This window comes from Collinsella sp. LCP19S3_F2 (assembly GCF_052121015.1).
Classification (GTDB): domain Bacteria; phylum Actinomycetota; class Coriobacteriia; order Coriobacteriales; family Coriobacteriaceae; genus Collinsella.
On sequence record NZ_JBQKFA010000002.1, the window covers coordinates 57,672 to 173,014 of the forward strand.

At 60.1% G+C, this 115,343-nt stretch carries 90 protein-coding genes, 1 tRNA gene and 1 pseudogene (1 of these 92 only partly in view); 72 read left to right on the plus strand and 20 right to left on the minus strand.

Annotated elements, in window-relative coordinates; genetic code table 11:
- The 11 genes from dnaB to ACTQX9_RS02005 form a co-directional block, all read left to right on the plus strand.
- On the plus strand, nt 1-528 hold the final stretch of the coding sequence (dnaB, locus tag ACTQX9_RS01955) for a replicative DNA helicase (protein WP_427718155.1). Its footprint begins 870 nt before the window's first position; 528 of the gene's 1,398 nt are visible here — the last part of the coding sequence; its start codon lies beyond the left edge, outside the window; the stop codon is at nt 526-528.
- A 92-nt stretch (nt 529-620) separates the two neighbouring features.
- Nucleotides 621-1,907 carry an adenylosuccinate synthase gene (locus tag ACTQX9_RS01960; protein ID WP_441540328.1) on the plus strand — a complete coding sequence of 429 codons (1,287 nt, stop codon included), beginning with the start codon at nt 621-623 and terminating at the stop codon, nt 1,905-1,907.
- A 120-nt stretch (nt 1,908-2,027) separates the two neighbouring features.
- Nucleotides 2,028-3,332, plus strand: a complete 1,305-nt coding sequence (gene purD, locus ACTQX9_RS01965) for a phosphoribosylamine--glycine ligase (protein ID WP_441540329.1) — start codon at nt 2,028-2,030, stop codon at nt 3,330-3,332.
- 21 nt (nt 3,333-3,353) lie between these two features.
- The gene (locus tag ACTQX9_RS01970) at nt 3,354-4,049 is read left to right on the plus strand and encodes an NUDIX domain-containing protein (protein WP_441033470.1); all 696 of its coding nucleotides are present in this window, start codon (nt 3,354-3,356) and stop codon (nt 4,047-4,049) included.
- An 82-nt stretch (nt 4,050-4,131) separates the two neighbouring features.
- Nucleotides 4,132-5,901 carry an ABC transporter ATP-binding protein gene (locus ACTQX9_RS01975; RefSeq protein ID WP_441540330.1) on the plus strand — a complete coding sequence of 590 codons (1,770 nt, stop codon included), beginning with the start codon at nt 4,132-4,134 and terminating at the stop codon, nt 5,899-5,901.
- Between the two features lie 19 nt (nt 5,902-5,920).
- Entirely contained in the window at nt 5,921-6,886 is a 966-nt protein-coding gene (locus ACTQX9_RS01980; RefSeq protein WP_441540331.1) for a hypothetical protein, read from the plus strand.
- Nucleotides 6,887-7,295: 409 nt separating this feature from the next.
- Entirely contained in the window at nt 7,296-8,741 is a 1,446-nt protein-coding gene (gene carA / locus ACTQX9_RS01985) for a glutamine-hydrolyzing carbamoyl-phosphate synthase small subunit (RefSeq protein WP_441540332.1), read from the plus strand.
- 1 nt (nt 8,742) lies between these two features.
- Complete coding sequence (carB, locus tag ACTQX9_RS01990) at nt 8,743-12,057, plus strand: carbamoyl-phosphate synthase large subunit (protein ID WP_441540333.1); 3,315 nt, start codon at nt 8,743-8,745, stop codon at nt 12,055-12,057.
- Nucleotides 12,058-12,542: 485 nt separating this feature from the next.
- A complete protein-coding gene (gene purE / locus ACTQX9_RS01995) occupies nt 12,543-13,007 on the plus strand; it encodes a 5-(carboxyamino)imidazole ribonucleotide mutase (protein ID WP_441540334.1) in 465 nt (154 codons plus the stop codon).
- Between the two features lie 444 nt (nt 13,008-13,451).
- Nucleotides 13,452-14,054 carry a class B sortase gene (locus tag ACTQX9_RS02000; protein WP_441540335.1) on the plus strand — a complete coding sequence of 201 codons (603 nt, stop codon included), beginning with the start codon at nt 13,452-13,454 and terminating at the stop codon, nt 14,052-14,054.
- Nucleotides 14,055-14,189: 135 nt separating this feature from the next.
- Nucleotides 14,190-14,609, plus strand: a complete 420-nt coding sequence (locus ACTQX9_RS02005) for a molybdenum cofactor biosynthesis protein MoaE (protein ID WP_441054646.1) — start codon at nt 14,190-14,192, stop codon at nt 14,607-14,609.
- 106 nt (nt 14,610-14,715) lie between these two features.
- On the opposite strand, the gene ACTQX9_RS02010 is transcribed toward ACTQX9_RS02005, so the two are convergent.
- On the minus strand, nt 14,716-15,945 hold the full coding sequence (locus tag ACTQX9_RS02010; RefSeq protein ID WP_441540336.1) for a putative ABC transporter permease: 1,230 nt from the start codon (nt 15,943-15,945) through the stop codon (nt 14,716-14,718).
- A 296-nt stretch (nt 15,946-16,241) separates the two neighbouring features.
- On the opposite strand from ACTQX9_RS02010, the gene purF reads away from it, so the two are divergent.
- The 13 genes from purF to ACTQX9_RS02075 all read left to right on the plus strand — a co-directional run bounded on the left by purF (nt 16,242) and on the right by ACTQX9_RS02075 (nt 27,508).
- Nucleotides 16,242-17,912 (plus strand): amidophosphoribosyltransferase, encoded by a 1,671-nt coding sequence (purF, locus tag ACTQX9_RS02015; RefSeq protein ID WP_441540337.1) that lies wholly within the window; start codon nt 16,242-16,244, stop codon nt 17,910-17,912.
- 156 nt (nt 17,913-18,068) lie between these two features.
- On the plus strand, nt 18,069-19,172 hold the full coding sequence (gene purM / locus ACTQX9_RS02020) for a phosphoribosylformylglycinamidine cyclo-ligase (protein WP_441540338.1): 1,104 nt from the start codon (nt 18,069-18,071) through the stop codon (nt 19,170-19,172).
- Nucleotides 19,162-19,869 (plus strand): phosphoribosylglycinamide formyltransferase, encoded by a 708-nt coding sequence (gene purN, locus ACTQX9_RS02025; protein WP_441540339.1) that lies wholly within the window; start codon nt 19,162-19,164, stop codon nt 19,867-19,869. The genes purM and purN overlap by 11 nt, the downstream gene beginning before the upstream one ends.
- Before the next feature lie 233 nt (nt 19,870-20,102).
- On the plus strand, nt 20,103-20,447 hold the full coding sequence (locus ACTQX9_RS02030) for a type II toxin-antitoxin system RelB/DinJ family antitoxin (protein ID WP_427747588.1): 345 nt from the start codon (nt 20,103-20,105) through the stop codon (nt 20,445-20,447).
- Nucleotides 20,444-20,911, plus strand: coding sequence for a PIN domain-containing protein (locus ACTQX9_RS02035; protein ID WP_441033127.1), 468 nt, complete (start codon nt 20,444-20,446; stop codon nt 20,909-20,911). The genes ACTQX9_RS02030 and ACTQX9_RS02035 overlap by 4 nt, the downstream gene beginning before the upstream one ends.
- 65 nt (nt 20,912-20,976) lie before the next feature.
- The gene (locus ACTQX9_RS02040; RefSeq protein WP_427717974.1) at nt 20,977-21,444 is read left to right on the plus strand and encodes a PTS sugar transporter subunit IIA; all 468 of its coding nucleotides are present in this window, start codon (nt 20,977-20,979) and stop codon (nt 21,442-21,444) included.
- Between the two features lie 179 nt (nt 21,445-21,623).
- A complete protein-coding gene (locus tag ACTQX9_RS02045; RefSeq protein WP_441540340.1) occupies nt 21,624-22,847 on the plus strand; it encodes a peptidylprolyl isomerase in 1,224 nt (407 codons plus the stop codon).
- Nucleotides 22,848-22,901: 54 nt separating this feature from the next.
- On the plus strand, nt 22,902-23,345 hold the full coding sequence (locus ACTQX9_RS02050; protein WP_117862823.1) for a GatB/YqeY domain-containing protein: 444 nt from the start codon (nt 22,902-22,904) through the stop codon (nt 23,343-23,345).
- A gap of 336 nt (nt 23,346-23,681) precedes the next feature.
- Nucleotides 23,682-24,413 carry an amino acid ABC transporter ATP-binding protein gene (locus ACTQX9_RS02055; RefSeq protein ID WP_055251548.1) on the plus strand — a complete coding sequence of 244 codons (732 nt, stop codon included), beginning with the start codon at nt 23,682-23,684 and terminating at the stop codon, nt 24,411-24,413.
- Between the two features lie 8 nt (nt 24,414-24,421).
- Nucleotides 24,422-25,297 (plus strand): transporter substrate-binding domain-containing protein, encoded by an 876-nt coding sequence (locus ACTQX9_RS02060; RefSeq protein ID WP_441540341.1) that lies wholly within the window; start codon nt 24,422-24,424, stop codon nt 25,295-25,297.
- A gap of 25 nt (nt 25,298-25,322) precedes the next feature.
- The gene (locus ACTQX9_RS02065; protein ID WP_441033137.1) at nt 25,323-26,069 is read left to right on the plus strand and encodes an amino acid ABC transporter permease; all 747 of its coding nucleotides are present in this window, start codon (nt 25,323-25,325) and stop codon (nt 26,067-26,069) included.
- A gap of 3 nt (nt 26,070-26,072) precedes the next feature.
- A complete protein-coding gene (locus ACTQX9_RS02070; protein ID WP_055285379.1) occupies nt 26,073-26,711 on the plus strand; it encodes an amino acid ABC transporter permease in 639 nt (212 codons plus the stop codon).
- Nucleotides 26,712-26,884: 173 nt separating this feature from the next.
- Entirely contained in the window at nt 26,885-27,508 is a 624-nt protein-coding gene (locus tag ACTQX9_RS02075; protein ID WP_441540342.1) for an AAA family ATPase, read from the plus strand.
- 128 nt (nt 27,509-27,636) lie between these two features.
- Here ACTQX9_RS02075 and gltA read toward each other — a convergent pair whose 3' ends face one another.
- From gltA to glmU, 6 genes are all read right to left on the minus strand, one after another.
- Nucleotides 27,637-29,046, minus strand: coding sequence for an NADPH-dependent glutamate synthase (gene gltA, locus ACTQX9_RS02080; protein WP_117647774.1), 1,410 nt, complete (start codon nt 29,044-29,046; stop codon nt 27,637-27,639).
- Nucleotides 29,037-29,876, minus strand: coding sequence for a sulfide/dihydroorotate dehydrogenase-like FAD/NAD-binding protein (locus tag ACTQX9_RS02085; protein ID WP_006235793.1), 840 nt, complete (start codon nt 29,874-29,876; stop codon nt 29,037-29,039). Before ACTQX9_RS02085 ends, gltA begins: the two co-directional genes overlap by 10 nt.
- Before the next feature lie 359 nt (nt 29,877-30,235).
- Nucleotides 30,236-30,865: an aminoacyl-tRNA hydrolase gene (gene pth, locus ACTQX9_RS02090; RefSeq protein WP_427717993.1), complete on the minus strand. Its 630-nt coding sequence runs from the start codon at nt 30,863-30,865 to the stop codon at nt 30,236-30,238.
- Between the two features lie 348 nt (nt 30,866-31,213).
- Nucleotides 31,214-32,050, minus strand: a complete 837-nt coding sequence (locus ACTQX9_RS02095; protein WP_427793738.1) for a hypothetical protein — start codon at nt 32,048-32,050, stop codon at nt 31,214-31,216.
- 746 nt (nt 32,051-32,796) lie between these two features.
- A complete protein-coding gene (locus tag ACTQX9_RS02100) occupies nt 32,797-33,783 on the minus strand; it encodes a ribose-phosphate diphosphokinase (RefSeq protein WP_154516678.1) in 987 nt (328 codons plus the stop codon).
- 193 nt (nt 33,784-33,976) lie between these two features.
- Complete coding sequence (gene glmU / locus ACTQX9_RS02105; protein WP_441540343.1) at nt 33,977-35,389, minus strand: bifunctional UDP-N-acetylglucosamine diphosphorylase/glucosamine-1-phosphate N-acetyltransferase GlmU; 1,413 nt, start codon at nt 35,387-35,389, stop codon at nt 33,977-33,979.
- 205 nt (nt 35,390-35,594) lie between these two features.
- On the opposite strand from glmU, the gene ACTQX9_RS02110 reads away from it, so the two are divergent.
- From ACTQX9_RS02110 to ACTQX9_RS02120, 3 genes are read left to right on the plus strand one after another with little or no spacing between them, the layout of a single operon-like run.
- A complete protein-coding gene (locus ACTQX9_RS02110) occupies nt 35,595-36,473 on the plus strand; it encodes an energy-coupling factor transporter transmembrane component T family protein (RefSeq protein WP_427718158.1) in 879 nt (292 codons plus the stop codon).
- Nucleotides 36,473-38,116: an ABC transporter ATP-binding protein gene (locus tag ACTQX9_RS02115; RefSeq protein WP_441540344.1), complete on the plus strand. Its 1,644-nt coding sequence runs from the start codon at nt 36,473-36,475 to the stop codon at nt 38,114-38,116. The genes ACTQX9_RS02110 and ACTQX9_RS02115 overlap by 1 nt, the downstream gene beginning before the upstream one ends.
- A 4-nt stretch (nt 38,117-38,120) precedes the next feature.
- Entirely contained in the window at nt 38,121-38,834 is a 714-nt protein-coding gene (locus ACTQX9_RS02120; RefSeq protein WP_427718002.1) for a DUF6580 family putative transport protein, read from the plus strand.
- Nucleotides 38,835-39,369: 535 nt separating this feature from the next.
- On the opposite strand, the gene ACTQX9_RS02125 is transcribed toward ACTQX9_RS02120, so the two are convergent.
- Nucleotides 39,370-40,188 carry an exodeoxyribonuclease III gene (locus ACTQX9_RS02125; protein ID WP_154516667.1) on the minus strand — a complete coding sequence of 273 codons (819 nt, stop codon included), beginning with the start codon at nt 40,186-40,188 and terminating at the stop codon, nt 39,370-39,372.
- A gap of 136 nt (nt 40,189-40,324) precedes the next feature.
- Here ACTQX9_RS02125 and ACTQX9_RS02130 point away from each other — a divergent pair, with 136 nt between their 5' ends.
- From ACTQX9_RS02130 to ACTQX9_RS02155, 6 genes are all read left to right on the plus strand, one after another.
- Nucleotides 40,325-41,077 (plus strand): NAD-dependent protein deacylase, encoded by a 753-nt coding sequence (locus tag ACTQX9_RS02130; RefSeq protein WP_441540345.1) that lies wholly within the window; start codon nt 40,325-40,327, stop codon nt 41,075-41,077.
- Nucleotides 41,078-41,171: 94 nt separating this feature from the next.
- Entirely contained in the window at nt 41,172-42,899 is a 1,728-nt protein-coding gene (folP, locus tag ACTQX9_RS02135; RefSeq protein ID WP_441540346.1) for a dihydropteroate synthase, read from the plus strand.
- Nucleotides 42,900-43,601, plus strand: coding sequence for a hypothetical protein (locus tag ACTQX9_RS02140; protein ID WP_441540347.1), 702 nt, complete (start codon nt 42,900-42,902; stop codon nt 43,599-43,601).
- Nucleotides 43,602-43,891: 290 nt separating this feature from the next.
- Nucleotides 43,892-45,061, plus strand: a complete 1,170-nt coding sequence (locus tag ACTQX9_RS02145; protein ID WP_441540348.1) for an ATP-binding protein — start codon at nt 43,892-43,894, stop codon at nt 45,059-45,061.
- A gap of 158 nt (nt 45,062-45,219) precedes the next feature.
- Nucleotides 45,220-46,326, plus strand: a complete 1,107-nt coding sequence (locus tag ACTQX9_RS02150; RefSeq protein ID WP_441540349.1) for a serpin family protein — start codon at nt 45,220-45,222, stop codon at nt 46,324-46,326.
- Nucleotides 46,327-46,558: 232 nt separating this feature from the next.
- The gene (locus ACTQX9_RS02155; RefSeq protein ID WP_441540350.1) at nt 46,559-47,068 is read left to right on the plus strand and encodes an ATP-grasp domain-containing protein; all 510 of its coding nucleotides are present in this window, start codon (nt 46,559-46,561) and stop codon (nt 47,066-47,068) included.
- Between the two features lie 180 nt (nt 47,069-47,248).
- Here ACTQX9_RS02155 and ACTQX9_RS02160 read toward each other — a convergent pair whose 3' ends face one another.
- Nucleotides 47,249-48,046, minus strand: coding sequence for a type III pantothenate kinase (locus ACTQX9_RS02160; protein ID WP_441538447.1), 798 nt, complete (start codon nt 48,044-48,046; stop codon nt 47,249-47,251).
- 197 nt (nt 48,047-48,243) lie between these two features.
- On the opposite strand from ACTQX9_RS02160, the gene ACTQX9_RS02165 reads away from it, so the two are divergent.
- The 4 genes from ACTQX9_RS02165 (at nt 48,244) to ACTQX9_RS02180 (ending at nt 53,205) form a co-directional block, all read left to right on the plus strand.
- Nucleotides 48,244-48,320 (plus strand) — tRNA-Met (locus ACTQX9_RS02165).
- 205 nt (nt 48,321-48,525) lie between these two features.
- A complete protein-coding gene (locus ACTQX9_RS02170; protein ID WP_427718025.1) occupies nt 48,526-51,312 on the plus strand; it encodes a class I SAM-dependent DNA methyltransferase in 2,787 nt (928 codons plus the stop codon).
- Nucleotides 51,305-52,180 (plus strand): hypothetical protein, encoded by an 876-nt coding sequence (locus ACTQX9_RS02175; RefSeq protein WP_441540351.1) that lies wholly within the window; start codon nt 51,305-51,307, stop codon nt 52,178-52,180. Before ACTQX9_RS02170 ends, ACTQX9_RS02175 begins: the two co-directional genes overlap by 8 nt.
- Before the next feature lie 92 nt (nt 52,181-52,272).
- Nucleotides 52,273-53,205: a DUF4268 domain-containing protein gene (locus ACTQX9_RS02180; RefSeq protein WP_441540352.1), complete on the plus strand. Its 933-nt coding sequence runs from the start codon at nt 52,273-52,275 to the stop codon at nt 53,203-53,205.
- Between the two features lie 240 nt (nt 53,206-53,445).
- On the opposite strand, the gene ACTQX9_RS02185 is transcribed toward ACTQX9_RS02180, so the two are convergent.
- On the minus strand, nt 53,446-54,906 hold the full coding sequence (locus ACTQX9_RS02185; protein WP_441540353.1) for an ATP-binding protein: 1,461 nt from the start codon (nt 54,904-54,906) through the stop codon (nt 53,446-53,448).
- A 1,035-nt stretch (nt 54,907-55,941) separates the two neighbouring features.
- Here ACTQX9_RS02185 and bilR point away from each other — a divergent pair.
- The 8 genes from bilR (at nt 55,942) to ACTQX9_RS02225 (ending at nt 71,223) form a co-directional block, all read left to right on the plus strand.
- On the plus strand, nt 55,942-57,972 hold the full coding sequence (bilR, locus tag ACTQX9_RS02190; protein ID WP_441540354.1) for a bilirubin reductase, long form: 2,031 nt from the start codon (nt 55,942-55,944) through the stop codon (nt 57,970-57,972).
- A 454-nt stretch (nt 57,973-58,426) separates the two neighbouring features.
- Nucleotides 58,427-58,822 (plus strand): helix-turn-helix domain-containing protein, encoded by a 396-nt coding sequence (locus ACTQX9_RS02195; RefSeq protein ID WP_229770663.1) that lies wholly within the window; start codon nt 58,427-58,429, stop codon nt 58,820-58,822.
- Between the two features lie 286 nt (nt 58,823-59,108).
- A complete protein-coding gene (locus tag ACTQX9_RS02200; RefSeq protein WP_441540355.1) occupies nt 59,109-61,991 on the plus strand; it encodes a proton-conducting transporter transmembrane domain-containing protein in 2,883 nt (960 codons plus the stop codon).
- A gap of 12 nt (nt 61,992-62,003) precedes the next feature.
- On the plus strand, nt 62,004-62,597 hold the full coding sequence (locus ACTQX9_RS02205; RefSeq protein WP_441540356.1) for an NADH-quinone oxidoreductase subunit B family protein: 594 nt from the start codon (nt 62,004-62,006) through the stop codon (nt 62,595-62,597).
- On the plus strand, nt 62,597-63,307 hold the full coding sequence (locus ACTQX9_RS02210; RefSeq protein WP_441540357.1) for an NADH-quinone oxidoreductase subunit C: 711 nt from the start codon (nt 62,597-62,599) through the stop codon (nt 63,305-63,307). Before ACTQX9_RS02205 ends, ACTQX9_RS02210 begins: the two co-directional genes overlap by 1 nt.
- A gap of 5 nt (nt 63,308-63,312) precedes the next feature.
- Complete coding sequence (locus tag ACTQX9_RS02215; RefSeq protein ID WP_441540358.1) at nt 63,313-64,401, plus strand: hydrogenase large subunit; 1,089 nt, start codon at nt 63,313-63,315, stop codon at nt 64,399-64,401.
- Between the two features lie 7 nt (nt 64,402-64,408).
- Complete coding sequence (locus ACTQX9_RS02220; protein WP_427718046.1) at nt 64,409-64,750, plus strand: 4Fe-4S dicluster domain-containing protein; 342 nt, start codon at nt 64,409-64,411, stop codon at nt 64,748-64,750.
- A 206-nt stretch (nt 64,751-64,956) separates the two neighbouring features.
- Nucleotides 64,957-71,223 (plus strand): Spy0128 family protein, encoded by a 6,267-nt coding sequence (locus ACTQX9_RS02225; protein WP_441540359.1) that lies wholly within the window; start codon nt 64,957-64,959, stop codon nt 71,221-71,223.
- Between the two features lie 607 nt (nt 71,224-71,830).
- Here the strand turns inward: ACTQX9_RS02225 and ACTQX9_RS02230 are convergent.
- Both ACTQX9_RS02230 and ACTQX9_RS02235 read right to left on the minus strand, forming a co-directional pair.
- Nucleotides 71,831-72,460 carry a response regulator gene (locus ACTQX9_RS02230; RefSeq protein WP_441540360.1) on the minus strand — a complete coding sequence of 210 codons (630 nt, stop codon included), beginning with the start codon at nt 72,458-72,460 and terminating at the stop codon, nt 71,831-71,833.
- Nucleotides 72,457-73,602 carry a sensor histidine kinase gene (locus tag ACTQX9_RS02235; protein ID WP_441540361.1) on the minus strand — a complete coding sequence of 382 codons (1,146 nt, stop codon included), beginning with the start codon at nt 73,600-73,602 and terminating at the stop codon, nt 72,457-72,459. Before ACTQX9_RS02235 ends, ACTQX9_RS02230 begins: the two co-directional genes overlap by 4 nt.
- 166 nt (nt 73,603-73,768) lie before the next feature.
- Here ACTQX9_RS02235 and ACTQX9_RS02240 point away from each other — a divergent pair, with 166 nt between their 5' ends.
- The 12 genes from ACTQX9_RS02240 (at nt 73,769) to ACTQX9_RS02295 (ending at nt 88,191) form a co-directional block, all read left to right on the plus strand.
- The gene (locus ACTQX9_RS02240) at nt 73,769-74,707 is read left to right on the plus strand and encodes an ATP-binding cassette domain-containing protein (RefSeq protein ID WP_441540362.1); all 939 of its coding nucleotides are present in this window, start codon (nt 73,769-73,771) and stop codon (nt 74,705-74,707) included.
- A 9-nt stretch (nt 74,708-74,716) separates the two neighbouring features.
- On the plus strand, nt 74,717-75,904 hold the full coding sequence (locus ACTQX9_RS02245; RefSeq protein WP_441540363.1) for an ABC transporter permease: 1,188 nt from the start codon (nt 74,717-74,719) through the stop codon (nt 75,902-75,904).
- Entirely contained in the window at nt 75,891-77,096 is a 1,206-nt protein-coding gene (locus tag ACTQX9_RS02250) for an ABC transporter permease (protein ID WP_441540364.1), read from the plus strand. Before ACTQX9_RS02245 ends, ACTQX9_RS02250 begins: the two co-directional genes overlap by 14 nt.
- 284 nt (nt 77,097-77,380) lie before the next feature.
- On the plus strand, nt 77,381-78,586 hold the full coding sequence (locus ACTQX9_RS02255) for a DUF362 domain-containing protein (RefSeq protein WP_441540365.1): 1,206 nt from the start codon (nt 77,381-77,383) through the stop codon (nt 78,584-78,586).
- Between the two features lie 385 nt (nt 78,587-78,971).
- Nucleotides 78,972-79,655, plus strand: coding sequence for a PAQR family membrane homeostasis protein TrhA (gene trhA, locus ACTQX9_RS02260; protein WP_427747617.1), 684 nt, complete (start codon nt 78,972-78,974; stop codon nt 79,653-79,655).
- A 114-nt stretch (nt 79,656-79,769) separates the two neighbouring features.
- Nucleotides 79,770-81,143, plus strand: a complete 1,374-nt coding sequence (locus ACTQX9_RS02265; RefSeq protein WP_154516597.1) for a hemolysin family protein — start codon at nt 79,770-79,772, stop codon at nt 81,141-81,143.
- Between the two features lie 24 nt (nt 81,144-81,167).
- A complete protein-coding gene (locus ACTQX9_RS02270; RefSeq protein WP_427718075.1) occupies nt 81,168-81,995 on the plus strand; it encodes a cyanophycin synthetase family protein in 828 nt (275 codons plus the stop codon).
- 136 nt (nt 81,996-82,131) lie between these two features.
- On the plus strand, nt 82,132-82,521 hold the full coding sequence (locus ACTQX9_RS02275) for a YtxH domain-containing protein (RefSeq protein WP_154516595.1): 390 nt from the start codon (nt 82,132-82,134) through the stop codon (nt 82,519-82,521).
- Nucleotides 82,521-83,276: a PRC-barrel domain containing protein gene (locus tag ACTQX9_RS02280; RefSeq protein ID WP_441540366.1), complete on the plus strand. Its 756-nt coding sequence runs from the start codon at nt 82,521-82,523 to the stop codon at nt 83,274-83,276. Before ACTQX9_RS02275 ends, ACTQX9_RS02280 begins: the two co-directional genes overlap by 1 nt.
- A 72-nt stretch (nt 83,277-83,348) precedes the next feature.
- Nucleotides 83,349-84,755, plus strand: a complete 1,407-nt coding sequence (locus ACTQX9_RS02285) for a polysaccharide deacetylase family protein (RefSeq protein ID WP_441540367.1) — start codon at nt 83,349-83,351, stop codon at nt 84,753-84,755.
- Between the two features lie 320 nt (nt 84,756-85,075).
- Nucleotides 85,076-86,920, plus strand: coding sequence for a magnesium transporter (locus ACTQX9_RS02290; RefSeq protein WP_427718082.1), 1,845 nt, complete (start codon nt 85,076-85,078; stop codon nt 86,918-86,920).
- A 74-nt stretch (nt 86,921-86,994) separates the two neighbouring features.
- Nucleotides 86,995-88,191 carry an Nramp family divalent metal transporter gene (locus tag ACTQX9_RS02295; protein ID WP_427747655.1) on the plus strand — a complete coding sequence of 399 codons (1,197 nt, stop codon included), beginning with the start codon at nt 86,995-86,997 and terminating at the stop codon, nt 88,189-88,191.
- Between the two features lie 189 nt (nt 88,192-88,380).
- Here ACTQX9_RS02295 and ACTQX9_RS02300 read toward each other — a convergent pair whose 3' ends face one another.
- A complete protein-coding gene (locus ACTQX9_RS02300) occupies nt 88,381-90,573 on the minus strand; it encodes an acyltransferase family protein (RefSeq protein WP_441540368.1) in 2,193 nt (730 codons plus the stop codon).
- 186 nt (nt 90,574-90,759) lie between these two features.
- On the opposite strand from ACTQX9_RS02300, the gene ACTQX9_RS02305 reads away from it, so the two are divergent.
- From ACTQX9_RS02305 to ACTQX9_RS02325, 5 genes are all read left to right on the plus strand, one after another.
- Nucleotides 90,760-91,755, plus strand: coding sequence for a ribokinase (locus ACTQX9_RS02305; protein ID WP_441540369.1), 996 nt, complete (start codon nt 90,760-90,762; stop codon nt 91,753-91,755).
- A 4-nt stretch (nt 91,756-91,759) separates the two neighbouring features.
- On the plus strand, nt 91,760-92,734 hold the full coding sequence (locus ACTQX9_RS02310) for a nucleoside hydrolase (protein ID WP_441032057.1): 975 nt from the start codon (nt 91,760-91,762) through the stop codon (nt 92,732-92,734).
- A gap of 219 nt (nt 92,735-92,953) precedes the next feature.
- Nucleotides 92,954-93,964 carry a LacI family DNA-binding transcriptional regulator gene (locus ACTQX9_RS02315; RefSeq protein WP_441540370.1) on the plus strand — a complete coding sequence of 337 codons (1,011 nt, stop codon included), beginning with the start codon at nt 92,954-92,956 and terminating at the stop codon, nt 93,962-93,964.
- Between the two features lie 217 nt (nt 93,965-94,181).
- Nucleotides 94,182-94,670 (plus strand): S-ribosylhomocysteine lyase, encoded by a 489-nt coding sequence (locus tag ACTQX9_RS02320; RefSeq protein ID WP_441015328.1) that lies wholly within the window; start codon nt 94,182-94,184, stop codon nt 94,668-94,670.
- Nucleotides 94,671-94,814: 144 nt separating this feature from the next.
- On the plus strand, nt 94,815-95,459 hold the full coding sequence (locus tag ACTQX9_RS02325; RefSeq protein WP_154518221.1) for a DUF4867 family protein: 645 nt from the start codon (nt 94,815-94,817) through the stop codon (nt 95,457-95,459).
- A 115-nt stretch (nt 95,460-95,574) separates the two neighbouring features.
- Here ACTQX9_RS02325 and ACTQX9_RS02330 read toward each other — a convergent pair whose 3' ends face one another.
- Nucleotides 95,575-96,681, minus strand: coding sequence for an ATP-binding protein (locus tag ACTQX9_RS02330; RefSeq protein ID WP_441540371.1), 1,107 nt, complete (start codon nt 96,679-96,681; stop codon nt 95,575-95,577).
- Nucleotides 96,682-97,147: 466 nt separating this feature from the next.
- On the opposite strand from ACTQX9_RS02330, the gene ACTQX9_RS02335 reads away from it, so the two are divergent.
- The 4 genes from ACTQX9_RS02335 to ACTQX9_RS02350 all read left to right on the plus strand — a co-directional run bounded on the left by ACTQX9_RS02335 (nt 97,148) and on the right by ACTQX9_RS02350 (nt 102,720).
- Nucleotides 97,148-98,578, plus strand: a complete 1,431-nt coding sequence (locus ACTQX9_RS02335; protein WP_441540372.1) for a 6-phospho-beta-glucosidase — start codon at nt 97,148-97,150, stop codon at nt 98,576-98,578.
- A gap of 142 nt (nt 98,579-98,720) precedes the next feature.
- The gene (locus ACTQX9_RS02340) at nt 98,721-100,604 is read left to right on the plus strand and encodes a histidine kinase N-terminal 7TM domain-containing protein (protein WP_441540373.1); all 1,884 of its coding nucleotides are present in this window, start codon (nt 98,721-98,723) and stop codon (nt 100,602-100,604) included.
- Complete coding sequence (locus ACTQX9_RS02345; protein WP_441540374.1) at nt 100,601-102,100, plus strand: sensor histidine kinase; 1,500 nt, start codon at nt 100,601-100,603, stop codon at nt 102,098-102,100. Before ACTQX9_RS02340 ends, ACTQX9_RS02345 begins: the two co-directional genes overlap by 4 nt.
- Nucleotides 102,097-102,720, plus strand: coding sequence for a response regulator transcription factor (locus ACTQX9_RS02350; protein ID WP_441540375.1), 624 nt, complete (start codon nt 102,097-102,099; stop codon nt 102,718-102,720). The genes ACTQX9_RS02345 and ACTQX9_RS02350 overlap by 4 nt, the downstream gene beginning before the upstream one ends.
- 192 nt (nt 102,721-102,912) lie before the next feature.
- Here the strand turns inward: ACTQX9_RS02350 and ACTQX9_RS02355 are convergent, their stop codons facing one another.
- From ACTQX9_RS02355 to ACTQX9_RS02370, 4 genes are all read right to left on the minus strand, one after another.
- On the minus strand, nt 102,913-103,755 hold the full coding sequence (locus tag ACTQX9_RS02355) for a hypothetical protein (protein WP_427727291.1): 843 nt from the start codon (nt 103,753-103,755) through the stop codon (nt 102,913-102,915).
- Nucleotides 103,756-103,834: 79 nt separating this feature from the next.
- Complete coding sequence (locus tag ACTQX9_RS02360) at nt 103,835-105,076, minus strand: SPFH domain-containing protein (RefSeq protein ID WP_441540376.1); 1,242 nt, start codon at nt 105,074-105,076, stop codon at nt 103,835-103,837.
- 48 nt (nt 105,077-105,124) lie between these two features.
- A complete protein-coding gene (locus ACTQX9_RS02365; protein WP_441540377.1) occupies nt 105,125-106,447 on the minus strand; it encodes a hypothetical protein in 1,323 nt (440 codons plus the stop codon).
- A 24-nt stretch (nt 106,448-106,471) separates the two neighbouring features.
- Entirely contained in the window at nt 106,472-107,209 is a 738-nt protein-coding gene (locus tag ACTQX9_RS02370) for a DUF4428 domain-containing protein (RefSeq protein WP_441540378.1), read from the minus strand.
- Between the two features lie 359 nt (nt 107,210-107,568).
- On the opposite strand from ACTQX9_RS02370, the gene ACTQX9_RS02375 reads away from it, so the two are divergent.
- The 6 genes and pseudogenes from ACTQX9_RS02375 (at nt 107,569) to ACTQX9_RS02400 (ending at nt 113,362) form a co-directional block, all read left to right on the plus strand.
- On the plus strand, nt 107,569-109,104 hold the full coding sequence (locus tag ACTQX9_RS02375; protein ID WP_441540379.1) for a LuxR C-terminal-related transcriptional regulator: 1,536 nt from the start codon (nt 107,569-107,571) through the stop codon (nt 109,102-109,104).
- A 121-nt stretch (nt 109,105-109,225) separates the two neighbouring features.
- Entirely contained in the window at nt 109,226-109,909 is a 684-nt protein-coding gene (gene pyrE, locus ACTQX9_RS02380; RefSeq protein WP_006236284.1) for an orotate phosphoribosyltransferase, read from the plus strand.
- A 284-nt stretch (nt 109,910-110,193) separates the two neighbouring features.
- Nucleotides 110,194-110,597: pseudogene (locus tag ACTQX9_RS02385) on the plus strand (family 1 glycosylhydrolase); the annotation flags it as partial.
- 263 nt (nt 110,598-110,860) lie between these two features.
- Nucleotides 110,861-111,397, plus strand: a complete 537-nt coding sequence (locus tag ACTQX9_RS02390; protein ID WP_427747646.1) for a PTS sugar transporter subunit IIA — start codon at nt 110,861-110,863, stop codon at nt 111,395-111,397.
- A 313-nt stretch (nt 111,398-111,710) separates the two neighbouring features.
- A complete protein-coding gene (locus ACTQX9_RS02395) occupies nt 111,711-112,454 on the plus strand; it encodes a hypothetical protein (RefSeq protein WP_441540380.1) in 744 nt (247 codons plus the stop codon).
- Nucleotides 112,455-112,804: 350 nt separating this feature from the next.
- A complete protein-coding gene (locus tag ACTQX9_RS02400) occupies nt 112,805-113,362 on the plus strand; it encodes a DUF5105 domain-containing protein (protein ID WP_441540381.1) in 558 nt (185 codons plus the stop codon).
- Nucleotides 113,363-113,477: 115 nt separating this feature from the next.
- Here ACTQX9_RS02400 and ACTQX9_RS02405 read toward each other — a convergent pair whose 3' ends face one another.
- The gene (locus ACTQX9_RS02405; protein ID WP_441540382.1) at nt 113,478-114,101 is read right to left on the minus strand and encodes a hypothetical protein; all 624 of its coding nucleotides are present in this window, start codon (nt 114,099-114,101) and stop codon (nt 113,478-113,480) included.
- A gap of 264 nt (nt 114,102-114,365) precedes the next feature.
- The gene (locus tag ACTQX9_RS02410) at nt 114,366-115,181 is read right to left on the minus strand and encodes an Ltp family lipoprotein (RefSeq protein WP_441540383.1); all 816 of its coding nucleotides are present in this window, start codon (nt 115,179-115,181) and stop codon (nt 114,366-114,368) included.
- Nucleotides 115,182-115,343 lie beyond the last annotated feature (162 nt).

Sequence of the window (115,343 nt, forward strand, 5' to 3'; positions counted from 1 at the left end):
GCCACGCAGACCTTGTCCAAGCTCGATATTCTGATTGACGATACGCCCGGCACCACGGTGACCGAGATTCGCGCCAAGAGCCGCCGCATGCTCCACAACAAGGAGAAGGCCATCATTATCTTGGACTACCTGCAGCTGGTGAGTCCTCCGCCAGGACGCCGTTCCGAGAGCCGCACCGTCGAGGTCTCCGAAATGTCTCGTGGCTTAAAGATTATGGCCAAGGAACTCAAGATCCCACTGATCGCGCTATCTCAGCTGTCGCGTCAGGTCGAATCCCGTACCGGCAAGCGCCCGCAGCTTTCCGACCTGCGCGAATCGGGCTCCATCGAGCAGGACGCCGATATCGTCATGTTCTTGGACCGTTCCGCCGACGAGGCTGAGGCCTCGCGCGACGACCGACCCGACGAGGGCGTCACGCGTATTGTCGTGGCCAAGAACCGTTCGGGCCCGATCGGTGACGTCGACCTGATGTTCCTGCCGGCATCTACCAAGTTCTATGAGCTTGATGGGGTGCATACCGAGGAGTAGGACAGGCGCCCGTTGCACGGGTATACTGGGAATGTTTTGTGCTTCTGCCCGCCGTGTGGCGCGCAGACAGTCCATGTATGTAAGGAGTAAACATGCCGTCAACCGTTTTGGTCGGTGCCCAGTGGGGCGATGAGGGCAAGGGTAAGATCTGCGACCTGATCGCCGGCGACTTCGATGCCGTCGTGCGCTATTCGGGCGGCAACAACGCCGGGCACACCATCGTTGTCAACGGCAAGAAGTACGGCCTGCACCAGGTGCCCTCCGGCATCATGTACGCCGACCACGTGTCGGTGATTGGCAACGGCTGCGTCGTCAACCCCAAGGTTGTCCTTGAGGAGATCGACATGTTCGAGGCCGATGGCATCACCACCAAGAACCTCAAGATCAGCGGCAACGCACACGTGATCATGCCGTATCACGTCGACCTGGACGGAGCCTTTGAGCAGAAGCTCGGCAAGAAGAGTATCGGTACCACCAAGCGCGGCATTGGCCCGTGCTATCAGGACAAGATGGCCCGTATTGGCCTTCGTATGCAGGACATGCTGGACGAGGAGCTCTTCCGCGACAAGCTGGAAACCGCTCTTGCCCGCGTGAATCCCGAGCTCGAGCTGCTTTACGGCCTGCCCACCTACACCGTGGACCAGATCTGTGAAGAGTACCTGCCCATGGCCGAGCGCCTGCGCCCGTACATCACCGAGACGAGCCTGCTGCTCAACAACATGATCGATGAGGGCAAGACCCTGCTCTTTGAGGGCGCCCAGGCAACATTGCTCGATATCGACCACGGCACCTATCCGTTTGTCACGTCTTCCAACTGCACCGCCGGCGGCGCGATCACCGGTTCTGGTGTTGGCATGAAAAACGTCGACCGCGTGCTGGGCGTCATGAAGGCCTACATCACCCGCGTCGGTGCAGGCCCCATGCCCACTGAGCTTTCCTACGAGTCCGAGGCCGGCCATACGCTGACCGAGGAGGGCTATGAGTACGGCGTGACCACCGGTCGCCGTCGTCGCTGCGGCTGGTTTGACGGTCCCATCGCCAACTACGCCTCGCGCGTCAACGGTCTTACCGACATCGCCCTGACCAAGCTCGACGTGCTTTCGGTCTTCGACACCATTAAGGTGTGCGTGGCCTATGACGTCGACGGCGAGCGCTACACCAGCGTGCCCGAGCACCAGGTGCGCTTTGAGCATGCCAAGCCCATCTACGAGGAGCTTCCTGGCTGGAAGTGCGATATCACCGGCTGCCGCAGCTTTGAGGAGCTGCCGCAGGAGGCTCAGGACTACGTGGCATATGTCGAGGATCTGGCGCACACGCGCGTGACGTTTGTCGGTGTTGGCGCCGGCCGCGAGCAGATCATCAACCGATTCTGGAAGTAATCGGCGTTATTTGGTTATTGCGATATACCCCTTCGCAGCCCGGACGGGCGGCCGAGGGGTATATTTGCTTGTAATGGGCCCGCATGGTTGACGGGCCGTTAATCCATAGAGGAGGCACCCTTGAAGGCGGACACTCAAACCATCGACATCCTGTTGTTGGGCAGCGGCGGCCGCGAGCATGCTTTGGCAGCCAAGCTCGCGGCATCACCGCGCGCCGGCAAGCTCTACATCGCCCCGGGCAACGGCGGCACCGCGAGCTGCGGCGAGAACGTGGTTCTCGACGATTGCGATTCTGCTGCCGTGACGGCGTTTGCACAGAGCCACGGATGCGGACTCGTGGTGATTGGCCCCGAGGCTCCGCTCGTGGCGGGCGTGGCCGACGCCGTGCGCGCGGCGGGTATTCCCTGCTTTGGCCCGGGTGCCGAGGGCGCCCAGATGGAGGGCTCTAAGCTGTTCTCCAAGCAGCTCATGGAGCGCGCGGGCATTCCGACGGCCGCCTACGGCTCGTTTACCGACGAGGCTTCGGCTCTCGCCTATGTGCGCGAGCAGGGCGCTCCGCTGGTCGTGAAGGCCGACGGTCTTGCCGCGGGCAAGGGCGTTATTGTGGCAACCGAGCTTTCGCAGGCCGAAGAGGCCGTGCGCGAGTGCTTTGGCGGCACCTTTGGCGACGCCGGCAACACCGTGGTTATCGAGGAGATGCTCGTTGGCCCCGAGTGCTCGCTGCTGGCCTTTACCGACGGCAAGACCGTGCGCCCCATGGCCACCTCGCAGGACCACAAGCGCGCGCTTGAGGGCGACCTTGGTCCCAACACGGGCGGCATGGGCGTCTACAGCCCGGTGCCTATCGTGACCGACGAGGAGCATGCCACCATGGTGAAGGTCATGGAGCAGACCGTGGCCGAGCTCGCCGCCGAGGGTATCGATTACCGTGGCTGCCTGTACGGCGGCTTTATGCTTACCCCCGCCGGCCCCAAGGTGCTGGAGTTTAACGCCCGCTTTGGCGACCCCGAGACGCAGGTCGTGCTGCCGCGCCTTAAGAACGACCTGGTCGAGGTCATGCTTGCCTGCGCTAACTGCGAGCTCGACCAGATTGAGCTCGATTGGCGTGACGAGTGGGCGGTGGCCGTTGTCCTGACGAGCGCGGGTTATCCCGGCAGCTACGAGAAGGGCAAGGTCATCACCGGCATCGAGGATGCCGAGGCCATGGAGAACGTGACCGTGTATCACGCCGGCACCGCCGTGGTGGACGGCCAGCTCGTGACCAACGGCGGCCGCGTGCTCGCCGTGACCGCGCTGGGCGACACGTTCGAGAACGCTCGCAACCTTTCCTACGAAGCTTGCGAGAAGATCGATTTTGAGGGCAAGACCCTGCGTCACGACATTGGCCTGCGCGCGCTGCGCGGCCGCGACGCCTGGGATGCCTAAAATCCGAGAGGAATGATACGGATGGACGAGAAGAACGAAGAGCTCGTGGACGCGCAAATCGTCGAAGAGGACAGCCACATGTATGGGCACGCCGAGGGCGAGCCTGGTGGCGAGGTCGCTGACGAGCCGGCGCTGGTGCTGGGCGACGACGACCCGCACGATGCCGAGCTGCACGAGAAGATTCTTTCGGAGGAGTGCGCCTGGAAGGGCAAGATCCTCGACGTCCACCGTCTTGAGGTTGAGCTGCCCAACGGTCACCGCAGCGCCCGCGATATCGTTCGCCATCCGGGTGCGGCGGCCGTTGTGGCGCTGACCGAGAGCGGCAAGATCGTACTGGTGCGTCAGTACCGCACCGCCATCGACCGCGTGACGGTTGAGATTCCCGCCGGCAAGCTCGACCCAGGCGAGGACCCGCTCGATTGTGCCAGGCGCGAGCTGCATGAGGAGACGGGCTTTAAGGCCGGGCGCATTCGCTTTTTAACGTCGATTGTCACGACCTGTGGTTTTTGCGACGAGATTATTCACATCTACCTTGCCACCAAGCTCGAGTTCGATGCGCCCAACCCCGACGATGACGAGTTTGTCAACGTTGACCTGGTGCCGCTGCACGAGCTGATCGATGCCGTGCTCGACGGCAAGATCGAGGACGCCAAGACCGTCGTGGGCGCGCTTGCCTGCGACAGCATCGCACACCGCCTTGGTGGTTCTGAGCTGTAACGAGTGGGGATAGCCCTGGGACAAGTGCTACTGATTGCTTTGTCCCAGGGTCTTACGTTGCTGATATTTCTTTGAGGATCACATGCTGAAGCGTTTTCTGTCTTACTACAAGCCCCAGATGGGGCTTTTTGTTGCCGATACCATTTGCGCCCTGGTGCTCGCCGCCATTGACCTGGCGTTTCCCATTATCCTGCGCAATCTGTGCGGCGGGCTGTTTACCCAGGGCCAGACTGCCATTATGCAGGCGCTCGGTATGATCGCGGTGGGACTGGTGCTGATGTATGCCACCCGCTGCGCCTGCCGCTACTTTGTGAGCTATTGGGGCCACGTGATGGGCGCGCGCATGGAGTCCAAGATGCGCGAGGACTTGTTCGATCAGTACGAGCGTTTTAGCTTTGCGTACTTTGATCGCAACAGCTCGGGTGACATGATGAGCCGCGTGGTCAACGACCTGTTCGATATCTGCGAGGCGGCGCACCACGTGCCCGAATGGATCATTATTTGCGGTATCGAGATCATTGGCTCGTTTGTGATTCTGTTTACCATTGCGCCGGTGCTCGCGCTCGCCATGGCCGTGGTGACGGCGGTGTTCGCGGTCATTATGTTTTGGCAGAATATGCGCATGCGCGAGGTCTTTAGCGATAACCGCAAAAAGATCAGCGGCATCAATGCGCAGCTGCAGGATTCGCTGGCGGGCATGCGTGTGGTCAAAAGCTTTGCCAATGAGCAGACCGAACGCTCTAAGTTCCGTGCCTCTAACGATCGCTACCTTTCGTCCAAGGAAAACATGTATCACGCCATGGGCGTCTACACCGCGACGTATGGTCTGCTCTCGGGCGTGCTCTATGTAATCGTGGTGCTGCTGGGCGGTTGGCTCGTTGCCCAAAGCCAGCTGCAGGCGGTCGATATGGCAACCTTCGCGCTCTACATTTCGCTGTTCTGCACGCCGCTTGAGACACTCGTCAATTCGGCCGAGACGTATCAGAAAGCCATCGCCGGCTTTAAGCGCATGGACGAGGTGCTCTCGACTGTCCCCGATATTCAGGATAAGCCGGGTGCTGCGGATCTGCAGGTGACGGCCGGCGCTGTTGAGTATCGCGACGTGTGCTTTAGCTACGAGGATGTCGAGCTGGGCGCGGGCGACGGGACGCGTCCCGTTATCGACCATATGGATCTGTCCATTAAGCCCGGTCAAACCATCGCTTTGGTTGGTCCCTCGGGCGGCGGCAAATCAACGACTTGTTCGCTGTTGCCGCGCTTTTACGACGTTGCCGCCGGCTCCATTAGCATTGACGGCCAGGATGTGCGCGACGTGACGCAGCGTAGCCTGCGCCAATCCATCGGCCTGGTGCAGCAAGATGTCTATCTGTTCGACGGAACGATTGGCGAGAACATCGCCTATGGCAAGCCGGGCGCCACGGCAGAAGAAATCGCCGAGGCGGCCCATCGCGCCAACATCGATGCTTTTATCGAGTCGCTTCCGCAGGGCTATGACACCGTGGTGGGCGAGCGCGGCAGCCGTCTTTCTGGTGGTCAAAAGCAGCGCGTCGCCATCGCGCGCGTGTTTCTCAAAAATCCCAAGATCCTTATTTTGGATGAGGCGACCAGTGCTCTGGATAACGAGAGCGAGGAGGCAGTGCAGGAGTCGCTCGAGCGCTTGGCTCGTGGCCGCACCACGATCATCATCGCTCACCGTCTCTCGACCATTAAGCATGCCGACGAGATTGCGACGGTTGAGCATGGTCGCGTTGTGGAACGTGGCACGCACGAGGAGCTTCTCGCCCGTGGCGGCACTTATGCCCGTTACTATCGAATGCAGTTCGAAGGTGCGCGTGCGCACGAGCTCGACTGATTGATATGACAGGAAGGTTATGGCTGATAAGAACCATCTGACTCCGGAAGAAGTGACGGAGTTATTCTCCGAAATCGATGCATCCGGCGTCTTGGATCCTACACTCGCCAAAAAGCGTACCGAGCGCATGCGCGAGAAAGAGTCTGCCGTCAAACGCGGTGACAAGGCGACACTGGCGCGGCTGCGCAGCGAGGATCGCGCGAGCCAGGCAAAACATATCGACCCGCTGTCCGAGGACGATCCTTCGGGTTCGCAGGTGAGCCATACCATTACGAAGACTGCCATGGTCGTTGTTATCGGCATCCTGGTGCTGATTGTGGGCATGCAGATCGGCTACGGCGTGATGCGACGCCTGAACACCGCGAACCTCTCCGAGAGCGTTTCGGTGGATACCGTCTCGACCGCGCTCAAAGGTGGACTTGAATGGGGCAACGGCTTTACACAGTTCCCGCTCGATTTTACCGTCGACGAGGCCGACGAGGGTACGGGCACGGTTGAGGTGACGGTGCTGGACACGTCTTCTGCCAATGAACTCGAGTTGCTGTCCAACGGTCAGATTCAGGCGGCGGCGCTCGCAACCAATGCCCTGCTCAACGACAAGATTGACCGTGTGGTGTATAACGTCCACGCCTATATCGACGAGGACAGCAGGATTCAGCATGATTCCTTCTTTGGCATGTTTCCCGCCCAGGGCCACCAGAGCGCCATCCTGACATTCGTCTGGACCAAGAGCTCTTCTAACGCCACCAATATCGACTGGAAGATGCGTATCGTGAGCATGGATGAAACCATTGCCGAGCGCATTCAGAAACAGGTGAACTCGGTATCGTCGCTCATCGAGGACCCGGCGGTGAGCCAGACTAAGATTGACGAGGAAAAGGCCGAACGTGACCTGGAGCACCGCCTGCACGGCCGCGAGATTTTCCGTGGCGGCAAGCTTGGCCGCACCCCGTCCGAATTACTTGAGCAGGACAAGCAAAAGTAGTCCGCAGCCACATAGAACGATGACATCCCGCGTGAGCCGCAAGCCCACGCGGGATGATTTTTCTGGGACGGGGATTAAAAAATTATTCTGTCATGTATGCGGTTGGCGAGTAGTCAATTTGGGACGGGGCTATTTTAGCTACCCCGGCTGGTGGCACGACGGTTGGGTTGATTGACGGACGGGGCAGCTAAAATAGCCCCGTCCCAAATTGACTACTCAGCGACAAAGCTCTGCTTTCAGAATGATTTTTTAATCCCGTCCCAGAAAATCATTATGCATAAGAAGTCATAATTATCATTTTGTAAACAATTCTATGTAATTAACGCCATACGGCATACTTACGGTTAAAATACCGCGAGGCCTAACTACACACCTTTAAGCCGGTCCCGAGAGACCGGGAAGGAGAACTATGGCGAACAACCATATTGCGGGCGCTGCCGCCCGCACCATCGCGCCCAGCGAACTGTGCCAGCGCATGCTGGCCAAAACCAGCAAGGGTGCTTGCGGTCCCTGCATCCTGTACCTTGAGGATGGGACCATTTTTTATGGCCGTGCATGTGGTGCCGAGGGCACCGCGACCGGCGAAGTCTGCTTCAATACCTCACTCGAGGGTTACTTTGAGGTTATGACCGACCCGAGCTATGCTGGCCAGATCGTTACCATGACCTATCCGCAGATTGGCAACTATGGCATCGACGAGACCGATGTCCAGTCCGCCTTCCCCGGCGATGACGTGCGCCCTGCGAGTGCTCCCGCCATGCGCGGCATGGTCGTGCGCGACATGTGTGCCACGCCTTCTAACTGGCGCTCGGCCGTCAGCGTGCCGGAGTACCTGCGCGCACACGGCATCGTCGCTATCGAGGGCGTCGACACCCGAGCCCTGGTGCGCCACCTGCGCGACAATGGCTCCAAGATGGGCATTATCTCGACCGAGGTCCTCGACATCGACGAGCTTGCCGAGCGCTTGGCCTCTGCTCCCACGCTGGTGGGGGAGAACCTGGTCAAGACCGTGAGCTGCCCTGCGCCCCATCCGTTCGCCGGGAGCGATCTGCCCGCCGAGCATGGCTTTGCGCTTGCGGCCCCCGCTCCCGCCCGCCACAACGTGGTCGCGTACGACTGCGGTGTCAAGCGTGGCATCCTGGAGGGTCTGGTCCGTGCTGACTGCGACCTCACCGTCGTGCCGTGGGATACACCCGCGCGTCAGGTACTCGACATGAATCCCGATGGCGTCTTTTTGTCCAACGGCCCCGGCGACCCCGATGCCGTGGTAGAGACCTACGAGCAGGTGCAGCAGCTGATCGGCAAGGTGCCCGTCTTTGGCATTTGCCTGGGTCACCAGATGATCAGCTTGGCATGCGGTGCCCAGATGGAAAAGCTCAAATTCGGTCACCGTGGCGGTAACCAGCCGGTTATGAACCTGGTCAGCCGCCGCGTGGAAATTACCGCGCAAAACCACGGCTTTGGCTTGCTGTTCCCCAGCTTGGGCAAGCTTGTCCCCGAACTTTCGGGCGGCGAGACCGAGCATGCGGCCGACGGCGATCTGCGCGTCTGGGTGCGCCGTGGTATCGCGCCCGTCGTGATGAACGAGCGCTTTGGCCGCATTCGCCTGACGCACGTGAACCTCAACGACGGCACCGCCGAGGGCATTCAGCTGCTCGACGCCCCGTGCTTCTCGGTCCAGTACCACCCCGAGGCCTCGCCCGGTCCCACCGATGCCCACTATCTCTTTACCGCCTTTACGCGACTCATGGACGGCGAGGAGAACTACCTGGACATCGACACCGCGAAGGACCGCCTGCAGGGCTGGAACTTTGCCGACAATGGTTCCGCCACGACTGAGACCGAGGAGAACTAACATGCCTAAGCGTACTGACATCAAGCGTATCCTCGTCATTGGCTCGGGTCCCATCGTCATTGGCCAGGCCTGCGAGTTCGATTACTCCGGCGCCCAGGCCTGCAAGGTGCTCAAGGAGGATGGCTTTGAGGTCATCCTGGTCAACTCCAACCCGGCGACCATCATGACCGACCCGGGACTGGCCGACCGCACCTATGTCGAGCCCATCACCGCCGAATTTATCGAGCGCGTGATCAAGAAGGAGCGCCCGGACGCGCTGCTGCCCACGCTGGGCGGCCAGACCGGTCTGAACGCCGCCGTCGAGCTGGCAAAGGACGGCACGCTCGACCAGTACGGCGTCGAGATGATCGGCTGCGACCTTGCCGCCATCGAGCGCGGCGAGGACCGCAAGCTCTTTAACGAGGCCATGGCCGAGATCGGCCTGGAGGTCGCGCGCTCGGGCTATGCCTACAGCGTGGCCGACGCCGAGGCCATCGCCGAGCGCGTGGGATATCCCTGCGTGCTGCGCCCGAGCTTTACCCTGGGCGGCGCCGGCGGCGGCATCGCGCACACCCGCGAGGAGCTCGTCTCCATCGTGAGCCAAGGCCTTGAGCTTTCGCCCGCCCACGAGGTACTGGTCGAGGAGTCCATCGAGGGTTGGAAAGAGTACGAGATGGAGGTCATGCGCGACCACGCCGGCAACGGCATCATCGTGTGCTCCATCGAGAACCTCGACCCCATGGGCGTGCATACCGGCGACTCCATCACCGTGGCGCCGGCGCAGACCCTCTCCGACCTTGAGTATCAGCGCATGCGTGTCGCCTCGCTCGCCATTCTGGAGAAGATCGGCGTCGAGACCGGTGGCTCCAACGTGCAGTTTGCCGTGAACCCGCAGACCGGTCGCCTGATCGTCATCGAGATGAACCCGCGCGTGAGCCGTTCGTCCGCACTGGCCTCCAAGGCCACGGGCTTCCCCATCGCCAAGGCCGCCGCTCGCCTGGCCGTGGGCTACACGCTCGACGAGATCGTCAACGACATCACCAAAGCCACGCCTGCCTGCTTTGAGCCCACGATCGACTACTGTGTGGTCAAGGTGCCGCGCTTTGCCTTTGAGAAGTTCAAGGGTACCGACCCCACGCTCACAACGCGCATGAAAGCCGTGGGCGAGATCATGGCGATCGGCCGCACCTTTGAGGAGGCCTTTGGCAAGGCCATGCGCTCGCTGGAGGACGGGCATCAGGGCATTTGCGCTGGTGGCAAGGAAGGTGCCGATAAGCTGAGCGACGACGAGCTCGCTCAGGCCGTGGGCACCCCGACTGAGCACCGCATCTTCTTTGTGGTCGAGGCCCTGCGTCGTGGCTGGGATGTCGCGCGCATCCACGCCATCTGCGGCATCGATCCGTGGTATCTCAACCGTATCAACGATATGGTGCAGGTCCAGGAGAGCATTCGCGGCCTGCGCGTGGAGGACATCGACGCCGACGCGATGCGCCTGCTCAAGCAGTATGGCACGAGCGATGCCGAGATTGCCGCGCTGACCGGCTCGGACGAGCGCTTTGTTCGCGCTTACCGTAAGGGCCTGGGCGTGGTTCCCAGCATGAAGACGGTCGACACCTGCGCTGCTGAGTTCTCGAGTGCCACGGAGTATCACTACAAGACCTACGAAAACATCTACCGCACGAGCCCGGTCGCCAAGAAGTGCGTTGCCCCCGACGAGACCACGCCGGCAGATAAGCCCAAGGCGATGATTCTGGGTGCCGGCCCCAACCGTATCGGCCAGGGTATCGAGTTTGACTACTGCTGCGTGCACGCGAGCTACGCGCTGGCGGCCCGTGGCTTCGAGACCATCATGGTCAACTGCAACCCCGAGACCGTCTCGACCGACTACGACACGTCCGATCGTCTGTACTTTGAGCCGCTCACCTACGAGGACGTCATGGACGTTATCGATGTTGAGCGCCCCGACGGCGTCGTGGTGACGCTCGGCGGCCAGACCCCGCTTAAGCTGGCGCGCATGCTCGAGGAGAGCGGCGTGAACATCATGGGTACCAAGCCCGATGCCATCGATTTTGCCGAGGACCGCGAGCGCTTTGCCGCCCTGCTCGACAAGCTGGGCATTATGTACCCGCCGGCGGGTCAGGCCACCTCGTTTGAGGAGGCCGAGGCCGTGGCCGCGCATATCGGCTACCCGCTGCTGGTTCGTCCGAGCTATGTGTTGGGCGGCCGCGGCATGATGATCGCCTACGATGCCGAGCATCTGCACGATTACATGGCCGAGGCTGCCCGCATTAGCCCCGACTACCCGGTGTACCTCGACCGCTTCCTGGAGGGCGCGATCGAGTCCGATGTCGATGCCCTGTGCGACGGCGAGGAGGTCTACATCGGCGGTATTCTGGAGCATATCGAGGAGGCCGGTATCCACTCCGGTGACTCCGCGACTTGCATTCCGCCGTTTAGCTTTAGCGAGAGTCTGCAGGCGAAGCTCCGCGAGACCACGCGCCGCATCGCGATGGCGCTGGGAGTTCGCGGCCTGGTCAATGTGCAGTATGCCATCAAGGGCGAGACCGTCTACGTGATCGAGGCCAACCCGCGCGCAAGCCGTACCGTGCCGTTTATCTCCAAGGCCACCGGCGTGCCGCTGGCCAAGTGCGCGGCGCGCATCATGGCGGGCGATTCCATCGCGAGCCTGGGCCTGCCGAGCGACGAGCGCCAGCTGGACTGCTTCTGCATGAAGGAAGCCGTTATGCCCTGGGGCCGTTTCCCGGGAGCCGACGTTATCCTGGGGCCCGAGATGAAGTCGACGGGCGAGGTCATGGGTGTCGCCAAGAGCTATCCCGAGGCATACGCCAAGACACAGCTGGCGATTGACTACAAGCTGCCCGATCCGAGCGCTGGCAAGGTGTTCATTAGCGTGTGCGATCGCGACAAGCGCCATATCCTTTCGGTCGCCCGTATCCTGCGCTATCTGGGCTTTGACATCTGCTCTACCGAGGGTACGGCGCGCGTGCTGCGCGGAGGCAACGTGACGTGCGAGGTCGTGGAAAAGATCAGCGGCCCGCACGACGGCGAGCGCCCCAACATCGGTGACCTTATCGCCGATGGCAAGATCGCGGTGATCATCAATACGCCGTACGGCCCGGGCTCGCGCGGCGACGGCTATCTGTTGCGCACCGAGGCGGTGCGCCGCGGCGTGACCTGCGTGACGGCGATGTCTGCCGCCAACACCTACGTGAGTGCTATCGAAGCGGTGCGCGAGGACCAGCAGGGCCACGGCAGCGCCAACGACATGGGCATGGACGTCATCGCCCTGCAGGACCTGCCGCAGTACACGGTGTAATGTGACCTGGTCGGCCGGGGCGGGAGGGGCCGAGATTTCCCCCTTTCGCTCCGGCTGCAAGCAGAGTCGCTCAGGAGGAAACTCGGCCCCTCCCGCCCCGGCCTGCGGTGACTTTGCTGCACCGTGCGCTGTCGAAGGGACTTTGCGCGATGACTAGGGCTGAATAAAATTGAGTGTGGGCGCCGTCGTTCATTCGAACGACGGCGCCCACGTTATGTAGGAGGGACTTTCAGCCTCGTCAACCTCCCATTCCAAACCAAATCAGCCAACGTACGTCATGGCAATATCCGGTAGGTCCCCGGGTGCCCCGCGGCGGGCTGGGTTATTTAGCTGAGCGACTTTGCGTAGCAACCGGAGTGAAGATGAAAACACCGGGCCGCTGCAGAGCACCCACAGACCGCAGGGACGGGAGCGGCTATACTACTCTCAGTAGTTAAGGGTCGCGGATTCGCCGCGTCACCGCTCTCAACAGGAGGTCTTTATTTATGGCAGATCAGAAGCCGGTTGTCGGGATCATCATGGGCTCCAAGTCCGATCTGGGCGTTATGGAAGGCTGCACCGCCGAGCTCGAGGCGCTGGGCGTGCCCTATGAGCTCGTGATCGCAAGCGCGCACCGCACGCCGGAGAAGGTTCACGAGTGGGCTTCGACTGCTGCCGATCGCGGTATCAAGGTGATTATCGCCGCCGCCGGCAAGGCCGCTCACTTGGGCGGTGTCGTGGCTGCCTTTACGCCGCTGCCGGTTATCGGTGTTCCTATGAAGACGAGTGACCTGGGCGGCATGGATTCGCTGTTGTCGATGGTGCAAATGCCTTCGGGCGTGCCCGTAGCCTGTGTTGCCATCAACGGCGCCAAGAACGCCGCTATCTACGCCACACAGATTCTGGGTGCTTGCGACCCCGAGTATCGTACGGTCATTGAGAAAATGAAACAGGAGATGGCTGACGCGTAAGATCGCCACCATTCCTTTTGTGCCATAAGGAGAGTTATGTCCGACTATCAGGGAAAACGTTTTAGGTCCTCTCAAATCCCCGACCCTTCAAAGCCCGCTGACAGCCGTGCGCCTCAGCAGGGTCGGGCATCCTCTCCCCAGCATGCCCGTGCCCCACGCCCCGTGGTGCCGACAGGGCAGCGCCGCCAGCGCCAGAATACGCCTGCCGCATACCGTCCTTCGGCGTATAGCACGGCGAAATCGCCGCAGCGTACTACGCCACCGGCCCATAAGGACTCGGCGGGACATGTCCAACAGCCGCGCAAAAAACGTCGGTCGATTTTCCCTATCTTGCTCATCATTGTCGGAATCGGATTGATTGTTGCCGCAGCGGCTATCTACATCAATGCGCAAATTGGCTACAAACAGGCAAGCGACTCGTATGCAAAGATCGAGAAACAATATGTGAGCGATAAGGATGGCAGCGGCATCCCCGTCGTTGATTTTGATGCCCTTGCGCAGACGAACCCCGAGATTGTCGGCTGGATTTACGTTCCGGATACTACTATCAATTATCCGGTGGTTCAGGCCAACAATAACTCCAAGTACCTCAACACGTTGTTTGACGGTACATCCAACGCTTCCGGTGCAATTTTCCTGGACTGCGACGATACGGCCCCCGGTATGGTGGACCAGCAGACCACGATCTATGGCCATCATATGAACGACGGCTCGATGTTCAACATTATTTCGGACACAACCGACCAGGCAAAGTTCGATAGCATCGAGTATGTGTACTACATTACGCGCGACGGTACGTATAAACTCAAGCCGCTCGTGACCAAGATTGTCGAGGATACGTATAACAAAGCGCGCACACCGAGCTTCGATGGCGAAGACGGTCTAAAGAACTATCTTTCCGAAATGCTGGATGGAGCATCGGCGAAGGCCTATGATGCGAGTGATCGTGCGTCTTCGGCAACCAAGGCCGTAACGCTCATCACCTGCCGCTCCCTTTCCTTTAGCGACACGCGTGCCGTGATGGTGCTCACGCCGGTTGAAGAATAAATTGCCCGAGGGTGGCTAATTTGGGACGGGGATCTTTTAGTCGCTCTCATTCTGTTTGACAGAGAATCTGGCTGGTAATCGAAGGGTAGCTATAAGGAACTCCGCCCCAAGGCTACTCGACGACAATAAGGGGAAATGATGCTTGAGAATGGCAAGATGATGCCTTCGGTCGATGTCTGGCTGCGCGAGGCCAAGGCCGACGCCTCGGCACCGGCGTGCGGTATGTACCTGACGCATAACGGCGTGGTGCGCGCAACGCCCAAGTCTGAGGCCCGTGGTGTCAAGACCGATGGCGTGGCGCCGGGTCATAAAGTAAGCGGCATGGTGTTTGGCTACGACGCCGACAAGGTACGGTCTGCCATCGAAGCGACGCGTGCGATGCCCGGCATCGGCTATGTGCGCGTATGGCTGGCGAGCGGTGAGCTTGCCGTGGGCGATGACATCATGCTTGTACTTATTGGAGGGGATATCCGCCCGCATGTGGTCGATGCGCTGCAGTCGCTCGTCGGCACCATCAAGAACGAGTGCGTGAGCGAGGTCGAGCGCGAGGCGTAAGGCCTCGTCGGCAATCCGAGTCTGTCTATAGCGAAAGCCCGCCGGCAGTTCATGTAGATCTGCCAGCGGGCTTTGATGTGTTGGAGCTATTTTGCTCTGGCGTTTGCTACACGCGTGTGGCGTCCTTGGGGCTCATGGTCATACTCTGAAAACGGTTCTCCATATATTCGTTATCGAAATGCTTGTCATAGAACTGTGCGACGGGAATATTTCGAACGGTTCCGTTGACGCGCTGATACCAATAGTCGAGCGATTGCAACGTCATGACGCCGTCGATCAACATGACGGCGGTCAGGATGACGGTAGCAGAGTAGCGGCGTTTCCATGGAATCATATTGATGAGCTTAAGCAGGCGCGGCAGCAAGACCTTGATCCAGATGAGGCCACCCAGGCCCCACATGCAGGCAAACGGCGTGCATGTGCGTCCCCCGGTCAATACCGCGATGGGATCGGGCATGCCGAATAGCCTAATGTGTGAATAACTCCACGACACCACGCCAAATGAGGTCTGCATAAACCAGCCTACAAACACCTCGAAAGCGCCGCCGATCAGGGCACTTACCAGGAAAATGATCAGAGGATTCTTTTTATAGAAGCGGTTGAGCGCCATGGTCATGAGCACCGCGCCAAATCCGTAGATGGGGCTAAAGGGGCCAAATAGCATACCGGCACGGTCCTGATAGACGCCGGGATCGACGACGACCATATGCCAGACTTCCTCGAGAATGAGACCTAACACGCTGCAGACGAAGAATACCCAGAACAGGTTGAAGTAGTTGAGCTTGATGTAGCCCTCGCCGGTTTCGTCGCGGCCGAGCATCCCCTCGGCGGCGGCATCGCGGTCGAGCATCTCTTGCAGACGGCGCTGCAGTTCGCGCTCCTGGCGTAGCGTGGGGTCGACGGTGGCCGACAGCGCAATGAGGATGACAAGCTGGACGGCGGGGCGCAGCAGGAAGGGTCCGATACCCTGGAGCATCACGTCAACTAAAAGCTCCACGACGGTAAATGCGATGAGGACGTAAGACAGGCGGGCGGCATTGCGCCGCTGGTCCTTGATGAGGTCCAGGCCAAAGACGATCAAGATGATCGCGCTTGCCGCCGAGAGCATAATGCCGGCGACGATAAGGCCAACCGCGACCAGGGTGTTATCACCGAGCTTAGCGGCGACGTTGCCGTTAATGAGTGCGGTGATGACCCGCCACATAAAGACGGCGACTGACGGGAGCGTGCCCACGCCAGATAGGGTGCACAGGACTGCGTAGACCTTGATGATAAGGGGGATCTTCTTGGCCTCCGTGGTGCTGGGGACACTGGGGTCGAGTTGATTTCGATCCATACGCTACCTTTCTCGTCTTGTAGTAGCCTACAAGGATACGCCGACGACCAGCTAAAAGACAGGACGAACGTCCCAATTGCAACAATGTAGCCCCTAGCGCGGGCGAGACACGGCGCACGGGAAGTCTTCGAGGCCGTTGCCCCTGAGAGTGGACTACCCAATAAAATGTTTGGTCGCAAAACGGATAATAAGCTCGGTGGGCTTTTAAAAACCGCTGTTCATGCGCGGGAGTGCTTGTCTTGCCGTGCGTATAATAGGGCAGGTAACGCCAAATAACGAGGCTCTGAGGGGATGCCATGTCTCAAGAAACCATCCGCGCGGCCGAGCGTGCTACGGGACGGGTGACGACCATGTCGACGTATGATCCGGACTCCGACCAGCTGCATGAGGAATGCGGCATCTTTGGTGTGTGGGCACCCGATCGCGACGTGGCTCGACTGACGTACTTTGGTCTGCGTGCGCTGCAGCATCGCGGCCAGGAATCGGCGGGAATCGCCGTGGGCGATGGCGGCACGGTTATGGTTCGCAAAGACCTGGGACTGCTCGATCGCGTGTTCTCCAACGCCGACCTGTCGACGCTCTCCGGCCAGTTGGCTGTGGGCCACGTGCGCTATGGCACCGCCGGCGCCAAGAGCTGGGAAGCCTCGCAGCCGCATCTTTCCACCATCAACAGCGTCATCATCGCGCTTGCGCACAACGGCACCCTGGTTAACACTGACGAGCTGCGCCGCCAGCTGATCGAGCTCGGCGTGCCGTTCCTCTCCAATTCGGATTCCGAGGTCGCGACCAAGCTCATTGGCTACTTTACCCAGCGTACGGGCCACCTGCGCGAGGGCATTCGCAAGACCATGGAGCTCGTGCGCGGCGGCTACGCCATGACGCTCATCAACGAGCAGGCACTCTACGCTTTCCGCGACCCACATGGCATTCGTCCGCTGGTGCTGGGTAAGCTCGTGGACGAGGGCCTGGACCAGGCCGACGCCGCATCCGTTTCGCAGCTACCGTCGCAAGACGACGCCGCGACGGTCGACGCTGCCGCTCATGTCACGCGCGCTGGCGGCTGGGTCGTTGCCTCCGAGACATGTGCACTCGATATCGTGGGCGCCGAGTATGTCCGTGATGTCCGTCCCGGCGAGATCTTGCGCATCAGTGCCGAGGGCCTGGTATCCGAGCAGGGTGTGCCCGCTGCCGAAGAGCCCGCTAACTGCATCTTTGAGCAGGTCTACTTTGCCCGCCCCGACTCCATCATGAACGGCAAGAGCGTCTACGCCTGCCGTTACGACATGGGTCGTCAGCTGGCACACGAGGAGCCCGTCGATGCCGACCTGGTCATCGGCGTGCCCGACTCCGGTCTGCCGCCTGCGGAGGGTTATTCGCGCGAGAGCGGCATTCCCTTTGGCGAGGGCCTCATCAAGAATCGCTATGTGGGCCGTACGTTTATCGAGCCCACGCAGGAGCTGCGTGCCATGGGCGTGCGCATGAAGCTCAATCCACTGCGCGACAATATCGAGGGCAAGCGCCTGGTCGTCATCGACGACTCCATCGTTCGCGGCACCACCATGGTGCAGCTCGTCAAGATGCTGCGCAACGCCGGCGCCAAGGAGATTCACATCCGCATCAACTCGCCCGAGGTCATCTGGCCGTGCTTCTACGGCATCGATACCGACGTGCAGTCGCAGCTCATCAGCGCTAACAAGACGGTCGATGAGATCTGCGAGTACATTGGCGCCGATTCGCTGGCCTTCCTTTCGGTCGAGGGCCTGCTGAAGGTCATGCCCAAGGGCGGCTACTGCGATGCGTGCTTTACCGGCCGTTATCCCGTGGCGATTCCCGAGAGCTTTGGCCGCGACAAGTTTATGGAGGGCTTTAAGCCCCGCAACCTGGATAAGCCGCTGCACTTTGGCGACAACGCCGTGGTCGAGAAATACGATGACCGCAGCTGGGAAGAGAAGCACGGCGAGGCCTAGAACCTGCCATTTAGGGACAGGTTTATTTTGGCAGGTTTTATCTGCTGTTTTGTTGATATGACGGCGCGCACCGCTGCGGTGTGCGCCGATATGAACGCAACTATGAGCACTGTTTGGCGTCTGTGTGTCAAACGGTAGTGGGAGAGGAAGGCTCAGATGAGCGACAGCAAGCATGTGACGTATGAGGATGCCGGCGTCGATACCGCCGAGGGCGGCCGCGCCGTCGACGCTATTAAGCAAATGGTTAAGGATACCAACCGTCCCGAGGTTATCGGTGGCATCGGTGGCTTTGGCGGCCTGTTCTCGGCCGCCGCGCTTAAGGATATGGAAGACCCGATCCTGATCAGCGGTACCGACGGCGTGGGCACCAAGCTCGTCCTCGCCCAGATCATGGACCGTCACGAGACGGTGGGCCAGGACCTGGTCGCCATGTGCGTCAACGACATTTTGGCTTCGGGCGCCGAGCCGCTCTTCTTTTTGGACTATGTTGCCATCGGCCACATCGAGGCCGAGCACATGGCAAAGATCATCAAGGGCGTGGCAGACGGCTGCAAGCTCGCGGGCTGCGCGCTCGTGGGCGGCGAGATGGCCGAGCACCCGGGCGTCATGGCTCCCGCCGACTACGACCTCGCCGGCTTTACCGTGGGTGTCGTCGACCGTCCCAAGATGCTCGACCCCGCCAACGTCCGCCCCGGCGACGTGATTCTGGGCCTTCCCTCCACCGGCGTGCACTCCAACGGCTACTCGCTCGTGCGTAAAGTCATCGGCGTTGACGGCATCAAGCCGGGTACGCCCGAGGCCGCCGCTAAGGCCGAGGAGCTGAGCCGTCCGCTCGAGGAGCTCGGCGGCGCATCACTGGCAGACGCTCTGCTGGCCCCCACGCGCATCTACGTCAAGCCGATTCTTGAGCTGCTCCGCGGCGGCGCTCCGGTGCACGCCATCGCTCATATCACCGGCGGTGGCATCACCGAGAACCTTAACCGTGCGTTGGCCGACGACGTCGACGCCGTGGTCACCCGCAATGGCGCCGAGATGGGCTGGGACGTTCCGCCCGTCATCACCTATGTTTCGCACCAGGCCGAGCTTACGCCCAACGAGGCATGCAAGACCTTCAACATGGGCGTCGGCCTGTGCCTGATTGTCGCTCCCGAAGACGAGGCCGCGGTAACCGATGCCCTGGTCGCGCTGGGCGAGAAGCCGTTCCGCGTGGGCGAATGCGTCGAGGGCTCCGGTAAGGTCGTGTACTCCGATGAGCGCTAACGAGCAGACGGCTGCCGCCGAGGGCCTGGGTTTTGCGCCCTATACCCGTCCGACCGGCACCGATACCACCGAGCCGCTCAAGATCGGCGTGCTCATCAGCGGTTCGGGCACCAACCTACAGGCGCTCGTCGACCTGATCGCCGCCGGCAAGCTCAATGCTTCGATCGAGCTCGTGGTGTCGAGCCGTCCTTCGGCCAAGGGCCTGCAGCGTGCAGAGCGTGCGGGTATCCAGACGCTGACGCTCTCCAAGGATGTCTACGCCGACCCTATCGCCGCCGACGAGATTATTGCGCACGAGCTTCTCGAGCGCGGCTGCGAGTATGTGGTCATGGCTGGCTACATGCGAATGGTGCATACGCCGCTGCTGGCGGCGTTCCCCAACCGCGTTGTCAATCTGCATCCGGCGCTGCTGCCGAGCTTTACCGGTGCGCATGCGATCGACGATGCCTTTACGCGCGGCGTCAAGGTGACCGGTGTGACTGTGCATTTTGCCAACGAGATCTACGACAACGGTCCCATCATCGCCCAGCGCGCGCTGGCTGTTGAGGAAGGTTGGGATGTCGACACGCTCGAGGAGCACATCCATGCGATCGAGCACGTGCTGTATCCCGAAGTCGTGCAGATGCTCGCCGACGGCCGCGTCCATGTGTTGGAGAGCGGCAGGGTGGCAATTGATGCGGCGCGGCATCGTGCGTAAAAGGATTCGCTTGGTTTTCCTTGCGACGTAAACTATCAAAAAGCTGATTGGGGCATATGGAATCACATGTGCCCCAATCAGCTTAATACCTCTTTGATTTTGGGCTCTGGATAACGTGACGGGCACCATTCCCATTCCAAGAAATCCGATAGGGCCTCGTCCGTGTGTGGGCGGGGCCCTTTTGCGTGGCCTTTTATGTTTGCTATACTGCTAGCAAGTAGAGAGGAGCCGCTATGGGTGCAGCAACGGTGCAGCTCAACACACGAATCGATCCTATGCTCAAGGCTGGTGGCGATGCGGTCCTGACACGCAATGGATTGGGGCCGAGCGATGCCGTTCGTGCGCTTTGGGCCTATCTTGTCGAGCATCAAGCGTTGCCGGGATTTATGGTGACGGATAAGCGCGAGGCGCCCCGCGCGGAGAGCCTGGCTGAGCAGGGGTGTGGCCTAGCTTTTTCATCGCTGGGGCTAAATGCTTCGGATTTTGCGCCAGTTGGATCATCTGCGGAAGACTGGGATGCCGTACGAGATGATATGTATGACACGATGATTGCCGATATTGAGGCGAATTGTCGATGATCGAGGCAAAGCATCTCTTGGTAGATACGAACGTTTGGCTCGATTATTACCTGCAAGAGGGGGCGTTCGACGAAGCGAAGAGATTAGTTGAACTGGCCGAGGCGGGAAAGATTGACCTTCTGTACACGCCCACGACGGCAAAGGATGTGTTCTATATCCTGCCTCGGCGTCTGGCCCGGCGGAATGCGAATGGGATTAACGTGCCGTTTACCTCGGCGTCATGGGCCTGCATCGAGCACATGATGCAGGTGGCAACTGCCTCTCCGCTTTCGTTGGCAGAGTGCGAGATGGCGCGCATGCTTGGCAAGCGCATGCCGGATCTCGAAGACAACCTCATCATCGCTTCGGGCGAGACGGCAGATGTTGACTACGTGGTCACGAGCGACCGGCGCATGCTGGAGGCGATGCCCGAGGTGTGCTTGACGCCTGCCCGCGCACTCGAGATGATTGGGATCCTCGGCTAACCTTGCCTGTCTGGTTTCGCTATCATATGGGGCATTGTGAACCTCATGCAACTTTGGAGGACGGTATGGCGGATAACGCCGAGATGCTATTCGCGCCTGAGCTGGTGTTTTTTGATTGGGAGTGCGCGACGCCGGATGAGGTGTTTGCGCGACTCGAGGGCGAGCTTGCTCCGCGCGGCTACATTGCATCCGGTTGGCTCGATGCCGTCCGTACGCGCGAGGACATCTATCCCACGGGCCTCGCCATGCCGGCGGCCAATATTGCCATTCCGCATACCGATCCGGGGTTTGTGGCTAAGCCCTATATCGCGGTGATTAAGCCCTCCGCGCCCGTGACGTTCAATGCTATGGCGGGCATGGGTGCCCCCGTGCCGGCGCAGATCATCATCAATCTGGGTATTGCCGAGCCGGGCGGCCAGGTCGAGGCCCTGCAAGCGCTTATGAATATCTTTATGGATGCTGACGCCGCAGCCGACGTGCTCGGCCAGACCTCGTCCCAGGGCATGGTCGACGCCATCCGCCGCCACTTCTAGGGCCGGCATTTGGGGACTGTCCCTAACTGCCGGCAGAAAAGGAACGTCCCTCGCTGCCGGAGCTGTCCCCTTTGCACCAAAATGGTGCAGATTAACCTGTCTCCCATGCACCAGGTGTGCCGCGGAGCTGCGTTGTGACACAATGACGTTTGTTCGATTCGTTATGCGAAAGGCCAACTATGGCAAATAAGAAAAAGAACTCCGAGGCCGCGTCGACGCCCGAGCAGCAGGCCCGCGCTGCCTCCAGCTCTCGCAAGAAGCAGCGCAAGACGTACGTGTCTAAGACCGTCAAGATCGTCCTGGTGGTTATCGGCGTGCTGGCGATGCTGCTTTCCGTCTCGGCCATGGCGTGCTCCGGTTTGATGTCGCAGACCGAGAACAATAACTCGGGTTACAAACTGACCGGCGGTGTGGCTGCTACTATCAACGGAACCAATCTCACCGAGGACACCGTAACCAAGCAGATCATGAGCATGCGCACGTCTTACGGCTATACCAAGGACAAGGATTGGGCGCAGTACCTGGTCAATAACGACCTGACGCCCAAGAAGTACCGCAAACAGCTCATCGATTCCTATACGCAGCAGATTCTGCTCCAGCAGGCGCAGAAGGAGAACGGCGTGACGGTTTCGGACGAGGAAGTAGAGAAGGCTTGGAAGGACGCCTGCAAGAGCGCGGGCGGCGCCAAGACCTTTAAGGAGACCCTTAAGACCTACGGCTATACCGAGGACACCTACAAGGACTCGCTCAAGGAGAGCCTGGCGCAGCAGAAGCTTAAGGATGCCGTAGCTCCCACCAGCAAGCCCAAGGACAGCGAGATTGTCGATTACATTAACGAGAACCTGTCTAACTACAACGATGCCCGCCGCTCGTCGAACATCCTGATCAAGGTTGATTCCGACGCTTCCGACGAGGACAAGGCCGCCGCCAAGGCCAAGGCGCAGGAGTGCCTGGATAAGATCAACTCCGGCGAGCTGAGCTTTGAGGATGCCGTGAAGCAGTATTCCGACGACACCGGTTCCAAGGAGAAGAAGGGTGACGTGGGCTGGGATAAGCTCACCACCTTTGTCGACAGCTACCAGACGGCGCTCGAGGGCCTTAACAAGGGCGATGTGAGCGACGTGGTCGAGTCGACGTATGGCTACCACATCATCAAGTGCACCGACTACTTCCATGTCGATGGCCAGGTCGATGACATCAATCAGGTGCCCAAGGCTATTAAGAAGTACGTTTCCAATGTGGTGAAGACCCAGGCATCGGGCACGGCATACAACGAGTGGCTGGAGAAGTACACGAAGGATGCCGACATTACCGTCAACCCCATGCCCAAGGACGTGCCCTATAACGTGAGCCTGAAGGGCGTCACCAAGAGCTCGACCGACGATTCGTCGACGACTGAGTAATCAAGGGGCGGTGCTCGTGCGAGTGCCGCCCATGTTATTGAGGAGGATTTGCAGATGACCAACGAAGAGCTGCAGCAGGAAATGATTGCCGCCATGAAGGCCAAGGACAAGGTTCGCCTGTCTATCATTCGCCAGGTCAAGGCCGAGGTTAAGAACATCGAGGTCAACGAGCGCCGCGACGTGACCGAGGAAGACGTCAACAGCATGATCAAGCGTCTGATTAAGCAGACAAGCGAGACGTTGGAGATGTCCATCAAGGCCGGTACCGATCAAGATCGTACCGACAACCTAACCGAGCAGGTCAAGATTCTGGAGAGCCTGCTGCCCGCCCAGGTTTCGGGCGAGGAGCTCGAGGCGCTGATTGAGCAGGTCATCGCCGAGCTGGGCGCCACGTCCAAGAAGCAGATGGGCCAGGTTATGGGGGCGCTCGGCAAGGCCACCGGCGGCAACTTCGATAAACCGGCCGCGGCAAAGATCGTCGGCGCAAAGCTTGCGTAATTTGTTGCGCGGTTTTACCAAACCGCGCAACGACCCGACGCTGCAAACCCGTACACGCGGCAATCTGACGTTCAATTTCAAGGGCGCGACCATAAGGTCTGCGCCCTTTCATTTCACGTCACCTTGCTCGCGTGTACGGGTTTTCGCTGACGTTTGCTCAAAATTAGCTGCCCCATTACGGCGCTCATTGGGTACTCATTTAAGCCTGTCCCCAATGAGCGCTCAATGACTAGGTGGAAGGTTGCGGGTTCTTTACGGGAATGTAGTGTGGGCTGCGGAAACGTGGTTCTTTCCGTAAAATAGAGCAATTCGTGTAAGCGCAGGGAAGGGATATTCATGGCAGACATGATCGAGATCAAGCATCTCAACAAGTACTTTGGCGACCTGCATGTGCTCAAAGATATCAACCTCACCGTCAAGCGCGGCGAGAAGCTCGTAATGATCGGGCCTTCCGGCTCGGGCAAGTCCACGCTCATCCGTTGCGTCGATTATCTGGAGGAGCCCACGTCGGGCGAGGTCATCATCGACGGTACGCCGCTCACCAAGAAGAATCACCTGGAGATGGCTCGCAAGTACAGCTCCATGGTGTTTCAGCAGTTCAACCTATATCCCAACATGACGGTGCTGGGCAACCTGACGCTCGCGCCCATCAAGCTGCAAAAGAAGAGCAAGGAGGAGGCGACCGAGATCGCCATCGCCGCGCTCAAGCGCGTCGGCATGGCGCATAAGGCCGGCGAGTACCCGCAGAACCTCTCGGGCGGTCAGCAGCAGCGCATCGCCATTGCCCGTGCCCTGTGCACCAAGCAGCCCATCATCCTGTTTGACGAGCCGACCTCGGCGCTCGATCCCGAGATGGTCCAGGAAGTCCTGGACGTTATGATTGAGCTCGCGCAGGAGGATATCACCATGATCTGCGTGACGCACGAGATGGGCTTTGCGCGCCAGGTGGCCGACCGCGTCATCTTTATGGAGGATGGCCGTATCCTAGAGGAGGGCACACCCGAGCACTTCTTTGATAACCCCGAGAACCCGCGCTGCCGCGAGTTTCTGTCCAAGATTCTGCACTAGGCGCGGTGATGGACATGACGGATATGACGAGGGCGGCCGTGTCACGCCGTCACTTTTTGCAGCTGGCGGGCGCCGGTATGCTCGCGCTGACGGGGACCGCGCTTACCGGTTGCGACAACTCCACCGGCGGCGAGGGCTCCGACAAGGGGTCTAAGCTTGCGGCCATCAAGTCGCGTGGCCATCTGAATGCTGGCGTTAAGAAGGACGTTCCTGGCTACGGCTATTACGACACCGCCAAGGGCCGCTTTGAGGGCATGGAGGTCGATTTGTGCTACCAGATCGCCGCTGCCGTCTTTGGCGTGAGCTACAAGGAGGCCCGTGCCCAGGAGCTTGTCGAGTTTACTGACGTAACGCCCAAGACGCGCGGCCCGCTGATCGATAACGGCCAGCTCGACGTGGTCGCGGCGACCTACACCATCACCGACGAGCGCAAGAAGAGTTGGGATTTCTCGACGCCGTACCGCACCGACTACGTGGGACTCATGGTCAAGAAGCGTTCGGGCTTTACCTCGATTGAGGACCTGGACGGCAAGGTCATTGGCGTGAGCCAGGGTGCCACCACGCAGGGCCTGATCGAGCAGATGATCAAGGACAACGGCTTTAGCTGCAAGCCCGAGTTTAGGGCCTTTAGCGGCTACCCCATCATCAAGAGTTCGCTCGATGCCGGCAATATCGACGTCTTTGCCATGGACCGCTCCACGCTGGCCGGTTACATGAACGAGACCGTCGAGCTGCTGCAACCCGAGGTCAAGTTTGGCGAGCAGGGCTACGGCGTGGCGACCAAGAAGGGCTGTGATCTTTCGGCCGTGGTCGATCAGGTGATATGCGATCGCCTGGCCGACGGCTGGCTCGACCAAGAGGTTAAGACCTGGGGTCTTGTATAGGCGCATCGTCCAAGGAAGGAATCAAATGCTCGAAGGATTGTTTGACGCCGACCGCTGGTCGACGACATTCCAAAACATGGGGCCCTTCTGGGAGGGCTTTGGCGTGACGATGCAGGTGGTCGTTGCCGGCCTGCTGCTGTCGCTGGTGCTGGGCACGCTGCTTGGCGTGTTCTCTACCACTCGTTCTCGCGTTCTGCGCGCCATAAGCCGCGTGTACGTGGAGTTTTACCAGAACACCCCGCTGCCCGTGCAGGTGCTCTTTATGTACATGGCCGGTCCGCAGTTTTTGCAGGCCATAACCGGTGCCGACCAGCCGGTGCGTATCGCGCCGTTTGTGCTGGGCTTCTTGGGCGTGGGCCTGTATCACGCTGCCTACATTTCGGAGGTCATCCGTACCGGTATCGAGGCCGTTCCGCGTGGCCAGATGGAGGCGGCCCAGAGCCAGGGCTTCACCCGTGCGCAGGCATACTGCTACATCGTGCTGCCCCAGACGTTCAAGATCATTCTGCCGCCGCTGTGTAACCAGGCACTCAACCTGGTCAAAAACACGTCGGTGCTGGCGCTTGTGGCCGGCGGCGACCTTATGTACCGTTCCGACAACTTTGTGAGTCTGTACGGTTACCTGCAGGGATACATCGTCTGCTGCCTTATGTATTTCATCATCTGCTTTCCGCTCGCCATGCTGGTGCAATGGCTCGAGCGCCGCTCCAAGGAGCGCCCGCGCGGCATGAGCCTGGCCGAGCTGGGGCTCGACAACGTAGAGGAGGCCTAGCGCATGGAAATCTTCAACGCGACCAACCTGCTCTACATTTGGGGCGGCTTTGTTAAGACGATCGAGATCTCGGCGCTGTCGATCTTTTTCTCGCTCATCTTTGGCACGGTGCTGGCGCTCGTTAAAAGCTACGCGCCCCGTCCATTCCGTATTTTGGTGAGCGCCTATATCGAGCTGTTCCGTTGCACGCCAAACTTGCTGTGGATCCTGTTTATCTACTTTACGGTGCAGGGTTTGGACATTGTGATTTCGACCATCGCCTTTACGCTGTTTACCAGCGCTGTTATGGCCGAGATTGTGCGTGGCGGCCTCAACTCGATTCCGCGCGGCCAGTTTGAGGCGGCGCAGAGCCAGGGCTTCGGCTTCTTTGCCACCATGCGCTATATCATTCTGCCGCAGACGTTTAAGACGATCATTCCGGCGCTGTTTAGCCAGTGCACGACCGTCATCAAGGACAGCTCGTATCTTTCGGGCATTAACGTGGCCGAGCTCATGTACACGGCAAACGTCGTGATGGCCCACGCGATCGACCTGTCGCAGGTGCTTATGCTCTACGGCCTGGTGTTTGCGATGTACTTTGTGCTCAACTTTGGTATCTCGCTGCTGGTGAGGGCATATCAGCGTCGCATTGTGGCCGCATAGTCCTGCTTCCCCAAGCACGGCATCTTGCCCCTCAATCGTCGCTTGCGTACATTTAGTACGCGGCGCTCCTCTTTCGGGGCAATCTGCCGCACTTGGGAAACCAGGACGAAGGTGGGGGCAAAATGAATGTGACAAAGGGACTGTCCCTTTGTCACATAGAGAAAGGAATCGCGATGAGCGATCTGGAGAACAAGAAGAATCCTGTGGTCATTACCATCGCGCGCGACTTTGGCGCCGAGGGCCACGAGATTGGCCGCATGCTTGCCAACGAGTTGGGAATTCCGCTGTACGACAACGAGCTGCTGGTGCGTGCGTCGATGCGCGCGGGTGAGTCGCTCGATAAGATGGCCGCCTATGACGAGCGTCTGGCCGTGGAGAACATGGCGTTTCTGCCCGACCGCTACGATGCGCGTTCGTACTCGGACAAGTTGTTCCAAAAGATAAGTCAGGTGATTTTGGACCTGGGCGAGACCGAGAGCTGCATTATCGAGGGTCGCCTGTCCGATTACCTGCTGCGTAACAACCCTAATCACATTGCCGTGTTGGTGACCGCACCCTTTGAGGACCGCGTCGAGATCGTGCGCAAGAAGCGTGGGCTCAACAAAAAGAAGGGCGCCAAGCTGGTCAAGCAGCAGCAGAAGGCACGCGAGGCGTTCTATAAGCGCTACAGCGCCGGAAAGTGGAAGATGACGAGCGGCAAGGATATCGTCGTCAACCGCGCCAAGCTGGGCCGCGAGGGCTGCAAAGACGTCATAGCCGCTGCCTACCGCTACAAGGTGGCTCAGCTCGAAGGCTAACCGATCAAAAACCATCACAAAGGCGACTGTCCCCTTTGTGGTGGTCGGGCGGCTGGCATAGAAAAAAGTCCCCGCCGGGCGTGTGCCCGACGGGGACTTTGCCGTTTGGTGGCTAGCGCTGCAGGCGATTACTCACCCAGCAGGCTCTTGGTGATCGAAGCGGCGGCCTTCTTGCCGGCGCCCATCGCCAGAATGACCGTAGCGGCACCGGTGACGATGTCGCCGCCGGCCCAGATGCGGGGGTCGGTGGTCTGGCCGGTCTCCTCATCGGCAACGATGTAGCCCCACTTGTTGAGCTCCATCTTGCCGCCGATCTTGGCAGCGAAGGGGTTGGCGTTGGTGCCGATAGCCGAGATCGCGACGTCGCAGGGAATCTCCTCGATGGCGCCCTCGATGGGCACCGGGCGACGACGGCCGGACTCGTCAGGCTCGCCGAGCTCCATCTTCTGGACCTTGACGGCGCACACGGAGCCGTCCTCGCCAGCGACAAACTCGAGCGGGGAGACGAGCGGCAGAACCTCGACGCCTTCGGCCTTGGCATGGTGCAGCTCGGCGCGGCGGCAGGGCATCTCGTCCTCGGTACGACGGTAGGCGATGATGGCGTGCTCGGCGCCCAGGCGCTTGGCGGTACGGACGGCGTCCATAGCCACGTTGCCGCCGCCAAAGACGACGACGTTCTTGCCGTGCTTGGTGGGGGTGTCGTACTCGGGGAACTTGTTGGCCTTCATCAGGTTCACGCGGGTGAGGTACTCGTTAGCGAAGAAGACGTTGGGCAGGTTCTCGCCGGGGACGTTGAGGAACTTGGGCAGGCCAGCGCCGGTCGCCACGTAGATGGCGTCGAAGCCCTGCTCGAACAGCTCCTCGGCCGTGGCCATGTTGCCCACGACGGAGTTGTACTCAAACTTGACGCCCATGTCCTCAAGGCCGTCAATCTCGCGCTTGACGACTGCCTTGGGCAGACGGAACTCGGGGATGCCGTAGACCAGCACACCGCCGCCGGTGAAGAAGGCCTCAAAGACGGTAACGTCAAAGCCGTTGCGGGCGAGCTCGCCGGCGCAGGTGATGCCGGACGGGCCGGAGCCGACGACGGCGACCTTCTTGCCGTTCTTGGGAGCCATCTTGGGCGTGGAGGCGAGCTCGGGGCGGTCACCCAGGAAGCGCTCGAGCTGGCCGATGGCCACGGGCTCGGACTTCTTACCACGGATGCACTTGCCCTCACACTGGTTCTCCTGCGGGCAGACGCGGCCGCAGATGGCGGGAAGCATGGAGTCCTCGCGGATGGTATCGAGGGCGCCGCCAAAGTCCTTCTCGCGGATTTGCTCGATAAAGCGGGGAATGTTGATGTTGACGGGGCAGCCCTCGACGCAGAACGGCTTCTTGCAGTTGAGGCAGCGCTCGGCCTCGGCCAGCGCCATCTCCTCGGTGAAGCCCTTGTCGACGGGGCGGAAGTCGCAGGCGCGCTCGGCAGCCGGCTCCTCGTTATCGGGGGTGCGGGGCGACTTCATATCGGCAACGAAACGACCGTTAACTAGTGGCATGCGCAGCTCTTTTCCTCATAGGCCTTGAGGGACTCGCCCTCTTCGGAACGGTAAGCGGCCTGGCGGGCACGAAGGTCATCCCAGTCGACCAGGGTGGCATCGAAGTCGGGGCCGTCGACGCAAGCAAACTTGGTCACGCCGCCCACCTCGACGCGGCAGCAGCCGCACATACCGGTGCCGTCAACCATGATGGGGTTGAGCGACGCGGTGATGGGGGTGTCGTACTTCTGGGCGGTGAGGGTCGAGAACTTCATCATCGGAACGGGGCCAACGCAGAAGACCTGGCTCACGGCCTTGTCCTGCAGCAGGCGCTCCAGCGGAGCGGTGACAACGCCCTGCTCGCCGTAGGAACCGTCGTCGGTGGTGATGTGGATGTGGTCCTCGTCGAGGAGCTCGCGGAACTGGTCCTCCATGAGCAGGAGGTCCTTGGTGCGAGCGCCCATGATGGCGTGCACCTCGTGGCCGGTCTCGACCAGGTGCTTGGCGACCGGGAAGGCAATTGCCAGGCCGACGCCGCCGCCAATGACGGCGCAGGGGCCCTCGGCCATCTCGGTGGGAACGCCCAGCGGGCCCACGACGTCGCGCAGCGACTCGCCGGCCTCGTAGGTGGAAAGCATCTCGGTGGTCTTGCCGATCACCATGAAGATGAACTCGACCCAGCCCTCGTCACCGTTCCAGCCGGCCAGAGTAAACGGGACACGCTCGCCCGTCTCGTTGGCGCGGACCATGAGGAACTGTCCAGCGTGCGCATGCTTGGCGATTGCAGGCGCCTCGATGCGGAACTTGAACACCTTCTCCGAGAACTGCGTCTTCTCCAGGATCTTATACATAGAACCCCTCTCTTGTTAGGGCAACCGAACCGTGCCTCCACGGAAATGGACGGCAGCCCGAATAAAACCGTACGCGCACAGGCGTTGTGCAGACATACGGTGCAAATTATACCCTCATGGACATGTTGCTTGCGTGTATCTTTGGCAGGCGGGAAAAGTGATCTAGCACAAAGAGACAGGTTTATTTTGGCGGGTTTTATCAGATAAAACGACAAAAGGGGCCGGCCTTGCACATCGGTGAGGCCGACCCCTTTTAGGGCGTTGGGTATGTATGGCGGCACAGGGTTTATTGCGATGCGGCCGCTGCGGCGTTTTCGCATATAAAACCTGCCATAATAAACATCCCTTTTTGGTAGGTTTTAGTGCTTGCCGTTGGCAGAGGCGGAGCCGTTGACGTGGTCGCGGGCATAGATTACGCCGTGCACAATCGCCAGGCCGGCGGCGTCGGCGGCGCGGGCGCAGGTGTCCTGGAAGTCCTCGGCCTCGCGGGCGCGCAGCTGCTTGAGCACGTAGTCGGCGACAGCCATCTTGCCGGGAGGGTTGCCGATGCCGGTGCGGATGCGGCTAAAGTCGCGGCTGCCCATCTTGTCGATGATGGAACGCAGGCCGTTGTGGCCGGCGTGGCCGCCGCCCACCTTGACGCGCACGTCGCCGGCGGGAATGTCGAGCTCATCGTGGATTACGAGCAGCTCTTCGGCCTTGATTTTGTACTCGCGGCAAAGCTTGGAGATGGGGCCGCCCGAGGTGTTCATGTACGACTGCGGCTTGACCAGCACAATCTGGCGCTTGCCGCCCTCTTCCTCTGGATCGTTGATGTTGATGAGCGCGACCTCGGCGCCGGCCTGGTTTTTCCAGTACGTGACGCCGGCCTGACGCGCCAGCTCGTCGATCGCCTTAAAGCCCGCGTTGTGGCGGGTCTCGGCATACTCATCGCCAGGGTTGCCAAGTCCGGCAACCATGCGAATCTTAAGCGGCTGTGCAGCTGCCATGTGCTTCCTTTCATCGATTTGTCGCCTGCTATGGTGAGCGACCCCGTTGCTGCTGTCAAATGGAGGGTGATTGAGGCCGCATGAGGGCGTTTGGACAGTCGTCAGAAGCCGGGATGGACAGTTAGTTCAGATTTGTATAAACCAAGAGATCTTTGACTGCCAAAATCGGGGCCACGGAATTGTCACGGCGCTTTGGGGAGCACAATTTGTGCTATTTCAGATCTTTTGAGTCTTCAAATGAGGTGATTGGCGCCGGGATGGCGGCAAACCACCTCGACATTAGCCGTCTGTTTATACAAATCTGAACTAACTGTCCAGCCATGCTCGGTAACACTGGGTAAAAGTCTTTTAGACCGGCGCGAGGCCGATTCCGGCCCGCAGGGTGTTGAGCCAGGCGGCCTGACGCTTGCGATAACCCTTGATGCGGTAGCGGAATCGAACTCCCGCAAGTCGATGCATCGTCTGGGCGAAGGCTTCGAGTGCAACAAGGTCCTTCATTTGGTCGCGATTGATAACCAGGACGTGGATACCCATGGCCTTAAGGCCATTGTTGCGATTGCCATCGTGGATGCGAGCGTTTTGAAGCTCATGTCCAATTCCGTTGTATTCGTTGTCGACTCCGGCGGCTGGACAATATAAGTCGCAGATGGCGTAAGGGATGCCCGAGGACATGTTGATCGCAAGGGTGTCGAAATCGACTCGATAGTTGAGCAGCAGGCCTCCCATGGGCAGGCTGCAACACCCGAATCCGCCAAAGCGCATGGGTGCGCCCAGGACGGCGAACATCAATGATTCCGCTGGGGATGCGGATCCGGCCCGGGCGAGTTTGATAGCTGTGCGAAACGAGGCGTAGGAACTACTTTTGGCAAACCGTGCGACCGCCTCGAGCTCTTCGATGGTTGTGGCGGGCTCGCATTTGTAGTGTGCCTGTTCGTAGCGGGTTTCGGATTGCTTTTCGGGTGTCGGTTGATCACCCTGGCAATCGAGATCGTCCATCGTTTCGAAGCTGTTGGCCTCGGGCCACGTGTCGTCGTAGGCGATGGGGTAAGTTGCTTCGGGCGGAAGTGAGTAGGTTCCGAGCAGTTCCATGAGAAGCATCAAGGTTTTGGCAACCGATTCATTTTTGGAACAAAGCATGGCCGTCATGGCGGGAGACGTTGCGTAGATGTCGGCTTCGATGTGCATGATCGCGCCCTGGGGGAGAGGGGCGGTGATGGTGTGCTGGAGGAGCCGTCCGTCGGGCCGTCTGTTGCTGCCGCTCGCAACAAAGAGGTCTAGACGCTCGGAGTCGTCTTCGCTCCAGGCGTCAAGTATTGCAAGGGCCGCAAAGTCTATGGCGTCCTTGTTGGGAACGCAATCTACGAGGGCTTGTGTCTGTTGCTCGTCATCGATGGCGTCCCAGGGAAGGGCGGAGTACGCCCGTCGAGCGCGGCGAATTGCGCGAAGGGCGGAGAGGTGTGAAATTACGGTTGTCATAGCTATAAGGTACTAAGCCGTTGGCGAAATGATATGGCCGTGTCGTTCTTTTCGCTCAAAGGGGCGTCGCGCGCCGCGGGCGGTAACGACATCATACGGAATGCCTTGGAAAAGTGGAGAATGGAGTGATGGGTTGGCCTTGGAGGCATCTACTGAGATGGGTGCTGGACAGTTAGTTCAGATTTGTACAAGGCGACCGGGGTGTATTGCCGTTGTTGAGGGACTCGGTGGGCAAAATGGGGCCAATGGCATGGTGAAGAGATCCATAGGTGGAGGAATCGAGCGGAATTATGCCGGCAAGAGAGTTTTCGACGCATTAAATGGCCCAAACGAATGCCACATTAATACAAATCTGAACTAACTGTCCAAGGCGGGTTGTCGAGGGGCAGAAAAAAGGGTCGGAAGCGAGCCTCCGACCCTTTAAAAACACCAAAGATGATGCGCTGCGCGCTGGATTACAGCGCGAAGTCGCCGCCGACGAGCGTGGAGACGGGCTCCTCGTGGTAAACGGCAGAGATGGCCTCGGCGAACTCCTCGGCGACCGAGATAGTCTTGATCTTGCCGCCAACCTCGACGGGGATGGCATCGGTGACGAGGCACTCGACGATGGGGGCGTCGTTCAGGCGCTCGATGGCCGGGCCCGAGAAGATGCCGTGGGTGGCGCACACGTAGATGTCGCCGGCACCCATGGCCTTGAGCTCCTTGACGTTGGCGCACAGGGTGCCAGCGGTGTCGATCATGTCGTCATTGATGATGCAGGTCTTGCCCTTGATGTCACCGATGATGCCCATGACCTCGGCGGCGTTGTGGCGCGGACGGCCCTTGTGGGCGATGGCGAGGCTGCAGCCGAGCATGTCGGAGAGCTTCTTGGCAGCTTTGGCGCGACCCACGTCGGGGGAGACGACGACCAGGTTGTCGGTGTCGAAGTGCATGTCGTTGTAGTACTGGCCAAACAGCGGCAGTGCAGATAGGTGGTTAACCGGGATATCGAAGAAGCCCTGAATCTGGCCCTGATGCAGGTCGAGGGTGATGATGCGGTTGACGCCAGCGCGCTCGAGCAGGTTGGCGACGAGGCGGGCGGTGATGGGCTCGCGCGGGCCGGCCTTGCGGTCCTGGCGGGCATAGCCGTAGTGGGTGATGACGGCGGTGATGGAGCGGGCGGATGCGCGCTTGGCAGCGTCGGTGGCGATGAGCAGCTCCATGAGCATGTCGTTGACGTTGCCGCCGGCCACGGACTGAATCAGGAAGACGTCGGCGCCGCGGACGGTCTCGTCGTAGCGGGCGTAAATCTCACCGTTGGCGAACTGCTTTAGCGTAAGGCCCGAAAGCTCGACCCCAAGGTACTCAGCGATCTTCTGAGCGAGGGGACGGTTGGAGGAACCGGAATACACGCGGATGGACTTGCGCATATTCTCCGACTTCTCGGGATCATTAATCGGCATTACCCTTCTCCTTTATATATCGAATGCCATATAGATGCCTTGTTGCATTGTAACCGCGCGGCGGGGTTTATCGGGTCTTGATAACGTCTTTACCGTCAACGGACACGAACCGACCACTCATCCGGTCGCGCAGGTCAGCATAGAAAAAGGAGCTATTCCCATGGGAACAGCTCCTTAGATGCTTGGTAAAACGTTACACCTCGTTGTCCTCGTGCAGACGGCGGCGATAATCGGCGGCCCAGCCCTCAATATTTAGCTGACGGGCGCGGCCCAGGCCGAGTGCGTCAGCCGGGACCGGCTCGGTGATGACGGAGCCGGCGGCCACGAGCGCGCCGTCGCCGATCTGGGCGGGCGCGACCATCATGGTATCGGAACCGATGAAGGCATCCTTGCCGATGACGGTCTTGTGCTTGTGCACGCCGTCGTAGTTGCAGGTGATGGAGCCCGCGCCCACGTTGACGCCGGAACCCATGGTGGTGTCGCCGATGTAGGACAGGTGCGGCACCTTGGAGCCCTCGCCGATCGTGGACTTCTTGATTTCCACGTGTGTGCCGGCCTTGGAGCCATCGAGCATGTGGGTGCCCGGGCGCAGGTAGGCGCGCGGGCCGCAGTCGACGCCGTTCTCGATGACAGCCTCGATGGCGATGGTCTCATCGATGGTGCAGCCGCTGCCAACGGTGGTGTCGGTGAGGCGGCTGTTGGGGCCGAGCTGGCACTCTTCGCCCACGGTGACGTGGCCGATCAGGTGCGTCTGCGGCCACACGACGGTGTCGCGGCCGATGACGGCGTCGGGGCCGATCCAGGCCTGCGTGGGGTCGATGAAGGTAACGCCCTCGGCCATCCAGTGCTCGTTGATGCGGTCGCGCGCGATAGCGGTGAGTTGCGCGAGCTGGATGCGGCTGTTGACGCCCAGGCCGTCGCGGTAGTCGTCGCAGTGGAAGATGGAGACTGCCTGGCCGTGGCCCTTGAGAATCTCGAGCATGTCGGGCAGGTAGTACTCGGACTGCGCGTTGTCGTTGCCGATCTCGCTGATGTGGGCTGCGAGCTGCGCGCCGTCGAAGGCGTAGCAGCCGGCGTTGCACTCGAGCAGCGTGGCGGCCTGCTCGGGCGTGCAGTCCTTCTGCTCGATGATGCGCTCGATCTGGCCGTCGGCGCCCAGCTTGATGCGGCCGTAGCCAAAGGGATCGGGCGGGGTCATGGTCATGACGGTGCAGGCGAGCTCGCCGGTAGCGACGGTCTTCGCGAACTTGGCGACGGTGTCGGCGGTGATGAGCGGCAGGTCGCCGTTGAGCACGACGACGGGGCCTTGCATGATGCCGCATGCCTCGAGCGCGACCTTTACGGCGTGGCCGGTGCCCAGGCGCTCGGTCTGTTCGACGCACTCGACCTTGGTGGCGCTGTTGGCGTAGGCGCCGTCGATAAGGGCGCGCATCTCGTCGGCGTGGCTGCCGATGACGACCACGACGCGGCTGCAGCCGGCCTTGATGGTGGCGTCGACGATCCACTGGACCATGGGCTTGCCCAGGATCTTGTGCGAAACCTTGCAGTGGTTCGACTTCATGCGGGTACCCTCGCCGGCGGCGAGGATAATTGCGGTTGCGTCCATGTGATCTCCTGTTACGTTATAGACACGTGAGTTTGGAAACGATACACGGCGCAATATGATACCGCAGGCATATGATGAGCGCGTAACGATTGGCGCATGGCGGCTGATGTCGGTGCCGCCGGCGTGACGTTTGCGCTGGTTGTGCATGGCGGCGGCACTGCGGCGTTGGCGTTTGAGCGAGGGGATGGGGGTGTCCGTGGATATCATGCGAGAGGAATCGGGCAACGAACCCGTCGCGGCATTCTCGATGTCGCATCCGGCGGTGCCGGCGCTCTACATGGTGCTGACGCTGGGGCTCACCATGTTCTCGATGCAACCGGTGCTGCTTGCGCTGTCGCTTGCGGGCGGGCTGGCGTATGGGTTTGCGACGCGCGGCGTCGCACGCACGTTGGGGGCACTTCGCTGGCAGCTGCCGGTGATTTTGATTATCGCGGTGCTCAACCCGTTATTTAGCGCTTCGGGCTCGACGGAACTGTTCCGCATTGGCATGCGTGCGGTGTATCTGGAGAGTATGGTATACGGCCTGTGTATGGGCGGGCTGTTTGTGGCGAGTGTGCTGTGGTTTGAGGCCGCGGCGTCCATGCTTAGCTACGACAGGGTGCTTGCGCTTTTGGGTAACACCGCGCCGGTGATCGCGCTCATGATCTCGATGTGTATGCGGCTTATCCCGCAGTTTTTGCGTCGCGGTCGCACGGTGCTGGCGGTGCAGGATGCGATTGATGTGCCGGGCCGCGCGCCGGCCGACCCCGTGCGTTCGCGCCTACGGGCATCGAGCGTGTTGATGGGCTGGGGCATGGAAGATTCGCTGGAGCGTGCGGACGCCATGCGCTCCCGTGGGTGGGGCGCCGCGGCGCGTCGCACGACGTACGCGCGGTATCGGCTGGCGCGCGGCGACGTTGCCGCGCTGGTTGGGCTTGCGCTGTTTGGCGTGGCCACGGCGGCAGTGGCGTGGACCGCGACGATGCAGTATTCGTTTTACCCGCAGCTTTCGGTGCCAGCGCCGTGGCCAGGCTATGTTGTATACGCGACCTGGATGGCGCTGCCCTGCGTGGTGCATGCGATTGACGAGAAGAGGTTTGGCTGATGGCTCGGTTGGACGGGAGCATCATGGCGGACGCGGTGTGCGGCTCGGATATGCCGGCGATTGAAGTGCGGGGCCTGCGCTTTGCCTATCCCGGGGCCGAAGTGCCGGTGTTCGAGGAGCTCGATTGGCGTGTTCCCCAAGGGACGTTTGCGTTGCTTGTCGGTGGTACCGGGTCGGGCAAGTCGACATTACTCTCGTTGCTCAAGCCCGAGATTTCGCCGGCGGGCGAATGCTCCGGCGAGCTGCGCATGCTGGGCGAAAGCGTTGCCAACATGGACGTTCGCGCGTCCGCGGAGCGCGTGGGTTATGTGTTTCAGGACCCCGAGAACCAGATTGTGTGCGAAACCGTGTGGCACGAGATGGCGTTTGGCCTGGAAAACTTAGGCATGTCGCGCGACGAGATGCGCCGTCGCGTGGCCGAGACCAGTTATTTCTTTGGTGTGGAGGATTGGCTCCACCGCGATACCGATGCGCTTTCGGGCGGACGCAAGCAGCTGCTGTCGCTTGCAGCCGTGCTGGCGTTGCGCCCTCGCGTGCTGCTGCTCGACGAGCCCACGTCCCAACTGGATCCCGTTGCCGAGAAAAATTTTCTGCATGCGCTGTTTCGCGTGAATCGCGAGCTGGGCTGCACGGTTGTTGTGGCAACGCACCAGCCGCGCCCGATGCTCGAATACGCGACGTGCGCGTATCGGATTGAGGGCGGGCGCGTATGCGAGGTCGCTGACATCGCCTCCTTGGGGCATCGCGAAGAGCTGTTTTCTGGCGAGGTGCCAGGGTGGGGTGGCTCGCGGCGTGCAAAAAACGGAGTTTTCAGCAGCGCCAGTGGCCGGCCGGGCTATTTGGACCCGCGCGTGGGCGCTCCGGGCGCAAAAAAAAGACCGAAATCGGACAAATCGGCTGAATTTGAGGCGCAAATCCTGTCGCAAGACGACTCGGGGGCGCCGTCGTGCGCCGGTGGATGCCGAATACTCCCAAAAATGCACGCTGGGTCGGCTACCACCCTGGCAGGGGGCTGGTTTCGCTACGATCGAGCGTCCGGCTGGGTGCTGCGCGGGCTCGATGCGTCGTTTTCGGCAGGCGCGGTGCATGCTGTTGTGGGCGGTAACGGCTGCGGTAAGTCGACAATGCTTTCGGTGCTGGCCAAGACGGTCAAGTTGCAGCGTGGGCATATGGAGCGCGGGGCGGCCTCGGCGGCACTGCTGCCTCAGAATCCCAAGGCGCTGCTGGTTGCCGAGACGGTGCGCGAGGAGCTGATGGAATGGGCTTCGACCTGCGGATATGACGAGGCTATGGCGCGAGAGCGCGCGACGAGTCTGGGATTGTCCGGCTTGGATGGGCGCCATCCGTACGATCTTTCGGGCGGGCAGCGCCAGCTGCTTGCGTTGGCAAAGCTGCTGTTGATCGGCCCCGAGCTGCTATTGCTCGATGAGCCCACCAAGGGTCTGGACCTGGCCAGCCGTCGCATCATCGCCCGCGCCCTGCGCGACCATGCGGAGGCCGGCGGTACCGTCATCATGGCAACGCACGATCTGGGTTTTGCCGAGCAGGTTGCCGATGACATTGCCATGATGTTCGACGGTGAGATTGCCTGCATGGAGCCGCCCGCCGACTTTTTTGCCGACAATGTGTTTTATAGGGCGTGATGGGATGGCGGATTATCGCGTCTTGCGCCTACTCGCAAAACTGGAGATCCCACTGCTGCTGGCGGTGCCAGCGGTAATGGCCGCGGCGTTGCTGGCAGGCGTTGAGCAGGCGGCGCTTGCCATGCTTGTCGTGGTGGCGCTGGTGCTCGCGCTGTTCTTTGCGGGCTACGAGGCGTCGCGACCGGGCCTGCGCCAGATTATGCCCACGCTGGTTCTGGCGGCGTTGGCCGCGGCGGGGCGTATCTTGTTTGGCCCCATTCCCGACTTTAAACCCGTGAGCGCCATCGCCATTATCGCCGGGGCGACGCTCGGTCGTCGTAACGGCTTTATGGTCGGTGCGCTGGCGGCGCTGACCAGCAATTTCTTTTTTGGACAGGGCATGTGGACGCCGTGGCAGATGTATGCTTGGGGGCTCGTGGGATACGTTGGCGGTGCGCTGGCGTATGCGGGTGCGTTCGACCGCGCCGACGGCACCGTGCGCATGCCAGCGCTGATGGCGTACGGCTTTGCGTCGGGCCTGCTCTATGGCGCCGTGATTAACGCCTACGACATCATCGGTTTTGTGCAACCGCTCACGTGGGCGGGCGCCGTGGCGCGTCTTGCCACGGCGGTACCGTTCGATATCACACACGGCCTTGCGACCTGCGTGTTCTTGGCCGCTCTCTACAAACCTTGGTGTCGTCGCATTAACCGTGTCGTCGTGAAATACGGGCTGTAGTGGCGGTTGTGCCGGGGCGAGAATCAATACTGTTGAAGTGCCATTTTAAAACTATGCCGGTTTACGGGGCTAGATTGGCACAGGCAGACCATACAGGCTTTTTCCGAAAATAGACGATCCGTCTACCTGCGGTTTTATTTTGCTTGAATTGCGTTTGGTTGGGGATTTGCGATTTAGCCCCGTAAACCGGCATAGTTTTAAAATGGCCGGCTGATATGACGGGCGTCGTGGCCCTCAGAGAGCCAAATCGATCCGTTTTCTTCCGCTCCCAGACGTCACCAGGGAATCAGTTGACGGCGCTTGCCACGAAACTAGCCCATCTACTACGTTTAGCTTGATACCCTCGACCATGACCGCGTTTTATGAAAAACCGCAGGCTTTCTACCTGCGGTTTTCTTTTTGCGTTGTTCGCTGTGGTTGAGGGTAGTGGTTTAAACGTAGTAGATGGGGCAGTTTCGTGGCGGGTGTGCCGCGTGGATTCCCTCGCGAGGTGAAAATGATCCGTTTTGCTTCGTCCCCGAGGGGTCGGCTGGGGCTAGAGCTCTAGGGTGAGGGTGACGGGGCAGTGGTCGCTGCCAAAGATGTCGCCGCGGATGCCGGTGTCGCGCACGTTGCCGGCGATGGCGTCGCTCACCAGGAAGTAATCGATGCGCCAGCCCGCGTTGTTCTTGCGGGCATTAAAGCGGTAGCTCCACCAGCTGTAGACGCCCTCGACGTCGGGATTTGCCGCGCGCCAGGTATCGGTAAACCCGGCGTCGAGCAGCTCGGTAAACTTACCGCGCTCCTCGTCCGAAAAGCCTGCGTTGCCGCGGTTGGACTTGGGGTTCTTGAGGTCGATCTCCTCGTGCGCGACGTTAAAGTCGCCGCAGGTCACCACGGGCTTGCCGGTCTCGCGCTCGAGTCCCGCCAAAAAGCCGCGATAGGCATCGTCCCAGGCCATGCGCACATCGATGCGCGCGAGCTCATTTTGGGCGTTGGGCGTATAGACGTCCACAAACCAAAACTTGTCGAACTCGAGCGCGCAGACGCGGCCCTCGGTCGCGGCCTGCGCCACGAGCTCGGCTGCCGCGCCCTCGCCGGCGTAAGGCAGCAGCGCATCGGCGCGCAGCACGCGCAGCGGTTCCTGGCGGCTAAAGACCGCAGTGCCCGAATAGCCTTTACGCTCGGCGTAGCTCCAGGTTTGGTGATAACCGGGCAGGTCGATATCGGCCTGGCCCTCCTGCAGCTTGGTCTCTTGCAGCGCCAGGATATCGACATTGAGCTCCTGTGCGATCTGGATAAAGCTCGGGTCCTTTTTGAGCACGGCGCGCAGACCGTTGACGTTCCACGAGGCGAAAGTGTAAGTCTGAGGCATGGTGTCCTTTCGACGGGGTTTGCAGGCTTAAGATTAGCGCAAAAGGGGCGGTGGTGGGCTCCGCGCGTGCTGACTCAAAGGCCGCATGCTGGGATGTCGCCCGACGCTGCCCGACCAACAAGGACGGAGGACTCATATGACGCAGGCGATATCGGATCCCAAGCGGGCCTCCGCCGTACTGGCGGAGCTGTTTGGTACTCACAAGCGTGTGGTCTTCTTTGGCGGCGCCGGTGTTTCCACGGCGAGTGGCATTCCCGATTTCCGCAGCGTGGACGGCCTATATCACCAACAGTTTGCCTACCCGCCCGAGACCATGCTCTCGCATGGCTTTTACGAGGCGCATCCGGCCGAGTTCTTCGACTTCTACCGCACCAAGATGATCTCGCTTGGCGCCAAGCCCAACCGCTGCCACACCAAGCTGGCCGAGCTGGAGCGTGCCGGCAAGCTTGGTGCCGTGGTGACGCAAAACATCGACGGTCTGCATCAGATGGCAGGCTCGCGGCGCGTGTTCGAGCTGCACGGATCGGTCCATCGCAACATTTGCCAGTCGTGCGGCGCGGTCTATAGCGCCGAGTGGATTTGCGCCCGCGGGCACGAGGACGCCGCGGGTGTGCCCGTGTGCCCCGCGTGCGGCGGGCGCATTAAGCCCGATGTGGTGCTCTACGAGGAGCCGCTCGACGAGCATGTGCTGACCGACGCCGTTGCCGCCATTGCCGCGGCCGATGCCCTCATTGTGGGCGGGACCTCGCTCGTGGTGTATCCGGCGGCGGGTCTTACGCGATACTTTACCGGCGATACGCTGGCCATATGCAATCTTGCTCCCACCGATCAGGATGCAAATGCCGACCTGCTGATTTCTTGCGACATCGCTGCCGCGTTTGCGTTCTAGCCCGCGTGCGCGGATACAATAGAAAGACTGATTGCAAAGCGACCCCGCCGCCTGCGCCCGAGCGTGGCGGCGCGGGCATTTTAGGAGGATGTTCATGGCGAACGACAGCAAGACATGGCGGTGCGGAAAGTACGAGCTCAGCTTTGACCGTCCGCGCATCATGGGCGTCCTCAACGTGACGCCCGATTCGTTTAGCGACGGCGGGGAGCATTTCGACCCGGATGCCGCCATCGAGTACGGCCTGGCGATGCTCGACGCCGGCGCCGACATCATCGACGTGGGCGGCGAGTCCACGCGCCCCGGTTTTACCCCGGTCAACCCCGATGAGGAGGCTCGCCGCGTGCTGCCCGTTGTGCGTGCGTTGGCCAAAGAGGGCGCCATCGTCTCGATCGACACGCGTCACGTGGCGGTTGCCAAGGCGGCCGTGCGCTGCGGCGCCTCGATCGTCAACGACGTGACGGGATTCACCGACCCCAAGATGGTCGAGTTTGTCGCGACGAGCACCTGCGGCGTCATCGTGATGCACGCCGGCGAGGTCGCCGCGCCCGCTCGCACGCATGCAACGGTGCAGCTCGATACCTCTGCCGCGGCGTTTGTTGCCGAGAAGGCGCGCGAGGCGGCTGCCGAGGCCGCGCGCGAGGCCGAGAAGCCCGCCCGCCGCCGTCGTGGCAAGCTGCTGGGCGAGCCCAAGACGGAGGCCAAACTGCCGGGTGGCGTGGTGCAGCCCTCGCTGCCGTTTGGCGATCCGGAGCCAGCGCCCGAGCCAACGGGCGAGCAGAAGCAGGAGACGCCGGCCGCCGAGCAGGCTACCCCTGCCGCCGAGGCCGCCGCGACCCCTGAGCCCGCGCCGGAGCCCAGCGATCACTTGGCCGCCATGATGCGCCGCAGCGCCCGCCGCGAGGAGGCTTATGTGCCCACCTCGCAGCTCCGCCGCTTTACCCTGCCCGATTCGGCGCCCATCATGCGCCGCGTCATGGGCTTTCTGTCCGATCAGGCCCGCGCGCTCATCCACGCCGGCGTGTCACGCGACCGTATCTGCATCGATCCGGGTCCGGGTTTTGGCAAGACGGCCAACGAAGACATCGTCATCCAGCGCGAGACCGCCAAGATGGCGTCGCTGGGCTATCCGCTCATGTGCGCCGTGTCGCGCAAGCGCTTTGTGGGCGCCGTCTCGGGCGTGACCGAGGCCGCCGAGCGCGATGCCGCCACCTTTGGCGTGTGCCTGGGCGCTATCCAGGCCGGTGCCAACATCGTGCGCGTGCACGATGTCACCGGCTTTGCGCAGTTCCTGAACGGCTACTGGGCTGTCGCCAAGCCGCAACCGCGCCGTGCGTTTGTAGCCGTGGGCTCCAATCTGGGACATCGTTGCGACAACATCCGCGCCGCGCGCGACATGATCGCCGAGATTCCGCTCACCTGTGTGTCCAACTGCTCGCGCATCTACGAGAGCGAGCCGGCCTACGAGACGCGCCAGGACGCGTTTGCCAACGCTGTCATCGAGATCAAGACCGAGCTGGCGCCGCTGGTGCTGCTCGACGAGCTTATGAAGATCGAGGCCGAGCTGGGGCGCGACCGATCCAAGAAGGCCAAGGTCAACGGCCCGCGCACCATCGACCTGGACCTGCTGTGGATGGATGGCGAGACCCATGGCGGCAAAAAGCTGCGCCTGCCGCATCCGCTCATTGGCGAACGCGACTTTGTGCTGGTGCCGCTCGAGGACCTGATGCACGACCCGGCGCGGTTCTTCCGCTACAACGGCGTCGAGGTCAAGGAGCCCGAGGATCGCGTGGGCCATATCGTGGGCGAATTGGGGCGTATGTAGATGATTGAGATGAACACTGTAACCGTCGGTGCCGAGCTTGACGCCGCGCGCGACGCGGGTCGCGAGGGTGTGCCCGCGGGCTGGTGCGCCTGGAGTGCCGGCGACACATCGTTGGCATTTTCGCTGGTCGTGCGCCCGGATGTGAATATGCACGCCTTCCATGGCCTGCCGTTTGTGGCGGCGATGGGCATGATGGACGCGCTTGCGGGAACGGCATCGACGCCGGGGCTGGGCCTTGCCGGCAAGGTGGGCATTCAGTGGCCGAGCGATATCGTGTACGGCGCGCCCGCGTTTGAGACGTCGTTTGCACGCGTCACCGTCAACGGCGGTGCCGGTGCCGCGGGCATGTTCGGTGCCGTGACGGTGGATATTGAGCGCGCGGCGCTGGGCGAACTTGGCGTGGATGTGACCGATGAAGCGCTGGTCGAAGCGCTGACTACCGCCGTGCTGGCCCGCGTGTACGCCTGGGCGGTTGTCGCCAACACGCCGCAGGGCGCCGCCGGCCCGCTGGCTCCCGTGCTGGGCGAGTACTTCGACATGGTGCCGCTGCTGGGCCGCCAGGTTGCGGCGGTGTCGCCCAACGGCTTGCCGCTTGCGGTTGGTGTGTTTGCAGGCCTGGACATCTGGGGTCGCGCGACCATCAAGACCGATGCCGGCGAGCAGGAGTTTCCGCCCGAGGCCGTACGGATTCGCGGGCTGTAACGCGAGATGCCCGCGCTCAAAGACAACGATGACTACAAGACCCTCCCCGGCAGAGCGAACTGCCTCTGCCGGGGAGGGTCTTTGCGCGACTACAGGGTGGCATCGCGGCCCTATTCCTCAAAACTGAAAATTTTTCGTTTTTGAGGAATAGGATTAAGGCAGCTCGGCCTTTCGCGAGGTATATTCGCTATAGAGCCTATTCCTCAAAACTGAAGAATTTTCGTTTTTGAGGAATAGCGATAAAAGACTGCGAGGAGGCCCCGATGAAACTCATCAATAGAGCGTCATATATGGACACGTTGACGAGTCTTATTGGCGTGCCGGATATCAAGGTCATCACGGGCATCCGCCGCAGCGGTAAATCAAAATTGCTCGAGGCCCTCCGCGATTACGTGGAGGCAAATCTGCCTAATTCGAATGTCATCCATATCAACTACAACCTCGATGAGTTCGAGAACCTGCTCGAGTATCACGCGTTGCTCGCTTATGTAAAAGATCATCGGGTGCCCGGCAAACAAAACTTTCTGCTTATCGATGAGGTTCAGATGTGCGACGGTTTTGAGCGTGCGATCAACAGCCTTCACGCATCCGAGCAGTATGACATCTTCATTACCGGATCGAGTGCCTTTTTGCTGTCGAGCGATCTGTCGACGCTCTTTACGGGGCGCATGTTCGAGATCGAGGTTTTCCCATTCTCGTTTGAGGAGTATCGTCTCTATGGCGACGAGGGCGAGGTCGACCGTGACTTCGATGAGTACGCGAGAACCGGCGGTATGTCCGGCTCTTACCCTTATCCACTGCAAGAGCACCGCTATCAATATCTCTCCAATGTCTTTAAGACGCTCATCGTGAGGGATATCGTGCGGCGGCATAACGTGAGAAACGAATCGGCGCTGCTGCGCATTGCCGATTACATGATGGACAACGTTTCCAACATTACGTCGGCACGCAACATTACCGATGCATTAAATGCGGATGGGCTAAAGATTACGAACAAGACGGTCGGTGCGTACATGGGGTACCTGTGCGATGCGTTTGCCTTCTATAAAGTTCGTCGATATGACATTCGCGGCAAGAAATACCTTAAGAGCGGCGAGAAGTATTACCTGGCAGACCACGCGTTCAAATACGCGCTGCTCGGTACACGCAATATGGACTGGGGTCGCGTGTACGAGAACATGGTGGCCATCGAGCTGCTGCGCCGCGGATATGAGGTATACGTCGGCGTACTCTATAAAAAGGAAATTGACTTTATAGCAATCAAGCGAAGCGAGAAGCTCTACATTCAGGTGAGCGACGACATCAGCTCGGATAAGACATTTGAACGCGAGATTTCACCACTGCTGAGCATTGGCGACGCGTACCCCAAGATGATTCTCGCCCGCACGCATCACGAGGCCACGGACCGCAATGGGGTGCAGATCGTGGACCTGGCGAGGTGGCTGTGCGGCGAGGCGTAGCGTGCTTCGAGCCTATTCCTCAAAACTGAAAATTTTTCGTTTTGAGGAATAGAAAGGCTTTGAGCCTCTTAGAAAGCCATTGGGCTGCCTTTCCGGTGCGAGATTTGTGTCCGCGCCGTGCGAAATAATAGTTTATGTCCTAACGATGGGAGCAGACTATGGCTGACAAAGCAAATTCGGCGTGTCCACAGGCATGGAGGGTTGCAAAATCCCTATCCGAGAAAATACTCGCTCAAGGCAAGAACGGGGTTTGGTCGCCTGCGTGCGTCGCGAGCTTGTTGACGATTGTACGAAAGGGTGCCTCGGGCGCCACATGTCGGGAGCTCGACATGCTCCTGGGCGATGGCGACATGTTTAGCGAGCGTGATCCCTTCGGCATCGAGCTGGAGCGGAACTGGGGCTATGACGGTTATGACGCGAGCTCGGCAACGGCAGCTTGGCTTTCCAGGTCCGCGAGACCATCGGAGGCGTTTCTGCACGAGTGCGACAAATACAGCGTGCGTGTGTCAATCGATGACTTGGCCGATCCGCGCGTTAGCCAACGGGTGACCGATTGGATAGCCGAACAAACTCACGGCCTACTGTCGCCAAGCATCGAGTTATCACCAGTGGCTCTTGCCTGTCTTGTGAGCGCGCTTTACATGAAGGATGCATGGGCGGATCCGTTTGACGGCGAATCGACCAAAGTTGAGACCTTCCATGCAAAGAACGGCGATGTTCAAGCAGCGTTTATGCGTGGCAAGCGCGATTGTGCGGTGATCGTCGAGAACGGCAGGGCTGCCTTCTCGTTGCCGCTCAGCTCCGATGCCGGCGTGTGTTTTGTTCTTCCGAGCGGCGAGGATGATCATGTTGATGACGCGCTTGGGCTATTCGAGCGTCTGTCCCAAGGTGAGGGAGAATGGGAGCCCGTCGACCTGGGGATTCCTCGCTTTGAATGCGAGTCGATGCTCTCGGACGTCTGCTCGCTGCTAAAGGCCGCCGGCGTCTCTACGGCAACTGCGATGGAGCTTACACCTATGGTGGGGGTAGGGGGGACTTCAACGCAGATTGTCCATGGCGCGAAGTTCGCTGTCGATGAGAACGGCGTAGAGGCCGGCGCGTACACGGTGATGGTCGCTGTCGCGGGCCTTCCGCCGGAGAACCCGCCAGAGCCGCGCAAGATAACGCTTGACAGGCCTTTCTATGCAGCGCTCGTGTCTCGCACCGGCGTACCGCTCTTTGTGGCAAGCGTCGCGCTGCCGTCGGTGGACGTGCAAGAAAGGTGAGGTTGAGGTTTGCGAAGGGGGGCTGCTATGCCAAGGGTTGCCAACGTACTCTTTCCAGCTGACTATTTTGAAAAGATAGTTCCAGATGGGTTGATGCGCATCCAATATGAGTCTGCGTGTGCTGAGGGGCGTCTTGACGTGGGGCTTTTCGATCTGGAACTGTTCGAGGAGCGTGGAGAGCTTGCGCTCTGCTTTTCTAGGCCATCGGGCTGATGCGGGGGTAATCAACCGCATGTTCACGGAGTTTATGGTCAAGGACTATGTAAAGTCGGTCAAAGGGACGAGGTTTCCCGTTAGCTTTCACACTCCCGTGAGCCAGGAGCGCATGGACGGGATTGTTAAAGAGTTCGTCAAGCTCCGCGGGGACCTTTTCACGGTCGGTATTGTCTGCAAAGAGTACGTTGATCTGGCCCGCTACGGTGGTGCAACGAATGAATGGAGAGCTTTCTATATCGACGGGAATCTCCTCAACGTATGCCGGAATTCAAATCAGCCGACCAATGTTGCGAAGCCGCCCGAGGAGCTTGTACTGGCGTGCTCAAATCTTGGGAGCCCCTACTACACCGTGGACTTTGCGGAGCGAGTGGATGGAACCTGGATTGTGGTGGAGACCGGCGACGGGCAGGTGTCGGGCCTCGCTGCGGCGCAGGATCCGGCTATCTACTATCAAGTGCTTGCGGATGCCCTCGAAAGGCGGGATGCGGACGGAGGCCGGGCTTGTGCGTCTGGCATTCGGACCTAGTGCAACACTACGCCGCGTTTGCCGAGGGGGCGGCGTCGCGACACGAAAGCGACGCTGTCGCATTTGTGTCGGTCTTTCTGTTTTGATGAAACGTAGTCGCTTGATCTGGCTCACGGAGGGGTTGGAGAACTAGAGTCACCTAGTCCGTGCGTCAGAGAAACCGAGGGGTTAAGACAGTGCTCACGCTTGGCTCCGGTCCCTGTCTTGCCCCAGCTCCTGCATGCGGCGGTAGATTTCGCAGATACCCTTAATGGTGAGCTGTCCATCGACCACGTCGAAGGCATCGGTCGAATCGGCGACGATGCCGGCGAGGCCTCCCGTGGCGATAACGTTGGCATCCTCGCGGCCCAGCTCGCGCTTCATGCGCGCGACCAGGCCTTCGGCCATAGCGGCGGTGCCCACCACGGCGCCGACCTTGATGCACTCCTCGGTATCGCGGCCGATGGCGTGCTCGGGCGCCTCGAGCGGCACGCTGGCGAGCTTGGCGGCGCGGGCGGCAAGTGCATCCATGGAGATGCGGATGCCCGGCGCGATCGCTCCGCCAATGTAATAGCCGTCCTCATCGATGACGTCGATATTGGTTGCGGTGCCAAAGTCCACCACGATTGCCGGCGCGCCGTAGAAAGTCTCAGCCGCAACGGCGTTGGCGACGCGATCGGCACCTACGGCCCGGGGACGCGCCGCGCGCAGCTTGGTTACGGCGGCCGTCTGCGGCCCAATGACGATGACGTCTGCGGCAATGCGGTCGGCCACGGCATGCCATTCGCGCGAGAGCTGCGGCACCACGCCCGCAAAGGCGATAGCGTCGACCGCGTCGAGCGAAAGGCCGTACATCTTAAAAAAACCCATCAGGCGCACATGGATCTCATCTGCGGTATAGGAGCGGTCGGTGGGCATGCGCCACGACTGCACCAGCTCGTCTCCGTCAAACAGGCCCATGGCCGTCTGCGTGTTTCCCATATCGATAGCGAGCAGCATGTCTACTCCCGGTTTCGGCATAAAAGGACGCGCACCATTGTATACGTGCTGTCGACGGCGCTCGGCTGCGATTCGTTTACGGTGATATGGGCTGAGGGGTTTTAAATATGAAGGAATTATGCTCTACGAGAGTTTCCTTGCCGTCCACCGAACTCCCGAGTAATATTCTTTCTTGCGCACATGAGGCGCCCAGACATTGCGGGGTGGAGCAGTCTGGTAGCTCGCCGGGCTCATAACCCGGAGGTCGTAGGTTCAAATCCTGCCCCCGCGACCAAGACTTTTAGCAGCTCAGAGGCCTTGTTCCTCTGGGCTGTTTTCTTTTATCTTGACAATGCAGCGAGGACTCCTGAGCGGAATATGAGCAGATTGCAACGACCGCCAAGGCAAAACGGATGCCAATAAAACTAAAACCAGCTAAATAGAAGTGAAGAACCCGTAGAATCTTTCTCAGTGGAAAAGGCTATCAAGTGAGGGTCCGTATGCCAGGAAAGAAAGCCGATGCAGAAGCTTTTGCAAGCAGGTGGGCGAAAAAGGGAAATGAGAACCAGGACACCCAGCGGTTCTGGATTGACTTTTACCAGAACGTCCTCGGCGTAGAGGACGCGGTGTCACGGCTTGAGTTCGAAAAGCCCGTTTCCACCGATGCGAGCACACATGAAGGGTACATCGACGTCTTCATCCCGTCGGCAAAAACCCTCGTCGAGCAGAAGTCGCTTGGAATCGATCTCGCCAAGGAGGAGACGCACCAGGGACGCAAGGTGACACCAGCGAAGCAGGGTAACGCCTATGCTCAGGGCATGCCCCTCTCCCAACAGCCGCGCTACATTATCGCTTGCAATTTTGCCGAGTTTTGGGTCTTCGACCGCGAACGGGACTCGCTATGCCGGGAGCCTCTTTTCAAGTTGCCACTCGCCGAGCTCCCCAAGAATCTCGCGGCCATTCAGTTCCTCAAGGGCGGGGCGGAGGCCCCGGCCACGATCTCCCGTGCCGTCTCCGTAGAGGCCGGCAAGATCATGTCGAAACTTCATGACCAGGTTGCCGAGGCGTTCGACGACCCCGACGCGCCCGAGAACCACCATGCGCTCTCCGTGCTCATGACGCGCCTCATGTTCCTTATGTTCTGCGAGGACGCTGGCCTCATGGAGCCAAATGCCTTCCGAGACTACGTCGCACACTTCCAGGCGGGTGATCTCAGGCGAGGCCTCAAGGACCTGTTCGTCTGGCTCGATACCAAAGATGAAGATCGTGACAAGTACGCCGAGGACTGGTTGAAGAAGCTACCCTATATGAATGGCGGCCTCTTTCGTGAGAGGACGGAAATCCCGCCATTGTCCGAGAGTTTCCGACATACGCTCATTGTCGAGGGCTGTCAGGAATTCGATTGGACTGGCGTGAGCCCCACGGTCTTCGGTTCCATCTTTGAGGGGGCGCTGTCGCATGACCATCGGCGTGCGAACGGCCAACACTTCACGAGCCCCGAGAACATCCATAAAGTGATTGACCCGCTTTTTCTCGACGATCTCAAGGTGGAGTTTGATGAGGCCTGTGCAAAGCCCGTCGCGGGCGGCGCGAGGACCCGTGCTCTCAAGGAGCTCCATGAGAAGATCGGTAGCATCTCTATCCTCGATCCGGCGGCAGGTTCGGGTAATTTCCTTACGGAGAGCTATCTCTGCCTGCGACAGTTAGAAAACCGTATTCTTTTTGAACTCCAAGGAGAACAAACGTCTTTCCGCTTTGAGGAGGTCGAGGCCGCCGACGTCCTTGTCAGTCTGAAGAATTTCCATGGCATCGAGCTTGAGGATTTCGCCTGCTGCGTTGCCCGCACTGCGCTCTGGATTGCCGAGAAGCAGGCGGATGCCGATACGGCAAAGGTGACGCAGCGCGTCTATCAGGAACTGCCGCTCACGGACTACGAGGGCATCGTCAACGCAAACGCGCTTCGCATCGACTGGAACGACGTGGTCCCAAGTGATGAGGTCAACTACGTTCTCGGCAATCCGCCGTTTATCGGGCAGTCCCAAAGGACCGATGAGCAGGTGGACGACCTCAAGTATGTTTGGGGCCGGGGCTACGACGGCTATCTCGACTATGCGACATGCTGGTATAGGAAAGCGGCCGATTATTTGGTTAATACTGACGCGGAGTTTTCGTTTGTCTCGACGAACTCGATTTGCCAGGGCCAGCCGGTTCCATCCCTTTTCAGGCCCCTATTCGACGCGGGATGGAGGGTCAGTTTCGCACACCGTTCTTTCGTATGGGATTCGGCGGCTGACGACGAGGCCCATGTGCACGTAGTCATCGTTGGATTCTCCCAGGGTCCCGTGGAGCCTGTTGCCTTCTCGTATCATCGGGGCAAAAGGACGATTGAGCATCCGAACAATTTGAACGGTTACTTGCTTGACGCTCCGAACGTCTTTGTTGAGAAGAAAATGAGACCACTGTTTGAGGATGTATCTCCTATGGTCATCGGAGGTAAACCGGCGGATGGGGGATACTTCCAGATTAAGACAAGAGAAGAATACGAGGACGTTATTTCCGACAGCGTCGCCGCAAAATATGTAGTCCCGTGTGTGGGAGCCCAGGAGTTGATTAACAACAAGGAAAGATGGTCTTTGTGGCTTGCGGACGCGCCTAGATCGGATATCGCGAAATCCCCGATCTTGAGGGAGAGGGTCCAGGGAGTCCGAGATTTCCGTTTGGCTTCGAAGAAAGCATCGACGAGGCGGCTTGCTGATGAGCCCTGGCGCTATGCTGAGGTGAGGAAGGCCGACGGGCCGTTCCTCTGCGTCCCGCGTCATTTTTCCGGTGGGCGAAAGTACTTCACGGTCAAACGGTGTGAATCCGGGGAAATCGCTACGGACGCCTGTTTCTTCGCCGACGACCCCGATGGTCTCCTGTTCGGAATCATCTCATCAGGGGTCTTCATGGCGTGGCAGAAGGCGGTCGGAGGCGAGCTCAAGAGCGACTGCCGTTTCTCGAACACCATCGTGTGGAACAATTTCCCCCTGCCGAAATTAACCGATGAGGGACGGCGGGCCATCATCGATGCTGGTCAGGCGGTGCTTTCTGCAAGGGGGCTGTATCACGGCGCGTCCCTGGCCGACCTCTATAAACCGGCGGACGAGTTCCTGTATCCAGAGCTGTTCGAAGCCCACGGCAAGCTCGACGAGGCAATCGAATCGGCCTACGGTGTCGATTTCAATGGAGACGAGAACAAGATCGTCTCCCATCTATTTAATCTCTATGCCGAAAAGGTCGGTGAGTAGCGTGAAGGGGAGTGCCGTAAAGCCAAAAGAGGGGGCGGAGCTATCCGAGTCCGATTCTGTGAAAGAAGGTATTGGGGGCCTAAAGGCCGAGGCTGATCGGGAGGAGGAAGAAGCCCAGAGATATGCCGTCGCCTTCCTCCAGAAGGTGATGAGACTGAAGGGCGTGGCGATCGAGCGCGACCATTTCCTCCGTTCTGAGCTCCGGAAACGAGGCGTCTCGGACGAGCGAGTGGAGCTCGCTATTTCAACGAGCCCGGCAGCCGCCGGGATGGATTCCGGCCTTGTCGACTCCATCGCCATGGACGTCATTGATTTCGAGACGAAGAAATCGAGCGTCCTTTCGTTTTCCGCGGGATTGCCCGGAGGACTCGCGATGCTCGGAACGATCCCGGCGGACGTGACGCAGTACTATGTCCACGCCTTTCGAATCATGCAGAAACTGGCGTATCTTTACGGCTGGCGGTCCTTCATCGACGATTGCGACGAGATGGACGATGAGACCTTGGCGGCTTTTGCCCTTCTCCTGGCTGTGATGGTCGGAGTGAGCGGGGCCAACTCCGCGTTGACGGCGTTTTCCAAAACGGTTCAGTCGAATATCGCCAAGAAGGTCGCCAGCAAGGCGCTTACGCAGACGAGCTACTACCCGATCATCAAAAAGGTTCTTGCCGGAATCGGCGTCAAGATCACCAAAAGCAGTTTCGGCGACGCGGTGAGCAAAGTCGTTCCGGTCGTCGGCGGCTTCATCTCGGGCGGCCTCACGTTCGTTAGCCTCAAAGGCGGGTCCAGGAGACTTGCAGGGGAGCTCAGGTTGTTGCCACAGGCGGCAGGCCCCGCAACTGCGGAACGGTCGGGCCCCGTTGGGCTATAAGCCGATTCGGTAAACTAGAACAGAAAGAGGAGCCAGATATGGCAATTAACTTGAAGACTGCGAAAGGCACGCATCGGGCGAGAGGGTGACGGATGAAGACTTATAACCTGGACACCATCCAGAAGGTTCCCCTGCGCGAGGTGTGGCCGCATGAGGCCCACGACTTCACCAAGTGGCTGGCCGAGGAGCAGAACCTCGCAACCCTCGGGATGGCGGTCGGAATCGAGCTCGAGCTCATAGAGACTGAGTCCTCGGTCGGATCGTTCAACGTGGACATCTACGCACAGGAGTCCGGTACGGGCCGCAAGGTGATCATCGAGAACCAGCTCGAGGACACCAACCACGACCACCTCGGCAAGGTGATCACGTACGCCGCCGGCAAGGGCGCAGAGGTCGTCATCTGGGTCGTGGCGCGCGCCCGCGACGAGCACCGCCAGGCCATCGAGTGGCTCAATCAGCACACCGACAGCGACTTCGGGTTCTTCCTGGTCGAGGTCGAGCTCTGGAGGATCGGGGACTCCCTGCCCGCCCCGCGCTTCGGCGTGGTCGAGCAGCCGAACGAGTGGACCAAGACCGTGAAGCTCTCCGAGGGGCTCAGCGAGACCGAAAAGGTCAAGCTGGCGTACTGGACGGCCTACCGCGAGGTGGCGGGCGGCCATCCGGAGTTCCTCAAGGAGTTCAGCCCGCAGAAGCCCAGCAAGGACCATTGGTCGACGCTTCGCCTGGGGGTCTCGGCATACCATCTCGCCCTGCTCATCGATACGCACAAGGGCCGCACGGGTATCGAGCTGTACGTGGACGACGACAAGGAGATCGGGCACCGCGCCATCGCCAACAGCGGAATCTTCGAGGAGTGCCTCGGGCTGACGGCGGCACCCTTCGATGCGAAAAAGGCCTCGGGACTGCGCTTCTACAAGGCGGGCCACCCCATCAAGGGCCACCAGGACGCATGGCCGGGGTACATCGAGGAACAGCTCGGATGGGCCCTCGAGATGAAAAAAATAATCGCGGAGATCGGACTTTAAAAGCGCTTCGGCAATTACTGGGCTTATTGGACACACTTTTTGTCCTATAAGCCGACTGTTTTCTGACTACAAAATGCGGGGATGTCATCGAAAACAACGCTTGCGGTATCCAGATTCTGGTGGGGATAGATATCGCGAGCAAGGATTCCGATGCTAGACGATGCGCCCGGTAAGGTGCCCGGACGCATCGCGGTCGGTCTGTTGGGGGCCGTGCATCTGACGGTAAGATCTATCACGATGTTACAGGGCATGCCATCTTGCGGTCTTTCCCGTTCCGTCGCTATCGATGGTCTTGTCCACCTTCTTCATTTTCGCTAGAAGGTTCGATACCTTCTTGGCCTTTTGCGCGTCGGTAAGGCCCGAGGGGAGAAGATCGTTGATGAGGGCGGTGATTTTCGCACGTGGTGCGGGCCCCGTTTCTGAGAGCATCTGAATGACAAGCGCCTTGCAGGCCTCTTCATTGAGGCCTTTGCTGCGCGTGTAAGACACCTCCTGTCCCGTCTTCGAGGCAAGGGCGTTCGTGATGGAGATATGGGGGTACCTGCCTTCGATAAGCTTGAGTCGATGCAGCTCTGAGGCCTCCTCGTTCGTGATTTCCTCGCCTTTTTGAACCTTGTCCAAAAGGTAGACGACGTCCATCGGAAGGTCCGGCTTAGCATAGAGTAGCCTGCTGTAGCTCTCATTGATGGTCTTACCGTAGACACTTACGCGCACGCGGGTTGGATCCGAAAGGTCGTAGGTGGGTAGGGGGAAGTATCGCTTTCTCTGCATCTGGAATACTTTGGGGATTCCCATGGCGATGGTGTCGATCATGTCCATCTGCACCATCGCCTCGGAAAGGAAGGGGTTGCGGTAGTAGCTTGGCTTAAAACCCGGCCGCATCGCATTTTCGATTGTCTCCGGAATGAAGGACCCTTCGTTTAGGAAAACGAGGTGATCCTCGAATTCCTCGACGTTGATTCGCCCCTGCATGGAATAGTCTTGATGGGCGATACAGTTGTTCAGGAGCTCTCTGATGATCTCGGGTTCGTACTGGTCAGCCTCAAAGGGAAACAGACTCGCGCCATTTGCGTTGAACCGGTACTTCTCGTTGCGGATTTTCCCGAGTACCTGGTCAATCGCGAGAAGGAAGGGTGGTTTGAAGTGCTCGTAAGAGGTTACCGATCCATTGGAGGCATAGAGAGTCCAGGTGATGCGCGGGCTCATCCCATCGAGCAAGCGGGTGGATTCCGGCCTTCCGAGCAGGATGAGTGTCGTCGGGGTGATCTTGCCGTTTCTGGTTAGGTTTGCCATGTCGAGAATCGTGCGGTCATCCATGTCCGCGAACGCCCCGGAATGCCGTCGGTGCTTGGAGAGAAAGAGCCCCACCGCTTTCTTCACGGCTTCGGGGTCGAGGTCCTCGAAGGTTGCTTCTTCGATTTCGAGGGCACTCCAGTCCGGCCTCCGCATTTGGCGTATCTGCTCGTACTTATCGATGGGGAGTGGCCCGAGTGATTCGCCCTCGCGCGCCCATGCCGCATTGTTGAACGCCGTTGGCATGCCCGGCGTTGCGGCGGGGATTTGAAACGCGAGGACGCGTTTGCCGTCAATCCTGAGTTCATGGATCTCTCTCAGGGTGAGGTGGTTGTTCGCGCGGTCCGCAATCTCCTTTTTAAGGGATCTAAGGTTGGCCGATTTCCTTCTCGGTAAGCGGTTCCGCATGCGACCTTGTCGTTGTCCATACCGAAGATGAGCCAGGCGTCTTGTTTCCCGCGCAGGACCGCTTCGTTACTCAGGGCGGAGAAGTACTTCCCGAGGTTCTTGAAACTGAAGTCGTTTTTCGCTTCCTTGAGCTCGATAACCTCGCTCTCGTAGGGCTTCTCGATACGGGCGATGAGTTCAAGGACGTCGTGATCGCTGTAGTACAAGATCGCTCCTAACGGTCTCGTGGCTGATATTTAGTCGTAAGATACGACTAAATACCGAAATCAAAGTCATTTTAGTCCAATCTAACGACTAGAAATAAAGATGTTGGACTGTTTATAGGACTAAACACTGTGGAAGGCCCGGCTTTAGTCCAATCGCTGTTTGACGGCCCGCCATATCCGTAACCCGGAGGTCGTAGGTTCAAATCCTGCCCCCGCGACCAAGAACTTGCAGCTCGTCGGCCTAGCCGACGAGCTTTTTTGTTATTCCGGGATCGTGTTTTCGGTACGGTCCGCAGCTTCTCAAACAATATCTTGATCTGTAACAGATGGACCCGATTTGGACGTCTGGCCGTTACAAATCGAGACAAACCAGCACGCCAGCCTCCGTTTGTCTAAATCTGTAACACGAGGAGCGATTTTTGTCGTCTAATTGTTACAGATCAAGATTATTCGGAAGCCCGGTTTGGTTTGTCTCGATCTGTAACGCCTAGGGCCGGTTTTGGTCGATAGATGTTACAGATCGAGACGTTTTGTTGGGATGGTTTCTATTGTCTTGATCTGTAACAGGTAGGGGTCAAAAGTGGGTCTAGCTGTTACAGATTTATATTGTTGAGGATGGGTCGAGAGGAATATCTCGATCTGTAACAGTAAGACCCGGTTTTGCTGGGTAGCTGTTACAGATTGAGACAAACCGACGCCCCGCCCCGCCCCATCCGCCTGCCGCCACCTGATATTCGCCGATTTTCGTTGTGCCGCTGTACCCCCATGCCATATCCTCTAGACAACTACGCGGCACCATCGCCGCCGCGTCTACAAGAGAGGAATGTCCATGACCGTACCTGCGTCCAAGCTGCTCCAGCCCATTACGGTTGGCCCCCTTGAGCTCAAGAATCGCATTATGTTCCCGCCGCTGACCACCGGCTATGAGGAGCGCGACGGTTCCATCGGCGAGCGCAGCCTGGCTTTTTACGAGCGCCTGGCCTGTGGCGGCGTGGGCTACATCGTCATCGGCGACGTCGCTCCCGTCATGACCGCAAGCCCCACGCCCAAGCTGGCGACCGACGCCCAGATCCCCACGTTTAAGGCACTGGCCGACGCCGTCCACAAGCACGGTGCCAAGGTCGCGCTGCAGCTGTTCCACCCCGAGTACGACGTGCCCGGTGTCGGCCGCATGGTCATGGGCTCCATGGCTGCAGCCAAAGCCGCGCAGGAGGCCAAGGCCGCCGGCGACGAGGAGACCTTTGCCGCCAAGATGGCCGAGTCCAACGAGATCCGCAAGCAGGCATACGCCAAGCTGCACCACGACATGCAGCACTTTGTGAACGAGGCGAGCGTAGAGCAGCTCGCCCAGATCAAGGAGGCCATCGCTGCCTCGGCCGCTCGCGCGCAGCAGGCCGGCATCGACGCCATCGAGGTCCACGGCGACCGCCTGGTGGGTTCGCTGTGCTCCGCGATCCTCAACAAGCGCACCGACGAGTACGGTGGCTCGTTTGAGAACCGCGTTCGCTACGCGCTGGAGGTCGTCGCTGCCATCAAGGAAGCCGCGCCGCAGCTGATGGTGGAGTATAAGCTCCCCGTGATCATGGAGAACCCCGATGGCACGCCGCGTGGCAAGGGCGGCCTGCAGCCCGACGAGGCCTGCGAGTTCGCCAAGCTGCTCGAGGGCGCGGGCATCGATATGATCCAGGTTGCACAAGCCAACCACACCGGCAATATGGGCGACACCATTCCGTCCATGGGCGCCATGCCCTACAACTGGACGCTGCCCGTGGCCGAGCGCGTCAAGGCCCTGGTCTCCGTGCCGGTGGCAACTGTGGGCCGTGTTGTCTCGGTCGAGGCTGGCGAGAAGATCCTGGAAGACGGCGCGGCCGATATCATCGCCTATGGCCGCTCGCTCATGTGCGACCCCGACATTGCGCTGAAGGCCGCCACGGGCGAGCCCATCCGCGAGTGCCTCAACTGCAACAAGGGCTGCGTCGATGCGATTCAAAACCGCAAGTACATCTCGTGTGTGCTCAATGCCGAGAACGGCGACGAGGCTACCATCGCCATTAAGCCGGGCGAGGGCGACAAGAAGATCGCCGTTGTGGGCGGCGGTATTGCCGGTCTGGAGGCCGCGCGCGTGGCGGCCAAGCGCGGCTACGACGTGACCGTCTACGAGGCGAGCGATCATCTGGGCGGCCAGATTGTGCTGGCGGCCGCGCCTCCGCGCAAGGACGAGATCATGCGCTCGGTCGAGTATTACGAGAAGATTCTGCCCGGCCTGGGCGTGAAGGTTGAGCTCAACCATGCCGCTACCACTGAGGACCTCAACGCCGCCGACGCCGCGATTGTGGCTGTGGGCGCGCACGACGTGGTCATTCCTGTTCCGGGTGCCGATTCTAAGAAGGTCTTCTCGAGCTGGGACGTGCTGGCCGGCAAGGTGGAGCTTACGGGCCGCGTCGCCGTCATTGGCGGTGGCCTGGTGGGCACCGAGACTGCCGAGTACCTGCTGCAGCACGGCTGCGAAGTGGCGATCGTGGAGATGCTCGACAAGATTGCCGCGGGCGAGTCCGAGACCATTCTGCCGCTGATTATGAGCGACTTTGCAGAGCACAACGTGGAGCAGCATGTTAAGACCCGTCTGACCGCCATTACCGACGAGGGCGTGGAGGCCATTCGCACTGCCGATGACGGCGCCGAGGAGCCGGTGAAGATCGCCTGCGATTACGTGGTGATGGCCGTCGGTTCCAAGGCCAACGCGTTTGACTTGGATGGCGTTACGGTGCCCGTGACCTGTGTGGGCGACTGCTCGGGCGAGCGCACCGCCGACATTGCGAACGCCATTCGCACGGCATATCACGCGGCCAACGAGCTGTAGTTGAACATCGCGGCCAGGCGGGGCGGTAGCACGGATCTGTCTCGCCCGGCCGCGTCCCATCGGGTGTCAATCGGGGCGGGGCCTGCAAGCGCAGCAGGTCCCGCACTTTTTGTTTTGCCCCGGTGGACGGCAATGCGCGCTAATCATGGGGAGTGAGGCGTCTACTGCCTTGCAGGCTGCTCAAAATTATTGGAGGAGGGGTTAATAATCATACCCTCTATTCCAAAGGATATAAAGAGATGCCAATTTTGCTGGCAAGCGAATGACGATTAGCTGCGAGCTAGTTACCAGCGTAAATAATCAATAAAGAAATGTCGTAAATTGGTGTCATATTCCCAGATAGCGCCGCGTCTATTTTAATTAACTGCTTTGAGCAAACAGTAAAATGCTACTATCTAACTTGCACGTAAGAAAGCAATTTAACGTTTAAGGCTAAGAAGTAGAAGTGGCAGGTATGTCAGAAACAACAAGGACTCGCACGCATGCGCCCGAGATTAGGCAGCGCGCTGTCGAGATCCTCCAAGAAGGGGTCGGCCATCGCGCGCTCGCCGCAGAGCTTGGCATCCCCCAGGCCACAGCCCGTCAGTGGGCCCGTGCGTATGCCGTGGGCGGCGCCGACGCCGTTCTCAATGCGGGCTCTCATCACCACACATATTCGTTTGACGTTAAGCTTGCCGTGGTTAAGGACCGCTTGGAACACGGTCTGACGGTGCGTGAGGTCATGGTCAAGCACAAGATCCCCAGCGAGTCTTCGGTTAAAGCTTGGTGCCGACAGTATCGCGACGGTGGCGAGGCCGCCTTGGTCGATAAGCCGCGGGGTCGTAAACCGCGCGTTAAAAAGGCGGAATAGCGAACGGGATGGTGCGTCCGCAGGGGCGCATTTTTCTTGCCGCGCCAACTTTTTGGACCGCCGCGAGTCTATCGGGACATCCTTCAAAGTGGTCAATAAACCGCGCGCAGTGGCCCGTGCGCCCGCCGCTACGAGAGGGGGAGCGTTGCCTCTCTACTCCAAAGCGGACATGCCCTTACCCCATACGCCTAAAACTTCCCAGTTGACCGAAAACCTGCCGCCTGAACTCCCAATTTGAGCTATAACGTTAAGCAATTGCAGCGTTTTTGCATGGGGGAGTGATGGTATGACGCTACTGTATTTCCTTACCCTGTTTCCGCTGGTACCGGCGATGGGCATGCTGCTCGCGCGCAGTGACCGAGCCCGCGATGCGGTAGGGCTTGTAGGCTCCGGCATTATTATGGCGGTGACCGTTGTAGTCGCCGTCTTATTTTTTGGCACGGGTCCGCAGGGCTTTGAGGTTGCCCCCGGCACCTCGCATGTGCTCTCGATCATCAGCTCCGTCGTCGACGTAATTCTGTGCGCCGTCATCCTGTACAACGCGTTCAAATATAGGAACGCGCTTACCGGTGTGCTCGGCGTGGTGCAGCTGGTGGGTTCGGTTGCCTTCGCTGCCATGACGCTGCCCACGGCCGAGGTCGTCACCGCCACGCCGCTCTACCTGGACTATATGAGCGTGATCATGGTGCTCGCCGTCGGCATTGTCGGCAGCCTGATCTGCGTGTATGCCCTGGGCTACATGAAGGACTTCCAGGCGCACGATGAGCACGAGGCCGCGCTGCGTGGGCAGACCGCGCCCGACCGACGCCCGCAGTTCCTGGCGCTTATGTTCCTGTTCCTTTCGGCCATGTTCGTCATCGTGACGAGCGACAACCTGGAGTGGCTGTTCTGCGGCTGGGAAATCACCACCGTGTGCTCGTTTCTTATGATTGGCTATACGCGCACGCCCGAGGCCATCAAAAACGCCTTTACCCAGATCATCCTCAACATGCTGGGCGGCATCGCGTTTTTGGCGGGCCTTATGTTCCTGCACGTCAACGGCGTGCCGCCGACCATCTCGGGCATGATCGAGCTTTCCGGCGCCGGAACCGCGCAATCCGCGCTGCTGGTGCTGCCGGTCGTCTTGCTGTCGATCGCCGCGCTTACCAAGGCCGCACAGATGCCGTTCCACACCTGGCTGCTCGGCGCCATGGTCGCCCCCACGCCCACGAGCGCCCTGCTGCACTCGTCCACCATGGTCAAGGCCGGCGTGTTTTTGATGGTCAAGCTGAGCCCGCTGTACGCCACCTATCCCGTGACCGGCTTTATGGTCACGAGCGTGGGCGCCATCACGTTTTTGCTCGCCGCCCTCATGGCCATCTCGCAGAGCAATGCCAAGCGTGTGCTCGCGTACTCCACCATTTCCAACCTGGGCCTCATCAGTGCCTGCCTGGGTGTCGGCGCGCCCGAGGCCGTGTGGGCCGCCATCTTCTTAATCTTGTTCCATACGGTGGCAAAGTCGCTGCTGTTCCTGTGCGTGGGCACGGCCGAGCATCATATCGGCAGCCGCAATATCGAGGACATGGACGGCATGTTCAGCCGCATGCCGCACCTGACGCGCCTGATGATGCTGGGTATCATGGGCATGTTCGTGGCGCCGTTTGGCATGCTCGTGTCTAAGTGGGGCGCCCTGGTGGCGTTTGCGCAGACCGGTAATGTGCTCATGATCATGGTGCTGGCCTTTGGCTCGGCCGCGACGTTCTTCTTCTGGGGCAAGTGGCTCGCCAAGCTCTCGGGCGTGGATTCTACGGCCGAAAACGTGGAGGGCAATGTCCATAAGACCGAATGGATAGCGCTCAACACTATCGCCGCGCTGCTGATTCTGTGCTGTGTAGCGTTCCCGATTATCTCGAGCGGTCTGGTGTCGCCTTACTTGGCCATGGTGTTTGGCCGCGTGCCGTATGTTATTGGCAAGGATGCCATGTATCTAATGGTGGTTATCGTGGCTTTTATCGCCGTGGTGCTGCTGACTTCATTCCGCGTGAGCAACAAACCGCACGTAAACGTATATCTTTCGGGCGTGGGAACCGACAATTACCGTCATTTCCGCGGCTCGATGGGACACGAGGTGAAGGCCGAAAAGCGCAATTGGTACCTGGAGGACGCCTTTGGCGAGAAGCGTATTGGCCCCGCGGGCAGCATCGTGTGCTGTAGCATCATTCTGTTCGCGCTGCTATGCTGCGCATGGATTGGTCCCGATACGCTCGCCATGGGCGAGCCCTCGGTGCTGCGCGGCAAGTATTTCGAAGGCTCGGGTGTCGTAGGCATCTTTATAGGCACCGTGGCGTTTGCCCTGCTGGCGCCTTTGGTTGGTGGCCTGATCGACGGCATCGACCGCAAGCTGTCCGCCCGCATGCAGGGCCGCGTGGGACCGCGTCTGCTGCAACCGTTCTACGATGTAGCCAAGCTCCTGCGCAAAGCCCCTGCCAGCGTAAACACCGTGGACGATACCTACATGGCGTGCGCGCTCGTCTTTACCGTGGTGGGCGGCGGCATCTTTGTGTCGGGTTCCAACACACTGTTATGCGCCTTTATGGTTACCCTCGCTGCGATCTTTGTGGTGCTGGCGTCCGCCTCGACGCAAAGCCCGTTTGCCCAGGTCGGCGCCGACCGCGAGCTGCTGCAGGTCATGAGTTACGAGCCCGCCGTTTTGCTGATGAGTGTGGGCCTGTACCTTGCCACCGATAGCTTCGATTCCATCGCCGTGACGGGGCAGTCGGCCCCCATCATCGTGTACAGCGCGCCCATCTTCCTCGCACTGCTCGCGGTGCTTACCATCAAGCTGCGCAAGTCACCGTTCGATCTTTCGTACTCGCATCACGCGCATCAGGAGATCGTCCAGGGCGTCGCCACCGAGATGAGCGGCGGCACGCTGGCCAAGATGACCCTTATGCACTGGTGCGAGACCGTGCTGTTTTTGATGTGGGTGGGCATGTTCTTTGTTTGGGACAACCCGGTGAGCTGGTTGGTCGCCCTGGTCGTTATGGTCATGACGTATTTTGTCGAGGTGCTGATTGACAATACCTTCGCGCGCAGCACCTGGCGCAGCTGCTTTAAGCTCGGCTGGGGCGTGGCGCTGGTGTTTGGCCTGCTCAACCTTATGCCCATCCTCGTCGACGTGTTTATTTAGGAGGCGGCATCCATGGATCATAAAATGTCGCGCTCGCCGTGGGTTATTCATTACGACGGCTCGAGCTGCAACGGATGCGATATCGAGGTGCTGGCCTCGCTCATGCCGCTGTTCGATGCGGAGCGCTTTGGCGTGGTCAACACCGGCAACCCCAAACATGCGGACATCTTTTTGGTGACGGGGTCGGTCAACGCCCAGAACTTGCCCGTCGTGCGCCAGATCTACAACCAGATGCTCGAGCCCAAGTGCGTGGTGGCGTGCGGCATCTGCGCGTGCTCGGGCGGCGTGTTCCGCGATGCGTACAACGTGATCGGTGGCGTGGATCGCGCAATTCCCGTGGACGTGTACGCGCCCGGATGCGCCATTCGCCCCGAGACGGTTATCGACGCCATTGTGGAGGCGTGCGGCATCCTGGACCAGAAGGAGGCCGTGATGCGCGCCGGCGGCGACCCGCTTACCGTGGGCGGGGCCGCTACCTGGGATGGTGGTGTTGAGCTGGGCGAGGACGGATTTGTGGCCCCGGCTGAGGCCGGCGACGCGCCCGCCGCTGGCGACGCATCTGCTGGGACATCCGCCGCGTCCGCCGCTGCAAAGGGGGCCGAGTAATGCAAAAGGCAATCTATACCACCGTCGAGCTCGATGCGCTGCTGTCGCATGTCCAGGCGCTCAAGGGTTCCGGTGCCCGCTTTGTACAGATGCACGCCGAGCGCAATGTGGACGACGGCACGTATCGCCTGGTCTATACGTTCATCAACGTTCGTGCTGCCCAGGAGCAGATCGCGCAGGACGGCAGCTATGCGATTGAGAACCTGGTGGTTGAGGGCATCGACCAGTACCAGGAGATTCCGTCCATCAGCTCGTACTACCCTGCGGTGTTCCCGTTTGAAAATGAGGCACACGACCTGTTTGGGCTTGCCATTACCGACATGCAGATTGACTTTAAGGGCTTTTTCTACCAGGTCTCGACTGCCGAGCCCATGAGCGTCATCACGCCCGAGGTTAAGGCTGCGCGCGAGAAGGCCATGAAGGTCCGTGCCGCCGCCGAGGCCAAGGCGCGCAAGGCCGCGGCCGAGAAGGCCGCCGCTGCCGCGGCCGCTGCGGGGGAGGGCGCTGGCGATGCTGCGGGCGCTGCCGTCGCTCAGCCCGCTACGGCTGCCGGCTCCGATGCTCAGCATGACGAGGCTGCCGCCAAGGTCGCGCTCAAGGCTGCCGAGATGGAGGCAAAGCTCGCTGCCATGGATCCAGAGAAAGCGGCCAAGGTTCGCGCGGCGCTTGCCGCCAAAGCCGCCCGCGATAAGCAGAAAAAGGAGGCGTAAGGTCCATGGCACATCGCTCCGTTATTCCGTTTGGCCCGCAGCACCCGGTGCTGCCCGAGCCGCTTCACCTGGACCTGGTGCTCGAGGACGACCGCGTTATCGAGGCTATTCCTCAGATCGGCTTTGTGCACCGCGGACTCGAGAAGCTCACCGAAAAGCGTGACATGCACCAGTTTGGCTACATCGCCGAGCGCATCTGCGGCATTTGCGCCGTGGGTCACAGCTGCGGCTATGCCAGCGCCTGCGAGCGCATGCTCGATATCGAGGTGCCTGGCCGCGTGCAGTATATTCGCACCATTTTGCACGAGCTTTCGCGCATTCACTCGCACCTGCTGTGGCTGGGCCTGCTCGCCGATGCCTTTGGCTTCGAGGCGCTGTTCTATCGTTCGTGGACCCTGCGCGAGCAGATTCTCAAGATCTTTGAGAGCACGTGTGGCGGTCGCGTGATTCTGTCGATTAACGAGATCGGCGGCCTTAAGCACGATATCGAGGACTCCGAGCTGGCGGGCATTGTCCAGACGCTCGACGCCATGCGCCCCGACTACGAGGCCCTGGTGCATACCTTTTTGGACGACGACAGCTGCGGCGAGCGCCTGCATGGCGTGGGCGTGATCAGCAAGAAAGACGCGCTGGACCTGTCGATGGTCGGTCCGTTTGGGCGCGCCTCGGGCGTGGATTACGACGTGCGCATGTTTGGCGACGGTGCCTATGCGGACCTGGCTGCGTTTGAGCCCGTCGTTGCTACCGATGGCGACTGCTATGCCCGCTGCCAGGTGCGTTGCGCCGAGGTCACGCAGGCCATGGGCATCATTAAGGAGCTTGTGGGCAAGATTCCGCACGACGGCATCGGCGGGCGCACCAAGCTTACGCCGGCCGACGGCGCACGCGGCGAGGTTGTGATTGAGCAACCGCGCGGCGAGGCGTACTACTATGTGCGCGGTAACGGCACCAAGAATTTGGACCGTTTCCGCGTGCGCACGCCGACGTCGCAAAACCTGGCGGGCCTGACGCATGCACTGCAGGGCGTGCTCATTGCCAACGTGCCCATGATTATCCTGACCATCGACCCCTGCATTAGTTGCACGGAAAGGTAGGCGCGGCATGAGTTTGCTGACATTTGCCAAGACGGCCTTGGGCTCTATGGTCAAGCAACCGGTCACGGTGTGCTATCCGCAGGAGGAGCTGACGGTGCCCGAGCGCCTGCGCGGGCATATCGTCAACGATATGGACGTGTGCATCTGCTGCGGTATGTGCGCGCGTCGCTGCCCGGCGGGCGCGCTTGCGGTCGATCGCAAGGGTGGTACCTGGTCGATCGACCCGTACGCTTGCGTGGTGTGTGGCGAGTGCATCGAGAGCTGCCCCAAGCACTGCCTGACTATGGACACCGCGCGCACTCCAGTCGCGGCGGACAAGACTCCCACGGTAGAAACCAAGCCGGAGTAGCGCTGGAATAGGGGCCGGTGGGGCAAAAATGCCCGCCGGTCCTCATTCGCATTCGTTTACCTGCAAAAATCCCGTGTCTCAACTTTGGTGAGACATTTGTCTCACGCTCAAAACCGAATCTGGAACGTGTGTCACCTGCTCAAATTGTGTCTCATTCCGTAACTTTAGGCTGATGCAAGGTCTGAGCCTGCGAGAAGGGAGACGCGATGGGTAAGTACACGAGGGGTCTCTTGGCGGTGATACTGGCCGTAGTGCTGGTATTGCCGGCTGCAGCATTTGCCATGCTGCCCGAGGCCAACGCCAGGTCCAGCACCGGAATGGACGGACCGACAATGAGCGGAAAGGTCGTCGACCCCGATACCAGCGGCCGCTGGGAAATCTGGGAGGCTGGCCATAGCGGCAATAAAGTATCGACCCAACATGTCGGCCGAATCTGGACCGACAAGACGGTCCAGGCAATCGATGACGGGAAATCGGACTTTTTGACCACGCTTTCGGCGATGTCTTCGACATCCGATACAACGTCGCTGGTCACTAAGCCGCTCGATATCGTTCTCGTGCTCGATGCCTCTGGCTCGATGGATGAGTCCATGGGCGGTAAAGGGTCCCCTAAGCGCATCGATGCACTCAAGAGTGCTGCCAGCCACTTTATTGGCACTATTGCCGAGCAAAACAAGAATATTGAGGATGCGAACAAGCAGCACCAGGTTGCCATCGTAAAGTTTGCGGGTAAGAGGAGCGATAAGGTCGGTAATGATACCGATAGTGACGGCTATAACTACTCGCAGACCATGTTGGAGCTCACGGCCTGTAAGGATGGGGGCGCAGAGAGTCTCAGGAGCACGATTAAATCCATCGAGCCCGCCGGTGCCACGCGTGCCGACATTGGCATGGACCTGGCCAAGGGCATCACTTCTGGTCGTGAAGACGCCCAGAAGATCGTCGTATTCTTTACGGACGGCTCTCCTACGAGTTCTAATGGTTTTGAGGCTGAGGTTGCTAAGGACGCCATCAATACCGCCAAGACCATAAAGAGCGGTGGGGCGACCATTTATACCATCGGTATCTTCAACGGTGCGAAACCGGACGACGATCCAACAAGCAACGACACGAGCAATAAGAATAAGTTCATGCATGCCGTGTCGAGTAACTATCCGGAGGCCACATCGTCCGTAAGCTATGGCTTTCTTGGAACTAAGAAGTGGAATGTCAATTTTGGCAACCCCGTTGCCGGTGCCAGCTACTACAAGTCGGCAACCAACGCCGCCGAGCTTGATCAGGTCTTTAAGGACATCTCGAGTGCCATTACGTCGGGCAAGGGTTTCCCGACCAAGGTCGAGGGCAACAATCCCAACGGCTCCGGTTACGTCACATTCGAGGACGAGCTGGGCGCCTTCATGCAGGTCGACGGGTTTACCGGTGCCGAGTACAACGGCAAGACCTATGGCGCCGCCCACAAGTCGACCGATGGCAATATCGATACCTATACGTTTGATGGCGAGCTCGCTCACCTGGTGATCACGGTCGACCGTGCGGACGAGAAAAACCCTCAGCGCGGTGACATCGTGACGGTCAAGGTCCCTGCATCGCTCATTCCGCTGCGCCGTTTTACCGTTGACGAGTCGGCGGGCACGTTTGTGGTTGACTCCACGGATGCCATCTCGCCCATCCGCGTTGCATATGCATCGAGCGTAAAGGCTGTTGCACGCAAAAACCTGTTTACTCCCAATAACGTACCGGGACTGCAGGATTACATCAACGAGCACAAGGACGCCGATTCCAATACCGTTAGCTTCTACGCCAACAAGTGGACCGGCGACGATGCGGGCGATACGGTCGCGAGCTTTGAGCCTGCTGATACGAACAGCTACTACTACTTCCAAAAGCTAACGCCCGTCTATACGGACGCAGCTTGCACCAAGCTTGCAACGGAAAAGCCTTCGGGCTCTAAGACCTATTGGTACAAAGATGAGTTTATGGCGCAGAACTCGTCGGGCGCGCCGTACGATGATTCCGTTTCGATCCCGGTTAAGGGAAGCGAGCTCGAAAGCTTTGAAGGCGCTTTGGTAAAGGATGACGATCACTGGTCGATTAAGGCTGGCACCGCGCGCCTCGCCTTTATCAATCAGCTCCACACCACCAAGGAGCGTGTGGGCGGAAACCCGACGGACACTGCACACGACGTAATCAATCCCCAGTGGAACAACACGAAGGTTGTTTCCGGCGCGACGAAGGTCAATGTTTATCTGGGCAACAACGGCAAGATTAGCTTTGCGCTTGATATGACGCCAACAACGGTGGATACCAAGGCCAGCTTTGGCCTGACCAAGGTGCTCGAGGGCCGCGATTGGACGGACGAGGACAAGTTTGAGTTTGACCTGACGTCCGAGGACAACGCCCCGATGCCCAAATCCACGACTGCGGTTGCGACCAAGGGCCATGCGGACATTAGCTTTGGCGAGATTGCCTATGACAAGCCGGGCACGTATGTCTACAAGGTTAGCGAGAAGCATGCCGGAACCACGGTCCATGGCATCGCCTACAGCAAGAACGTTGCGGAGTTCACCGTGACGGTGAAGCCCAACGCAAGGGGCGAGCTCGAGGCTTCCGTGAAGAAGACCTCGGGCGAGGCCGAGTTCAAGAACACCTACACCGCCAATCCCGCCGAGTCGAGCGTCACCGATCAGATTACAGTCACCAAGGTCCTGACCGGCCATAAGCTCCAGGCCAATGAGTTCTCCTTTGAGCTCGTCGAGGGCGAGGGCGAGGACGCGACGGTTGTCGAGACCGTTAAGAATGACGCTGGCGGCAAGGTTACGTTCAGCGCTATCAAGTACACCAAGATTGGTCAGCACATCTATACGCTGCGCGAGGTTAAGGGCAATGCCGGCGGCATCACCTACGACAAAACCGTCTATACCGTCGTGACGACCATCGCCGACAATGGCAAGGGCCAGCTTGTGGCCACGCATAAGCTGAAGGGCGCCGAGGATGTTGAGAAGATTGAGTTCAAGAACTCCTACAGCGTGACCTCCGAGAGCTCCAGCGTCACCGACCGGATCAAGGCGACCAAGGTCCTGACCGGGCGCGATCTCAAGGAAGGCGAGTTCGCCTTCGAGCTCGTCGAGGGCGAGGGCGAGGGCGCCAAGGTCGTCGCCACCGGCACCAACAATGCCGACGGCAAGATCACGATGAGCCCCATCGAGTACACAGAGGCCGGCGAGCACACCTATACGCTGCGCGAAGCCAACGGTGGAACCACCGCCAATGGCATCACCTGCGACGGCAAGACCTACACCATCGTGACTACCATCACCGACAACGGCGACGGCACCCTCAAGGCCGAGCATGTTCTGAAGGGCACCGAGCCCGCCGAGTTCAAGAACGCCTACAACGTGACGCCCAAGGACTCCAGCGTCACCGACCAGATCACCGCGACCAAGGTCCTGACCGGACGCGACCTCAAGGCTGGCGAGTTTAGATTCGAGCTCGTCGAGGGCGAGGGCGAGGACGCCAAGGTCGTCGCCACCGGCACCAACAATGCCGAAGGCAAGATCACGATGAACGCCGTGAAGTACGACAAGCCCGGCAAGCACACCTACACACTGCGCGAGGTCAACGGCGGAACCACCAGCAAGGGCGTCACTTACAGCGACGCCAAGTACACCGTTGAGACCACCATCACCGACAACGGCGACGGCACCCTCAAGGCCGAGCACGTCCTGAAGGACGACGAGCCCGTCGAGTTCAAGAACACCTACAGCGTGACCCCGCTCGACGAAGAGCTCGACTTTGACCTGAGCAAGGCCATTGACGGCCGCGACTGGACGGATGCAGACAAGTTCAGCTTTACCATCACGGCCCCCGAGGGCACCCCACTGCCCGACCCGGCAACCGTAGCCGTGAGCAAGAAGGACGCGGAGGATGGCATCGCCGCCATCAAGTTTGGCAAGATCCACTACACGGCTGCCGGAACCTACAAGTACGAGATCCGTGAGAACGAGGGCAGCGCGGCCGGTATGACGTATGACGCGCATGTCGCAACCGCCGAAGTGACCGTGACCGAGAACGGCGACGGCACCCTGACCGCCAACGTCACCAAGAAGGAAAGCGGCCGCTTCACCAACACGTACCGCTCTGAGCTCGATTACGCCGCGGCCGGCGGCCTCAAGCTCAGCAAGACCCTCTACGGACGTCCCATGACCGAGGGTCAGTTCACCTTTACCGTGACGCCCGCCGACGAGGCTTCGGCCATCGCGCTCGGCCTGCACGAGGGCGCCAACGTGTACAAGTCCCCTGCAACGGCAGAGGCAACGGTTGGTCTGATCGACATCCTGGCTGGCCATGAGGTCAAGTTTACGCAGGCTGACGCGGGCAAGACCTTTACATACACCGTTGCCGAGAAGAACGATGGCCAGCCCGGTTACACCTACGACGAGGCCGTGCGCACCGTGACGATCGCTATCGCCGACGATGGCGCTGGTACGCTCACCGCTACGACGACCGTTTCTGGCGGACCCAATGGCACGCCTGTGGCGGTCCACAAGAGCGGCGAGAATAAGGTCGAGAGCGCCTTGGTCTCGTTCACCAACAGCTACCACGCATCGACCGATAACCCGGGCGGCGAGCTTGCGCAGATTGTCGCCACCAAGACCCTGACCGGTCGTCCGATGGCCGACGGCGAGTTCTGCTTCGGTATTGCCTATGCAGGTGAGACGGAAGCCATCAACGGCACTACGGCGTGGAACGTTAACGGCCAGGTGAGCTTTGGCACGCTGCATTACACGACCGAGATGCTTGCCGACCTGGTAAACGCCAAACGCGCCATCCGTACCGACACGGATGCCAAGCTTGCGTGGACTATCAACTACACGGCGTTTGAGTACACGTCCCCGCTCGCAGCAAAGGGTATTACTGCCGCGAAGTCGAGCTTTAGCTTTAAGGTCATCGTCGTCGACAACGGCGACGGCACTCTGACGGCGAAGCCTGACTACGGTGGCACCGAGCCCGTGTTCGAGAACGTCTATGGCGCCGAGGCCGTCGATGCCGCACTTGCCGGCGCCAAGAAGCTCCAGGCTGCCGAGGGCCTGACCCCGGCCGATATCACGGGTAAGTTCACCTTTACCGTGACCGCCGATGAGGCGGGCGCCCCGATGCCCGAGCGCACGGCCGCAACCAACGACGCGGCCGGCAACGTGGACTTTGGCAAGATCCACTTTACGCTCGAGGACCTCAACCGCGCCTTGGGCGTGACGGATGATGCGACCGATAAGGCTGAGGCAGACGAAGCTGACGAAGCCGAGGCCGACGAGGCAGAGGCTGAAGAGGCCGACGTCGACGATGATGCCAATGCCGACGAGTCCGGCGGCGAGTCCGAGCCCGCAGCCCCCACCGCCCCGCGCTCGCACACCTTTACCTACACGGTGACCGAGTCCGGTAGCGCCCCTGGCGTGACCAACGACGCCAACGCCACGCGTAAGGTTTCCTACACCGTGACTGACGACGGTGCCGGACATCTGAAGGTCGTGCGCGAGGGTGACGACGGCGCTGCCTTCACGTTCACCAACACCTACAGCGTGACGCCTACCGATTCTGTGGTGACCGATCAGGTCAAGACGGTCAAGCGTCTGACCGGACGCGACCTTGCAGCAGGCGAGTTCACGTTTGAGCTGCTCGAGGACGGCGTGGTTGTCGCGACCGGCACCAACGACGCCAATGGCACCGTCGCGCTGAGCCCGATCCGCTACGAGGCACCTGGCGCGCACACGTACATGCTGCGCGAGGCTTGCCCCAACGCGCTCGGCCTGTACAAGGGCGTCACCTATGACGGCACGACCTACACCGTCGTGACCACCGTCTCCGACAACGGCGACGGCACGCTGACCGCGACGCACAAGCTCGAGGGAACTACTGAGTCGGCTGGCTTTACCAACAAGTATCATGCCATGCCCACGCAGGTCTCCATCGGTGCCATCAAGGTGCTCGAGGGACGCGAGCTCAAGAAGGACGAGTTTAGCTTTAAGCTCGTTGGCGAGGACATTGAGTCTACGGTCACCAACGATGCCGACGGCAAGATCAACTTCGACAAGTTCGAGTACGACGAGCCCGGTACGTACGTCTACACCATCAGCGAGGTCAAGGGCGACGAGGCCGGTATGACCTATGACAAGTCCGTCTTTACCGCGACCGTCAACGTGGCCGATGACGGCGAGGGCAACCTCAAGGCGAATGTCGCCTTTACCAAGGGCGACAAGAGCGTCGAGGGCATCGTGTTCAACAACACGTACAAGAAGCCCGAGACGCCCGTGCCGACGCCCGATCCCGGCACGCCCAAGACCGTGACGAACATCGTCAAGACGGTCAAGGGTTTCCTGCCCACCACGGGTGACCAGCAGACCGCCGCACTGCTCATGGCATTTGTTATCGCCATAGCCGGCGTCGGAGCCCTGGTCTGGGGTATCCGTAAACGCTAGGCACGCTGGCGGCGCCCGGGGCCAAAAGGCCCCGGGCGGCCGGCGGGGAGCCAGAACATAGCCCCACCCCCCCCACCCCCAGCCGCCACGGAGGATTCACCCTCCTCCGTGGCGGCGCTTTTGTGCGTAGGCGAGGAGGGCTCGCCACGAAACCGGCCCATCTACTACGTTTAGTCCCTTACCCCCAACCATGTCAAAAAACGCGAAAACAAAACCGCAGGTAGAACGCCTGCGGTTTTGCTCAAAACGAAGGTATGGTCAGGGGTATCGAGTTAAACGTAGTAGATGGGCCGATTTCGTGGAGCGGTTCCGGCTGATCCCTTGGGGACGGAGGAAAACGGATCATTTTTGGCTTGAAGCGGCTTGCGGAGACACTTGACGTGGCCGCTCGGACAAAACTAGGCCGGTTTACGGGGCTGAGTCACGAGTCCCCAACCATGCTGATATTCGTGAAAATAAAACCGCAGGTAGACGAGCCGTCATTTTACAGAAAACGCGGGTATGGATGGGGGTCCTGAGTTTGGCCCCGTAAACCGGCATAGTTTTGAAATGGCATTAAATAGATAGCAGACATTTTGTTATGTCGGGGCGGTCGGTCTTCGGGCAACTACCCTCGCAGGTAGGCGATGGCGATTTGGGTGCGGTTGCGCAGGCCCATTTTGGCCAGGATTGAGCTGATGTGGTTTCGCACGGTGCCTTCGCCCATATAGGCGGTGGCGGCAATCTCCTTGTTATCGAGGCCGCGGGCAATGAGCTCGGCGACCTCGAACTCGCGGTCGGTCAGGCTGACGAAGGCCGCGGGCCGGCGGGTCGTGCCCACCTCGACGCCCGCCCCATCAAAGTTGATATCCTCGATCGCCTTACCCTCGAGCACGCGTTTGCCGTCCATGACCTGGGCCAACGCCGGCGGAATGACAGCGACATCGGTTTTGATCAGGTAGCCGCGGGCACCCAGTTTGAGCGCCGACACAATGTACTCGTCATCCGAGAATGTCGTCAGAAATACCACGCGCGCCGCAGGGTCGCGCTCAAGGATCTCGCGGGCCGCCGAAAGCCCGTCGCGCCCCGGCATCTGAATGTCGAGCAGCGCGATATCGGGCGCGTGTTCGGCATAAAGAGCCACTGCGTCGTTGCCGTCGGCGCCGGTACCCACCACCTCGATCTGCGGCTGGGCGCCCAGGATTATCTTGAGCGAATCGACCACCAAGCGGTCGTCGTCGACAACGATGAGCCTCATCGGCCCTCATCTCCTTGCTGTTTGGGAACGGTGGCAAACACACGCCAGCCGCCGGCGCCGGCGCGCGGGCCGGCGGTGAAGGTGCCGCCAAGCGCCTCGACGCGCTCGCGCATGGAGCCGAGCCCCATGCCTCCTGTGACGTTGCGGCCGCTTGCTTGAGCCCCGCCTGCGCCATCGTCGGTAACGATGAGCTGGTAAAACGACGGATGCTCCATGCATCGTACGGTGACAGTATGGGCGCAAGCATGGCGTATGGAGTTGGAAAGCGCCTCGCGCAGGACCGCCGCAAAGCAGTTGGCGACATTTGCGGGCGCATGCTCGACCAAAACCTCAAGTTCAATCTGCGGCCCGCCATCTGAGCGCGCGCCCTCCACGATGCGCTCGAGCTGTACGGAGAGATTCGCCGCGTTGTCGTTGAGCGCGTGGACGCTCGAGCGCACGAGCCGAAGCGCTTCGTCCACGGTGCGCTTGACGTCAGCGAAGTCGGTGGCGACACCGGGCTCGTTGGCGTGGACCACGCGTAGGGCCTCGGTTTGCAGCGAGGCGCGCGTGAGCTGGTGCCCCACGTTATCGTGGATCTCGCGTGCGATGCGGGCGCGCTCGGCGAGCGTTGCGAGCTCGACCTCGTAGTCCTGGCGGTCGGCAAGGTCGCGGTTGCGCGCCTCGAGCGCGAGGGCTCGCTCCTGCAGCTCGTCGCGGGTGCGACGCACGCGCTCCTGCTCGCGCTCCAGCTGAGCGGTGCGCAGAGACAGCAAGGTGGCGGCGACTGAAAGGATGGCGGTCAACAGCAGCGCACGGGTGGGAAGCGCGCCGGCGTGGGCATATGCGACGAGTGCGCAGACAAAGATGGCGCCGGCGCCCAGCGCGACCCAGGCGTGCTCACGGCGCACGTATCGCGCGATGTCATAGAGGGCGAGGGGCGCAAACGGCACAAACGGCGGTATGAAGACGGCCGCGATGATGTAAACGTAGCTCGCTGCCTCGCTTGCACGGCGGGCACGTTCGCCTTGCGCAATTTCCGTAAGCGAGGCGACTACGACGCCAAGACAAAACGCCGCGACCAAGCAAGCATCCACAGCAAGGCCCAGAGCGGCCGCGATACAGCACGCCAGCACGATCGATTTGTCGAATAGCCTGTTCATACGGGTATTGTACGCGATGGTGCGCGCGACGATTGCTCAGGTGCCGCAACCGTGACATTCCTCCCGCCCGCCCCCGCCGCACTCGTGACAAAGCTCACTGGCGCGCGCTGGCGGCTCCTGCGATGATGCAATCGTACCGGGCCGAAATCAACAGAAGGGCCACCTCATGACAGACATCGTCCACGTCGAAAACCTCGTCAAGCGCTACGACGATCTTATCGCGCTCGACCACTTTAATCTGAGCATCGCCCCCGGCGAGATCTTTGGCCTGCTGGGCCCCAACGGCTCGGGCAAGACCACGTCCATCAACTGCATTCTGCAGCTGCTCGCCTACGACAAAGGCACCATCGAGTTGTTCGGCGAGCCCATGACGCCCGCCCGCTACGACCTCAAGCGCCGCATCGGCGTGGTGCCGCAGCAGGTGGCGGTGTTCGACGAGCTCACGGTGCGCGAGAACATCGACTATTTCTGCAGCCTCTACGTCAACGACCGCAAGCGCCGTCGCGAGCTGGTCGACGAGGCCATCGACTTTGTCGGGCTGGGCGACTTTGCCAAGTTTCGCCCCGGCAAGCTCTCGGGCGGTCTGGCGCGTCGCCTCAACATCGCCTGCGGCATCGCGCACAAGCCCGAGCTCATCTTCTTCGACGAGCCCACGGTGGCGGTCGACCCGCAGAGCCGCAACGCCATCCTGGAGGGCATCTGCCGCCTGCGCGACGAAGGCGCCACGGTGGTGTATACCAGCCATTACATGGAGGAAGTCGAGCAGATCTGCAGCCGCATCATGATCATGGACGGCGGGCGCGTGCTGGCGCAGGGCACCAACGACGAGCTCAAGCGCATGATTCAGATGGGCGAGCGCGTGACCGTCGAGGTCGGCGCCGTCGAGCTCGCCACGGTCGAGCGACTGCGCGCCCTCGAGCACGTGCTCGGCGTCGAGCTGTCCAGCGGCGAGCTCGTCTGCACCTGCGAAGCGAGCCCGCACAACCTGGTTGACATCCTCGACACGCTGCGCGCCGCCGACGTTGCGCTCGGCCGCGTGTGGAGCGAGCCGCCGACCCTCAACGACGTGTTCCTCGAGATCACCGGGCGCGAGCTGCGCGACTAGGGGGCGGCCATGTTCAACACCATTATCATTACGGTCAAGACGCTGCTGCGCCGGCCGAGCACGTGGGTTTGGGGCGCGATCTTTCCCGTCGCGCTTTCCACGATGTTCATGTTTATGTTTGCGAATCTGAGCTCCGACGGCACGGTCGACCCGGTGCCGGTGGCCGTCGTGGCGGATGAGGCCTGGGGCGCCTCGACCTTTAAGGACGTGGCGACGTCGCTTGCCAAGGAAGGCGACGACCAACTGCTCGAGATCCACGAGTTCGACGACGCAGTCGATGCGAACCGTGCTCTTAAGGCCGGGGAGGTCGCGGGCATCTATGCGGTCGATGCCGCGGGCACGCCCAAACTCACATTGCTTTCGAGCTATGACAGCTCGCGTGCGACGTCGGTGCTCACCGACCGCAGCATCCTGGAGACGGTGGCAAGCTCGTATACGCAAAATGCCGAGCTCATGTCCCAGATTGCCCAGGACAACCCGGCGGCGCTCGCCGACCCGGAGGCGGTTGCGCGCGCCCTGTCGCTTGAGGGCGGCACTCGCCGTGTGAGCCTGACGCGTGCCACGCCCGATGGCACGGTCATCTACTACTACGCGCTCTTTGGCCTGGTCGCGATGATGTCTGCCGAGTTTGCCGCCTTGAGCGTCGTCGACCTGCAGCCCAATCTGTCGGGCCTTGGCGCGCGTCGCTGCGTGGGCGGTCTTTCCAAGACGGCATCGCTGGCCGGTATCTTTGTGGGCTCGTGGCTGGTCTCCTTTGCTTCGATGGCGATTGCGATCGGCTACGTGCGCCTGGTCGTGGGCGTCGGCTTTGGCGGGCGCGAGGGGCTGTGTCTGGTGGGTGGCGCCGTGTCCGCGCTTGCCGCGACGGGTCTGGGCCTTTTTGTGGGCACGCTTCCCGTTAAGGGCGGCAAGGCGTCCAAGTCGGGCATCCTCACGGGCTTTGCCACCACGTGCGCCCTGTTCGCCGGCCTCTACGGCGAGCCGGCGATGGCGCTTGCCGACGACGTCGCCCGCGCCTGTCCGGCCGAGTGCTGGCTCAACCCCGTCAAGCTTATCTGCGACATGTTCAACCGCCTGTATTTCTTTGAGGACCTGGGCCCCTTTGCCGTTCGCGCTGGCGCGCTGGTCCTTATGGCGTTGCTGTTCGTTGCCGCCGCCACGCTGATCTTTGGAAGGAGCCGCTATGAGCACCTTTAAGACTGCGCTTCGCATGGCGCTGGCGCACCCGTTCTACCTGCTCATCTATACGGTGTTCATCTCGCTCATGGGCGTATTCATCGCGGCCTCGGTGAGCTGGAACTCGTCGCAGCTCACCGAGTACGAGCCCTACGACACCAACGTGATCGTGGTCGACCGCGACAACAGCGATCTTTCGCGTGCGCTTACCAAGCACCTGGGCTCGCGCTTTGATCTGGTCACGGGTATCGGCGAGGACACCTACGACCTTGCGGACGCGCTCTCCAAGAGCAACAGCGCCAAGGGTAGCGCCGATTGCGTGTTCTTTATTCCGGAGGGGTTTGAGGACGACCTCGTTGCAGCCGCCCGAGCGGGGGAGCCCCTGCCCAAGCTCGATGTGACCTACGGTGCCGGCACCATGGCGGCGGCGCTTTCGTCTGCCGAGGCCTCGCGCTGGATCTCGCTCGCGGGCGCTGCGGCCGCACTTGATCCTACTGCCTCCGACGGTGACGTCGCCAAGGCCGCCGAGCATGCCGCCGCCAAGCGCGCGGAGGTCGAGATCGAGCAGGTCAAGGTCGACTCGACAGCCGCCGCCACGCTTGAGTCGTATTTCAACTTTGGCGCGTACGCGATTATCTCGTCGGTCATCGTGTCGGTGGGGCTGGTGTTCTCGGGCATGAACGAACCCGAGCGCGTGCGCCGCATGGAGGCCGGCCCAATCTCCGAGCGCCAGCGCTCCCTTGCCGTGTTTGCGGCCGCTGCCGTGATCACCGTCTGCATCTGGTTTGTGTCGAGCATGATGGGCGTCGTGGGCTTTGCCGGCGCGGTCGCCGAGGTCGGCGTGGACCGCGTGTGTCTGGCGCTAGCGGCGACGTTTGCCCTGGCGTGCACGCCGCTGGCCGTTGGCTTTGCGTTGTCGGGCTTGGGCGCGCGCGAGGAGCTGCTCAACGGTGTGGGTAACCTGCTCGGCATGCTCATGACGTTTTTGGGCGGCGCCTGGATGCCGCTGTCGCTGATGGGCCCGGCCGTGCAGACGGTGGCGCACTTTGTACCGACGTTTTGGGTGAACGACGCGATCGGCAAGGCGCTCGCCGCGGATCTGACGTCCGCCGTGCTGGGAGACATCGCCTGCGATCTGGGCGTCACGGTGCTCTTTGCCGCGGCCATCGCTGCCGTAGGCCTAGCCCTCGCACGCGCCAAATCCCACGCCTAGCTATCTAATCATTGGGGACGTTCTTAAACGACTAGTCACGGGGAACAGTCTTTGCCGATTCGGCGGCTCGCCAGCCAGCTGGAAAGGACTGTCCCTGGCTGCCGGCAGGAAAGGAACGTCCCTAGCTTCCAGGTGGCGAGGCACTCATTTAAGTCCGTCCCCAATGAGTGGTTTCAGTCATTTAAGTCTGTCCCCAATGACTAGGCGCCGTACTTGACATTGACCCCGCTTTAACGGGTACCATCCTCTATGTCTGTAACGCAATATAGACCGAGGGGATATATATGACCGCAACTTCACCCGCAGCACCCGCTAAGGTGTACTTCACCAACTTGCGTACGCATGCTCGCGAGAGCCAGCTTGACAAGCTCAAGCGCCTCATCCGCCGCGCCGGTATTGAGCAGATCGACTTTGAGAACAAGTTCGTCGCTATCAAGATTCACTTTGGCGAGCTGGGCAACCTGAGCTTTTTGCGCCCCAACTACGCCCGCGCCGTCGCGGATGTCGTGAAGGAGCTGGGCGGCAAGCCCTTCCTCACCGACTGCAACACGCTCTATGTCGGTAGCCGCAAAAACGCGCTCGAGCACATCGACACCGCTTATCAGAACGGCTTTACCCCGTATGCCACGGGTTGCCAGATCATCATCGCCGACGGCCTCAAGGGTACCGACGAGGCGCTCGTCCCGGTCGAGGGCGGCGAGTACGTGCGCGAGGCCAAGATCGGTCAGGCACTCATGGATGCCGATATCGTGATTAGCCTCACCCACTTTAAGGGCCATGAGCAGGCCGGTTTTGGCGGCGCCATGAAGAACCTGGGCATGGGAGGCGGCAGCCGTGCCGGCAAGATGGAGCAGCATGCCGCCGGCAAGCCGAACGTTGCGACCGAGCACTGCATTGGCTGCCGTGCCTGCGAAAAGATCTGCGCGCACAACGCTATCTCGTTCGACGACACCCGCGAGCGCGAGCTTGCCAGCGGCGCTACTCGCACGGTGCACGTGGCTGCCATCGACCACGATCGCTGCGTGGGCTGCGGACGCTGCATCGGCGTGTGCAACCAGGACGCCATCAAGCCCGTCTATGACGCCGCGGCCGACGTGCTCAACTGCAAGATCGCCGAGTACACCAAGGCCGTCGTCGACGGCCGCCCGAGCTTCCACATCTCGCTTGCCATGGATATCAGCCCCAACTGTGATTGCCATCCCGAAAACGATACGCCCATCGTCAACGATATCGGCATGTTCGCGAGCTTCGACCCGGTCGCCATCGACCAGGCCTGTGCCGATGCCGTCATGGCGTCCGAGCCGCTGCCCAACACCGAGCTCACCGATAGCGCGGCCAAGATGGAGCATAACCACGAGCATCTGGAGGGCGAGCAGGCGCGTGACCCCTTCTGCATCACGCATCCCGACACCGACTGGCGCACGTGCATCGCGCACGCCGAGAAGATCGGCCTGGGCACGAGCAAGTACGAGCTTATCGAGGTCAAATAGCGCCTAGCTATTGGACAATATAAGCGCCTTTGTGGCGTAATTCGAGCAAAAGCCGCTCGCGAGCACAGCGCTCACGGGCGGCTTTCCGGAAGTATGCGGCAAATTTCGAGACCGCCGAGCACACGACATTTTTTGGCAACAAAACCCCTGATAAATTGTTGGTAAAACTGCGGTCTGGTCGGCAGTTCCAGATTTTGCCGCATACTTCCGAAGGCGGGAGCCAAAACGGTCCTCCAGCGCTGTAACCAACCATGATTGTTCGCCGTTGATGCGTCAACAAGCAAAGAATGGGTAAACAAGGGGTCACGTATGGTGCAAATTTCGCACGTACCCAGACGCTTTGATATAGTGTTGAGAACTCTTTACGTTGGAGGATGTAACCGGCATGTCCGATTCGAGCGACAGTTCTAAGCCGCGACCCAAGACCGCGGCCGTTCCACACTACACGGTGGGTGAGGAGATCATGAACTCCGTCACCCATGGTGTCGGTTGCCTGCTGGGCATCGCGGGCCTGGTGCTCCTGATCGTATTTGCCGCTCTTCGCGGCGGAGGCCCGGCTCACATGGCCGCGGCGATTGTCTATGGCGTCAGTATTATCCTCGAATACCTAGCCTCTACGCTCTACCACGCGATTCAGCCCGCACGCGCCAAGCGCGTGTTTCGCATCATCGACCACAGCTGCATCTACCTGCTCATAGCCGGCAGCTATACGCCGTTTTGCCTCATCACACTGGCAAACGATGGCGGCCCTATGCTGTTCTTTGCCGTATGGGCCATCGCCATTATCGGCATCGCCCTCGAGTGCTTTATGCGCGAGCGTCAACCGCACTGGGTAAGCGGCCTGGTCTACCTGCTGATGGGCTGGCTCGTCGTCTTTAAGCTGCCCGAGCTCGTGTCGCTGCTCAACCCCGTGGCACTTGCCCTGCTCGCTGTCGGCGGCGTGTGCTACACCGTGGGCGTGCCGTTCTACATCGCTAAAAACGTGCGCTACCTGCACAGTGTGTTTCACTTGTGGGTGCTCGCCGGCAGTATCTTCCAGTTCATGGCGGTGATCCTCTTCGTAATCTAGCGATCACGTCTGTGCCTGCGGACCCATCCAAGCGGCCGCCGGACGCAACTGCCCTATCCGTTATCTACGCTTGCTACCTAACGTCCCGAATCTTGGAGGTTCGAGAAACTCCCGATGGACATAACCATCTCCCTTATCACCACCCTCGTTTTGACCCTCATCAACGGCTACTTCTCTATGTCCGAGATGGCGCTCACCACGGCAAAGCGCGCCGTGCTGGAGCACGAGGCCGAGGAAGGCGACAAACGCGCCGAGCGCGCCGTTAAGCTGGCCGCCGACTCCGACCAGCTGCTCGCCACCATCCAGGTCGCCATCACGCTCGTGGGCTTTGCCTCGTCCGCCGTCGCCTCGACGAGCCTGTCCGACCCGCTCGCCACGTGGCTCATGAGCTTTGGCATAGCGCCGCTCTCTGCCATCGCGCGCGGACTGGCACCGGTCATCATCACCGTTGCGGTCGCCTTCGTGTCCATCGTGATTGGCGAGCTTGTGCCCAAGCGCATTGGTCTGGCCAATGCCGAAGGCGTGTCCAAGCAGGTCGTGGGGCCGCTGTCGTTTTTCCAAAAGATCGCCCGTCCGCTCGTGTGGCTGACTGGTGCTTGCTCCGATGGTCTGGCCCGCATCCTGCGCATCAAGAGCGCCGACGATCGCCAAAACGTCTCGGAGGAAGAGATTAAGTACATGGTCTCGGAGCAGGACGACCTGCTCGACGAGGAAAAGCGTATGATCCACGAGATCTTCGACCTGGGCGATACCGTTGCCCGCGAGGTCATGGTGCCGCGCGTGGACACCACCATGTGCGAGGACGACGAGACGGTCGCCGACGTGCTGTCCACTATGCGCCAGACCGGCTTTAGCCGCATCCCCGTCTATCACGAAGATCCCGACAACGTGGCGGGCATCGCGCACATCAAGGACCTGATTCAGCCCTCGCTCGACGGCGAGGGCGACCAGCCCATCGCCGGTTATTTGCGCGACGCCACCTTTGTGCCCGACACCAAGGACATCCTGCCGCTGCTGTCCGAGATGCAGACTTCGCACGACCAGATCGTGGTGGTCGTGGACGAGTACGGCGGCACGGCTGGCATCATTACCATCGAGGACATCGTCGAGGAGATCGTGGGCGAGATCGAGGACGAGTTCGACCCCGACAACAAGTACCTCACGCGTCTTTCGCGCCGTGAGTGGCTCGTCGATGGGCGTTTTTCGTGCGATGATGCGATTGAGCTTGGTTGGCCGCTCGAGGAAAGCGATGATTATGAGACCATCGCCGGCTGGATTTTGGAACTTTGCGACTCGGTGCCCGACATCGGAGAGGTGTTTGAGGTTGCAGGGTACAAGTTCAAGGTGCAGTCGATGCGTGGCCAGCGCATCTCGCTTATTCGCGTGATCGCTCCGGCCGAAACCGATAAGAAGGATTCCGAGTCCTCGGCAGATAAGCCGGCGACGCCGGGCGCGGGCTCTGCGGGCCCGCACGACGGCGACGAGTAGGGCAAGGAAGAGTAGGGGAGAGTTATGGCAGGCCTGTTCAACATCCTTAAGGTCACCGTCAGCGAGGACAAGATCTGCGCGCATGTGCTGGTGAACCCCGGCATGCCGCTCATGACCTCGGAGGACATCGAGGCCACGGCGCGCGTGTACTACCTGGTGCCCGCGATTGCCAAGCACCTGTGCCTAGGCGATTCCGGTCGTGAATTCCAGGACTGCATGGGCCAGACCGAGCTTTGCCATCTGCTGGAGCACGTGACAGTGGAGCTCATGAACGAGACCGGTCTCGCCGGCAGCATTTCGTGCGGCCGTACCCGCGTAAGCGAGCACGATGAGCGTGTCTTTGAGGTTGAGCTTTCATGCCCCGATGACGCGCTGGCCATCGGCGCGCTGTCTTCGGCGACCTTTATGATGGACTGGGCTTATCTGCACGCCGACCAGCCTGCCCCTGACGTGGAGGGCACGGTCGCGGGCCTGCGCAACCTGGTGCTGGGTATGCGCGCCGAGGCCGAGGGCAAGGATCCGCACGAGGCCATCGCCGCCGCAAACGCCGAGGACGGGGCCGAAGGCGAGGCTCCTGCCGATTCCGAACCCGGCGTCGAGGCAGCTGCTGAGGAAGCTGTCGAGTCCGAGCCCGCGGAGCCCCAGGGTGTCCCGAGCTTTGACGATGAGCTGCAGGAGGCAATCGATACCGAGGGCGCGACCGCCGAGAGCCACGAGGCCCCCGCTGCCGTCTACGGTGGCGCGGCGACGGTTCCGGCAGGCCCCGCACAGGAAGGTGCGCTTCCGCTCGTTGATGGCGCCGGCGAGGACCCGGCCGCCACGGTGGCCATGCCTGCCATACCGCAGGAGTAGGCTCACTCGCTTATCACCATCATGTACCTGCGCTTTTACCGTACGCAGATGAGCGCGACGGCAAGTGTTGCGCTGCGGGTATAATGGACAGCATTCAAACGGTGGGCATCGAGGTGCCCGCAGGAGAGGAATGATCATGGGAAAGACTTTCAGCTTTGTTTCCGGTGCGCTCTTTGGCGCTGCCGCCGGCGCTATCATCGGCGTTGCTCTGGCCCCGCGCTCGGGTGCCGAGACCCGTGCCATGGCCGCCGATATCGCCAACGATGCCTGGGACAACATGCGCGACACCTACGAGCACGGTGCCGAGGAGGCTCGTGCCGCGGTCAACGACTTTGGTCCGATGGTCGACGCCAAGACCGATGACCTGCGCGCCAAGGTCGACCTGGCCCGCGAGCGCATGGACCAGCTTCGCGAGCAGCTCAACGACGCCATCTCGGGCGGCAACGTGACGCCCGCTGCCGACGTCGTGGTCGAGAACGTCACTGAGGCCGACACCGAGGCCACGGAGCCCTCGACCGAGGCATAATGCGCGCAGGGGATTTTGTCGGCGTCAAGGTTTATCGTAAGCCTGCCGAAGACAAGCGCACCAAAAAGGACGGCACGCCGCGCAGCCCCAAAAAGCTCGGCAAGATTCACTTTCCGGTCTTTACCCCGGGCGGTACGCGCGTGGTGGGCTTTATGGTTCGCCAGTCCGATATCGCGGGCATGATCGAGCGCCCCGATCGATTTGTGGCGCTCGATGCCATCGGCGTCTATGAGGGTGCTGTCGCGGTCGACGACGTCAAGGGCACCTACGATGCCGCCGCGGCCAAGCGCCTCGATATCAACCTGGACGACTGCATCATCTGGGTTGGCATGGACGTGCGCACGGAATCGGGCGATGTCGTGGGCTACTGCTCGGACGTTGAGTTCAAGCCGCGTTCGGGTATCGTGCAGACGTTCTACGTGACCGCCGGCACTGCCTCGAGTGTGCTGGTGGGCGACACACAGATGCCGCCGGCGATGCTGCGCGGCTACGAGAACGGCGCGATGATCGTCTCGGACGAGGTCAAGTCGCTCGGGTATTCGGGCGGCGCGGCCGCCAAGGCTGCCGAGGCCAGTGTCGTGGTGGGCGATAAGGTCAAGAAGGGCGCCAAGGTGCTCGATGACAAGGGGTCGGCCGCCGTGGACAAGGGCAGTCGCGCACTGGGCAAGCAGCTCGGCAAGACGCGCGGTATGTTCAAGGCCTTTAAGGACGAATATCAAAAGGCGAGCGGGGGCTCGTCAAAAGCTAGCAAATAGCGACGTACCAAATGACGGGGGGCGAGCCGGAGACATGTTGCTCCGGCTCGCTGTGTTTATGGGGGAGGGCACATGCGCCAAAACGGATCTAACTTAAACGGGCGCTCGGGTGCGCGTCCGACGGCGCGACGCGACCTGGGGCAGCTGCCCAGCGGTCAGCGTCGACGTCGCCGTAAACCCGGCGCGATGTACCTCAACCATAGCCGTGGGTTTAGCGATCGCAGCGCGCGCATCGGCAACGGGCGCTCACCGCGCCGACCGTCCCGCCTGCCCTATGCGCTCATCGCTGTCGGCTGTGCGCTCGTGCTGTTTATCGCTGCCGTCGTGGGCTATGTCAATCGCAGCGTGGACATTGTACTCAATGGGGAGCAGGCTTCGGTGCGTGTGGGCTCCACGTTGCAGAACCTTATCGATGATCAAGGCCTGACCGACACCTACGATGCCGGCGACTTGTTGGCTGTCGACGATAGCGTGCTTACCCGCCGTGGCGGCGAAAAGCTGTCGGTGAAGGTGGACGGCAAACGGGTGAAGCAGGGCAAGTGGAATAGCCGCGAGCTAACGGGCGGCGAGAAAGTGACGGTCAAAGACGGCCGCGACACGTACGAGAAGCACGAGGTCCAGGTCACGACCATTGAGCCCAAGTTGAAGGTCGAGGGCACGGGCGCTATCGAATACGTTAAAACCTGGGGCGTTCGGGGCCGCTCCGAGGTATGGGTCGGCGAGCAGTCGGGCAAGACGCAGGACCGCGGCGAGGTCGTGCCCGCCACCGACTGTGTAGTCGAGTGCGCGAGCGTAGCGCCCAAGGGCAACGAAAAGTACGTGGCCCTGACATTTGACGAGGGTCCGAGCGGCGCGACCAAGCAGGTCTTGCAGGTGCTCAAGGAAAAGGGCGTCACGGCGACGTTCTTCCTTTTGGGCGATGCTGCGGAAGCCTCGCCCGCTACTGCCAAAGCGATTGTCGATGCCGGATGCGAGATCGGCTCCAACAGCTACAGCGATGATTCGCTCAAGGGCGAGGATCGCGAGGCGGTGCGCAAGCAGATCACGAAGGGCACCGAGGCGATTAAGTCGGCGACCGGCGTCGAGACGATGTTGCTGCGTGCTCCCTATGCCGCGTTTGACGAGCAAAACTGGATCGATGCGATGGACCTGGTGTCTGCCGTGGTCTCGTGGAATGTCGATTCGGGCGACTGGCTGCTCAACGGCGCCGACGAACAGGTTTCGACAGTGCTCGAATCGGTGACTCCGGGCAACATTGTTTTGTTCACCGATAGCGACGAGTGCTCCGAACAGACGCTCGAAGCGCTGCCGCAGATCATCGATGGCCTTGTCGCCAAGGGCTACAAGATCGTGACGCTGAGCGATTTGGTGAAGACGGATACGTCGCTGAGCAAAAAACTCACCTCGCTAACTAAGACTTCCATGCCCAAGAACGCCGTGTTTCCCCAGCTCGCCGAAGATAACGACACCGCAGACTAGTCATGGGGGACGTTCTTAAACGACTATGTCACGGATGCGTCAGCGTTTGATATGCCTGCGATGTTTGGAGCATAAATTTGGCGTCACGGCGCGATGCTGATGCTATAGTTACTGCGGATAACAAGGGTCAAGAGAAAGGTTGCAGGTGAAATCCAAACCTCGACCATACAGTCGATGACCCCTTGCAGGTGCTTCTTGCGCATGCACGGGGTGTGAGCGCCGAGCGGTGTGCCGCCCGCGCATGCGTATACATATCTAAAAGTCCACGGATGGCGTGCCGGCATGGCCACGGTCCGAAGGAATAATGATGGGGAGCACCAGTGAATTATCTGAGTGAGATGCTCAAGCTGCCGGTCTTGGACGTCGATGGCGAAAAGCTCGGCGTTGTGAACGATTTTGGCATTGCTACCGGCGAAGTTTTTCCGCACGTGACGTCGCTCGCGTTCCGCGGTCCCGGCAAGACGCCGTTTATGATCAGCTGGCGAAAATGGGTCGACCGTATCGACGAGACGGGCGTATACCTTAAGACGTCGGCCACCGAAATCCGTTTTTCGTACCTGCAGCCGACCGAACTCTTGCTCGCGCGCGACGTGCTCAATAAACAAATCGTCGACACGCAGGGCATGAAGGTTGTGCGCGTAAACGACATCAAGTTTTCCATGTCGGGCGAAAATCAGCTGCGCCTGCTGGGTGCCGAAGTTGGTGCCCGCGGTCTGCTGCGCGCAATCAGCCCCGCTCTTGAACATGTCGTCGAGGGCTTTATGAAGCACCTGGGCAAACCGCTCGGCGAGGACATCATCGCCTGGTCCTACATGGACCTGCTCGATCGATCGACTAAGAACATCCAGCTGTCGGTGTCGCATAAGACGCTCGGCGAGCTGCATCCTGCCGACATTGCCGACATTATCGAGCAGCTCGATCCTCGCCTGCGCGCGCAGGTGTTCGCGCAGCTCGACACCGCCCAGGCCGCCGAGGCCATCTCGGAGTTCGATGACGACGAGCTCATGACCGAGATGCTCGAGGGCCTGTCCGACACGGATGCGTCGTCGATGCTGGCCATGATGGACCCGGACGACGCCGCCGACCTGATCGACGAGCTCGATTACGAGAAGGCCGAGAAGCTCCTGCGCCTGATGGGCGTTCAGGAGGAGAAGGCGATTCGTAACCTGCTGGGCTATGAGGAAAACACTGCCGGCCGCATTATGACCTCGGAGTTTGTCTCCCTGCCTGCCACGGCGACGGTCGGTGACGCTATCGAGGCGATCCGCAAGCTCGACGAGGATTTCGAAAGCGTCTACTACGTCTATACCGAGGATCCGAGCGGTATGCTGACCGGTGTGCTCTCGCTGCGCACGCTGATCGTGGCCGACCGCGACGCCACGCTGGGCCAGCTGGCCTACCGCGACCTGGTTTATGTGTCGCCCGACGAGGACCAGGAAGACGTAACGGACGAGATGACCAAGTACGACCTGGTCGCCATCCCCGTCTGCGATGAGAACCGCCACATCTTGGGCATTGTGACCTTCGACGACGCCATGGACGTTATCGCCGAGGAGCACCAGGAGGACCTGCAGATCGCAGGCGTCGGCTCGGGCGATAGCGCGTCCGACGACTCGACGAATGTGCTCAGCTGGTTTGTGCATCGCCAGTACTGGGTTGTCGTGTGGGGCATTGCCTCGTGCATCATGGCGGCAGTGCTGGGGACGGCGCTGGGCTCCGCACATCTGGTGGTGTTCCCCATGTGCGCCATGCCGCTCGTGCTGCTGGCTGCCTCGCGTATGGTGTCGTTCGTCAAGAACTACTTCCTGGAGTACGACGGCCATGACGATGAACCCAAGCCGTATCTGGGATTCTTCTTCCAGAGCACGGGCATGGGCCTGATCCTGTCGCTCGTGACCTACCTGTGCGCTCAGCTGGTGCGCACCACGGCGTTCCCCGACGCGCCCATGCTTGAGGAGCAGCTCTTTACCGGCTGCTTTAACATCGCGGCTATCGTCTGCCTGATTGGCAACATGAGCGCTGTGATTTACCTGATGGTGCTGTTCTGGCGTGACGAGCACGACCTCAATACGTCGGGTACCGCCATGAACGTCATTGCCGTCATGATCTCGTGCGTGGCGTACTGTGCCGCTGCGGTGTTGCTCACCATGTCGGTCATGGGTTAGGTGGTCGCGTGCAAAATAGCAAGCAAAAGCAGGGCACCAAGCAAAAGCTGACCATCGCGGCCATCTTTGGTGCCATGGGCCCTGGCCTTCTGGCGGCGCTTTCGGGCAATGACGCCGGCGGCATAGCCACGTATTCCAGCGCCGGTGCCAGCTATGGTTACAAGATGCTCTGGATGCTTCCCGTCATGACCGTGCTGCTCATCGTGACGCAGGAGACCGCGGCGCGTTGCGGCTGCGTGACGGGCAAGGGCCTGGCCTCGCTCATTCGCGAGCGCTTTGGCGTGCGCAAGAGCGTGCTGGCCATGGCGGCGCTGCTGATTGCCAACACAGCCGTGACCATTTCGGAGTTTGCGGGTATCGCGAGCGGCCTTGCCCTCTTTGGCGTGCCGGCGAGCATCTCGGTGCCGCTTGTGGCGCTGATGGTTTGGATGCTTACCATGTCGGGTAGCTTCCAGCGCATCGAGAAGATTCTGTTGCTGGTGAGCTGCGTGTTTGTGACCTACATTGTCGCTGCAATTATGGCTGGTCCCAGTTGGGGCGAGGTGGCGGTCGATCTGGTTGTACCCAACATTCAAAATGACCCCAGCTACGTGTCGCTTGTGGTCGCGACGATCGGTACCACCATCGCGCCCTGGATGATTTTCCTGGCACAGAACAACGTGGTCGATAAGAATGCGGGCGAGGACGATATCGTGTTGCAGCGCATCGATACCGTGAGCGGCTCGATTGCCGCCGATGTCATTGCCGGTTTTATTATCATCACGACCGGTACGGTATTGTTCCCCGCGGGCATTCAGATTAGCGATGCTGCAGACGCTGCCCGCGCGCTGGAGCCCATTGCGGGCCAGTGGTCCACGGTGCTGTTTGCCTCGGGCCTGGTTGCGGCGAGCTTCTTGGCCGCCTGTGTGCTGCCGGGCGTTACATCCAGCGCTATCTGCGAGGCGTTTGGCTGGGAGCGCGGTGCCGATCGCAGCTGGGACGAGGCCCCGGTCTATCGCGGCATCATTACGGCAATCATTGGCATTTCTGCCGTGCTGGTGCTCATGCCCGGCGTCGACCTGTTCCAGATTATGATGACCTCGCAAGTCATCAACGGCGTGTTGCTGCCCGTGGTTCTGGTGTTTCAGGTGGTTATTGCCGCCGATCGACACATTATGGGCGCCAACCGCAACGGCCGTGTGTGGAATGTGCTCACTTGGGCGACTATCGGCGTTATTACGGTGCTGACGGTCGTTATGTTTGTTCTGCAAGCGATGGGCTACAGCGCGTAGCACCTCTCTTGGACTCTAAACAGGCCGCTGCCATGGGCTGCGGCCTGTTTTTGTCTGCTATAGGGTGCTAGTTATATACCGATGTGCAGCTATAAAGCCGCCTCTGGGGTGAATTAACAGCCCAGAGGCGGCTTTGTAAGTCGCGGAAGTGGTCCCAAGTGCCGGATTGTAAGCAGATTTGGCTGTGCGTTACTTGTCGGTGCCTAGCTTGTGCGGTTTGTAGGCGAGGGCGTTGACGAGTGCCTCGGCAGCGGATTTGACAGCCGCCGGCTGCGGATCGTTAACGTGGTCCTCGGGGTGCACGGGTAGGTCCTTCTTGACGGCATCGTGGATGAGCTTAAGGTACTCGGTCACGCCGGTAGTCGACAGGTGCGTGCCGTCGCCATCGAACAGGTCGTTGCGATTTGTGCTGTATCCGTACCAGTCGATAACACGCACGTTTTTATAGCGCTTGGCGGCGTTGGCAATGGCTTGGTTCGTGGACCCGACCCACGGCTGCGGGCTGCGCGTGTTTACAAACACGACAATACGTTGATCACCGGCGTCGGCCATGATCGCGTCGACCTGGGCGTCCGTTACCAAACCGTTGGTGCCCAGGGCAAAGACCACGATCTTGCCGGCAAGGTTCTGCTGGATATAGCCCTCAAATGTCGCGCGGCCCGCATCAAACTGGCGGCCCTTTTCGGCATCGATGTGGCTGTGCGGGAACACGCCGTCAAAGGCATCGACGGCGCGCAGGGACACGGAGTCGCCAATCATTAGCAGGTCGTAGGCTCCGTCGGGGAAGCCGTCGTCATCTTTGTCGGTGTCATCGGCCGCCCGCTGATCTTGAGGCTTTGCATTTTTGGCTTCCTTGTTTAGGATTTCGGCGCCCTCGCCGCTCAGCGCGGATGTGTCGGGCACAAAGACCAGGCCGCCCAGCGCCACAACAATCACGACGGCGCAAACGGCGCAGGCGGGGACATGTGCGCGCATCCAGCCGGCGGGCGTGGTGGTGCCGTCGCGGAGCTCGGAAACGGTGCGCCCAAAAGCGCCCTTCCTAAACGGCGTTTCGATAAAGCGATAGGAGCACTCGGCCACGGCGACCACCAACAACACCTGCAAAATGTACTGCCACCAGGGCGTGTCGTTAATGTTGGCGACCGGGTTCATGAGGAGCAGCAGCGGATAATGCCACAGGTAGATGCTGTAGGAGCGCTTGCCGATCCATACGAGCGGCTCGGCGGCCAAGGCCCGTGCGACCATGCCCTGGGGCTGCACACATGCCGCGATAACCATCAGTGTGAGGATGGAGCACAGCAGCGTGCCCCCGCGATACTGAAACGCGGTATAGCCGTTGGTGAGCGCGACCATGGCGGCGAGTCCGACCAGGCCAACGACGCCCATCAAATCGATGGATGCGGGGGAGGACCAAAAGCGTGCGAGCTCACTTGGCTTTGTCGTGGCGGCCTCGGCGGTGTCGCTCTTTGACTTGTCGTGCTTGCCGGCGCCGGCCAGTCGGTCGAGCCCCAGATGGCGGACAAGGCGCGCAGGCGCCAGGTCGCGATCGGGGATAAAGGCCATCCAGGCGCCCAGCAGCAACGAGAACACGCGGGTGTCGGTGCCGTAGTACACGCGGCTGGGGTCGGTGGCGGGGTTGTAGAGCACCATCATGGCGACGGCGGAGACGGCGGCGAGGCCCAGGACCACGCGGCGCGTGTTGGGCTTGCTCATGTGCACCGACACCATGGCGAGCAGCAGCGGCGGCCAAATAAGATAGAACTGTTCCTCGATGGCAAGCGACCAAAAGTGCGTGAGCGGCGAGGGGTCGCCCAGGGCGTTAAAGTACGAAACGTCCTGCATGATCTGCCACCAGTTATTAAAGAACAGCAGCGACGGCAGGATGTCGGGGCGCATCTTGGTGAGCATCACATGGTTAAAGACAGTGCACAGTGCGCAGGTCACCACCACGACGGTTACCACGGCGGGGAACAGGCGACGGATGCGGCGGATCCAGAAGCTCTTGAGATCGATACGACCGGTCTTTGCGATTTCGTTGAGGAGCAGGCGCGTGATCAAGTATCCCGAGAGCACAAAGAAGATCGTGACGCCGAGCAGGCCGCCCTGAGCCCACGTGAGGTTGAGGTGATAGAGCACCACCGCGACAACGGCGAGCGTGCGAAGGCCGTCGAGGGCGGGGATGTAGCGAGATTTGGGACGCGTGGGCGCCTGTTCTTTTGCGGCGCTGTCGGTGCGGGCGCCCTTGTTGGCGGGCGAGCGATGGGAGCCTGCAGCGCGGCGCGGCTCGGTGGTTTGGCGGTTAGTGCGCGAACGTTCGTGCGGCGCTTGTTGATCGCTCGCATGGCGTGAGCTGCGCGAGCTCGATCGCGGGAATTGTTCCATAAAACATCATCCAATGACGAGAATAATCAGCACGCTTTCATTGTAGCCGCCTACTCCTGTGAATGCTTGCTGCTGGCGTAAGCTCAAGCGCGCGTCCACATCAAAGTGAACTAAAGTTATAGAGGTGCGAGAGTGCACGATTGACGGCCGACAGCGGGTGCAGAGCCCGCGGACGAGGAGGTTTTCATGGCAGATTGCGGCATCGTTGCGGTGTTCGGCAGCATGAACATGGACCTTTCGGTGGCGTGCGAGTGCATGCCGCGTGCGGGCGAGACCGTCGGCGGCAGCGGGTTTATCACCAACGCCGGCGGCAAGGGCGCCAATCAGGCCGTAGCAGCTGCGCGCATGGGCGCGCGCACGCGCATGATCGGCGCGGTCGGCCGCGACGCGTTTGGCTCGTCGCTCGTGGCGGGGCTCCAAGATGCTGGCGTGGACTGTGACTTTGTGGCGTGTCGCGACGATGTGGAGACGGGAACGGCGACCATCATTCGCTGTGAGGGCGATAACCGCATCGTGCTGTCGCCGGGCGCCAACCATGCACTTGCGGGCGAGGACGTTGCCCGCGCGCTGAGGCGCCTGGTGGCCGATGAGCTCGACGGCGACGCCAGCGAGATTGCCCCGGCTGCCGGAAGCGTCTTTATCGCCCAGGGCGAATGTGACCTTGCAGCGACGGCCGAGGCGCTTGCTTGCGCTCACGAGCTGGGGTTTTATACGGTCTTTAATCCAGCGCCAGCCTGCGAAGTGCCTGCGGAGGTCTGGCCTGCAGTCGACCTGGTTTGTCCCAACGAGACTGAGTGCCAGGTACTGACGGGCATCTTGCCTGCAGACGATCCGAGCTGCGTCGCGGCGCTCAATGCCCTGCTCGCCAAAGGTGCCGGAGCTGCGGTCATCACGCTGGGCGGCGCCGGCTCGGTTACGCTCGGCGACGACGGCGAGCTGCTGCGCATGCCGGCGCTTTCGAGCGCGGTGGTCGATACGACGGCCGCGGGCGATACGTTTATCGGTGCGCTTGTCGCGGCTCGTCTGGAGGGCCTGCCGCTCTTTGAGTGCATGGCCGCGGGTGCTCGCGCCTCGGCGGTGACGGTGTCGCGCCTGGGCGCGCAGCAGTCGATTCCCACGCGTGCCGAAGTTGAGCGCGTGTTTGATTTAGACGATTTAGTACAAGACGGAGAAGCGGAGTAGAACAATGGCAACCAAGAAGCTGATCCTTGATCTGGATATGGGTGTGGACGATGCGATGGCGCTTGCCTATGCCATCGCGAGCCCCGAGGTTGAGCTCGTGGGCATTACCACGTGTTTTGGCAACGTGCGCGTCGACCAGTCGGCGCGCAACTGCCTGGCGGTGCTTGACCTGCTGGGCCGTCCCGAGGTGCCGGTGTACCTGGGTGCCGACCGTCCTCTGCAGGCGACTGAGCCCTATACGCCGCCGGCGTCCACCGTACTCATTCACGGCAAGAATGGCATCGGCGGCGCGAGTGTGCCCGCGTCGCCCTACGAGCCGGTGGGGGCGACGTCGGCCGATGGCAACGCTGCAGTCGATTATCTGATTGATGCCGCGCGCACCTATGGTCCCGATCTGGTCTACGTAGCGACCGGCCCGCTCTCCAACCTGGCGCTTGCCCTGGAGCGCGATGCGGCGGCGGTGATGTCTATTGGCCGCGTGGTGGTGATGGGCGGCGCCCTGACCGTGCCCGGCAATGTGAGCGCGGGTGCCGAGGCCAACATGGCAAGCGATCCCGAAGCGGCCGATGCCGTGCTGCGTTCGGGCCGCAAGCTCACTATGGTGGGCCTGGATGTGACGCATCGCGTGGTGCTCACGCGTCGCGACATTGCCGGATGGACGGGCTCGGGCACCATGGCGGGCTGTGCGTTTGCGAGCATGGTCGAGCACTACATTGGCTCGTACGAGATGAACGCACCCTACCTGGGTGGTTGTGCGCTGCACGATCCGCTGGCCGTCGCCGTGGCGATCGACCCCACGCTCGTGGGTGCGCTCGGCTGCAATCTGCGTGTTGATCTGCTGGGCGAGTATCGCGGCCGCACCATTTGCGACGAGCATCGCCTGTCCGATCCGGACAAGAGCGCGCTTGTGGCGCTGACCGTGGATGCCCCGCGCTTCCTTTCCGAGTTCAAGACGCGCATGGCCCGTGTTCTTGGCTAGATGATTTCCGTGCCCCGCCCCATGTAGTCAATTTGGGACGGGGCTTTTTTAGCTACCGAGTAAATGTGCCCGTTGGGGGAATAGTCGTGCCACTTCGCTTGACAACAGGCTAAACTAGCTCATAAACATTTACTACTCTGTTTAGATTGAATTTGCGGTCGTTTAGTTGTCGAGTCATCAAGTTGCGATGCTCCGCCACGGCCGTTGCTAGGGGGAACAATGGCCAAAGCAAGTGTTCGCGAGATCAGCCGCATCACCGGTTTTTCGCCTGCGACCGTGTCCAACGCGCTCAACCGCAAGCGCAGCGTGAGTGAAGAGACCGCCAAGGTCATCCTGGAGTGCGCGCAATCGCTTGGCTATCAGCAGTCGACGCAGCTCGAGAGCATTCAGTTTGTGCTTGCGCGCAAGACGGGCGCCATTCTGGACGAGAGCACCTTCCATCCCGCGGTCATCGAGGGCGTGGAGCGCCAGGCGCGTCGTCACGGCATGAGCACGAGCTTTGTCTCGCTCGACTTTAGCGACTTGGACGCCGTGCGTCCGCAGGTCGAGGGCCTGATCGCCGATCCGTCCGCCGCTATCGTGCTGATGGGTACCGAGCTGGGTGAGGAAGACTACGCCCTGTTTGCCAACGCTGCCGCCCACCTGATCGTGCTCGATGGCTGGAGCGATCGTCAGTACTTCGATGCCGTGGTCATTGCCAACACCGACTCGGTGCTGCGCGCCGTGGATCACCTCATCGAGAAAGGTCACAGGCAGATCGGCTATCTGGCAGGCGACCTTCGCATCCGCAACTTTAAGGATCGCGAGCGCGGCTATCGCCAAGCGCTTGAGGACGCAGACCTTGAGGCCAACCCGACATGGCGCGTTACGCTGGGCACCACGCTCGAGGGCGCCTATCGCGACATGGGCGCATGGCTCGACAGCGTCTCGCGCGACGACCTGCCGACGGCTTTCTTTGCCGAAAACGACGTGCTCGCCGTGGGTTCCATGCGCGCGCTCAACGAGCACGGCATACGCGTGCCCGAGGATGTCTCGATCATCGGCTTTGACGATCTGTCTTTGGGCGCCTTCTCCAACCCGCCGCTCACCACGGTGCACGTTCCCAAGCACGAGGTGGGCGAGATCGCGGTGCGCCGCCTGGTGGGCAACATCCGCAATCCCAAGAGCTATACCTGCAAGACAGCCGTATCGACCTATTTTGTCGAGCGTCAGAGCGTGCGTGAGATCTAGGCAAAGGCAACGCCGGGCCGCAGGGCGGCAAAGCCGTCGACGCGACCATTTCGTACACTGCCTAGCATGATTTTTCTGGGACGGGGATTAAAAACTCATTGATCCCCGTCCCGGGCAGCTCATTTGGGACGGGGCTTTTTTGACTGGTATGATTGGTGCGACCATTCGAACCAGCTAAAAGAGCCCCGTCCCAAATTGACTATCGAGAGGATCTGCCATGGAGCGTATCGCGAGCTTTTCCGTTGACCATTTGCTGCTTGAGCCCGGCGTGTATGTGAGCCGCATCGACCGCGATCCGGCGACCGCCGCTGTCGTTACCACCTTTGACCTGCGCCTGACCACGCCCAACAAGGAGCCGGTCATGAACACGGCAGAGTGCCACACCATCGAGCATCTAGGCGCGACATTCCTTCGCAACCATGCCGAGTGGTCGAGCCGCATTGTCTACTTTGGCCCCATGGGCTGCCGCACGGGCTTTTACCTGGTCGTGTTTGGCGAGGTGACGAGCGAGGAGATTCTGCCGCTCGTGCGTGAGTTGTTTGAGTTTGTCGCCGACTTTGAGGGCGATGTCCCCGGAGCCGCTCCCGAGGAGTGCGGCAACTACCTGGACCAGAACCTTCCCATGGCAAACTGGCTCGCGCGCCGCTACCTCGACCGCGACCTGGCCGATATCGACGAGAAGCACCTGCACTATCAGCAGGCGTAAGGGTTTTATCGCCCAAAACGCGCGCATTGGGCGCCTTCGCTTATGCGGGGGCGCCTTTTTGTTGAGTGGTCTGGACGAGCGTTCAAAATCGCTCATGTTTGTTCTAGAATGTTCGTATAGTCACATTTAGGAACAGGAGTGAACATGCATATCTACTCTGTCAACGATCTCGAGTTCAAGTCCTATGGTCGCGTGTGGGACGACGTCCCGTCCGGCCTGACTGCTCCACTCGTCGAGGCACTCTCCGCTACGCCCATCCCCGAGGGCAGTAAGTACGTAGCGAGCGCGCCGGAGCTCGAGGGTGTCATGGATGCCGACAAGCTTGGCTTTCTCATGTTTGGCGGCCGCCCCTTCCAGCTCGGCTGGTGCAACGGGCACAACACGCGTCTCAACTGCCTGGAGTACCACCGCGCGAGCGAGTTCAACCTGGGGGCGCGTGACTTTATCCTGCTTGTGGCGCATCGCTGGGAGATCGAGGGCGGCAAGCTCGACACCGCGTGCGTCAAGGCGTTTCGCGTGCCGGCGGGCAAGGTTGTCGAGGTTTTCAACACCACGCTCCACTACACGCCGTGCATGGTCGACGACGGTGGCTTCCAGGTGATGGTGGCGCTGCCCGCCGGCACCAACGGTCCGCGTCCCGAGGCTGCGGCCGATATGCCTGCCGCCGGCGACAGCTACTGCTACTGGAAGGCCGACAAGTGGGTTCTCTGCCATGCTGACAGCCCCAAGGCAGCCGAAGGCGGCTACGTAGGTCTCATCGGCAAAAACCTCGACATCGCCTGTGACTAGAATCTTCTGTCTCGATCTGTAACATCTAGCGGGCTAAATCGTCTCTACCTGTTACAGTTCGAGACATACCGCCCCCAGCCACCACAAAGGTGCCTGTCCCCATTGTGGTGGCTGTCTAGAGCTGGCTGCGCAGATAGTCAGCCATATATGGAACAGCGAAACGCACGTAACCGCGGCGTGCCTGTTCGATAACGCCGGCGTCGATGAGGCGTCGGCGATACTTTTGCGCATAGTCGGGTGTGACTGACATGCGCTCGGCCACATTGGAGATGCGCGACACGCCGTCTTTGTCATCAGTCATTGCGTCGAGAAACGCAACGTCTTGGTCCGATAGCGCGGCGAGCGTCGTTTCACAAACATCGTTTTCGAAATCGGCCTTTGACGCTTCGATAGCTCCGTCGACTTGCTCTGGCGTTACGTATTCTCCTGCCTGGCAGCGATTGGCGATGTTGTAGCCGATGAGCTGTAGCATATAGGGCGATCCTTGGGTTGCACGAGCGGCACGGAGGCGAAGATCGCCTGGAATATCAAGGTCGAGCTCTTCGAAAGCCCGCTGATAATAGGCATCGACATCTCCGACTGAAAGCGGTTCGAGCGTGACTTTGCGTGCGCGGTTGAGAAATGTCAGTACGCGGTCGTTGAGTGTCGCGGAGACTGCTCCCGGGAGGCCCGCCATGACGAGCGCGACGTTGAGTCCCTCGCCGACCAGCTCTTGATAGGCGGTGACGAGCTGTCTGATCTCGGGTGAATTTGCCTGGAGCTCGTCGATGAGGATGAGGATGCCGTGTCCCTGCTCGGTTAACTTGCGTGCCAACTGCGTGAGTTTGAACTGGAAACTCTTAGTTTCCTGTACGTCGCGCGTAAACTCGAGGCCGGCTGAGAAACCGAAGACGCTCAAACTGCCACCTGTAAGTTTGGGGAGACGATGCTTGTTGGCGTAAGGCTCGCCCGCTTCCTGGATTTTCTCAACAATGCGCTCGAGCATATCCTCGGAGGCTACGGTGGGCGTGGCGACAACAAAGCCGAGCTTGCGGGCGCGATCGGCAAGTTCCCACAACAGAACCGTTTTGCCGCTGCCTCGCTGGCCGAGCATGAGCATGGCTCGGTCTCGATTGCCCGGCTCCTGCTCAAGGCCGGAGATGAATGTCGAAATCACGCTCCCGCGTCCCACCAGATAGGACGGGCGATTTCCAAATGAGGGGGAGAAGATGGTTTCAGTCATAAGTCTCCTTTCCTTTTTTTCCTATTTTTTCCTTTTTTTCCTATTCAGTCAAATGAGTTGCTGAGCGAAGGCGGCTACGTAGGTCTCATCGGCAAAAACCTCGACATCGCCTGCGACTAGAATCTTCTGTCTCGATCTGTAACATCTAGCGGGCTAAATCGTCTCTCCCTGTTACAGATTTAGACAAACTGCAAGGGACTGGCCGAACAATCTCAATCTGTAACACCAGGCCCGGTTTTGGCGGCCTAGCTGTTACAGATCGAGACAAAACGGGCCCAAACCGCCACAAAGGCGCCTGTCCCCTTTGTGGTGGATTGGGCAGGCGGGTATCAAAAAGTGTCAGGCGGGGTGGCTGCCGGGCGCCTGCACGCGAAAAGAAGTATCGGCCTGTGCCACTGCCGTTGAGCGACGCGTTGTTTGCAGGGATACTGAAACCACGACAAACAGCGTGCGAAAGGATTGATACATGGCTTTCCGTAATGACTTCCTGTGGGGCGGCGCAACGGCTGCCAACCAGTGCGAGGGTGCCTACGACGTGGACGGCCGCGGCCTGGCCAACGTGGACGTGGCTCCGCACGGCCCCGAGCGCTATGCGGTGGTCTCCGGCCAGCGTAAAATGCTCGACTTCGAGGACGGCTATTACTATCCCGCGCAGACCGGCATCGATTTCTATCACCACTACAAAGAGGACATCGCTCTCTTTGCCGAGATGGGCTTTAAGACCTTCCGTATGAGCCTGGCTTGGACCCGCATCTTCCCCAACGGCGACGAGACCGAGCCCAACGAGGCTGGCCTGGCCTTCTACGAGGACGTATTCCGCGAGTGTCAGGCGCACGGCATCGAACCGCTCGTGACCATCACACACTTCGATTGCCCGATTCACCTCATCAAGGAGTACGGCGGCTGGCGCAACCGCAAGCTCATCGACTTCTACAAGAACCTCGCGACCACGATCTTTACCCGCTACAAAGGGCTGGTGAAGTACTGGCTCACCTTCAACGAGATCAATATGATCTTGCACCTGCCGTTTATGGGTGCCGGTCTGGTCTTTGAGGAGGGCGAGAACAAGGAGGCCGTCGAGTACCTGGCCGCCCACAACGAGCTCGTCGCCAGCGCCTGGGCAACCAAGATCGCCCACAAGATCGACCCCGAGATCAAGATCGGCTGCATGCTCGCCGCGGGTAGCTACTACCCCTACAGCTGCCGTCCGGGCGATGTGCGCCAGGCGCAGCTCGATAACCAGGACAACTACTTCTTCGTCGACGTCCAGAGCCGCGGCTACTACCCGGCATATGCCGTCAAGAAGCTCGAGCGTCTAGGCATCGATGTGGGCATGACGGACGAGGACCGCGAGATCCTGGCCGCTAACACCGTCGACTTCATCAGCTTTAGCTATTACAGCACCCGCTGCTCTGCCGGTGCCGATAACCCCGATGTCGAGCGCACCCAGGGTAACGCCTTCGCCGGCGCCAAGAACCCCTACCTGCAGGAGAGCCAGTGGGGCTGGGCCATCGATCCGCTGGGCTTCCGCATCACCCTCAACGACCTGTACGACCGTTATCAGAAGCCGCTGTTTGTGGTCGAGAACGGTCTGGGCGCCAAGGATGTTGTCGAGGAGGATGGCTCCATCAACGACGACTACCGTATCGACTACCTGCGCCAGCATATCGCCGCGATGCGCGATGCGGTGACCGAGGACGGCGTTGACCTGCTGGGCTACACCACCTGGGGCCCGATCGACCTGGTGTCTGCCGGCACGGGTGAGATGTCCAAGCGCTACGGCTTTATCTATGTGGACCGCGACGATGCAGGCAACGGTACCCTCAAGCGTTCCAAAAAGAAGAGCTTCGACTGGTACAAGAAGGTTATTGCTTCTAATGGTGAGGACCTGTCCTAAGGAAGCTGAGACGCTCAACTTCATAGCCTTCTAACCAAGGCGCCCGGCGAGTAGTTATTGCTCGCCGGGCGCCTTGCCGTCTGCGGATTTTGGGACATGCGGCCCGCTTTTTGGGCCCGCCTGTCGGTACACTAAAGGGACTATGAGTACCCGCGAGCGACATATCGGCCACGCGGCCGCCCGGACCGCTCCGGTTGCGGATCCCAGGGGCGGCAGGCTCTTCGCCATGCCGCGATTCCTTGTTGGCATAACACATCAGGTGTACCGTCACCGCGTCTTTGCTATCGCCGGCGCCATCACCGCGCTGTTCCTCATGCTTTTGGCGATCTTGCCGGTGCTGTTCGCCTTCGACCCCAAACTTTCTAACGCCGTGCCCGCCTATAGCGAGGTGTCCGAAGAGGTCGTGGATGCGCTCGCCCATTCGAGCCCTCTCCCGCTGCTTGTCGCCGCAATTGTATTTTCGACTTGGGGCGTGTTGGTCTATCTGCGTTGTTTGGACTATGTGTTGCGCCGCCGCCTTGTTGCCATCGCCACCATCTGTGCCCTGTGGATGATCGAGGTCATTCTCAAGTACAAGTCGTTCACGCCGTTCTATGCCACCATGCTGTGGTACCTGTACTACGTGCCCATGACGCTCATTCCGCTGCTCTACCAGCTCTGCGGCCTGCGCCTTGCGGGCCTGGAGCAACGCCGCCTGGGTCGCCGCTACCGTGCTGCGCTGTGGATTGTGGCCATCCTGCTTATCGGATTTGTGCTCACCAACGATTTTCACCAGCAGGTCTTCCGCTTTGACCGTACAAGCGACACCTGGAGCAACGATTACACGTACGGCCGGGGTTATTTCGCCTTCCTCGTGTGGACGGCCTTTAACTTCGTGGCCTTTTTTGTCCTGGTTGGTCGGTCCTCGTCCTTTCGCATCCAACGTTTCTCGGGCACGGCGGCGCTCGTGCTGCTGGGCGGAGCATTCTTTGGCATCTCATATGCTCTGCGCGTGCCCTGGGCATGGAGGCTCAACTTTTCGCTCGTCTATTGCATCCTGTGCGTGGTGGCGATGGAAATCTGTCTCGATTGCGGTGTCATTCCGTCGTACCACGATATCGCCGGCATCTTCGACACCTTGCCGCTTGACCTCAAAGTTCTAACGCGCGACCTGCAGGAGGTCTATGCCACGCCGGTGTCAAAGCCAATGCCGGTAGGCGTGCGCGAGGAGCTGCGGACCCAGGAGCACGGACGCGCCCATGCCTTTACCGTGGCGTCCGATCCCGATGTGATGTATCGTGCTTTTCCGCTGCTGGGGGGATCGGCCCTGCTGGCCCAAGATGTATCGGAGCTCAACGAGCTCAATCGCGAACTGGCACATCGTCGCATGGAGCTGCAACGCCAAAACGAGCTGCTTGCCGCCGACTACGACCTTAAGACACATTTGGCAGATCAAGAGGCCGAGACCTTGCTAGTCCAAGACGTGGACCAGGCGCTTGCCCGCGCGCTCGAAGAGATGTACGACTTGTTGAGCTCGCTGCCGCCGTTGACTGACGAGGAATCTTCGCGCGAGCGTTACCGCATGCTGCAGCGCGCCAAGATGCTCGTTGCCTATTGCAAACGGAAGGGGTCGCTCACGTTGGCACAGCACGGGGAGAGCGGTTTTGACCGCGACCGCATTCAGCTCATTGCCAACGAGCTCGCAAGCGACCTGCGCACGATCGATGTCGATTGCGCCTCGATTATTGCCATACGGCGCCCGATGCACGCCAGTACGGTAAGCGCGCTGTACGACTGCGTGTATGACTTTGCGTTTTTTGCCTACGCCACCGATCATCCGGCACTTATGTATCACTTGGGCGACCATGACCGATGCAGCGTCGAGCTGCGCGCCACACTTTTTTCCAACGATGATGAAGATCTTTCGCAGACGCCCGCTGCGCAAGAGCTCGAAAGCGCTTTGCAAGGGCGCAACGTGGCATACCGCCTTGAGGGCGAGTCCGGTCAGCTGCGCATGATCGTCTTGATGCCGAGGGCGGGTGAGTGACGATGCAGATTTCGCTCATACTTCCCCAAATCGTTGCGCTCGATGTTGTCTTTGCCCTGGCTGCGTGTCTGCAGACGATCCACGTCCCGCTCATCGCATCGCGCCGCTCGTCCTATAACCGTAAGGTGATTTGCGCCTACGAGGCGAGTCTTGTGCTTCACCTGATGATTTCGGCGCTCATCTTGTTCACGTCGTCTGGCTCGTATCTGGTGGCGCCGCTTGACGTTTGCGCCAGGGCAATGGGCGGAGCGTTGTGGCTCAATGCCGCAATCTTTGCCTATGGCGTGGTACTTATGGTGCGCTATCGTCGCCTCGTCATGCTGGTCGAGCTGTTGCTTGTTGTCGCCGTTACACCACCGGTGGTTTTTGCCATGGGCTCGGCGTGGACCGTTGTCCTTATCGCAGAGGGAGCGTTCTTCCTGTTCCGTTCCATCGCGGCGCTCTTGATGGACGTCCGTAACCGCCAAGAGGATATCACCTTGTTCTCGACGATCGAGACCATCAACGTGATTCCCGTGGGCATCCTGTATCTAGACCCGAGGGGCCGTCCGCTGCTCATGAACCGCTGCATGCGCAAAAACCTCGTAGAGCTCCATATGCCCACCGACCTGGGCGACATGAGCAGCACATGGAACGACCTGCGCAAACTGAGCATGCAAATGCCCGAAAGCAGCGCCAATCGCGCCCATATCGACCTTGATCGCTTTGGTAGGGATCGCGCCGTGGTCGAGATCTCTCCTTCCGAGATTCGTCTGTTCGTGCGTGACTCCGTTACGGTCTCGAGCCGTCCGTTCGAGCGCGTCGTCGGCCTGGACGTGACGGAATACGCACACGCCTACGACCGTCTGGCGCAAGCCAACCACCTGCTTGAGCGTGCTGGCCAAGAGCTCCAGGCCCAGATTGAAGAAGCCAAAAAGGTTGCCGACAATGCGGCCTACCTACGTATGCGTGCCCGCGTTCACGATGTGATCGGCCAGCGCCTGTCCATTCTTCATCGCTATTTGGAGGAGGGACGTCTGGATGATGAGTCGCTCGAGCAGATTGACCCGTTGCTGCGCTCAATCGCCGCCGATTTGCGCAGTGGCGGTTCCAGCGAGCCTGCAGAGCAGCTGAGCGATATCGTCCACGCCTTTGGCTTGGTGAGTGTGCAGATCGATGTTGAGGGTGCGCTGCCTGAGGACGCGCGTGTCGCCGCCGCATTTTTGCAGATTATCCGCGAGGCCTCGACCAATGCCACCAGGCATGCGCAGGCGCATCGGGTCCACGTGCGCCTGTGGCAGGAGGGGACGAATGCTGGCGCCGTCGCGCGCATGACGATTTCTAACGACGGGTCCCCGGCCCCCGTATCGTATCGCGAGGGAACGGGTATCCCAGGTATGAGGCATGTCGCGCAAGATTTGGGCGGCGGCCTGGAAGTCCACGCCGCCCAGCCCTTTACGCTTGCGGTGTCCATCCCGCTGAGCCCCAACGCCACGGTCCAAAGGAGAAGTTCATGATCCGCGTGTTAATTGTCGAAGATCAGGCCATTCTGCGCGAAAGCCTGGCGCGCTCCGTTGGCGACCAGCCCGATATGACCGTCGCCGCCGCGATCGCCGATGCCTCCGAGGCCTTGGGTGTCGCGCTCAAGGAGCACCCGGACATGATATTGATGGACGTGTGCACCGAACACGATTCAAACGGCATCGTGGCGGCGGCGCGCATCAAGGAGCAGCTGCCCGAGTGCCGCGTCATCATCATGACCGGCATGCCCGAGATCACCTTTGTCGATCAGGCTCGCGAGGCGGGCGTCGATAGCTTTGTGTACAAGAACGTTGGTATCGACGAGCTGTTCGCCGTGATGCGCTCCACGCTGGCGGGCTATTGCACGTTTCCCAAGCCGCCCGAGAGCATTTTTTCGGGCACGGCGGCACTCGACGATGTCGAGCTGTCGATTTTGCGCCTTGCCTGCGAGGGCAAAAGCCGCCGCGAGATCGCGGCCGAGCTGTTTATGAGTGAGGGTACCATCAAGCGTCGCATCTCGGAGATTCTGAGCAAGACCGGCTACGACAACATCATGCGCCTGGCCGTGCGCGCGGTAACGGAGGGCAGCATCGTTCCCAACATGGAGCGGCCGTAATCGACGCGCTCGCCGTGTTCCGGCGCCGTAAAGATAGGCCGCCCGCCGTTTTGCATCAGAAAACGACGGGCGGCCTGCTTGTGCGGCTGTGCTGTCGGCATAAAAACGACGGGGCCGCAGGATCAACTCCTGCGGCCCCGCCTGGCAAGTGCGCGGATGCGTCCGCCAATCCGCGGCTGATGTTACGTGCCGCTACGCGATGGTTGCGGTGTAGGAGGCGACGTCCTCGTAGGAATCGGTCAGGTAGGCGTCGATGCCGATGGTCGTGTTGACCAGGTCGTCAAGGCTGTCAAGCTCGCCGCTCGAGAACGTGAATTCCTCGGTGGCGTTGGTGCCGGGCATCAGGTTAGCCGAGAACCAGGGTTCCTTCATGGTGCCGTTGACGTTGGTCTTGCCGGAGGGAGCGTAGAAGGTCAGGTCCTTGTCGCTCTTGTTGGTGATGTTGACGACAAAGCCGATGTCGCCCCATTCGTCCTTGAACTTCTCGGTGATGGTGATGGTGCACAGATCGTCATCGGCGACGGTGACGGCGGGGGAGATTTCGACGCTCTGGACATCGTCGTCTTCGACGGCCTCATCGATCTCCTCTTCCTTCTCGGCCGCCTCGCGATCCTTTTTTAGCGTACCGGACAGATCCTTGTCGGACTTCGTAAAGATAAGCTTGTCGCCTTCCACCTCGAGGACGAGCTTGCCGTCCTTGAGTTTCATGTCCTGCGAATCGCCGTCGGCGGTGATGGTTGCAGTGGTGGCGTCCTTGGCCTCCCATTTCAGGTCGGCGACCTCAAGGAACATGTCGAGGACGCCCGTGCCGTCTTCGTCGAGGATCAGGATACAGTTGAGGCCCCACTCCTTGAGCATATCCATGTACTCATCGGTGAGCTCTTCGCCCTCCAGGGTTCCACCCGAGAGTTCCCAGCTGCCGACGAAGTTGGCCTTGGGGTCCTTGCCGCCGCCGCTGCAGCCCGTCAGGGCAAAGGCGAGCGCCAGGACGCATGTCAGAAATGCGAGTACGGACTTTTTGAACGTTGTCTTCATGGTGTCCTCCTTTATCGAACGAAACCCATAGAAGCAAATGCGGGGGTGGCGGACCCCCGCCAATTACCAGATAGAGGGGTTAGGGCCTAGGCGTTCCGCAGTTGCTGCAGAACTTGCCGCCGTTTTCGCTGCCGCAGTTGGGGCAGAACCACTTGGCCGGTGCCGGGGCGGGTGCGGGACTGCCGCATTCGGGGCAGAACTTGCCGGTGTTGGTGGCACCGCAGCTGCAGGTCCATGCGCCGGCCGCGGGGGCAGCGGCAGGAGCCGGTGCGGGGGCGGGTGCCGGAGCCGGCTGTGGGGCGGCCTGCTGCTGTGCCTGGCCGGCGGCGAACAGCTGGCTGGCGTTCATGCCGCCCATGCCGCCCGCCATGCCCATGCCCATAAAGCCGGCCATCGCGCCGTTGGGGTTGGCGGCTGCCGCGCGCATCGCATCGCTCTGGGCGCTGGCGATGTTGGCGGCTGCCATGGTGGGATCGCGCATGACTGCGGCCTTCTGCAGGTCCTTGATCATTTGCTCGTCTTCTTGCGAGGCGGCGATGGAGTTGACGCCAAAGCTCACGATCTCGACGCCGCGCAGGTCGCGCCAGTCGGCGGAGAGAACCTCGTTGAGCGCGCGGGCGAGCTCGGTGGTGTGGCCGGGGATGGCGCTGTAGCGGATGCCCATCTCCGAGATCTTGGCAAAGGCGGGTTGCAGAGCGGTGAGCAGCTCGGACTTAAGCTGGCTGTCGATCTTATCGCGCGTGTAGCTATCGGTCACGTTGCCGCACACGTTGGTGTAGAACAGCAGCGGGTTGGTGATGCGGTACGAATACTCGCCGTTGCAGCGAACGGAGATGTCGACATCCAGGCCAATGTTGTTATCGACCACGCGGAAGGGCACAGGCGAGGCGGTGCCGTACTTGTTGCCGATGATCTCCTTGGTGTTGATGAAGTAGACACGCTGGTCTTTGCCCGCGTCACCGCCAAAGGTAAAGCGGCTGCCGATATTGGCGAACGTCTCCTTGATGGAGTCGCCCAGGTTGCCGCTAAAGACGCTCGGCTCGCTGCCGGTGTCAAAGACAAACTCGCCGGGCTCCAGCGCGACCTCGATGATCTTGCCGTTTTGCACCACGAGCATGCCCTGGCCGTCGTTGACGGCGATGACGGAGCCGTTGGAGATGACGTTGTCCTCGCCGCGCGTGTTGGAGCTGCGGCCGCCGGTGCGCTTGCTGCCCTTGCAGGCCAAGACGTCAGCGGGCATCGATTCGCAATAGATATATTCCTTCCACTGGTCGGCCATGACGCCGCCGGCAGCACCCAATCCAGCTTTCAAGAGTCCCATGGTGATCTTCCTTTCTCGTCAAAGGCCGGGTGGTATTGGTCAGAATGGCTAATCGTCCTTGTTGTCCTTCATGACAACGGTGGTCTCGGTGTGGCTGAAGGTGTCGTGCTTCTCGGTCAAGTCGAGCTCACCGCAGTAGCAATCGGCGTGGGTGGCCTCGTTGGCCGTCTTGAGCTGGCCTACCAGCAGCACGTCTCCGATGATTACGATGATCAGCGGCGCGACGATGTTGATGAGGATGCCCTCGACATCAAAGGTGAGGTAGTCCGGATTGAAGGCGTTCTCGCCCATAAAGAGAATCTGGGAGAGGACAAACCCGATCACAAAGAACAGCACCGAGGCGATGGCGAGCTTGGGCTTGGAGCAGGGAAGCTCGCCGACCATGCGGCCGGTTTGGCCGTTCATGGCAAACAGGTAGCTCTTGCCGTTCCACGAGGTGGAAAGCATCCACACGGGGAACAGAGCGTAGTTGCTGTCTTCCCAGGTGTAGTCGAGCTGCTTGCTTTCGACCGTGGCATCGTCATATTCGTCGACGACGGTCTCGCGCAGGGCCGAAATCGTACTTTCTTCCATACGACGCTCGGCGCGCGCCTTGCAGGTCTCGCAATCCTCATCGTAGCGGTTGGCGATGTAGCCGGGCATATACGCGACCGAGAACGGGCGCAGCGCATCGTAGTCAAACGGCTCGATGGCATCCATATGGCCGTCGGGCATCTTGGACGATCCGTCGACGGGCACGCGCTCAAACGAGATTTTGCCCTTACGGTAGGCGTCGTAGTGGTCGGTGGTCGTGACGGTGCGGTCGGATTCCTCGGTCACGGTCTCGTTGGTCGCATCAAAGTGCACTTCGCCGTCCACGCGGGCGCCGTAGAGCCAAAACGGCACGTAAACGCCTTGGACCTCGTCGATGTGGTTGCCGGTGACAAAGCTCTTGGGCAGCAGGATTTTGCCCTTGTAGTGCTCTTTGAGTGCTGCCATAACATCATCGCGCCCGAGCTTAAACGGAATCACCAGGTCGGGTGAGAAGTCGCCCGAGAGCTGGCCGGGCGCCACGGCGGAGTTGCCGCAGTATGGGCAGGTGGTAACGGCGACGGTGCCGTCCGAGACCAGCTCGGCGCCGCACGACGAGCAGATGTAGCCGGCGTTTTGGGCCAGATCCTGCACGGCATCGTCGACAGCAGGTTTGGGGGCCGCGGCTGCGGCATCGGCTTTGGCATCTGCCTTGTCCTGGCGCTCGCGATAGAGGGCCTCGACTTCTTCGACTTCAAAACGCGAATCGCAGTAGTCGCAGACAAGCTTTTGTTCGGCACTGGCAAAGTGAAGGGGGCCGCCACACGCGGGGCACTGATAGTTGACACTCTCGAAGGCCATGATCGGTCCTTTCCGTGCCGGAGGCTATGCGCCGATGGCGCCGCCGCAGTACTCGCAGCGTCCACTGGCATCGGGAATGGTGGTTGCACCGCAGAAGGGGCAGGTGACCGCGGTCTTGGGGGCCTTGGCGGCCACGACGCTGTCGCGTGTCTCCTGACGCAGCTGTACCAGCGCATCGCGGACTTCGGTTGCCTGGCGCTTGGTCTCGCGATATTCGATGGAGCCACGCTGATCGATGGTGGAGTCGTTCACGCGCAGGTTAATCTCGGTAAAGTACGGCGTGTTGACGTGGATGGTCAGATTAAAGTCGTAATCCAGGTCGTAGCGCGGCGGGTTGTAGCTCTCGCGCTCGCCGTCCTTGGTCTCGCGATAGATCTCGGTGCGATGCTCGTCGATATCCATATCGCAGCCGAGTACCTGTGAGAACTCGATGATGTCGGGATTGGCGTCGCGCCAGCGGCTCTGCGAAGTGATGATCAGCAGACCCGCGTCCTCGTCGAGCATGATGTTGGTGCGCCCGGCAGAGAGCGTGCGCGTGGGGTTGAACGAGGCCAGGCGCTCGGCGTTGGCCTCGCGGTAGGCGAGTTGCTCGCGGATATCGTCCGCGGTGCTGGAGCGCCAACCACTAAAGAAGGGGGAGAGCTTGCCTGCGCACTCTTTGCACAGGTAGCCTTCGTTGATCTTGGTCTTTCCCAAAAGCCCCAGTTCGGTACCGCAAATCGCGCACTCTTTCTTCTCGAACATCTTGTCAAAGAAGCCCATAGCTGCCTCCCATCAACAGGTAGCGTGTGTCACTTTTGATGATGGGTGAGCGCGCGATCTTTCACGATACCCAGACGGCTCAACGAGTCTCCACAACTGGGACACATGGCCCATTTTTGACTGGACGCCGGGGGCCACTCATTGGGGACGTACTTAAATGAGTGGTAGTTGGAGACACTCCTTGCCGAGCTAGAGGTCGCGCGTGTCCCTTCTGGTCCATGCGGCTCAAAATCGCGGCGTGATGTGGACGGTGGGGTCGAAATGAGCGGCATTTCGAGCCTGGCTTCGATATTGAGGCTGGTTCTTTATTAAAATGGAATTCCAGACAATTGAGCGGCTGGGGGTTAACCATGAGGGGCATGGGAGACACAACCGCATATTTGCGTCGGGGCATTCGGGAGATTATATGCCTGGCGCTGTTCTTCTTCACGTTTTTGGCGTGCGAGTATCTCTTTGATACTCGCATGGCCGAGCTCGTGTCTCCGAACGAGGTCGTTATTTATGAGAGCCTTGTCCTCGGCGCGAGCGTGATTGGCTTCTTTGTGCGTCCCGTTCTGTACTATCGCCGCCCCCATGTCATCGACGCAACGAGCGATATCACGGGCGTTTTGCTGGTGGCGGCATTCCTGCTGTTGATTATGGCGGTTCGGACTGAGGTGGTAATCGCCGGCGGTTTGGTGGCGTGCTGCGCGCTGGGCTACTGCGGATCGACTGCCCATGCAAACTTTGCGCGGCGCTTTGCGCGGACGCCCTGCTTGGCGCGCGCCGCCGCACTTTCTTACGCCATGGGCGTTCTGGTGCAGGTCTTCAACCATATGGTGATGCCTGCCGGCATTCCTCAGCAGGCTGTTCTGGTCGTCTGTGCGATCGCGCAGGTGGCGTTGCTTCACGGTGCCCGACGCGCCAAACTGCGCGACGAGTCCGATCCCAACTTTGAACCCAGTGCTGCCGGGCTTTCGGTAGATGCTTTGGAATATGGCGCCAAGTGGCATGACGAGCCCGAGACAAAGGCGGCATTCCGCCGCGCCGTAGTTCGCCTGACCGTGGCGACGGCGTATCTTTCCGGCGTATTCGCCGCTCTCAACGCGGGCCTCACAACCCTGCATGCTACCGGAGCCGTTGATTTGGGTGATTGGCCGCGCCTGCTGCTTGTTGCGAGTTCGTTGGCCGCCGGCGCCCTATTTGACCTGCACGGCCGTTCGTATATGAATATCGGCATGACATGTGTCGCCATGCTGTCCACGCTTTCGTTCTTTGTGCTCATCATCGATGGCAATGGCGGCAACGAGCTTGCTGCCACGATCATCTTTTATCTGGGCTCGGGCTTCTTTGTGGTGTTCTTTACCACAAAATTCGCCGCTATCTCGCTCTATGCGCACTGGTCATATTTTTGGCCGTGCATGGGTCGCGTCGTCAATAACGTGTGCTCGATGCTCGTGACGGCGCCGGCGGTAGCGATTATCTCGAGTCAAAACGTGCTGGCTGCAGTCGGCGCGGCACTCGTGATGTTTGTGGGTATTGCGATTACGCTGTTGGGACAGTCGGGGCAACGGGCCGATGATGCCGTGATACAGGACGGGCTGGCGCTTGCTGCCGACAATCTTGGTGGAGATCTTGCGCCCGCATGTTCCGACCCCGCGCTTGTGGAGGCAGCGGAGCTCACGCCCGATGAACGCCTCGATGCCTTCGTCACCACCTTTGGGCTTACAGAGCGCGAGCGCGATATTCTTGAGGCCCTGGTCGTTTCGGACCAGAGCGTTCAGGACATTGCCGCAACGCTTTTCCTTTCGCGCTCCACGCTCTATCGTCACATTTCCTCGATCAACAAAAAGACCGGTACCGCCTCGCGTGTGGCCCTGATCAACTTCTACTGGTCCTGGGCACCCAAGGACTAGCGTATGAGCCGCCTCCCAGTTCCTTACTCTAACGGGGGGATGTGGCTCCAAAGCGCACCCGCATCGACGCTTCGCCTGCGCTAAACTGGAAGGCACGTACGCGATTACGAGAGGAGCCCGTATGGAGGCTTACAAGCAAGAGTTCATCAAGTTTATGGTTGAGTCCGACGTTCTTAAGTTCGGCAGCTTTACGCTCAAGAGTGGCCGTCAGTCTCCGTTCTTTATGAACGCCGGCGCTTACGTGACAGGCTATCAGCTCAAGAAGCTGGGTGAGTATTACGCCCAGGCCATCCACGATAACTTTGGTGACGACTTTGATGTGCTGTTTGGACCGGCCTACAAGGGTATTCCGCTGGCCGTCGTGACCGCAATTGCCTACCACGAGCTGTACGGCAAGGAGGTCAAGTACTGCTGCGACCGTAAGGAGGCCAAGGACCACGGTGCCGATAAGGGCAACCTGCTGGGTTATGAGCCCCAGGACGGCGACCGCGTGGTCATGGTCGAGGACGTTACCACCAGCGGCAAGTCCATCGACGAGACCTATCCCAAGGTTAAGGCTGCTGCCGACGTCGAAATCAAGGGCCTGATCGTGTCTCTCAACCGCATGGAGGTCGGCAAGGGTGGCGTGACCACCGCTCAGAAGGAGATCGAGGCAAAGTACGGTTTCCCCGTCGCGAGCATCGTCTCCATGGCCGAGGTCGTCGAGACCCTCTACAACCACGAGATCGACGGCAAGGTCGTCATCGATGACGAACTTAAGACCGCCATCGACGCCTACTACGAGCAGTACGGAGCTCGGGAGTAGTTACGGCGTTTTACCAAACGCCGTAACCGGCCGACGCTGCGCGCCGCCCAGGGCGACAATTTGTCATTCAAAAGGCGAGGCATGACCAGAAGGTCAATGCCTCGCCTTTTTCATGCCAACTTGTTCGCCCTGGACGTCGCTCGCTGTCCGTCCTCTACTTGCGGCGTTGTCTTGCTCCGAATGCGGCCCGCTCGCTGCCGTTGCCAGATTAGTCATTGGGGACGTTCTTAAACGACTAGTCGTTGGGGACATTCTTGTTTGACTAGTCGTTTAAGAACGTCCCCACCGACTGGGGCTGGCAGATCGATCCGCTGGGCCTGCGCATCGCCCTCAACGAGATTTACGCCCGCTACGAGATTCCGCTGATGGTGGTCGAGAACGGCATGGGCGCCTACGACGAGGTCGAGGAGGACGGCTCCATCCATGACCCGTATCGCATCGCCTACTTGCAGAGCCACATCAAGGCCATGGGCGAGGCCATCGCCGATGGCGTTGACCTGATTGCCTACACCTGGTGGGGTCCCATCGACCTGGTTTCCGCCGGCACTGGCGAGATGCGCAAGCGCTACGGCTTCATTCACGTCGATAAGTACGACGACGGCACCGGTACCTACGAGCGCCGCCGCAAGGACAGCTTCTTCGCATACCAGAGATCATCAAGTCCAACGGCACCGAGGGCTTGGAATAATTGAGCTCCGGCGTTCCGCCGAACGCCGGACCGGCCGCCGACTACGTGACCACCGACGTCGATGACGACGGCATCTGGAACGCTTTTGTTCACCCGGGGCTTATCGAGGCTTAATCGACAATATGAGTGCCCATGGGAAAAGGTTTTGGAAGGGCTTGGAAGGGCTTGTGATTTGGGCCCTCGCCTTAGCATTATGGCCATTTGGCACTATAATCACCATAGGTATGCGCATAACGTTGCGCTTAATCAAGAGGAGAAAACGTATGGGTCTGTTTGATATGTTCAAGAAGAAGGCTGAGCCCGTGGCTGCCGCTGCTCCGGCCTCCATTTCTGCTTCTGCCGGCGCCGACGTGCTGTGTTCGCCCGTCAAGGGCAAGGTCATCAAGATGGCCGACGTGCCCGATCCCGTCTTTGCTGGCGAGGTTTTGGGCAAGGGCTGCGCCGTGTGGCCCGAGGACGACCTGGTCTACGCTCCCTGCGACGGCAAGGTGACCGTCACCATGGGTCACGCCGTGGGCCTGCAGTCCGATAGCGGCATCGAGGTTCTGGTGCACGTTGGCGTCGATACCGTCAACATGAATGGCGACGGCTTCGAGGGCTTCGTCAAGGCCGACGACGTCGTGAAGGCCGGCCAGCCCTTGCTCAAGATCGACCGCACCAAGATCGCTGCCGCCGGTTACAAGGACTGCGTCGTCGTGGCCGTGTCCAACACCGCCGAGTTTGCCGATGTCGAGCTCGCCGTCGAGGCCGAGTCTGCCGTCGCCGCCGGTGACGCCATCGTTAAGGTCGTCCGCAAGTAGTCTGCGGCATCCAGAAGATGCACAAGGGTGGTCGGGTTATCCGGCCACCCTTTTTTAGTAGGCCGAGTAGGCGCATTTTATTGCAGGGGGGCTGTTGCGCGGGCTATTCGTTTGTCAAATTGAGCCGACTGCGCGGTTGTGGCCTCGATTCGTTTTGAATCTAGTTGCTGACCTTTCCACACAATCGAGGTTTTTTATTGGATAAAAACGCTCGCCATGCAAATTCTACCGTTCGTATTTGTTGCTCAACAACTCGCTAATGCCTTTCTGTAACCTAGGTATGAAATTAGCATATGCATAAGGGGAGGAATTGATGAAAGACATCTCGAGAAGAGGCTTTCTAGCCGGAATTGCAACGTTGGGCCTTGCTGGATGTTCGGGCAAACCTGATAAGACAGACGGCTCTACGCTAAAACCGAAAAAGGGCACGCTTAAGAATGAAAGAAGTCCAAAGAGTTCCGATATTGTAGTAACCATGGACCCTATTTACAACTATCAGGCTGGTCAAAGCGGTTGTGACTATATTACAAAAATCAAAAACACTAGTGATCAAGTTGTTGTCGACTGGGGAGTTGATGGCATCGCAAAGAAGGCGGACGGCACACTATGTGGCACCGTGAGTAGTAATATATCTAGCTGCTGTGCTCTTCTTCCAGGGCAAGAAATATGGTACTTCGGTGCAATTAGTGGCATAGATGAGCTGCCAGCGTCACTTGAGCTTACGTTTAGGGTTAATTCTTTTAAGAAAGTCACCGAAAAAGACACCTATGAGTTCACAGTGTTAAATGAACGATTAGAACAAATCGGTACTAATATGTACAGTTTTGATGTCGAAATTCAAAATGATTCGCCGTATGACTATGGTATGGGCACGACGCTCATGGGCGTATTGAAAGATGATATGGGGAACGTCGTGAACGGATTTGCGGGTGGCTCTGATGTTCTTGAAGCGGGCTGCCACACGATTATCTCTGCCAATAGCGGTCTCGATTTGACTGGATCCCCCTATGCATCGTACGAGTACAGCATTTTGAAGAACGTTCTTGAACCGTACTAAACAGATGAAAAATAACAGCGTTAATTAGCCTGCGGCAGCCAACTACGGTTCTTAATCGTGGCCCCACCACAACGGAAAGAATCTCGCATGTTTCAGGATTGACGTGAACAAGCGCGTATCGAATATCGTAGCATTGAGCACTCGGATATTATCCTAGTCAATTGGAATGTCATCGCTATTTTGATTTTGCTCCAAACTTGGGGGACAAGGGATCGCTGGTTCGAATTCGGTCGTCCCGACCAGAACCTCGCTTTTGCGACGCTAGGGTTTGGGTCGAGCCGCTAATATGGACTTATTGTCACAACGTGCGCTGCGCGGGGAACGCAGCGCCGCTTGTTTGGAGGGATGTCATGAGAAAGAAACTACTGCTTGTGCCCCTGATGGCTGTAGTGGTTGCATGCGTGTTCGCTCTTTCCGGTTGCGGTAGTCCTACGGTCGAGCAACTGATTAACGAAGATCTGACCAATCAACTTGATGAGATTAAAAATAACGACGAATCATTTCTGGACGGCCTGAATAAGGTTGCGGGAAAAGAGTTTAAAAGGGTCGATATCAAAACCGAGGAATACGCCAAGAGCTATCTCGAGGGCTTCGACTATAAAATCGGCGACATTGTGGTCGATGAAGATAAGGGTACCGCCACTGCTGAAGTGACCATCACCTGTAAGTCAATGAATCAAATTCAAGGGGATTTTGCCACCAAATTCCAAGAGAAGGTCGCCGCGCTCGATGGGTCGCCTTCCGAAGATGAGTTGTACAAGATAGCCGGCCAGGTGATGATAGATGTGACCAAAAGCGCTAAGCCTAAAGACACCAAGGCTACCTTCAGGTACTCTGCAAACGATGATAACGAATGGTCGGGGGATGACTCCAATATCTCCGAAATGATGAGCGCGATGCAAGGATAGAGCTGCGTGAATAGATGTCCATGCGATAAAGGGAGGGTCATTTGGACGACCCTCCCTTTATATTTGCATTGGATCACTGGCGCGCGCCTGCGCTACTGATGGCCGCTTCCTATGTCTAGCGAATCACGACCGTTTTTTCTTCGCCGCCAAGATTCATGTCGACTTTTAGGTTTCCTCCGTCTATGGCGCTGGCGGGGACATATGTGTAGACAAATAGGTGCTCGGGCAGGTTTGCGTCGAAATACGTATTGCGAATATAGAGCCAGAGTTCATTCGCGATGTACTGTATTGTCCAATTGGAATAATCGTCGCCGTTGTAGTCGGCAACGAGGTCTGTGATTGCATACTCGTCGACAGGTAGCTTATCTGAGGTCAAAGCTGTCACGTCAAATTCGAGAATCATGAAGGCGTATCCGGGTTCGACTTCCCAATAAGTCCGGGATTCGCTGGATTCGAGCGTGTCGGTGACTGTGGCAGATGTTAGAGTGATGTTCCATTTGTCGGTCTTGACGGTCTGACCAACGGAAAACTGTTTCTTGATTTGCGCAAGCTGCTCTTCCGCGTGTTCTAGATCGCTGGTGTCCACGAGCTTCTTCTGGCTTAAGCTTAAGGCGTCGTATGCTTCTCGGGCATCGGAGATTGCCTTTTCCTTATCGAGCGAGACCTCCCCAAGGGCTTTAATCTCATCGTCGACACTTCGGGCCATGAGCTCATCGAGCTTTTTCTCCGCAGCTTTCAATTTGTCCCGGTTTTCAACCTTATTTTTTGGTTTTCATCCAGCTGATCAAAGGCGTCCGAGGCTGTTTCGATTGTTGCGGCCGTCTGCAAAGAGACATCATCGATTTTTGAAATCAGCTCAATGACATGCTGCGTTTCTTCATCTGGTCCGCCAATTGAACAGCCCCCCCATGAGCAGCGCGAGTGGAAGTGAAATGCATAGGGCTCCGATGAGCCAGTATTTTTTTTGCAGCTGTTGTCATCTAATTCTCTCCTTGTTGATTCGTTAATAACCGACCTTCGATAGGCCATAAGATATTTGGCTTGAAGTAAACCCTTCGAATTCGAGTTGGCTGTAGAGCTCGGAGCGTGACATGCTCATCGAATCCAAATAACGCTGGGCCTTTTCGGCGCATTGCTCATTCCAGTCTGCGCCGCAATGCTCCAGTGCGTAGCTGATTTCATCTGCTTCAAACCCCTCGAACTCAAGCTGGTCGCGTAAGCCAGATTCCGAGAAGCCTCCAACTGTGTCGAGATAGGATTTTGCCTTCCCTAGTGCGTTGCGCTCTCCCATAGTAGCCGAGGAACTATTCGAAAAATTGTCGGTGCCCGAATGCCCTTTAGCGGAGCCGGAATCCAATTGCGACCAAGGATGATTTTGGACCGTGGATTTATCTTTACAAAAGGTCAAGATAAAGTTGGGGTCTTCGTTGAATATAAGGGATATGAGCGAATCATTTTCGATGGGATCGTCGTATGCAAAGAGCGTTGCAGGGGTCATGCCCTCATCGAAGTCAAAGGTACACGTGTATGTTGTAATTCCGTTTTGCTTTCCTGCTTTGGTGACCGTGCATTTGTACGGACCGTCGTCATCATCGGAGAAAATGAGGATGCCACTGCCATCGGCGTCGACGCTTAGCGTTGTGCCGCTGAAGTCACCCCAGACTAAATCATCGGCTCCGGTCGTGGTCATTCCTGCTGCATACCAGGTGCCGACACACCATTCGTCAGCAAGAGGGCCTATTTGTTGGCTGGAAGCCGATTTGAGGCGCGGTGGTTTTTGCGTACCGCCGAATGCGGCGACGGCGATTGCTATCGCCACGAAGATCGCGAGGGCAATGATGATATTTCGTTTTGTGTGACCAGATTGCTTAACGGGTCCGCTTACGCCTGCGGTGGGCTCAGGATTAATCGATGTCGATGGGGCTTGTGAATTGTGCTCGCATGTCGAAACAGTTTTGTTGTTGCAATCGGAGCTAGTTGT

What these genes read in the sequence shown, in the direction of transcription:
- ACTQX9_RS01960 (WP_441540328.1), top strand. Translation starts at nt 621, where the DNA reads ATGCCGTCAACCGTTTTGGTCGGTGCCCAGTGGGGCGATGAGGGCAAG.
- ACTQX9_RS01970 (WP_441033470.1), top strand. Translation starts at nt 3,354, where the DNA reads ATGGACGAGAAGAACGAAGAGCTCGTGGACGCGCAAATCGTCGAAGAG.
- ACTQX9_RS01975 (WP_441540330.1), top strand. Translation starts at nt 4,132, where the DNA reads ATGCTGAAGCGTTTTCTGTCTTACTACAAGCCCCAGATGGGGCTTTTT.
- ACTQX9_RS01980 (WP_441540331.1), top strand. Translation starts at nt 5,921, where the DNA reads ATGGCTGATAAGAACCATCTGACTCCGGAAGAAGTGACGGAGTTATTC.
- carA (WP_441540332.1), top strand. Translation starts at nt 7,296, where the DNA reads ATGGCGAACAACCATATTGCGGGCGCTGCCGCCCGCACCATCGCGCCC.
- carB (WP_441540333.1), top strand. Translation starts at nt 8,743, where the DNA reads ATGCCTAAGCGTACTGACATCAAGCGTATCCTCGTCATTGGCTCGGGT.
- purE (WP_441540334.1), top strand. Translation starts at nt 12,543, where the DNA reads ATGGCAGATCAGAAGCCGGTTGTCGGGATCATCATGGGCTCCAAGTCC.
- ACTQX9_RS02005 (WP_441054646.1), top strand. Translation starts at nt 14,190, where the DNA reads ATGATGCTTGAGAATGGCAAGATGATGCCTTCGGTCGATGTCTGGCTG.
- ACTQX9_RS02010 (WP_441540336.1), bottom strand. Translation starts at nt 15,945, where the DNA reads ATGGATCGAAATCAACTCGACCCCAGTGTCCCCAGCACCACGGAGGCC.
- purF (WP_441540337.1), top strand. Translation starts at nt 16,242, where the DNA reads ATGTCTCAAGAAACCATCCGCGCGGCCGAGCGTGCTACGGGACGGGTG.
- purM (WP_441540338.1), top strand. Translation starts at nt 18,069, where the DNA reads ATGAGCGACAGCAAGCATGTGACGTATGAGGATGCCGGCGTCGATACC.
- purN (WP_441540339.1), top strand. Translation starts at nt 19,162, where the DNA reads ATGAGCGCTAACGAGCAGACGGCTGCCGCCGAGGGCCTGGGTTTTGCG.
- ACTQX9_RS02030 (WP_427747588.1), top strand. Translation starts at nt 20,103, where the DNA reads ATGGGTGCAGCAACGGTGCAGCTCAACACACGAATCGATCCTATGCTC.
- ACTQX9_RS02035 (WP_441033127.1), top strand. Translation starts at nt 20,444, where the DNA reads ATGATCGAGGCAAAGCATCTCTTGGTAGATACGAACGTTTGGCTCGAT.
- ACTQX9_RS02040 (WP_427717974.1), top strand. Translation starts at nt 20,977, where the DNA reads ATGGCGGATAACGCCGAGATGCTATTCGCGCCTGAGCTGGTGTTTTTT.
- ACTQX9_RS02045 (WP_441540340.1), top strand. Translation starts at nt 21,624, where the DNA reads ATGGCAAATAAGAAAAAGAACTCCGAGGCCGCGTCGACGCCCGAGCAG.
- ACTQX9_RS02050 (WP_117862823.1), top strand. Translation starts at nt 22,902, where the DNA reads ATGACCAACGAAGAGCTGCAGCAGGAAATGATTGCCGCCATGAAGGCC.
- ACTQX9_RS02055 (WP_055251548.1), top strand. Translation starts at nt 23,682, where the DNA reads ATGGCAGACATGATCGAGATCAAGCATCTCAACAAGTACTTTGGCGAC.
- ACTQX9_RS02060 (WP_441540341.1), top strand. Translation starts at nt 24,422, where the DNA reads ATGGACATGACGGATATGACGAGGGCGGCCGTGTCACGCCGTCACTTT.
- ACTQX9_RS02065 (WP_441033137.1), top strand. Translation starts at nt 25,323, where the DNA reads ATGCTCGAAGGATTGTTTGACGCCGACCGCTGGTCGACGACATTCCAA.
- ACTQX9_RS02070 (WP_055285379.1), top strand. Translation starts at nt 26,073, where the DNA reads ATGGAAATCTTCAACGCGACCAACCTGCTCTACATTTGGGGCGGCTTT.
- ACTQX9_RS02075 (WP_441540342.1), top strand. Translation starts at nt 26,885, where the DNA reads ATGAGCGATCTGGAGAACAAGAAGAATCCTGTGGTCATTACCATCGCG.
- gltA (WP_117647774.1), bottom strand. Translation starts at nt 29,046, where the DNA reads ATGCCACTAGTTAACGGTCGTTTCGTTGCCGATATGAAGTCGCCCCGC.
- ACTQX9_RS02085 (WP_006235793.1), bottom strand. Translation starts at nt 29,876, where the DNA reads ATGTATAAGATCCTGGAGAAGACGCAGTTCTCGGAGAAGGTGTTCAAG.
- pth (WP_427717993.1), bottom strand. Translation starts at nt 30,865, where the DNA reads ATGGCAGCTGCACAGCCGCTTAAGATTCGCATGGTTGCCGGACTTGGC.
- ACTQX9_RS02095 (WP_427793738.1), bottom strand. Translation starts at nt 32,050, where the DNA reads ATGCACATCGAAGCCGACATCTACGCAACGTCTCCCGCCATGACGGCC.
- ACTQX9_RS02100 (WP_154516678.1), bottom strand. Translation starts at nt 33,783, where the DNA reads ATGCCGATTAATGATCCCGAGAAGTCGGAGAATATGCGCAAGTCCATC.
- glmU (WP_441540343.1), bottom strand. Translation starts at nt 35,389, where the DNA reads ATGGACGCAACCGCAATTATCCTCGCCGCCGGCGAGGGTACCCGCATG.
- ACTQX9_RS02110 (WP_427718158.1), top strand. Translation starts at nt 35,595, where the DNA reads ATGCGAGAGGAATCGGGCAACGAACCCGTCGCGGCATTCTCGATGTCG.
- ACTQX9_RS02115 (WP_441540344.1), top strand. Translation starts at nt 36,473, where the DNA reads ATGGCTCGGTTGGACGGGAGCATCATGGCGGACGCGGTGTGCGGCTCG.
- ACTQX9_RS02120 (WP_427718002.1), top strand. Translation starts at nt 38,121, where the DNA reads ATGGCGGATTATCGCGTCTTGCGCCTACTCGCAAAACTGGAGATCCCA.
- ACTQX9_RS02125 (WP_154516667.1), bottom strand. Translation starts at nt 40,188, where the DNA reads ATGCCTCAGACTTACACTTTCGCCTCGTGGAACGTCAACGGTCTGCGC.
- ACTQX9_RS02130 (WP_441540345.1), top strand. Translation starts at nt 40,325, where the DNA reads ATGACGCAGGCGATATCGGATCCCAAGCGGGCCTCCGCCGTACTGGCG.
- folP (WP_441540346.1), top strand. Translation starts at nt 41,172, where the DNA reads ATGGCGAACGACAGCAAGACATGGCGGTGCGGAAAGTACGAGCTCAGC.
- ACTQX9_RS02140 (WP_441540347.1), top strand. Translation starts at nt 42,900, where the DNA reads ATGATTGAGATGAACACTGTAACCGTCGGTGCCGAGCTTGACGCCGCG.
- ACTQX9_RS02145 (WP_441540348.1), top strand. Translation starts at nt 43,892, where the DNA reads ATGGACACGTTGACGAGTCTTATTGGCGTGCCGGATATCAAGGTCATC.
- ACTQX9_RS02150 (WP_441540349.1), top strand. Translation starts at nt 45,220, where the DNA reads ATGGCTGACAAAGCAAATTCGGCGTGTCCACAGGCATGGAGGGTTGCA.
- ACTQX9_RS02155 (WP_441540350.1), top strand. Translation starts at nt 46,559, where the DNA reads ATGTTCACGGAGTTTATGGTCAAGGACTATGTAAAGTCGGTCAAAGGG.
- ACTQX9_RS02160 (WP_441538447.1), bottom strand. Translation starts at nt 48,046, where the DNA reads ATGCTGCTCGCTATCGATATGGGAAACACGCAGACGGCCATGGGCCTG.
- ACTQX9_RS02170 (WP_427718025.1), top strand. Translation starts at nt 48,526, where the DNA reads ATGCCAGGAAAGAAAGCCGATGCAGAAGCTTTTGCAAGCAGGTGGGCG.
- ACTQX9_RS02180 (WP_441540352.1), top strand. Translation starts at nt 52,273, where the DNA reads ATGAAGACTTATAACCTGGACACCATCCAGAAGGTTCCCCTGCGCGAG.
- ACTQX9_RS02185 (WP_441540353.1), bottom strand. Translation starts at nt 54,906, where the DNA reads ATGCGGAACCGCTTACCGAGAAGGAAATCGGCCAACCTTAGATCCCTT.
- bilR (WP_441540354.1), top strand. Translation starts at nt 55,942, where the DNA reads ATGACCGTACCTGCGTCCAAGCTGCTCCAGCCCATTACGGTTGGCCCC.
- ACTQX9_RS02195 (WP_229770663.1), top strand. Translation starts at nt 58,427, where the DNA reads ATGTCAGAAACAACAAGGACTCGCACGCATGCGCCCGAGATTAGGCAG.
- ACTQX9_RS02200 (WP_441540355.1), top strand. Translation starts at nt 59,109, where the DNA reads ATGACGCTACTGTATTTCCTTACCCTGTTTCCGCTGGTACCGGCGATG.
- ACTQX9_RS02205 (WP_441540356.1), top strand. Translation starts at nt 62,004, where the DNA reads ATGGATCATAAAATGTCGCGCTCGCCGTGGGTTATTCATTACGACGGC.
- ACTQX9_RS02210 (WP_441540357.1), top strand. Translation starts at nt 62,597, where the DNA reads ATGCAAAAGGCAATCTATACCACCGTCGAGCTCGATGCGCTGCTGTCG.
- ACTQX9_RS02215 (WP_441540358.1), top strand. Translation starts at nt 63,313, where the DNA reads ATGGCACATCGCTCCGTTATTCCGTTTGGCCCGCAGCACCCGGTGCTG.
- ACTQX9_RS02220 (WP_427718046.1), top strand. Translation starts at nt 64,409, where the DNA reads ATGAGTTTGCTGACATTTGCCAAGACGGCCTTGGGCTCTATGGTCAAG.
- ACTQX9_RS02225 (WP_441540359.1), top strand. Translation starts at nt 64,957, where the DNA reads ATGGGTAAGTACACGAGGGGTCTCTTGGCGGTGATACTGGCCGTAGTG.
- ACTQX9_RS02230 (WP_441540360.1), bottom strand. Translation starts at nt 72,460, where the DNA reads ATGAGGCTCATCGTTGTCGACGACGACCGCTTGGTGGTCGATTCGCTC.
- ACTQX9_RS02235 (WP_441540361.1), bottom strand. Translation starts at nt 73,602, where the DNA reads ATGAACAGGCTATTCGACAAATCGATCGTGCTGGCGTGCTGTATCGCG.
- ACTQX9_RS02240 (WP_441540362.1), top strand. Translation starts at nt 73,769, where the DNA reads ATGACAGACATCGTCCACGTCGAAAACCTCGTCAAGCGCTACGACGAT.
- ACTQX9_RS02245 (WP_441540363.1), top strand. Translation starts at nt 74,717, where the DNA reads ATGTTCAACACCATTATCATTACGGTCAAGACGCTGCTGCGCCGGCCG.
- ACTQX9_RS02250 (WP_441540364.1), top strand. Translation starts at nt 75,891, where the DNA reads ATGAGCACCTTTAAGACTGCGCTTCGCATGGCGCTGGCGCACCCGTTC.
- ACTQX9_RS02255 (WP_441540365.1), top strand. Translation starts at nt 77,381, where the DNA reads ATGACCGCAACTTCACCCGCAGCACCCGCTAAGGTGTACTTCACCAAC.
- trhA (WP_427747617.1), top strand. Translation starts at nt 78,972, where the DNA reads ATGTCCGATTCGAGCGACAGTTCTAAGCCGCGACCCAAGACCGCGGCC.
- ACTQX9_RS02265 (WP_154516597.1), top strand. Translation starts at nt 79,770, where the DNA reads ATGGACATAACCATCTCCCTTATCACCACCCTCGTTTTGACCCTCATC.
- ACTQX9_RS02270 (WP_427718075.1), top strand. Translation starts at nt 81,168, where the DNA reads ATGGCAGGCCTGTTCAACATCCTTAAGGTCACCGTCAGCGAGGACAAG.
- ACTQX9_RS02275 (WP_154516595.1), top strand. Translation starts at nt 82,132, where the DNA reads ATGGGAAAGACTTTCAGCTTTGTTTCCGGTGCGCTCTTTGGCGCTGCC.
- ACTQX9_RS02280 (WP_441540366.1), top strand. Translation starts at nt 82,521, where the DNA reads ATGCGCGCAGGGGATTTTGTCGGCGTCAAGGTTTATCGTAAGCCTGCC.
- ACTQX9_RS02285 (WP_441540367.1), top strand. Translation starts at nt 83,349, where the DNA reads ATGCGCCAAAACGGATCTAACTTAAACGGGCGCTCGGGTGCGCGTCCG.
- ACTQX9_RS02295 (WP_427747655.1), top strand. Translation starts at nt 86,995, where the DNA reads ATGGGCCCTGGCCTTCTGGCGGCGCTTTCGGGCAATGACGCCGGCGGC.
- ACTQX9_RS02300 (WP_441540368.1), bottom strand. Translation starts at nt 90,573, where the DNA reads ATGGAACAATTCCCGCGATCGAGCTCGCGCAGCTCACGCCATGCGAGC.
- ACTQX9_RS02305 (WP_441540369.1), top strand. Translation starts at nt 90,760, where the DNA reads ATGGCAGATTGCGGCATCGTTGCGGTGTTCGGCAGCATGAACATGGAC.
- ACTQX9_RS02310 (WP_441032057.1), top strand. Translation starts at nt 91,760, where the DNA reads ATGGCAACCAAGAAGCTGATCCTTGATCTGGATATGGGTGTGGACGAT.
- ACTQX9_RS02315 (WP_441540370.1), top strand. Translation starts at nt 92,954, where the DNA reads ATGGCCAAAGCAAGTGTTCGCGAGATCAGCCGCATCACCGGTTTTTCG.
- ACTQX9_RS02320 (WP_441015328.1), top strand. Translation starts at nt 94,182, where the DNA reads ATGGAGCGTATCGCGAGCTTTTCCGTTGACCATTTGCTGCTTGAGCCC.
- ACTQX9_RS02325 (WP_154518221.1), top strand. Translation starts at nt 94,815, where the DNA reads ATGCATATCTACTCTGTCAACGATCTCGAGTTCAAGTCCTATGGTCGC.
- ACTQX9_RS02330 (WP_441540371.1), bottom strand. Translation starts at nt 96,681, where the DNA reads ATGACTGAAACCATCTTCTCCCCCTCATTTGGAAATCGCCCGTCCTAT.
- ACTQX9_RS02335 (WP_441540372.1), top strand. Translation starts at nt 97,148, where the DNA reads ATGGCTTTCCGTAATGACTTCCTGTGGGGCGGCGCAACGGCTGCCAAC.
- ACTQX9_RS02340 (WP_441540373.1), top strand. Translation starts at nt 98,721, where the DNA reads ATGAGTACCCGCGAGCGACATATCGGCCACGCGGCCGCCCGGACCGCT.
- ACTQX9_RS02350 (WP_441540375.1), top strand. Translation starts at nt 102,097, where the DNA reads ATGATCCGCGTGTTAATTGTCGAAGATCAGGCCATTCTGCGCGAAAGC.
- ACTQX9_RS02355 (WP_427727291.1), bottom strand. Translation starts at nt 103,755, where the DNA reads ATGAAGACAACGTTCAAAAAGTCCGTACTCGCATTTCTGACATGCGTC.
- ACTQX9_RS02360 (WP_441540376.1), bottom strand. Translation starts at nt 105,076, where the DNA reads ATGGGACTCTTGAAAGCTGGATTGGGTGCTGCCGGCGGCGTCATGGCC.
- ACTQX9_RS02365 (WP_441540377.1), bottom strand. Translation starts at nt 106,447, where the DNA reads ATGGCCTTCGAGAGTGTCAACTATCAGTGCCCCGCGTGTGGCGGCCCC.
- ACTQX9_RS02370 (WP_441540378.1), bottom strand. Translation starts at nt 107,209, where the DNA reads ATGGGCTTCTTTGACAAGATGTTCGAGAAGAAAGAGTGCGCGATTTGC.
- ACTQX9_RS02375 (WP_441540379.1), top strand. Translation starts at nt 107,569, where the DNA reads ATGGGAGACACAACCGCATATTTGCGTCGGGGCATTCGGGAGATTATA.
- pyrE (WP_006236284.1), top strand. Translation starts at nt 109,226, where the DNA reads ATGGAGGCTTACAAGCAAGAGTTCATCAAGTTTATGGTTGAGTCCGAC.
- ACTQX9_RS02390 (WP_427747646.1), top strand. Translation starts at nt 110,861, where the DNA reads ATGGGTCTGTTTGATATGTTCAAGAAGAAGGCTGAGCCCGTGGCTGCC.
- ACTQX9_RS02395 (WP_441540380.1), top strand. Translation starts at nt 111,711, where the DNA reads ATGAAAGACATCTCGAGAAGAGGCTTTCTAGCCGGAATTGCAACGTTG.
- ACTQX9_RS02400 (WP_441540381.1), top strand. Translation starts at nt 112,805, where the DNA reads ATGAGAAAGAAACTACTGCTTGTGCCCCTGATGGCTGTAGTGGTTGCA.